We start from the raw sequence: 94,222 nt of genomic DNA, 5'->3' as shown, positions 1-94,222 counted from the left end.
GGTGGATGTAGCTCAGTGGTAGAGCCCCGGATTGTGGCTCCGGTGGTCGTGGGTTCGATCCCCATCATCCACCCCATTTCGACATGACCTCCAGGCAGTGGTGGATGTAGCTCAGTGGTAGAGCCCCGGATTGTGGCTCCGGTGGTCGTGGGTTCGATCCCCATCATCCACCCCATTGCCTCCCTCAGCGTGACCCATCCTTTCGCAGTGCTTCCTTCTTTTCGTCCGTTATGGCCCGTGCCATGCGGCAGATCGTGATGCCGTGTCGTGATGTTTTCCGATGCGCATTTCGTCGATCCCGCGCGTACCTGGTCGGTAGAAAATCTCGGCGACGGCCCTTGTAATGCGTCGTCGGGCCCCCATCTGATCAGGCACGGCGCTTGCCAGTAACGGGCGGGATTCTTAGAATCAGCCCTTTGAACTTTTCACGCTTTCAGAACGCCCCAGTCGGTAGAGGACATTTCATGCAAGTTTCCGTCGATACGACCTCCCAGATTGAACGCCGCATCACGGTTCAGGTGCCGGCCGCCGAGGTCGACGAGGCCGTTGCCTCCCGTCTCAAGGATGCCGCCAAGAACGTGCGCCTGGATGGGTTCCGCAAGGGCAAGGTACCGATGTCGGTGATCCGTCAGCGTTACGGCCACGACGTCCGCAACGAAGTGGTGGGTGAGGTGATGCGTGAGCGCTACGTGCGCGCCATCTCCGAGCACGAGCTCAACCCGGCGGGCTACCCGCAGATCGAAGCCACCACCAACGAGACCGGTAAGGATCTGGAGTTCACCGCCACCCTCGAGATTTATCCCGAGGTCGAGCTCGCGTCCATCGAGGGCACCGAGGTCGAGCGTCCGGTGGTCGAAGTGACCGAAGCCGACGTCGACGAGATGATCGATACCCTGCGCAAGCAGAATGCCGGCTGGGAAGAGGTCGAGCGTGCCGCCGAAGACGGCGATCAGGTGAAGATCGACTTCCAGGGCTTCCTGGGCGACGAGCCCTTCGAGGGCGGCAGTGCCGAGGGCCATGAGCTGGTGATCGGTTCCGGCAGCTTCATTCCCGGTTTCGAGGAGCAGCTCATCGGTGCCAAGGCCGGTGAGGAGAAGGAGCTCAAGGTCACCTTCCCCGAGGACTACCAGGCCGAGCAGTTGGCCGGCCAGGAAGCGACCTTCAAGGTCAAGGTCCACGCGGTGAAGGGTCAGGCCCTGCCCGAGGTCGATGCCGAGTTCGTCGCCAATTTCGGCGTCGAGGACGGCGATCTCGACAAGTTCCGCAGCGAGGTCAAGCAGAACATGACCCGCGAGGCCGGCCAGGCCGTCGACACCCGCGTCAAGCAGCAGGTGCTCGAGGCGCTGAAGAAGGCCAACGACATCCCGGTGCCCCAGTCACTGGTGCAGCAGGAGACCGACGGCCTCAAGCGCCAGGCGGCCCAGCAGTTCGGTCTCGGTGAGGACTTCGACGTCTCCCAGCTGCCCGACGAGCTGTTCAGCGAGCAGGCCAAGAGCCGCGTCCAGGTCGGCCTGCTGCTGGCCGAGGTGATCAAGAGCCACGAGCTCGAGGCCACCGACGACGAAATCAAGGCCAAGGTCGAGGAGCTGGCTCAGCAGTACCAGGACCCCGAGCAGGTCGTCGCTCACTACATGGGCAATGACCAGCTGAAGACCCAGGTCCAGTCCGCCATCCTCGAGGAGAAGGCGGTCGACGCGCTGCTCGCGCAGGCCACCGTCAAGGACGTGGAAATGGGTTATCAGGAGGCTCTCGCCGCGGCCCAGCAGCAGGGCGAAGCGGCCGAGGAAGACGAAGAGGCCGAGGGCGAAGCCAAGGCTTGATCCTCGCTTCGGGAGCGCCTGGCCGGCCGTACGGCCGGCCAGGCGCTCCATCCTCCGCTTCCATTCATCGGATCCAAGGACATCATCAGATGAGCAACCCGTTCGAACCCCAATCCGCCGGCGGCCTGGTGCCCATGGTGGTCGAGCAGAGCGCGCGCGGCGAGCGGGCCTACGACATCTACTCCCGCCTGCTCAAGGAACGCGTGATCTTCCTGATCGGGCCGGTGGAAGATTACATGGCCAACCTGCTGGTGGCGCAGATGCTGTTCCTTGAGTCCGAGAATCCGGACAAGGACATCCACCTGTACATTAACTCGCCGGGCGGTGGCGTCACCGCGGGCATGTCGATCTACGACACCATGCAGTTCATCAAGCCCGACGTCTCTACCGTGTGCATCGGTCAGGCGGCGAGCATGGGCGCGCTGCTGCTGGCCGGCGGTGCCGCGGGCAAGCGCTACTGCCTGCCCAACTCGCGGATGATGATCCACCAGCCGCTGGGCGGCTATCAGGGTCAGGCCTCGGACATCGAGATCCACACCCGCGAGATCCTCGGCATCCGCGACAATCTCAATCAGATCCTTGCCCACCACACCGGCCAGGATATCGAGACCATCGCCAAGGATACCGATCGCGACAACTTCATGAATGGCCCGCAGGCCGCTGAATACGGCCTGATCGATGCGGTGCTGGAACAGCGCCCGACATCCTGATAGCGTGAAATTCTCCCGAGTGCCTTTCATGCACTAAGACGTTTCCCGGTGGCCGCGGCCACCGTGGTGAACCCGACGCCCCGTGAGCCATACTGTACGGGGCGTCATCAAGAAAGAGGTACGCGAATGGCCGACGGCAAAGGCAAGGACGAAGGCGGCAAACTGCTCTACTGCTCGTTCTGCGGCAAGAACCAGAACGAGGTGCGCAAGCTGATTGCCGGCCCGTCCGTCTATATCTGCGATGAGTGTGTCGACCTCTGCAACGACATCATTCGCGAGGAGGTGCTCGATGCCGATGCCGAGACCGACGAGGAGCGCCTGCCCGCTCCCCGCGAGATTCGTCACACCCTCGATGACTATGTGATCGGCCAGGACCGCGCCAAGATGGTGCTGTCGGTGGCGGTCTACAACCACTACAAGCGCCTGCGCTTCGGCAGCAAGGAAGACGGTGTCGAGCTCGGCAAGTCGAACATCCTGCTGATCGGTCCCACCGGCAGCGGCAAGACCCTGCTGGCCGAGACCCTGGCACGCCTGCTTAACGTGCCCTTCACCATCGCCGATGCCACGACCCTTACCGAGGCGGGCTACGTCGGCGAGGATGTCGAGAACATCATCCAGAAGCTGCTGCAGAAGTGCGACTACGACGTGGACAAGGCCCAGCGCGGCATCGTCTACATCGACGAGATCGACAAGATTTCGCGCAAGTCGGACAACCCGTCCATCACCCGTGACGTCTCGGGCGAGGGCGTGCAGCAGGCGCTGCTCAAGCTGATCGAGGGCACCACCGCCTCGGTGCCGCCCCAGGGTGGTCGCAAGCATCCCCAGCAGGAGTTCCTGCAGGTGGATACCGGCAACATCCTGTTTATCGTCGGCGGCGCCTTCGCCGGTCTCGACAAGGTGATCCGCGATCGCGCCGAGGTGGGCGGCATCGGCTTCAATGCCGAGGTCAAGAGCAAGGACGAGTCCAAGGGTATCGGTGACCTGCTGCTCGACGTTGAGCCCGAGGATCTGGTCAAGTTCGGCCTGATTCCCGAGTTCGTTGGTCGTCTGCCGGTGATCGCGACCCTCACCGAGCTCACCGAGGATGCCCTCATTCAGATCCTCACCGAGCCGAAGAACTCGCTGATCAAGCAGTACGCTCGTCTTTTCGAGATGGAAGACGTGGAACTCGATTTCCGCGACGACGCCCTGCGCGCGGTGGCCGGCAAGGCCATGGCTCGCAAGACCGGTGCTCGCGGGCTGCGCTCGATCCTCGAATCGGTGCTGCTCGACACCATGTACGAGATTCCGTCTCTCGAGGGCGTCTCCAAGGTGGTGATTGATGCCTCGGTCATCGCCGGCGAGAGCGAACCGCTGCTGATCTATTCCCAGCAGGAAGCGGCGCGGGTCGACGGCACCGACGGCTGACGCTTGTCGGGCGTTCGTCGCCCTGTTGCGGGAGCGGCTTCATCCCCGGGGTGCCCATCGGGTACCCCAGGGGAGGGCCGCTCCCCTTCTTGTGTGTGGCCGCCCGCCATTGCCTTGCAATGCCGCCGCTTCGCCCCCATTCCCTGGGTATCCATCCGATTTCGTGTGAGGAACGTCTGCGATGCAGCAGAACGCCGAACAGACCCTGAGTCTGCCCCTTTTGCCGCTGCGGGACGTGGTCGTCTACCCGCAGATGGTCATTCCGCTGTTCGTCGGCCGCGAGAAGTCGATCCAGGCGCTCGAGGCCGCCATGGAGGCCGACAAGCGCGTCCTGCTGGTGGCCCAGCGGGAAGCCAGCAAGGACGATCCCGATAGCGAGGACATGTTCGCCATCGGCACCGTTGCCGAGATCATGCAGCTGCTCAAGCTTCCCGATGGCACCGTCAAGGTGCTCATCGAGGGCGAGTCGCGGGCCGACATCCGCGAGATCGTCGCCGTCGACGGTGGCTACAGCCGCGCCGAGGTGAGCCTGCGCGAGAGCGAGCCGCTCTCCGAGCGTGAGCAGGAGTCGCTGGTGCGCGTGCTGCTCAACCAGTTCGAGCAGTACGTGAAGATGTCGAAGAAGGTGCCCAACGAGGTGCTCAACTCGCTCTCTGGCATCGAGGACCCCAGCCGCCTGGTGGATACCATCTGCGCCCACCTGTCGTTGAAGATCGACGACAAGCAGCAGCTGCTGGAGATGGATCGGGTGCGCGACCGCATCGAGCACCTGATGGCGCTGATCGAGTCCGAGATCGACCTGCTGCAGGTGGAGAAGCGCATCCGCTCGCGGGTCAAGGACCAGATGGAGAAGTCTCAGCGCGAGTACTATCTCAACGAGCAGATGAAGGCCATCCAGAAGGAGATGGGCGAGCTCGAGAACGTGCCCAACGAGGCCGAGAAGTACGAGCAGGCTATCGAGGAATCCGGCATGCCCAAGGAGGCCCGTGAGAAGGCCCTCCAGGAGCTGGGCAAGCTCAAGATGATGTCGCCGAACTCCGCCGAGGCCACGGTGGTGCGCTCCTACCTCGACTGGCTCGTCGCGGTGCCCTGGAAGAAGCGCACCCGCATCAAGCACGACCTGGTGCATGCCCAGAAGGTGCTCGACGAGGATCACTACGGCCTCGAGGAGGTCAAGGCGCGCATCCTGGAGTACCTGGCGGTGCACAAGCGGGTCAAGAAGCTTAAGGGACCCGTGCTCTGCCTGGTGGGGCCGCCCGGGGTGGGCAAGACCTCCCTCGGCCAGTCCATCGCCCGGGCCACCAACCGCAAGTACGTGCGCCTGGCCCTCGGCGGGGTGCGCGACGAGTCCGAGATCCGCGGCCATCGACGTACCTACATCGGCTCGCTGCCCGGCAAGATGGTGCAGCGCATGGCCAAGGCCGGGGTCAAGAACCCGCTGTTCCTGCTCGACGAGGTCGACAAGATCGGCATGGATCACCGCGGGGATCCCTCCTCGGCGCTGCTCGAGGTGCTCGACCCGGAACAGAACGATACCTTCAGCGACCACTATCTGGAGCTGGACTACGATCTCTCCGAGACGCTGTTCATCTGCACCGCCAACTCGATGAACATTCCCGGGCCGCTGCTTGACCGCATGGAAGTGATCCGCCTGCCGGGCTACACCGAGGACGAGAAGCTGGCCATCGCCAAGCGCTACCTGGTGCCCAAGCAGCTCAAGGCCAACGGCTTCAAGGATGACGAGCTGTCTCTCTCCGACGAGGCGCTGCTCGAGCTGATCCGCTATTACAGCCGCGAGGCCGGGGTGCGTGAACTCGAGCGCCAGATCGCCAAGGTGTGTCGCAAGGTGCTGCGCGAGCGCATCGAGAAGGAGAGCAAGGAGGGCGCCCAGGCCCCGCAGCGGCTCTGCGCCGACGACGTCGAGCCCTATGCAGGGGTGCGCCGTTACAGCTACGGCCTGGCCGATCAGCAGGATCAGGTGGGCCGCGTGACCGGCCTGGCCTGGACCTCGGTAGGTGGCGAGCTGCTCAGCATCGAGTCGGTGATCACCCCGGGCAAAGGCCGTCTGGACAAGACCGGCTCGCTCGGCGACGTCATGAAGGAGTCGGTAAGTGCCGCCCAGACCGTGGTGCGGGCTCGCGCCCTGGCGCTCGGCATCGACCCCGAGCGCTTCGAGAAGGAGGACCTGCACATCCACGTGCCCGAGGGCGCCACGCCCAAGGACGGTCCCAGCGCCGGTGTCGCCATGGTCACTGCGATGGTCTCGGCCTATACCGGTCGCCCGGTGCGCTGCGACGTGGCCATGACCGGCGAGGTCAACCTGCGTGGCGAGGTGATGCCGATCGGCGGGCTCAAGGAGAAATTGCTGGCCGCCAGGCGCGGTGGTATAAAGACCGTGCTAATTCCGGAGGAAAACCGCCGTGACCTCAAGGAGGTTCCGGATAATATCAAGGAAGCACTCGATATTCGGCCGGTTAGCTGGATTGACGACGTTCTGGAGGTGGCCCTGGCGGAGAAGCCTGAGCCGAAAAAGGAGGGTTCCAGCGCGGAAGACTCCTCCTCCAAATCATCGATGATCAGTACGCACTAACGGTAATTTTTCTCGCCATGCCGGAGGACAAAGCCCGGTATGGCGGGGTTTGGCTGGTAAGGTTGCTTGACAGGGCTTTCGCCGCATTGCTATAAACTATCGCCATGCTGTGATCGTGTCAGTCAGCCGAAAGTCTCGCCGATTAGAGCCAATTTACGAAATAGTCAAGGGGTGAAGTGTGAACAAATCCGAGCTGATCGAAGCTATTGCCGCGTCTGCCGACATTCCCAAGGCGGCTGCTTCCCGCGCATTGGATGCCATGGTCGACACCGTGTCAGAGAGCCTGAAGAAGGGCGACAGCGTGTCCCTGGTGGGGTTTGGTACCTTCACCGTCAAGGAGCGTGCTGCTCGTACTGGCCGTAACCCGCAGACCGGCCAGCCGATCGAGATCAGCGCTGCCAAGGTGCCGAGCTTCAAGGCCGGCAAGGCGCTCAAGGACTCCGTCAACTGAGGCAACGGCGCCTGCCGTAGCATTGACGGTGGCATTGACGGTGGTTACTTCAACAGGCGCATCGCCCCGGCGGTGCGCCTGTTCCCGTTCATGGGTATCAACGCCGCGCGTCGCGAGGCGCTCGGTTAGGCGTGTAACATACGCGACCCGACTCATTTGATCCGCAGAGGCCTGCATGCTGCAAAGTATTCGTGACCGCTCCAGGAGCTGGGGCGCCAAGATCATCATCGGTGCCGTGGTCGTGACCATGGCACTGTTTGGCGTGGAATCGCTGGTCGGGCTGCTGGGCAACAGCGGCGATGAGGTTGCCCAGGTCAACGATGAGCCGATCACCCGCCAGCAGCTCGAGATCGAGGTGCAGCGCGCCATCCGCAGTGGCCAGGTGCCACCGGACCAGGAGCGCGCGCTGCGCGCCGAGATGCTCGACATGCTGATCACCGAGCGACTGCTGACACAGTATGCCGAAAAGGGCGGCCTCTACGTCTCCGAACAGCAGCTCGATCAGCTGATCGTCACCCTGCCGGAGTTTCAGGATGCCCAGGGTCGCTTCGACCGTGAGCTGTTCCGCAATCGCCTGGCCAGTGCCGGCTTCACGCCGCTGTCGTTCCGTCGTCAGCTGAGTGTCGACCTGAAGCGTCAGCAGGTCCAGCAGGGCCTGGCCGTCAGCGACTTCACCCTGGAAGAGGAGCGCGAGCGCCTCGCCGAGCTGCAGCGCCAGACCCGCACCTTCCGCCACTACGCCCTGACGCCGGACGACCTTGCCGCCAGGCCCGAGATCGCCGAGCAGGATCTGCAGGCCTACTACGACGCCCACCAGGATGACTACCGCCGCCCCGAGCAGGTCAAGCTCAACTACGTGGTGCTCGATCGCCAGCAGATGGCCGGCGAGGTCGAGGTGAGCGAAGAGGCGCTGCGCGAGGCCTGGGAGTCCGGGTCGGCCGAGGCCGATCGCCGTGTCTCGCACATCATGGTGAGCTTCAGTGACAGTGATGGGGGCGACGACGCGGTTAGCCGTGAACAGGCCCGGGCGCGCCTAGAGCAGGTTCAGGCGCGTCTCGCCGAGGGCGAGGCGTTCGACGAACTGGCAGCCGAGGTCTCCGACGATTCCTCGACCAGCGATGCCGGTGGCGACCTGGGCGTCATCTCCCGCGGCTTCTTCGGCGAGGCCTTCGAGAACGCCGCCTTCGCCCTCGGCGAGGGAGAGGTCTCCGGTATCGTCGAGACCGATAACGGCCTGCACCTGATCAAGGTCACCGAGTTCGATCGCCCCGCCTTCGAGGAGCGCAGTGAAGCGCTGCGCGCCGAGCTGGCCCTCGAGCAGGTCGACGACGCCTTCAACGAGCGCGCCCAGCGCCTGATCGACGACAGCTTCGCCGCCGACGATCTGGCAAGCGTTGCCGACGATCTCGGGCTCTCGCTTGAGCAGAGCGACTGGATCGGTCGCGAGGGGGGGGAAGGCGTGCTCGCCGAGCCCGGCGTGATGGAGCAGGCCTTCAGCGGCGACGTGCTGGAGGAGGGCTACAACAGCGAAGTGATCGAGCTCGACGAGGACCGTCGCCTGGTGCTGCGCGTGGCCGAGCATCGCGACGCCACCACGCTGCCGCTTTCCGAGGTGCGTGATGAGGTCGAGGCCGCCGTGCGCGAGGCCAAGACCCGCGAGGCGCTGGTGGAGCTGGCGACCCGGCGCGTCGAGAGCCTGCGTGCCGGCGAGACGCTCGACATCGACTGGCAGCAGGCCGAGTCGGTCAGCCGCCAGGGCGGCAGCGCCCTTCCTGAGGCGCTGGTTCAGGCCGCCTTCCGCCTGCCGCACCCCGAGGGCGAGCAGCCGGTCTTTGGGCACGCCGTGGACGGTGAGCGCGTGGTGCTGATCGCCCTCGAGCGCGTCCAGGACGGTGAGCCCAATGCGCAGATGGAGGGCTTCGTCGCCAAAATGGCGGAGCGCCTGCGGGCCCAGGCCGCCATCCAAGGCCTGCTCGACGACCTGCGCGATAAGGCAAGCATCGACCGGCTCTGACGATAAGCCCCGAGCTACAAGCGCCGAGCTACAAGCAAACCCCGAGGCCATTGTCTCGGGGTTTGCTTTTTTCCGAGAGCAACATACTGATGGCCGCTTGGCCGCTTGGCCGCTTGGCCGCTTGGCCGCTTGGCCGCTTGGCCGCTTGGCCTTTATGTTATCTTGTAACATTCTTGCCGCGAACACCCAGGAGCCCCCATGTCCGCGCCGCTCTCCGCCATCCCCGTCCATCTGATCACCGGCTTTCTCGGCAGCGGCAAGAGCTCGCTGACCCGGCGCTTGATCGAGCAGAAGCCCGCCGAGGAGCGCTGGGCCGTGGTGATCAACGAGTTTGGCCGGGTGGGAATCGACCAGGCGATGTTCGAGGAGCGCGACGACCTGGTGGTCAAGGGGCTGCCCGGGGGCTGCCTGTGCTGCCAGCTGGCCTTCGTGTTGCAGGCGTCGCTGGTGAACCTGCTGCATCGCCATCGCCCGGATCGGCTGATCATCGAGCCCTCGGGGCTCGGCCATCCGGCGGGCCTTATCGAGGTGCTGCGCGGCGAAGGCCTGGCCGAGGCGCTGGCAGTGCGCGACGTGATCACGCTGCTCGACCCGCGCCGGCTCGATGACCCGCGCGCCCGGGCGCATGAGACCTTCCGTGACCAGCTGGTCATGGCCGACGGCGTGGCGCTGACCATGACCGACCTGGCCACCCCCGCGCAGGTGCAGGCGGCGAAGGACTGGCTCGGCGAGCTGTGGCCGCAGAAGCGCTGGATTCGCGAGACGCCCCATGGGGACCTGTCGTTCGCAGTGCTGCACGAGGGTGGGCTTCACGCCGTCGGCGCCCAAGCGCCCGCCTCGCCGATCCATCGGGCGGCCCGCGAGGGCGCGTTACACTTGGAGCAGGACTCGGAGTACGACGCGGCACAGGAAGCGATGACCGCCGCGCAGGAGCCGGTCCCCGGCAGGCCGATCCGCGATGAGGGGGCCTCGCTGGGTCACGCGACCCTGGGCTGGCGCTGGCACGCCCAGGAGGTCTTCGATCTGGATCGCCTCTCGGCGCTGCTGGGCGAGCTGCCCGCGGCCCTGAGGGTCAAGGGGGTGCTGCACACGGCCGATGGCTGGAAGCTCTACAACCGCGCCGCGGGCGCGGTCACCTTGTCCGGCACGGCCTGGCGGCGCGATTCGCGTCTGGAGCTGATCGGCGAGGCGGGTCGCCTGCCGGATGCCGAGGTGCTCGAGGCTCGGTTGGCAGGCTGCCTGATCGATCGATAGCGCCGGCGATGTCTTGGAAGCGTTGCCGGTCGCTCGGCCGCTCGCTGAAGAGATGCGCCCCGTCAGGACAGCGCGAATTCTCTGAGGTGCGGTTCACCGCCACCCTCGACGACGATCTCCCAGCCCCGGTCGGGCTGCCAGTCGCCCAGTACCAGGCGCTTGGCCGGGGCGCCGTTGACCTCGAGGTCATGCACGGCCGGGCGATGGGTATGGCCGTGGATCAGGGTATCGACCCCATGGGCCCGCAGCGCCTCGACCACTTCGTCGGGGGTGACGTCCATGATGTCCTCGGCCTTGTTGGAGTTGGCCTCGCCTGACTGGTCGCGCAGCTGTTTCGCGAGCTGGAGCCGCTCGGCGATCGGCATGCCGAGCACCTGTGCCTGCCACTGCGGGTCGCGAGCCTGACGGCGAAAGGCCATGTAGGCCTCGTCCCGGGTGCACAGGCTGTCGCCATGCATCAGCAGCACCGGGCGCTCGCCCAGGGTCACCACGCTGGGGTCCGGCAGCAGGCGGGCGCCGGCGGCCTTCGCGAAGCGCTCGCCCAGCAGGAAATCGCGGTTGCCGTGCATCAGGTAGATGGCGGTGCCGGCCTCGGCGAGGGTCTTCAGCGCGTCGGCGACGCGGGAGGCCAGCTCGGCGGTGCCGGTCGGATCGCTGGCGCCGAGATCCAGCAGGTCGTCGCCGATCCACGCCTCGAAGAAGTCGCCGAGGATATAGACGGCCTCGGCGGCCGGGGCACGTTCGGCGAGCCAGTTCAGGAAGCCGTCGGTGATCTCGGGGGCGGCGGGCTGCAGGTGCAGGTCGGATATCAGCAGGGTGGTCATGGTTGGCCCGGTTGGCAGAGGGAAGGGGTCGCCGGTGGCGCGTTTCGGAAGGTGAAACGCACCACGCCCGCCGGGCCTCAAGGGCCCTGGCGGGCGTGGTGCGAGCGTGGTGGGGATCAGACCGCAGAGTCGTCCTTCACGTAGGCCTTTTGAATGATCACGTCCTCGGCGGGCACGTCGGCGTGCATGCCGCGACGGGTCGTGGAGACGTCCTTGATCTTCTCGACCACGTCCATGCCCTCGACCACTTCGCCAAACACGCAGTAGCCCCAGCCCTGGATGCTCTTGCCGCTGTGATTGAGGAAGTCGTTGTCGGCAATATTGATGAAGAACTGCGCGGTGGCCGAATGGGGATCCTGAGTGCGCGCCATGGCCAGGGTGCCCTTGGTGTTGGTCAGGCCGTTATCGGCTTCATTGTCGATCGGGTCGCGGGTCGGCTTCTGGTTGAAGTCGCTGTCAAAGCCGCCGCCCTGGACCATGAAGCCCGGGATCACGCGATGGAAGAGGGTGCCGTCATAGAAGCCGTCGCGCACGTACTGCTCGAAGTTGGCGGCGGTCTTCGGGGCCTGGTCGTGATTGAGGGCGATGGTGATATCGCCAAAGTTGGTCTGAAGTACGATCATCGATTCGTTCCTGTGTGCGGTAAAGGGAGCAATGGGGGATGCGCCTTGGCGCTGCCCATGGGCGTGGCGCTATAATAGCGGTTTTGCTTCGATGCGCGAAGGCGGGAGAATGGCCTTCATGTCCTGTCCGTGCACCGAGCCAGGCCCGCGATTCAACCAGAGGTTGCCCCACCGACATGACCACCGAGACTACCAGCGCGCCGAACTTCATCCGCAACCAGATCCGCGAAGAGATCGAGGCCGGGCGGACCGGGAAGGTCGTCACGCGCTTTCCGCCGGAGCCCAACGGCTTCCTGCATATCGGCCACGCCAAGTCGATCTGTCTGAACTTCGGGCTTGCCGAACACTTCGGTGGCGACTGTCATCTGCGCTTCGACGACACCAACCCGGCCAAGGAAGAGCAGGCCTACATCGATGCCATCAAGGAAGACGTCAGCTGGCTGGGCTTCGAGTGGGCCGGCCCGGTGCGCTTCGCCTCGGACTACTTCGACCAGCTTTATGCCTGGGCTCAGCACCTGGTGCGTGAGGGCAAGGCCTACGTCGACGACCTCTCGCCGGACGAGATCCGTGAGTACCGCGGTACCCTGACCGAGGCGGGCAAGCCGAGCCCCTACCGCGAGCGCGACGCGGACGAGAACCTCGACCTGCTCGAGCGCATGCGCGTGGGCGAGTTCGCCGAGGGCGAGAAGGTGCTGCGGGCCAAGATCGACATGGCCTCGTCCAACATCAATCTGCGCGACCCGATCCTCTACCGCATCCGCCACGCCAGCCACCACCAGACCGGCGACACGTGGAAGATCTACCCCTCCTACGATTTCACCCATGGGCAGTCCGATGCCCTCGAGGGCGTGAGCCACTCCGTCTGCACCCTGGAGTTCGAGGATCACCGCCCGCTTTACGAGTGGTTCCTCGATAACCTGCCGGTGCCGGTGACCCCGCGTCAGATCGAGTTCGCGCGGCTCAACCTTAACTACACCCTGACCTCCAAGCGCAAGCTCAAGCTGCTGGTGGACGAGCAGATCGTCGACGGCTGGGACGACCCGCGCCTGCCGACCATCTCCGGCATGCGGCGCCGCGGCTACACGCCGGGCTCGATTCGCAAGTTCTGCGACATGATCGGCGTGACCCGTGCCGACGGCGGCCTGGTGGACATCGCCATGCTCTATCACGCCATTCGCTCGGACCTCGAGGACAACGCCCCGCGGGCCATGGCCGTGCTCAAGCCGCTCAAGGTGGTGCTGACCAACGTGCCCGAGGGGCATGAAGAGGTCTACGAGGTGCCCGGTCACCCGGCACGCGAGGACATGGCGGTGCGCCGCGTGCCCCTGACCCGGGAGCTCTACATCGACGCCGACGACTTCATGGAAGAGCCGCCCAAGAAGTTCTTCCGGCTAGCGCCGGGCAAGGAGGTGCGTCTGCGCAACAGCTACGTGATCTGCTGCGACGAGGTGATCAAGGGCGAGAGCGGCGAGATCGAGGAGCTGCGCTGCTCCGTGGACTTCGACACCCTCGGCAAGAATCCGGAGGGCCGCAAGGTCAAGGGCGTGATCCACTGGGTCAGCGCCGAGCACGGCGTACCCATGGAGGTGCGTCTCTACGACAACCTCTTCCAGGTCGAGCAGCCGGACAAGGACAAGGACGCCGACTTCCTCGACCACCTCAATCCCGACTCGCTGATTACCGTGCAGGCGATCGGCGAGCCGAGCCTCGCCGAGGCCACGCCCGAGAGCCGTTTCCAGTTCGAACGCGTCGGTTACTTCTGCGCTGATCGCCACGCCTGCCGGGATGGCAAGCTGGTGTTCAACCGCACCGTGGGCCTCAAGGACGGCTGGGCCAAGGTGAAGAAGCAGGAAAGCCAGAAGACCGCGCAAGACAATAAAGGATGAGCATGAGCGCCATGCAGATCTACAACACGCTGACGCGCCGCAAGGAGCCGCTCACGCCGCTCGAGCCCGGCAAGGTGCGCATGTACGTCTGCGGCATGACGGTCTATGACTACTGCCATCTGGGCCACGCCCGGGTGATGGTGGCCTTCGACGTCATCACCCGCTACCTGCGCGCGCGGGGCTTCGAGGTGACCTACGTGCGCAACGTCACCGACATCGACGACAAGATCCTCAAGCGGGCCGACGAGAACGGCGAAACCATCGCCGCGCTCACCGAGCGCATGATTGCCGCTATGCACGAGGACGAGGCACGACTTTCCGTGCTGCCGCCGGACAGCGAGCCTCGCGCCACCGGCCATATAGGCGAGATCATCGCCATGATCGAAACGCTGATCGACAAGGGCTTCGCCTACGCCGCCGACAACGGCGACGTCTATTACCGGGTGCGCCGCTTCGCGACCTACGGCGCGCTGAGCAATCGCGACCCGGACGAGATGCGTTCAGGTGCGCGCATCGAGGTGGACGAGCACAAGGAGGACCCGCTGGACTTCGTGCTCTGGAAGGCGGCCAAGCCCGCTGAGGCGAGCTGGTCGTCGCCCTGGGGCGAGGGGCGCCCCGGCTGGCACATCGAGTGCTCGGCGATGTCCACCTGCTGCCTGGGGGAGACCTTCGATATCCATGGCGGTGGGCCGGATCTGATGTTCCCGCACCACGAGAACGAGATCGCCCAGAGCGAAGCCGCCACCGGCCAACGCTACGTCAATACCTGGATGCACGCCGGGGCGGTGCGGGTGAATCAGGAGAAGATGTCCAAGTCGCTGGGCAACTTCTTCACCATCCGCGACGTGCTCGAGCACCACGATCCGGAGGTGGTGCGCTACCTGCTGGTGGCCAGCCACTACCGCAGCCCGATCAACTACGCCCCCGAGTCGCTGGCCGACGCCCGCAAGTCGCTGGAGCGCTTCTACAATGCGCTCGAAGGGCTGGCGCTCGACAGCATTGCCGATGAGGCGACAACGCTCGATCAGCCGGGCGAGGGCGGCTACGGCGCACGCTTCATTGCCGCCATGGACGACGACTTCAACACCCCCGAGGCGCTCTCGGTGCTCTTTGACCTGGCCCGCGAGCTCAATCGCGCCAGGAAGGACGCGCCGGACCGGGCGCCGGCGCTGGCCGCCGAGCTCAAGCGCCTGGGTGGGGTGCTGGGGCTGCTGCAGCAGGATCCGGCGAGCTTCCTCAAGGCCGGTGCCGCTGACCTGCCGCTCTCGGAAGACGAGATCCAGGCGCAGATCGAGGCGCGTGCCGCGGCCAAGAAGGCCAAGGACTTCGCTCGCGCCGATGGGATCCGCGACGAGCTCGCCGCGCTGGGGATCATCCTCAAGGATTCCCGCGAGGGCACGACCTGGGTCTTCGAGACGCCTACCGGCTGAGTCTCCGCCAGACCCTCGGTCGTCTTAAGCGCGCTCGGCCTCTGCTCTGCAGGGGCCGGGCGTGTCGCGTTCGGGCGGGGCGTCAGAGACGCGGCGCGGACGGCAGCGGGATCTGCTGCGGCCAGTCGTTAGGCACCAGGACGAAGCGCCTGGCGGCATTGTCGGGATGGTGAAGCACGATCTGGATGGGCCGAGCGGCGGCCTGGAAGTGTGCCGTCAGCCGTCTGCTCAGCGTCGACAGGGATTCCAGATCCTCATGGCGGGGCAGGGCGAGCCAGTGCGGCTTGTGCAGCCAGGCGCCGCGCGTGCCCGGCGGCAGGCAGGCGCTCAACCGGGGCCAATCCTGCACGTACAGCCAGCGGCCTCGCAGGTGGTCGGGCGTGGCGTCGCGCGGCGCCGGCAGAGCAGCGTGCCAGGGATAGAAGAGCACCCCCGGCATCGCCAGCCGCACGGCCGTGGCGGGATCGTTTGCCGAGGAGGGCTGTTCTGCCGGATCCGTGGGCGATAGAAGCGGATGAAGCGCCTCGATGGCCTCCGGAGTTCGCGCCAGTCGCAGTTGGTGATGGAAGAGGTGGTCGCGCTTGGCGAGCAGGCTGTCGGCACCGCCCGGGCCGATCCAGCGCGCCTGGCTGTCCGGCGTGCCGGGACCCTCGACGAGTCCTAGATAGAACTTGATCGCCACCTCCAGGTGCACCGGGCGAGGATCGTCGCGGCGCGCGTAGAGCAGGTCCAGCTCGCCCAGGGTGCGCTTGCCCTGATAGATGCGCAGGTTGTGGGCCAGCAGTCGCGTGGCGGGCGCCTCGTCGAGCAGGAACTGCCAGAGCCGCTCATGATAGAGCCCCATCCGCCCGCGCAGGGCGGGGGCGAGATGCGCCTCGAGGCGGCCCGGCGAGCGCTCGTGTTCCAGAAGCCAGGCCGCCAGGCGTTCGTCATCGGCGAGTCCCAACTCGGCGCGGGTTGGGCGCGTGGCCCCGGGCATGTCGACGAGGCACGGCGCCAGCAGGATCCAGCCCAGGTCGCGGACCAGCGGATGACGGCAGTGATCGAGCAGGCGTTGCGCCGAGGCGGAGAGGGGCATGGCGATGAACCGACGTTGACGCCCGTGTCTGACATTGAAGCTGTACAGGCCTTATACTCAGGATACATTCATAAGGAACCGGGTGAACATGATGATTCGTCCTCTGTCTCGCTGCGTCTCCCTGGCGGCCGCGTCGCTGATCACCATCTCCGCGGCTCAGGCCCAGGATCCCGTGGTGATCTCCTCCAAGATCGATACCGAAGGCTCGGTGCTCGGCCAGCTGATCCTGCAGCGACTGGAGCAGGGCGGCGTCGATGTCGAGGACCGCCTGCAGCTCGGCGGCACCAGCATCGTGCGCGAGGCGCTGTTGGCTGGCGAGATCGATCTCTACCCCGAGTACACCGGCAACGGCGCTTTCTTCTTCGACATGACCGACAGTCCGGTGTGGAACGACGCCACCGAGGCCTTTGAAACCGTGCGGGAGCGCGACGCCGAGGCGAACGATCTCGTCTGGCTGACGCCGGCCGAAGCCAACAACACCTGGGCGATCAGCGTGCGCGGCGAGTTGGCCCGCGAGCATGAGCTGTCGAGCCTCGAGGATCTGGCGAGCTACCTCGACGACGGCGGCGAGTTCAAGCTGGCGGCGAGCGCTGAGTTCGTGGAGTCGCCCCAGGCGCTGCCGGCCTTTCAGTCGGCCTACGGCTTCGATCTCGGTGAAGAGGAACTGCTGGTACTCTCTGGCGGCAACACCGCGGCGACCATGCGCGCCGCCGCCCAGCAGACCAGCGGCGTCAATGCGGCCATGACCTACGGCACCGACGGCGGCCTGCAGGCCCTGGACCTGGTGGTCATGGATGACACCCTTGGCGTGCAGCCGGTCTATCAGCCGGCGCCGGTGGTCCGCGAGGCGATCCTCGACCAGCATCCCGAGATCGCGACCCTGCTCGAGCCGGTCTTCCAGGCGCTGGACAAGGAGACCCTGCAGCGTCTGAACGGCGACGTGGCGGTGAACGGGCGCGCTCCGGACGCCGTGGCGGCCGAGTTCCTCGATACCCTGGGCAACTGAGGCGACCTTGCCTTCCGAGCGCCCCCGTCACAATGTCGTGCTGCTGAGCCTGTCGCTGGTCGGCCTGCTGGTCTGGCTGGCCCTCGATACGGTGAGCGTGGCACCTAATCGCATCGTCCCCGGTACCTCCTATGGCCTGGCGGAGTCGCTCGGCTGGGGCGGCGTCCTGGTCTCGGCGCTGCCCCTGCTGGCGCTAGCGGCGCTGGCCCGGCGGCCGACGCCGAAGAGCCTGCGCATCGCCCTGGGGCTCGTCGTGGTGCAGCTCGCCACGCTTCCGCTATGGCTGTCCCTGGCGGCGCATCGCCTGGTCGATCCCGGTGCGGTGGGCGCGCGCTTAGGGATCGGCGCCGGCGTCTGGCTGCTGCTGTTCCTGCTGCTGATGCTGCTGGTGGAGCTGCGCAGCCGACTAGCGATATCGCGCCTGGCCGGTGCGGCGCTGCTGGTGATGCCGCTGGCCGTGCTCGGATGGTGTCTCACCCAGTGGCTAGCGCCCCTGGCGCTGTGGCAGGAATACCTGGGGCGTCGCGACCAGTTCCTCGGCGCCATCCTCGAACACCTGGCGCTGGTTGGCGTCGCGGTGGGGGTGAGTCTTGTGCTCGGGGTAGCCGCAGCGCTGGCCATGCGCCGCTGGCAGGCCGCCCAGCGGATCGGCTTTGGCGTGCTCAATTTCCTGCAGACCATCCCCAGCATTGCGCTCTTCGGCCTGCTGCTAGCTCCGCTCGCCTGGCTCTCGGCGCACGTCGAGTGGCTGGCGGCACTGGGGGTCAGCGGTATCGGCTGGGCCCCGGCGCTACTGGCGCTGGTGGGCTACAGCCTGCTGCCGATGGTGCGCAACACCTTCGTGGCACTGGAGGCGGTGGACCCCGGCGTCATCGACGCCGCCCGCGGCATGGGCATGAGCCGCGGCCAGGTGTTTCGCCAGGTTCGACTGCCGCTGGCGCTGCCGGTGATCCTCGAGGGCGTGCGCATCACCACGGTGCAGGCCATCGGGCTGACTGCGGTGGCCGCGCTGATCGGCGCCGGCGGCCTTGGCACCTTCATCTTTCAGGGACTCGGGCAGGCCGCCATGGACCTGGTGCTGCTGGGCGCGCTGCCCATCCTGGTCCTGGCGCTGGTCGCCGACGCCCTGCTGGGGGCACTGACCGACACGCTACGCCCGGGAGGGGCCGAATGATCGATCTGATCCACGTCACCAAGCGCTTCGGTGATGCCGTCGCGGTGGACGACATCTCGCTGAGCGTGGCGCGCGGTGAGCTCTGCGTGCTGGTCGGCACCTCGGGCTGCGGCAAGTCGACCACGCTGCGCATGATCAACCGCCTGATCGAGCACAGCGAGGGCGAGATCCATATCGACGGCCAGCAGATTCGCGACTTCCGCGAGGAGCACCTGCGCCGGCGCATGGGCTACGCGATCCAGAGCACGGGGCTCTTCCCCCACTGGACGGTGGCGCGCAACATCGGACTGGTGCCGCGCCTGCTCAAGTGGCCGGCCGCTAAGGTCAGGGCGCGGGTCGAGGACCTGATGGCGCTGCTCGGGCTCTCCATGGCGGAGTTCGCCGACAAGTATCCCCATCAGCTCTCCGGCGGCCAGGCACAGCGGGTGGGCGTCGCCCGGGCGCTGGCGGCGGACCCCGAAATCCTGCTCATGGACGAGCCCTTCGGTGCCCTGGACCCGCTGACCCGCGAGAGCTTGCAGGAGGAGCTGCGCGAACTGCAGTCGCGGCTGCAGAAGACCATCGTTTTCGTCACCCACGACATGGACGAGGCCCTGCGGCTGGCGGATCACCTGGTGGTGATGCACCAGGGGCGGATCAAGCAGCAGGGGCGGCCGCTGGAGCTGCTGCGCGAGCCGACGGATGACTTCGTCGAGTCTCTGCTCGGCGGCGAGGATCGCGGCCTGAAGGAGGCGGCGCTGCTGCCGGTCAGCCAGCGGATGCTGCCGCTGGGGCCGCGCCTGCTGGCGCGCGAGCGGATCGTCCAGCAGGCCAGCCTGCGCGAGGCGTTGTCGCTGATGCTGTGGCGCCATGCCGAGCGGCTCACCGTGGTCGACGATGACGACCTGCCGGTGGGCGAGCTCTCCTTGCGCCGCCTGGTGGGGGTGCGCAGCGATGACTGAGTGTCGCCGGCTGATCGTGCCGCTGTGCTGGTTCTCGCTGCTGCTGGCCGCCACCCTGGGCATGGGGCAGCTGGAGGGGCTCTTCCGCTTCATCGAGCCCGGCAGCCGCCAGGTGATCTATGAACGCGCCGATTTCCTGAGCCTGCTGGGCCGCCATCTCTTGGTGGTGGGCGCGGCGGCGGTGCTGGCGATCCTGATCGGGGTCGGCGCCGCCATCGCCGTGACCCGCCCGCGGGGCCGCGACTTCCTGCCGCTGGTCAGCCAGCTGGCGTCCATGGGGCAGACCTTTCCGCCGGTGGCAGTGCTGGCGCTGGCCGTGCCGGTGCTGGGGTTCGGGACCCTGCCGATCATCGTCGCGCTGCTGCTCTACGGGCTGCTGCCCATCGTGCGCAACACCCTGGTGGGGATCCTCGGCATCGACCCGTCGGCGCGCGAGGCGGCGCGGGGCATGGGCATGAGCAGCGGCCAGATCCTGCGCCAGGTGGAGCTGCCCCTGGCCGCCCCGGTGATCCTCGCCGGCATCCGTACCTCGGTGACCATCAATATCGCCACGGCGGCCATCGGGGCCACCGTGGGGGCGAGCAACCTGGGCGACCCGATCATCTCGGGGATCGTCAATGGCAACACCGCCTATGTGATTCAGGGGGCGCTGCTGATCGGCCTGCTGGCTCTCAGTGTCGATAGCCTCTTCAGCCGGTTGCCGTCGCCCATCGTGCGCTGAGTTCGCCTATGTCCGCGCGAGCGTTCCTCGCACTCCTCTGAGCCACTTACTCGCGCGCTTCTCTGTCGTGCGTCTCTCGGGTGCCTCAACTTACCCGGTCCAGGCTCGTGCGCTCGCGCTCGATCGGGGACTACCCAACTCGTCCAGTTTACGTTAACGTCAAGATTGTTGCGTTGACCGGCCCCGGGGCGACCCCCTGGCGGACCGGAACATTAAAGACAACACTGCCCCCAAAAGGGGCACAGGATCATGACGATGACAACAACAGCGGACATTCACGAGCCGACCTTCCTGGCCGGTGACGAGTTCAGCATTCCGACCTTCCGCCTGCTCAAGCAGGACGGCACCCTGTATGAGGGAGCGAAGGCGCCCGAACTCGACAAGGCACGGGCCCTGGCCATCTACCACGCCATGGTCGCCACCCGGGTGCTCGACGAGCGTATGCTCGCCGCCCAGCGCCAGGGGCGCCTCTCCTTCTACATGCAGTGCACCGGCGAAGAGGCCGCGGTGGTCGGCGCCACGGCGGCGCTGGACGACGCCGACATGATCATGGCCCAGTACCGTGAGCAGGGCGCCCTGATCTATCGCGGCTTCACCTTCGACGAGTTCATGAACCAGCTGTTCGGCAACGAGCTGGACTACGGCAAGGGTCGCCAGATGCCGATCCACTACGGGTCGCGCAAGCTGCACTACATGACCATCTCGTCGCCGCTGGCGACCCAGATTCCCCAGGCCACCGGCTACGCCTACGGCCAGAAGCTAGCCGGCGACGGCCAGTGCACCGCGGTGTTCTTCGGTGAGGGCGCCGCCTCCGAGGGCGACTTCCACGCCGCCCTGAACATGGCGGCGGTCCACGAGGCGCCGGTGATCTTCTTCTGCCGCAACAACGGCTATGCGATCTCCACGCCCTCCATCGAGCAGTTCGCCGCCGACGGCGTGGCGCCGCGGGCCTTCGGTTATCGCATGCACGTGATCCGCGTCGACGGCAACGACATCCTGGCGGTCTACTCGGCCACCCAAGAGGCGCGCCGGATCGCCGTGGAGCACAACCAGCCGGTGCTGATCGAGGCCATGAGCTATCGCCTGGCCGCCCACTCCTCCTCGGACGATCCCTCCGGCTATCGCTCGAAGAAGGAGGAAGAGGCCTGGCGGGAGAAGGATCCCCTCCTGCGTATGCAGCGCTGGTTGGACGACCTCGGCTGGTGGAGCGACGACGAGGAGAAGGCGCTTCAGGAGAGCCTGCGCCGCGAGGTGCTGGAGACCATGAAGCGGGCCGAGAAACGTCCGCCGCCGCCCCTGGACAGCCTGGTGACGGATGTCTACGCCGACGTCACCCCTGAGCTGCAGCGTCAGCTCGACGCGCTGAAGCGTCATATCCGCCAGTATCCGGACGCCTATCCCAAGGGGGCGCGTGCCCTGGACCCGGACGTGCGAGCCGGCGACGACACCGCGGCCAAGGGAGAGAAGTGAGATGCCGACCATGAACATGCTGCAGGCCATCAACAACGCCCTGGACATCGCCATGGGCGAGGACGAGAAGGTGCTCTGCTTCGGCGAGGACGTGGGCAGCTTCGGCGGCGTCTTCCGCGCCACCAGCCACCTGCAGGAGAAGTACGGCCGCGCGCGCTGCTTCAACACGCCTCTTGTTGAGCAGGGCATCGTCGGCTTCGCCAACGGTCTGGCCGCCCAGGGCTCGGTGCCGGTTGCCGAGATCCAGTTCGCCGACTATATCTTTCCGGCCTTCGACCAGATCGTCAACGAGACCGCCAAGTTCCGCTACCGCTCCGGCGATCTGTTCAACGTCGGCGGCCTGACCATCCGTGCGCCCTACGGCGGTGGCATCTCCGGCGGGCTCTATCACTCCCAGTCGCCGGAGGCCTACTTCGCGCATACCCCCGGTCTCAAGGTCGTGGTACCGCGCGATCCCTACCAGGCCAAGGGCCTGCTGCTGGCCGCCATCCGCGACCCGGATCCGGTCATCTTCTTCGAGCCCAAGCGTCTCTATCGCGCTTCCGTCGGCGAGGTTCCGGAAGAGGACTACCAGCTGCCCATCGGCGAGGCCGAGGTGACCAAGGAGGGCACCGACGTGACCCTGGTCGGCTGGGGCGCGCAGATGGAGGTGATCGAGCGTGCCGTGGAGCTGGCCGAGAAGGACGGCATCTCCTGCGAGGTGATCGATCTGAGAAGCCTCTTGCCCTGGGATGAGGACACCCTGGCCGAGTCGGTCTTCAAGACCGGTCGACTGGTGATCACCCATGAGGCACCGCGCACTGGGGGCTTCGCCGGCGAGATCGCCGCGGCCGTCCAGGAGCGCTGTTTCCTGTACCTGGAATCGCCCATCGCCCGGGTGACCGGCCTGGATACACCCTTCCCGCTGACGCTGGAGAAGGAGTATCTGCCGGATCACCTGAAGATCGTCGAGGCCATCCGCGAAAGCGTGAATTTCTGACGACCGGATCCAGGACAGGAGAGACAAGATGACAGATTTCAAGCTGCCCGATATCGGCGAAGGTATCGTGGAGTGCGAGGTGGTGGAGTGGCGCATCCAGGAGGGTGACGTCATCGAGGAGGACCAGCCGGTGGTCGAGGTGATGACCGACAAGGCGCTGGTCGAGATTACCGCCCCCGAGGCGGGCCGGGTCTCCCGGCTCTTCGTGCCCAAGGGCGAGATCGCCAAGGTGCATGCGCCGCTGTTCGCCTACGAGGCCGAGGGCGAGTCGGCCGGGTCCCCCGAGACATCATCGGTCGATACATCGGCGCCTGAGCAGAAGACCGATCAGCCGGAGAGCCAGGCTGCGCCCGCCGATCGGCAGGAGGGCGCACGCCCGGCCGCGCCCGCCAGCGCCGCTGCCAAGGACTTCATCCTGCCGGACCTCGGCGAGGGCATCGTCGAGTGTGAGGTGGTGGAGTGGCGCATCGCCGAGGGGGAAACCATCGAGGAGGACCAGCCGGTCGTCGACGTGATGACCGACAAGGCCATGATGGAGATCACCGCCCCCGAGGCGGGGCGCGTGGCGAAGCTCCACGTGCCCAAGGGCGAGATCGCCAAGGTGCACTCGCCGCTGTTCGCCTACGAGCCGGCCGACGGTGACACCACCGATGGCGAGCCAGCCGGCGGCGTGCATGAGTCTTCCGCCGCGACCTCGGGTGCGACGCCACAAGCGGCCGCTACGAACGCACCCGCCGCCGCGCCCGGTGAGATGTCCCGTGAGACGAGCGGGCAGGGTCCCCACGGGCGGATCCCGGCGAGCCCGGCGGTGCGCCGCCTGCTGCGCGAGCACGGGCTGCGCCTGGAGCAGGTGCCGGGGTCCGGCAAGCAGGGCCGGGTGCTGAAGGAGGACGTCCAGGCCTTCCTGTCGCGAGGCGAGACGGAAAGCGTAGACGCGTCTCCCGCTGCGGCGTCGCCCGCTGCCGAGAAGCCCCAGGCGCCCGCGCGCTCAGCAGGCTCCGAGGGCGAGGAGCGCGTGGAGCCGATGCGCGGCATCCGCGCCGCCATGGCGCGCAAGATGGTCGCCTCGGCCTCCACGATCCCGCACTTTCAGTACGGCGAAGAGCTCGACGTCACCGAACTGCTGGCGCTGCGCGAGCGCTTGAAGCCCGAGGCTCAGGCCCGGGAGGCGCGCCTGACGCTGATGCCCTTCTTCATGAAGGCGATGGCGCTTTCGATCCGCGACTTCCCGATCCTCAACAGCCGGCTCAACGAGGCGGGCGACGAGATCCACTACCTGCCGTCGTGCAACATCGGCATGGCCGTGGACGGCAAGGCCGGCCTGATGGTGCCCAACGTCAAGGGCGTGGAGCGCTTGAGCCTGCTTCAGATCGCCGGCGAGATCCAGCGTCTGACCGAGGGTGCCCGCGAGGGCAGAGTGGCCTCCGCGGACCTGCAGGAGGGCACGATCAGCATCTCCAATATTGGTGCCCTGGGCGGCACCTACGCCGCCCCGATCATCAACGCCCCGGAGGTGGCCATCGTGGCCATCGGCAAGACCCAGTGGCTGCCGCGCTTCGATGCCGACGACAACGTCGTCAAGCGGGCGATCATGACGATCACCTGGGCGGGGGATCACCGCCTGATCGACGGCGGCACCATCGCGCGTTTCTGCAATGCCTGGAAGGGCTATCTTGAAGCCCCGGAGACGATGCTCCTCCATCTTGGATAAGCACATATGCTCCAGCTCCCAACCATGCCGGGGACCGGGGGCAAGGCGTAGCGAGGGTCCTTTGCCAAGGATGGCAAAGGTAGCGCCCAGGGATGGGTTTACAGCGCCCTCGCGGAGGCTTGCCGACGGGAGGCCCGACGCTAATCCGCTGGAGTGTGCAAGGAATCCCACGTCATGACCCAGGCGTCCCTGCAGCAGTTCTACATCCCGGAAGAGCAGTCGATCTACCTGCTCAGCCAGGACGACGCCCGCAAGCTCAAGGCGTGGGTGTCGCTGTGCCAGGCCCAGCTGGAGCAGCTGGGCTACCGGGGCATCGAGCTGATCGGCAAGGGCGCCTACGGCTTCGTGTTCGCAGGCTTCACCGGGGTGGGCGAGGAGTACGTCTTCAAGTTCACCCGGGTCAACCTGCCCCAGCGCCTGCAGGACCGCCTCGAGGAGGAGGCCTTCATGCTGGAGCAGGTCGACCACCCGCGGGTGCCGAAGCTGATCGTCTTCCAGCGGGTCCGCCGCCAGTCGATCCTGGTGATGCAGCGGGCCCCGGGCTTCAACCTCGAGGAGGTCTCGCTGCAGCGGGGGCGGCTCTCGCCGCGCCTGGTGGTGCGCATCGCTGACCAGCTGGCCGATATCCTGCGCGCCCTGCGCCGGGAATCGGGGCCCGCCGGCAAGCCGGTGGTGCACGGCGACATCAAGCCCTCCAACCTGGTCTTCGACGCATCAAACGAGACCATCGCGCTGATCGACTGGGGCTCCTCGGTGTTCGCCCAGCTCGATGCCAACCAGCAGTTCGTGGCGACCAACGTCATGGAGCTGATGTCGGACAACCTGCAGCAGACCAACGCCCGCCTGGGCGATGTCTATTTCATCGGCGAGGAGCAGTTGAACGGCGCGCTCTCCTCGCCGCGCTTCGACGAACAGGGCGCAGCCGCCACCCTCTATGCGCTGGCCTCGGCGCAGTCCTGCCGCTTCGGCCATCGGGCCATTCCGGCCACCTCGCTTGGCCTGCCCATGGAGTTCGCACGCATGCTCGACGGCATGCTCGATCCCGACCCGCGCACGCGCCGGCGCGCCGGCGATCATTTCATCCGTGAGATGCCGCGCCTGGGTCGGCTGGTGATGCTCGACCTGCCCACGCCCCAGGAGGCGCCGCTGGTGCCGGTCTGGAGCCGTCCCGCCGGACGCGAGATCGATACCGTCGTCTACAGCTCGCGCAAGTCCTTCCTGCGCGAGGAGGGCGGTCGCGAGACACTTAACGACGTCAACGACGTCCAGCTCGATCGCTATTACAAGAACTTCATGCAGAACATGGGCGAGACCGAGAAGGCCTTCCTGGCCGCGGTCAGCCGGCTGGGCCGCTATCCGGTGGTCGGCGGGCTGGCGGTGCGCTGGGAGGCCGAAGGCGTCTACATCGACACCTCGCTCAACCTGCACGACCCCGACCTCAAGCCGGCCTTCATCGCCGCGGTCAACAACATGGTGACGCTCGCCCGGGCGATCCATCGCCGCGGGATCTTCAAGAGCTGCCTGTTCAATGCCCGCGACACCCTGCACCTGGAGCGCGAGAGCGTCGATCGGCCCTTCGTGCTCACCCCCGGCATGCGGCTGCACTACGAGGTCAGCGCGGTGCCGGAGCTCGAGAACCGCTCGCGCCTGCACAGCTACTTCGAGGACGGCCCGGATCCCGAGGAGTTCCTGGTGCTGCCCGAGGCGATCATCACCTCGCTGGAGGCGCTCAACGATATCCACCATACCGGCATGATCATCTTCGAGGCGTTGCCCGAGCACCTGAAGATCCATAGCCACTACCGGCTGCTCGACCCCTCCCGGGAAGCGGAGTTTCGTCGCCGGCTCGAGGACATCCTCGATGCGGTGGGGCTGATCGAGGGGCTCGGGGTCTCGGGCTTCATGAAGATGCCCTACAAGGACACCCGCTTCTTCGCCCATATCGAACGCCAGCCCGAGCGTTTCTATCCGCGCAATCCTCGCCAGGCGGCCGAGCTGTCGGCGGCGCGCGAAAGCCAGTAGGCTAAGGGTTTACCGGGTTTCTCGTCGCACAGGGAGGTGGGTCGACGCCTATGATCCAGCTGTTGCTGATCAAGCTGCTGGCGACGGCTGGCATCGTGATGTTCGTCGCGCTGTCGGTGGGCCGCCTGGGTCCCAGGCTCGGCGGCATCCTCGCCGGCACCCCGGTGATTCTCGGGCCCGGCTACTTCTTCATGCTGCGCGAACAGTCGGCGGACTTCGTGCAGCAGGCCGTGCTCTCGACCCTGCAGGCGCTGGTGGCGACGCTGCTCTTCACGGTGTGCTTCGTGGTGAGCGCAGCACGGCGCTCGTCCCTTCATAGCCTGGCGCTCTCAAGCCTGCTCTGGGTGCCCGGCGCGCTGCTGTTCACCCGGTTGCCGGGCGAGCTCGTTGGCGTGGTCGTCGCCTTCCTAGCGGTGCTGGCGCTGGCGGAAGGGATCAACCGCCGACTGAGGCTGGGCCAGGCGGTGGTGGTGGCCAGTGCCGGCTGGTTCGACCTGCTGCTGCGCGGGCTCCTGGCGGGGACGCTGGTGAGCCTGGCGACGACGCTGGCCGCACGCTCAGGGCCGGCCCTCTCCGGCGTCATCCTCGGCTTTCCGGTCGGTATCCTGACCATCGCCTGGGCGCTCTCCGAGCGCTACGGGGTCGAGGTGGCCCGCATGACCGTCAGCATGACCCAGCGGGGCATGCTGAGCCTGCTCGCCTTTTGCGTCGTCAGCTATCTGTGCGTGGGCCATCTGCCGGGCATGCTGGTCTTCGCCCTGTCGCTTTCGGCGTCGATGACCACCAGCTTCCTGCTCTTCATGTTCAGTTTGTGGCGGGCCCGGCGGCTCTATTCCGGCCACCAGCGCCTTAATGTTGGTGAATCCAGCGTCGCGGCCGACCCGGAACCCTGACCGCCGCTGCGCGAAACCCGGAGGGGGCTCGCCTAGAGCGAGGCGGCGGAGCGCGCGGCCTGGTCGTAGAGCCCGGACATGGCCCGCAGCAGGCCCGCCAGGCGGCTCATCTCCTCGCGCTCGATGCCCATGGAGGAGAGCGAGTCGACCAGGCAGGCCTCGCGGATCTCGGCGTAGCGGCTGCAGGCCTCGCGGCCAAGCTCCGTGGTGCGAAACAGGCTCTCCTTGCCCTGCTTCTCGCCGGCCACCAGCCCCAGGCGCCCCAGCTTCTTCAGGGCATAGGTCACCGTGTGGGTATCCTCGACGTTGAGCACCAGGCAGATGTCCGCCTGGCGCTTGGCGCGCTCCCGGTGGTTGACGCTATGCAGCACCAGCACGTCCAGGGCGCCGAGCTCCGGATAGCCGCTGGCCGTCATGCAGCGCACCATCCAGCGGTCGAAGGCATGCCCGGCGATGATCAGGCCGAACTCGAATTCCGAGAGTTCCTGGCTGCTGCGCGACAGGTGCTCCGAGGAGACGATGGGGCCGCGGGATATCCGTTCACGCGTCATGTGCTGCTCCTTGTCGATGAGTCCAAGCGTTTGAGGTCAGTTGCCCATGGCCTGGGGCAGCCAGGTCACGATGCCGGGGAAGACGCTGATCAGCACCACGCCGAGCATCATCAGGAAGAAGAACGGCATGGCGGCCCACGCGATCGACAGGATGTTGCGCCCCGTCATGCCCTGCAGCACGAAGAGGTTGAAGCCCACCGGCGGGGTGATCTGCGACATCTCCACCACGACCACCAGGTAGATGCCGAACCAGATCAGGTCGATGCCGGCGGCCTCGACCATCGGCAGCATGATGGACGTGGTCAGCACCACCACCGAGATACCGTCGAGGAAACAGCCCAGCAGGATGAAGAACAGCGTCAGGGCCGCCAGCAGCATGACGGGCGAGAGCCCCAGGGTGCCGATCCAGGCGGCGAGCTCGCGGGGCAGGCCGGTGAAGCCCATGGCCGCGGTGAGAAAGGCGGCGCCGGCGAGGATGAAAGCGATCATCGTCGAGGTGCGCACCGCGCCGAGCAGGGCATCGCGGAACACCGCTCCGTCCATGCTGCCCTGGACACGGGCCAGCAGCAGCGAGAGCACCACCCCCACGGCCGCCGCCTCGGTGGGTGAGGCGAGCCCCGCGTAGATCGAGCCGATGACCCCGACGATCAGTGCCAGCAAAGGGATCAGTCGGCGCGCCCGGCGCAGCTTCTCGCCCAGCGGTAGGCCGGTCTCGGCGGGGGGGACCTTGTCCGGGAAGCGCCAGGACCAGAGCATCAGGTAGCCGGCGAACAGCGAGATCAGCAGCAGGCCCGGAAAGATGCCGGCCATGAACAGCCGCGCGATCGACTGGTCGGTGGCAACGCCATAGACGATCAGGATGATCGACGGCGGAATCAACAGCCCCAGGGTCGCCGAGCCCGCCAGGGTGCCGATCACCAGCTGCTCGTCATAGCCGCGGCGGGTGAGCTCGGGAATAGTCATCTTGCCCATGGTGGCGCAGGTGGCCGCCGAGGAGCCGGATACGGCGGCGAACAGCCCGCACCCCACCACGTTGGTGTGCAGCAGGCGGCCCGGGATGCGCTGCATCCAGGGGGAGAGGCCGGTGAACATGTCGTCGGCGAGCCGCGAGCGGAACAGGATCTCGCCCATCCAGATGAACATCGGCAGGGCCGTGAGCTCCCAACTGTAGCTTTCGCCCCAGACGTTGGAGGCGAGCACGTCGCCGGTGGGCACCGAGGTGAACTGCGAGAGACCGAGCCACCCCAGCCCCAGCAGCGAGAAGGCCACCCAGACGCCGCTGCCGAGTAGCAGCATCAGGGTGACGAAGAGGACCGTCATCATCACGAGCATGGTGTGTCTCCGGGGCTTATTCTTGGCCGCTGTCGTCGATGGTAAAGGTGGCGGGCCGGGTCACGGCGATCACCAAGGTCGCCCACCAGGCCTCGGCGAGCGCCAGGCAGAACAGCACCACGCCGGCGAGCATCGCCGACTGGGGAATCCACAGCGGGATGCGCAGCAGGCCGTAGGAGGTCTCGTTGAAGGCGATGCTGTCGGCCAGCAGCCAGTAGAGATACCAGCCGAGGTAGAGGCCGAGGATCAGCGCGATGCTCAGGCATAAGACCTCGACGAAGGCGCGTGGGGCCGGCGAGAGGCGCCCGACCAGCAGCGTCACGCGGATATGGCCGCCGTGCACGAAGGTGTAGGCGAGCCCGAGGAAGCTGGCGCCGACCAGCAGGAAGCCGGAGATCTCGGCGAGGCCGGGAATCGCCAGGCCGATGCGATCGCCGCCGAGCGCGGTGGCGATACGGTCGACGATGCGGCCGAGGATCTGGGCGGTGATCAGCGTACAGATCAGGCACAGGCACAGGGCGGCCAGGTAGCCGCCTAGCTGATAGAGGGGTCTGAGGCGATAGGTCATGGCTGGGTCCAGAGACAGCTGCCGGGGCGTGAGACCCCGGCAGGGAGGGGTAGGGCTATCGCAGATAGCTTCCGTCGCTCGGGGCTGATCTGGGGGCAAGCCTTTGAGGAGGCGCTGTGAACCCTTCCTTGGGCGCTACCGACGCCATCCCTGGCGTAGGACCTCCTCGTCGGCTCGCCCCCAGCGCCCCTCGGCTTTCGTAACTGCAATAGCCCTGCAGGGAGGGCGGAATCAGTCGCGAGCGGCCTCGTAGGCCTCGAGGATGGCGGCGCCCTGATCACCGGCGCGGCCGGCCCATTCCTCGGTCATGGTCGCGCCGACCTCCTCGAGCAGAGTGGCGAGTTCCGGGGTCGGCTCGCTGACCTCGATGCCGTTCTCCTTGAGCACCGCGAGGGCGTCGTCGGTCTCCTGGCGGCTCATCTCCCAGCCGCGGGTCTCGGCCGCGTCGGCCGCCTCGAGCACGGCCTGGCGGGTGGCCTCGTCGAGACGCGAGAAGGCCTTCTCGCTGACGATCACCATGTTCTTCGGCAGCCACAGCTGGGCATGGTTGAAGTGGCTCAGGTAGTCCCAGGCCTTGGTATCGGCGCCGGTGGCCGGCGAGGTGATCATGGCGCCGACGCGCCCGGTGCTGAAGGCGGTGGGAATGTCCGGTACCTCGACCTGGGTCGGCACGGCGCCGACCAGCTGGGCGAAGCGCTCGCTGGCGGTGTTGTAGGCGCGCATGCTCAGGTTCTTGAGGTCGTCGGGCCCCTCCACCGACTGCTGGGTGTAGATGCCCTGGGGCGGCCAGGGCACGGCGAACAGCAGGCGCAGCCGTTGCTCGGCGAGCTCCTCGGCGATGACCTCCCGGGAGGCCTCCCAGAGGGTCTCGGCATCCTCGTAGCTCGACGCCAGGTAGGGCACGGAGTCGACCTCGAAGATCGGATTCTCGTTGGCCAGGCGCGACATGATCAGCTCGCCGATGGGCACGATGCCGCGCCGCACCGAGTTCTTGATCTCGGCATGGCCGATCAGCGAACCGTTGGAGTGCACGGTGATGTCCAGCTCGCCATCGGTGGCCTCGCGTACGTCATCGGCGAACTCGCGGATGTTGACGGTATGGAAGGTCATGTCGCCATACGGCGTGGGCATGTTCCACTCGGTCGCCGCCTGGGCGGTGCCGCCCAGGGTGGCTAGGCTGAGACCAATGGCGGCGGCCGAGGTCAGAGACAGGAGAGGGAAGCGGGCAGTCATGGGCGGTACCTCGTTTCGGATGCTTGTGATTGTTGCGGGACGGCGGGCGGCGTCGCAGGACGCCGCGGGCGAATCGTCTCGAACCAGTCTAGCGGGTGTTTGGACGGCAGATTAGGGAGGCGAGGGAGGTCGAGTCAACGATATGTAGACTAAAGAACGATGTGTTATCGATAAAACGTTGATAAATTCTCGATGAATTCAGGTTTCTAGGAGATGGAGCATGAAACGCCTGCTGCTCAATGCCGATATGGGCGAGAGCTTCGGTCCCTGGGTCATGGGACTGGACCACGAGGTCATGCCCCACGTGGACCTGGCCAACGTCGCCTGCGGTTTCCATGCCTCCGACCCCGACGTGATCCGCATGACCGTGCGGCTCGCCAAGCGTCACGGCGTCACCGTCGGCGCCCACCCGGCCTATCCGGACATGGTCGGCTTCGGCCGGCGTTCGATGGCCTGCTCGGCCGAGGAGATCGAGAACCTGGTGCTCTACCAGGTCGGCGCCCTGGCCGGGGTCTGTCGGGCCGAGGGCCTGGAGGTCGGCTACGTGAAGCCCCACGGCGCGCTCTACAACGACATGATGCGCGATCCCGACATCCTCGAGGCAGTGATGCGCGCGCTCACGGCCTTCGATGCCCGTCTGCCGCTGATGGCGATGGCCACCCGTGATCCTTCCGCAGCGCGCGAGCTGGCCGAGCGCCACGGCGTGACCCTGTGGTTCGAGGCTTTCGCCGATCGCGCCTACGATGGCGAGGGGCGGCTGGTCTCACGGCGCGAGCTCGGCGCGGTGCATCACGACCCCGAGGTGATCGTCGATCAGGCACGGCGCATCGCCGGTGGCGAGCCGCTGACGGCAAGTGACGGCAGCCGCCTGGTGCTGGCCGCCGACACCCTCTGCGTGCACGGCGACAACGCCGAGTCGATCGCCGCCATCCAGGCGATCCGCGAGGCCCTCGATAGCCCGGCGAGCGCCTCGTGAGCGGTACGTTTCCGAAGGGGCTGCCGCGCCTCGAGCCCGCCGGGCTCGATGGCTGGATGGTGCGCCTGTTCGATGCCATCGACGAGGCCAACATGCCCTGGCTCACCGCCCTGGTGAGAGACTGCGAGGCGGCCTTCGGTGATCGGCTGGTCGACCTGGTGCCGTCCTACACCACCCTGCTGGTGATCTTCGACCCGCTGCGGCTCTCGCCGGCCGAGGCCCGGCAGCGGCTGAGTGAGCTGCTGGCGCGGCTCACCCCGGACGAAGAGGCGTCGGATGCCCCGGTGAAGGAACTGCCGGTCTGGTACGACGCCTCGGTGGGGCCGGAGCTTGGACGACTGGCCGAACTCGCGGGCATGAGTCGCGACGAGGTCATCGCCTGCCACAGCGAGCGCGATTACCGGGTCTTCGCCCTGGGCTTCGCCCCTGGCTTCGCCTTCATGGGCAGCGTCGATGCTCGACTTGAGGCGCCGCGCCTGGACACTCCCCGGCGCCGGGTGCCGGCGGGCAGCGTGGCCGTGGCCGGCCGCCAGACTTCGGCCTACCCCGCGGTCACCCCGGGGGGCTGGAACCTGATCGGGCGCACCCCGGCGGTGCTCTTCGATCGCGACCGCGAGGGCTTCAGCCTGCTGCAGGTGGGTGATCGGGTGCGCTTCGTACCCATCGAGCGAGCCGAGTTCGAACGCCTGGGCGGCGATCCCCAACCGATGGAGGAGTCGCGATGACCGATGCCGTCGACGGCCTGCTCGTCAAGCGCGCGGGTCCCCTGGCGCTGCTCCAGGATGCCGGACGCTGCGGCGTGCGTCGGCTGGGCGTGACCCAGGGCGGACCGGTGGACCTGCACGGCTGGGCCTGGGCCAACCATCTCGTGGGCAACGCCTGGGGTACGCCGGCCCTGGAGGTGACCTTCGGCGGCCTGGAGCTCGTCGCCGAACGCGACCTGGCGGTGGCCGTCGCGGGAGCGGATCTGGGCGCGACGCTCGATGGCGAGCCGCTTCCCGGCTGGCGGTCGCTCGCGATCAAGGCCGGCCAGCGACTCGCCTTCGATACGCCGGTCAACGGCCTGAGGGCCTACCTGGCGGTCGCCGGGGGCTTCTCGGCGCCGCCGGTGCTCGGCAGCGTGTCCTGCGTGGTGCGCGAGGGGCTCGGCGGCCACGATGGCCAGGGCCAGCGGCTGGTCGAGGGTGACCGGCTGCGGGTCACGCCGTGTCGCGCCGGTAGCGGTCGCGAGAGGGCTGGAGAAGCTCCTCCCCAGGAAGCGATCGACTATCGGCAGCCGGCCGTGCTGTCGCTGTTGCCGGGGGCTCAGGTGGGGGAGTTCAGCGGGGAGAGTCTCTATCGGGCCTTCAATATGCCCTGGCGGGTCGATGATCGCGCCGATCGCATGGGCGTTCGCCTCGCCGGCCCGCCACTTCATTGCCGGGTGACCAGCATGATCTCCGAGGGTATTGGCCTGGGTGCCGTGCAGGTTCCACCCGACGGTCAGCCCATCGCCCTGCTCAACGATCGTCAGACCATCGGCGGCTATCCCCGGCTCGGGGCCCTCACGCCGCTGGCCTGTTCACGGCTGGCCCAGTGCCTGCCGGGACAGGAGGTGCGGCTGAAGGCGGTGCCTTCCGAGCGCGCGCTCGACGAATACCGCCGCTTTCGCCGCACCTTCGCCTGAACGAGGCGCCGTCTCGGGCGCCTCTTCGCACGTCTCGCCAGGCACCTCTTTAGGCCCTCATTTACGCGCCCAGGCCGCTCTCGCGCAGCAGCTGGTCGATGCTGCGCTCGACGCGGGGGGCGCCGCCCTCTAGCAGCAGCTGGGTCTCCAGATCGCTCAGGCCATCCTGCACCAGGCGCTCGATCAGCTCGGCCTTGGTGATGCCGGTATGCTGGCAGGCCTGCTCGAGGCGGGTCTCGACGTCACGGGAAAAACGCAGCAGATGTGGCATGGGGCTAGTTCCTTGCAATGGGTCTGAGTCGAGTGTCGCGATAGTGCATGACACCATCATGACGTCTTGGTCGGGCGAGGGAAATGCCTCGCTGATGCCAGGATCTCATCGAGGCCTCAGGCCAGTCCCTGACGCTGCATGGCCTCGGTGATGATCGGTACCGGCGTCATCAGGTGGTCGCGCATCATCTGGGCGGCGCGTGCGACGTCGCGGGAGAGGATGGCCTCGACCAGGGCCTCATGCTCGTCGCGCTTGCGTGCCAGGGCCTCGCCGGAGAAGACGGTCTCGCGCAGCCACAGGTGGCGATAGCGTTCCACCTGGTCGAAGAGGCCCTCGCGGACCTTGAGCAGGTGGGGCGAGTCGCAGCCGGCGACGATGGCGGTATGAAAGGCCTTGTGACGAGTATCCCACACCTCGAGCAGCTCCTCGGGGCTGTTGACCTCGGTCACCTTGGCCAGGGTATGGGCCTTGGCCAGGATCTCGGCCTCCCAGTCATCGCCGCCACGCTGGATGGCCAGCTCCAGCAGCAGCCCCTCGAGCTGGGCCCGGGCATCGTAGAGATCTTTGAGCTCCGACAGCGACATGGGCGCGACCCGGTAGCCCCGCTGGCTGATCGCCACCACCAGATGCTCGGCCACCAGCTGCGAGAGGGCCTCGCGCAGGGGGCCGATGCCCAGGCCATAGCGTTCCTTGAGCCCGCTCATCCGCAATTTCTCGCCGGGGGTGAAGACGCCGCGGATGATGTCGTGCTTGAGCCAGTGATAGGCACTGACGCCGAGGTTCTGTTTCGAGGTGGTGTCCATGGCCCGCTGTCGTCCTGAGTGTCTCGGCCATCATACCCAATGATCGCCACTATGGTGAATCATGCGCCCTGATGCCAAAACATGGACGCTTACGGGAATGGTGGATATTTCGAGCCGCGCCAGGCGCGGGGCCGCCGCCGAGCGAGCGGCGCCCGCACCCGCCGTCAGTCGGCGGCCTCGCGGGGCTGGCGAAGCTCCTGCCAGGCCGCGTAGGTGCTGAGAAATACGCGTCCGGTCAGGTCGTCGAGGAAGTCGCTGTGCTTGAGCCGGTCCATCACCGGCCCCTTGACCTCGGCAAGGTGCAGAGTGACCGAGGAGTCCTGGAGCCGGGCGTTGATCGCCTCGAGGCTCTCCAGGGCCGAGGCGTCGATCAGGTTGACCGCCGAGCAGATCAGCACCACGTGATCGAGCTCGGGACGGCTCGCCACCAGGGCGTAGAGGGTGTCCTCGAGGTAGCGGGCGTTGGCGAAGTAGAGGCTCTCGTCGACGCGCAGCATGGCCAGGTGGCTGACGGTCTCGGTCTGGTGGCGATGCACGCTGCGAAAGTGCTCGGTGCCCTCGATGCGCCCCACCAGCACGCTGTGCGGGCGGCTGGTGCGGTAGAGGAAGAGCCCGATGGAAAGCAGTACCCCCGAGATGATGCCGGCCTCAACGCCCTCCACCAGGGTCAGCACGATGGTCACCGCCATGGCCGAGAAGTCGCTGCGCGAGTAGCGCCAGGTCTGGCGCATCATCGGGATGTCCACCAGTGTCAGGATGGAAACGGTGATGGTGGCGGCCAGCGTGGCGATGGGCAGGTGATGCAGTAGCGGGGTCAGGGCCAGCGTGACCGCCGCGATACCAAGCGCCGCGAAGAAACCCGCCATGGGCGTGCGCGCCCCGGACTCGAAGTTGATCACGGTGCGCGAGAGCCCCCCGGTGACCGGCATGCCGCCGGTGAAGGCGGCCGCGACATTGGCGCCACCCAGGCCCACCAGCTCCTGGTTGGGCGAGATCCGCTCGCGACGCTTGGCGGCGAGCATCTGCGCCATGGAGATCGACTCAACGAAGCCGACCACGCTGATCAGCAGCGCCGGGACCAGCAGCGTTCGCCACAGCGACGGCTCCAGCGGCGGCAGGGTCAGCGGCGGGAGCCCTCCGGGCACGGCACCAACCACCGCCACGCCCCGCTCGGCGAGTCCCAGCTGCCAGCTGAGCAGCGTGGTCACGATCACCGCGATCACCGGACCCGTGCGAGTCAGCAGCGCGGCGAGCCCCGCCGGGAGGCCCATCGAGAGCAATAGACGCTTGCCGAACTGTCGGAGGCCCACCAGGAAGGCGAGGCAGCCGAGGCCCATCAGCAGGGTCGGCCCGTGGGTCTGGCCGAGGTGGCCGGCGAGACTCGCCACCAGGTCCAGGGCGGTAAAGCCGCTGGCCTCGATGCCGAGCAGGTGGGCCGCCTGGCTGGCGGCGATCAGCACCGCCGAGGCGGAAAGAAAGCCGGCGATCACCGGGTGGCTCAGGAAGTTGGCGAAGAAGCCCAGGCGCAGCAGCCCCATGGCGGTGAGCATCAGCCCGGAAAGCAGTGACAGCACCAGGGCCGCCTGGAGATACTCGGGCGTGCCCGGCGCGGCGACGCCTGAGAGCGCCGCACCGGTCATCAGGGCGATGATCGCCACTGGTCCCACGGCCAGGGTGCGGCTGGTGCCGAGCAACGTATAGGCGAGCAGGGGCAGGATGCTGGCATACAGGCCGACCACCGCCGGTAGCCCCGCCAGCAGCGCATAGGCCAGCGACTGGGGAATCACCATGATGCTGACGATCACGCCGGCCAGCAGGTCGGCGCCGGCCAGGCGGCGGGTGTAGTGGGGCAGCCAGGTGAGGATCGGGAGGTAGCGCTTGAGCATCCTGTCACGCCGTGTCGGTGGCTTTGGCAGCGGGCGATGGCCCACGGGCATGCCGACCAGACTAAACGATATTGGTCTCGAGGTTCAGGCTTGGTTAGCATCGGGTGAATCAGCGATACGCAGTGACACCACCATCGATGAAAACGCCCAAGGACACCCCATGAAGCCCGAGACCCTCGCCCTGCACCACGGCTATGCCCCCGACGACCAGCACGCCGTGGCCGTGCCGATCCACCAGACCACCTCGTTCTCCTTCGACAGCGCGCAGCACGCCGCGGACCTGTTCGACCTCAAGGTCGAGGGCAACATCTACTCGCGGATCATGAACCCCACCTGCGCGGTGCTCGAGCAGCGCCTGGCGGCCCTGGAGGGCGGCATCGCGGGCCTGGCCATGGCCTCGGGCATGGCGGCCATCACCGCCTCGATCCAGACCATCGCCGAGGCCGGCGACAACATCGTCTCGATCAGCGAGCTCTACGGCGGCACCTACAACCTCTTCGCGCATACCCTGCCGCGCCAGGGCATCGAGGTGCGCTTCGCCGACAAGGACGACATCGAGGGCCTGGAGGCGCTGATCGATGCGCGCACCAAGGCGGTCTTCTGCGAGAGCGTCGGCAACCCCTCGGGCAGCGTGGTGGACATGGCGGCACTCGCCGAGGCGGCGCATCGCCACGGGGTGCCGGTGATCGTCGACAACACCGTGGCGACGCCCTTCCTGTGGCGTCCCATCGAGCACGGCGCCGACATCGTCATCCACTCCGCCACCAAGTACATCGGCGGTCACGGCACGACCGTGGGCGGGGTGATCATCGATTCCGGCAAGTTTCCCTGGGCCGAGAATGCCGACCGCTTCCCGCTGCTCAACGAGCCAGACGTCTCCTACCATGGGGTCTGCTACACCCGCGACCTCGGCGAGGCGGCCTTCATCGGCCGGGCGCGAGTGGTGCCGCTGCGCAACATGGGCGCGGCGCTCTCCGCCCAGGCCGCTTGGCAGCTGCTGCAGGGCCTCGAGACCCTGTCGCTGCGCATCGAGCGCATCTGCGACAACGCCCTGAAGGTGGCCGAGTACCTCGAAGGCCATGACGCAGTGACCTGGGTGCAGTTCGCCGGGCTTCCGAGCCATAAGGACCATGCCCTGGCACGCCGCTACATGGACGGTCACGCCTCGGGCATCCTCAGTTTCGGCATCAACGGCGGCCTCGAGGCCGGTGCGCGCTTCTACGATGCCCTGGGCATGATCCTGCGTCTGGTCAACATTGGCGATGCCAAGACCTGCTCGTCGATCCCCGCGGCCACCACCCACCGCCAGCTCAACGAGCAGGAGCTGAAGGCGGCCGGGGTCACCCCGGACATGGTGCGCCTCTCCATCGGCATCGAACATGTCGACGACATCATCGCGGACCTGGATCAGGCCCTGGCCGCCAGCCAGGCCTGAGGGTGCGGTGAATCCACACCCGTAACGGGTGTGGCAGCAGTCTCAGGCGCGACTCGCCGCCTGGGGAGTGGCGCGTCGCCGGTGGGCGTGCCAGGCCGACCAGGAGTAGAGGGCCAGGCCGATCCAGATCAGCACGAAGGTCGCCAGCTGCGCGGCCGGCAGCGGTTCATGGAAGACCCACAGGGCGATGAGGAACTGGATGGTCGGGTTGATGTACATCAGAAACCCCAGCGTGGCCAGGCGCAGGCGACGCGCGGCGCCGGCAAAGGCCAGCAGGGGCAGGGCGGTGATTACCCCGCTGGCGATCAGCAGCAGGGTGGTGCGGCCCTCCTCGAGGAAATGGGAGAGCTCGGCCTGGGTGAGCCAGCCCAGCGTCATCAGCGCCAGGGGCAGCAGCAGCAGGGTCTCGACGAACAGCCCCGAGAGGCCGTCGAGCCTCACCTGCTTGCGCAGCAGGCCGTAGGTGCCAAAGGAGAAGGCCAGCGCCAGGCTGATCCAGGGCAACTCGCCCAGCATCATGAGCTGGAGCGCGATCGCCAGCACCGCTAGCGCCACCGCGACGCCCTGCAGGCGCGCCATGCGCTCGCGCAGCACCAGCATGCCCAGCGCCACGTTGACCAGCGGCGTCATGAAATACCCAAGGCTCGCCTGCAGCACGTGGTGCGTCTCCACCGAGTAGATGTAGAGCCCCCAGTTCAGCGCGATCAGCAGGGCGCAGCCCAGCACGCGACCCAGTCGCCTCGGTTCGGCCAGGGCCTGGCGCACCGGCGACCAGCGGCCGAGCAGGGTGATCAGGCCGGCCAGGAAGGCGCAGGACCAGATCACTCGGTGGATCAGCACCTCGAAGGCCGGCACGCCCTGGAAGAGGGCAAAGAACAGCGGAAAGCACCCCCACATCATGTAGGCGGCCAGGCCGAAGGCCACGCCCTGGCCGGTGTCCCGGGAGTAAGCAGCAGCTGTGGCAGAAGCGGGGGAGCGCGTCATGGGGATCTCGTGTCGCAAAAACCCTTGAGGTTAGCAGGCTATCGGCGGCGTCGCCATGCGTGAGGCGGCTGACGCGACGCCGGTGCTGCGGTAGTCTGGGCACCAGATACAGCCCCGGACGGAGTCCCCCGATGAGCGAGTTGCGAACCACCCTGGTGCAGTGCGACCTGCGCTGGGAAGATCCCGATGCCAACTGTCGAATGCTCGAGGAGACGCTGGGCGATCTCGGCGCCGACGACACCGACCTGATCGTGCTGCCGGAGATGTTCGCCACCGGCTTTACCATGAACTCCCGCGAGATGGCCGAGCCCATGGACGAGAGCCGCACCGTGGCCTGGCTGCAGGCTCAGGCGGCTCGTCGCGGCTGCGTGGTCACCGGCAGCGTGGCCGTGGTGGAAAACGGCGATTACTTCAATCGCCTGATCTGGGCGCGCCCGGACGGCAGCCTGGTGCACTACGACAAGCGCCACCTGTTCCGCATGGCCGGTGAGCACGAGCGCTACGCCATGGGCCACGAGCGGGTAATCGTCGAGCTCAAGGGCTTTCGCATCCTGCTCAGCGTCTGCTACGACCTGCGTTTCCCGGTCTGGCTGCGCCAGCGCCCAGGGGCCGACGAGCACTTCGAATACGACGCCCTGCTCTGCGTGGCCAACTGGCCGGCACCGCGTCGCCATCCGTGGCGGGTGCTGCTGCAGGCGCGCGCCATTGAGAACCTGTGTCCGGTGATCGGCGTCAACCGCGTCGGCGAGGATGCCAAGGGACTCGCCTACGCCGGCGACTCCATGCTGATCGATGCCAAGGGCGAGGCGATTCTCGACGAGCCTCGCGACCGTCCCTTCCTGAAAACCGGCACCCTGTCCCTTGAGGAGCTGCAGGCGTTTCGCGAGAAGTTTCCGGCCTGGCGCGATGCCGACCACTTCGGCCTCGCCGACGGGGTGGGTTTCTGATGCGTCTGGACCGTTTTCTCTGCGAGACCACCGACCTGACCCGCAGCCTGGCCAAGAAGGCGCTACACCGCGAGGAGGTGCAGGTGGATGGTGAGGTGATCAAGAATCCCGCCACCCAGGTCGACGCGAGCCGTCGTGTCACCTGGAACGGCGAGCCGCTGGCACTGGTCGGCCTGCGCTACGTGATGCTCAACAAGCCCGCGGGCGTAGAGTGCAGCGCCCGCCGGGGCCTCTATCCGCTGGTGCGCGAACTGGTCGACCTGCCCCACGTGGAGCGGCTGCAGACGGTCGGCCGACTCGACGTCGATACCACCGGCCTGGTGCTGCTCACCGACGACGGCCAGTGGTCCCACCGGGTGACCTCGCCGAAGCGGCGCTGCGGCAAGGTTTATCGGGTCACCCTCGCCGAGCCGTTGGAGGGCGAGGCCCTGGACGCCGCCGTGAGACAGTTCGCCGAGGGGCTGTGGCTTGAGGGCGAGGAGAAGCCGACCCGCCCCGCGGAGCTCTCAATGCGCGAACCGCGAGTGGCCGAGCTGACCCTCTTCGAGGGCAAGTACCATCAGGTCAAGCGCATGTTCGCGGCCATCGGCCATCATGTGGCGGCCCTGCATCGCGAATCGATTGGCCCGCTGGCGCTCGGTGAGCTGGCGCCCGGCGAGTGGCGAGAGCTCAGCGATGAGGAGCGAGCCCAGTTCTGAGGGTCGTTCTTCCATCTTGAGCCCTGCGCTCATAGCCTTCTATAGGCCGCCCTGAATTCCGCTCCGACCGGTGGGATGTTCAGCGCCTGAGCGTCGATCGCGCTCAGGCGTAGGTCTCGACCCGGGCGCGCCCGCGGTGCTTGGCCGAATAGAGCGCCTTGTCGGCGAGTCCGATCAGCGTCAGCGGCTCGCAGGCATGCTCGGGATAGGAGGCGATGCCGCAGGAGATCGTCAGGGGATCGAGTACTCGGCCGCGATAGCGAAAGCGCGTTCGGTCGAGGATCTCCATCAGCTCGGCGAGACGCGCCTCGACCATGGGCGCGGTCGCGCCCGGCATCACGACGACGAACTCCTCACCCCCCATGCGGCAGACCTCATCGCTGTCACGGAAATGGTGCGTCAGCAGCCGACCCAGGCCGATCAGTACCGTATCCCCCGCCTCATGGCCTTCTAGGTCATTGAATCGCTTGAAGTGGTCGATATCGATCATCGCCAGGCTCAAGGGGGTCCCGTTGCGACGCGCCAGGGCGGCCTCGTGCTGGAGCAACTCATCGAAGTAGCGACGGTTGTGAACGCCGGTCAGGGCATCCTCGTAGGAAAATGCCTTTAGCTTCATGACCATCTCCTCGAGGGCCTGAGTGCGCTCGGCGACCTGCTGCTCCAGAGAGTGGTTGAGACGCTGCAGCTCACGCTGTGTCTGGCGATAGTGCCATAGCGAGATCAGCACGATGGCCAGTGCGAAGCACAGCGCGCCGCCGTTTACCGGGACCTGGCGCCAGCCGAGCAGCCCGTGGGCCACGGCCATGTCGACCAGCAGCACCAGGGCGAAGAGCCCATAGCTCAGCACGATCAGCCGCTGCTCCCCGTTGAGCATGCCGAGGTGCATGACGATGGTCGTGAACATCACGATGAGGCTCACCATCAGTAGCACATCGAAGAGGGGAAAGGTGATGGAGAGGTCGATGACGCCGGAGATCGCGAGCCCGATGGCTCCCGCCACGTAGCCGAGGTGCAGCTGCCAGATGCGGCGCAGCAGCCGCGGGCGCTGCTCGGCGAACCAGTGTTCCAGCATCAGTCCCATGGCCACCGGCAGGGTGAAGTAGCCCGCGGCGGCCAGGTAGTCCCATAGCAGCGGCATATCGAGCAGCAGCTGGCTGGCCTGGGTTTCGGCGAGCAGCATGATGCTGGACGCCAGGGCGAACAGCCCGATGCCGATGAAGCTGCGTCGGTTGGCCTGGACCAGGGCGAAGACGAAGGCGAGCAGGGCGAGCAGCATCAGGAAGGCGCTGACCACCAGATCGACGGCCGAGCGCTCGAGGATATCGGCCAGCAGCTCGGGACGTTCCATCAGCTTGACCTCTCCCCACAGGCCGATGGCGGTGTAATCGGAGAAAACGCGAAAATAGAGCGTCTTGCCGGCGAATTCCTCGGGCAGGGAGATCATGTGCCAGGGCCAGCCCTCGAAGCGCCCCGCGCCACGGGCATCGAAGTGGCCGTGCTGATAGATCAACTCATCACCGAGCCAGGCCTGGGTGATGAGATCGACGCTGTCGATGTAGAGCACCGGATCACGCCACTCGCCCTCGGGCAGGGTAAGGCGAAACCAGGCGTTCTGGCGGCCGTCGCGATCGGGCGGATTGGCGGGATAGGCGATGGTGTGCCAGGCGTCCTCGCTTTTGGGCTCCTCCACCCATGCGGGTGTGCCTTCAGCGAGGAAGGGGGAGTCACCCCAGCGGTATTCCCAGCCTTCGTCGAGATCCAGTGCCATCGCGTTGGTGCTGGAAACGAGCAGCGCGGCCAGCAGCAGGGGGGCGAGCAGCGAGGGAAGGAGGCGTCGCATGGCATCTCATCGGCATGATGCAAGACACACAGTGTAACTCGGCGTAATCAGTGCATCCTCGCCGCCTGTCAACGCCCCGACGACGCAGCGGGTCCTCGATTTCCTCGATTCTGTCCGGGATGACGGCAAGGCGTCCACCGCTTTTTTTTATACCGTTATCTATTTTCTCACCCCAAATAGCCAGTGACTCCCGAAGTCAGGCTCTCACGCATCTGCACGGGAGGGGGCAGGACGTTTGCCGGCTCAGTCGACCGCGGCGAGGCCGGCGGCCGCCACCAGGGCCCGGGTGTAGTCGCTGGTGGGCTGCTCGAGCACCTGTCGGCAGTCGCCCTGTTCCATCACCTCGCCATCCTTGAGCACCAGGATGCGGTGCGCCATGGCACGCACCACGGCGAGGTCGTGGCTGATAAACAGATAGCTCAGCCGGCGCCGGGCCTGCAGGTCGCGCAGCAGCTCGACGAGCTGCTTCTGCACGCTGCGATCCAGCGCCGAGGTGGGCTCGTCGAGCACCACCAGGCGCGGCTCGAGGATGATGGCGCGGGCCACGGCGATGCGCTGGCGCTGGCCGCCGGAGAACTCGTGGGGATAGCGGGAGGCGCACGCCTCGGGCAGGCCGACCTCGCGCAGGGTATCGCGCACCCGACGCTCGACCTCGGCCAGGGAGAGCTCCGGGTGGTGGAAGCGCAGCCCCTCGCTGACGATATCGAAGACCGGCAGGCGCGGGGAGAGCGAGCCGTAGGGATCCTGGAAGACCACCTGCAGGCTGCGGCGCTGGCGGCGCAGGTCGTTGCCGCTCAGCTGATCGAGGCGTGCCCCGTCGAAGTCGATCTCGCCGCGCCCCTGGCCCAGGCGCAGCAGCGCCAGGGCCAGGGTGGTCTTGCCCGAGCCGGATTCACCGACGATGCCCAGGGTCTCGCCGGGTGCCACCGAGAGATCCAGCGGCTTGACGGCCTCGAAGGGCGGCGGACGACGCGAAAACAGCCGCTTCGGGCGCTGGAAACTGACCCCGACGCCGCGAGCCTCGAGCAGTGGCGTCCGGCTTCCGATGGGCACCGGCCGCCCGCTCGGCTCGGCATCTAGCAGCAGGCGGGTATGGGGGCTCTGGGGCCGGGCGAAGACCTCGTCCACCGCGCCGGTCTCCTGCATATGGCCATGGTGCATCACGCAGACTCGGTCGGCGTGGCGGCGCACCAGGTTGAGGTCGTGGGTGATGAAGAGCATGCCCATGCCGTGGTGGTCGCGCAGTTCGGCCAGCAGGGCGAGGATCTCCTGCTGGACGGTGACGTCCAGCGCCGTGGTCGGCTCGTCGGCGATCAGCAGTTCCGGCTCGTTGGCGATGGCCATGGCGATCATCACCCGCTGGCGCTGGCCGCCCGAGATCTGGTGCGGCCAGGCGTCCAGCAGCTCCTCGGCCCGCGGTAGCTTGACCTGCTCCAGAAGCTCCCGCGTGCGGCGTCGGGCCGCCTTTCCGGTGAGGCCATGAGGCAGGCGAAGCGTCTCGCCGATCTGCTTGCCGATGGGGTGCAGCGGGTTCAGCGAGGTCATGGGCTCCTGGAAGATGAAGCCCACCCGGCTGCCGCGAAGCCCCCGCCAGCCTCGGCCCGAAAGAGTGGCGAGGTCGGTGTCGCCCAGGCGGCGACCGCCCTCTATCCGCGCGTTGGAGGGCAGCAGGCCCATGGCGCCGAGCGCCGAGACCGATTTCCCGGAGCCGGACTCACCCACCAGGGCCAGGGTCTCGCCGCGCTGCACCGTGAGCGTCAGCCGGTCGACCACGGTCACGTCGTCGAAGGCGATGGTCAGGTCGTCGAGTCGCAGCAGGGGCTCAGGCATCGCATTAGGTCCTCGGGGTGGCGGCATGCTGGATATGGCGGGGGTCGAAGGCGTCACGCAGTCCCTCGCCGATAAATACCAGTAGCGAGAGCATCACCGACAGGGTGACGAAGGCGGTGATGCCGAGCCAGGGCGCCTGCAGGTTGTTCTTGCCCTGGGCGACCAGCTCGCCCAACGACGGCGAGCCCGGCGGCAGGCCGAAGCCCAGGAAGTCCAGCGCGGTGAGGGTGGTGATGGCGCCGGTGAACAGGAAGGGGATGAAGGTCAGGGTCGCGACCATGGCGTTGGGCAGCACGTGGCGCCACATGATCAGGTGCGAGGGCAGGCCCATGGCCCGGGCGGCACGCACGTACTCCAGGTTGCGCGCGCGCAGGAACTCGGCGCGCACCACGTCGACCAGCCCCAGCCAGGAGAACAGCAGCATGATGCCGAGCAGCCACCAGAGGTTGGGCTCCACGAGGCTCGCCAGGATGATCAGCAGGAAGAGCATTGGCAGTCCCGACCAGATCTCGGTGAAGCGCTGGCCGATCAGGTCGACCTTGCCGCCGAAGTAGCCCTGGATGCCGCCGGCCAGCACCCCGAGCACCAGCGAGCCCGCCGTGAGCACCAGCGCGAAGATCACCGAGAGGCGGAAGCCATAGATCACTCGGGCTAGGACGTCGCGGCCCTGGTCGTCGGTGCCGAGCCAGTGGCGGGCAGTGGGTGGCGAGGGAGCGGGGTGGTCCAGCGCCCGGTCCAGGGTCTGGTAGGAGAAGGGGATCGGCGGCCAGAGCATCCAGCCGTTGGCGTCGATCTCGTCCCGGGTGAAGGGATCGCGATAGTCGGCGGGGCTCGGCAGGAAGCCGCCGAACTCGGTATCGGGATAGTCCACCAGTACCGGCGCGTACCACTGGCCCTGGTACTGCATGACGATCGGCCGATCGTTGGCGATCAGCTCGGCGGCAAGGCTCAATACGAACAGCGCCGCGAAGATCCACAGCGAGAGCCGCGCGCGGCGGTTGTCGCGAAACACCGCCAGGCGGCGCTGAGTGATGGGCGAGAAGCGAGACGGCCGGCGCGCCGCGATGCCGGTTTCGGTGCTGGGGGCGTTCATGACTCAGGACTCCCGTGTCTCGAAGTCGATGCGCGGGTCGACCCACACATAGGTCAGGTCCGAGATCAGCTTCAGGAGCAGGCCGATCAGGGTATAGAGATACAGGGTGCCGAAGATCACCGGGTAATCCCGCTGCATCACCGCCTCGAAGCCCAGCAGGCCGAGCCCGTTGAGGGAGAAGATTACCTCGATGAGCAGTGAACCGGTAAAGAAGATGCCCACCAGCGCGGCGGGCAGCCCCGCGATGATGATCAGCATGGCGTTGCGGAACACGTGGCCGTAGAGCACGCGTTGATCGCTGGCCCCCTTGGCGCGGGCGGTCAGCACGTACTGCTTGTGCACCTCGTCGAGGAAGCTGTTCTTGGTCAGCATGGTCAGGGTGGCGAAGCTGCCGATCGCCGAGGCGATCACCGGCAGGGTGATGTGCCAGAGATAGTCCTTCACCTTGCCCCAGGCGGAGAGTTCGTCGAAGTCCGCCGAGGTAAGGCCGCGCAGCGGGAACAGGTCCCAGTAGCTGCCGCCGGCGAACAGGACGATCAAGAGTATGGCGAACAGGAAGCCCGGGATGGCGTAGCCGACGATCACTAGCCCCGAGCTCCAGACATCGAAGCTCGAGCCGTGGTGCAGGGCCTTGCGGATGCCCAGCGGGATCGAGACCAGGTAGACCACCAGGGTGGTCCAGAGCCCCAGCGAGATCGACACCGGAAGGCGTTCGAGCATCAGGGTGGTGACCTGCTCGTCGCGAAAGAAGCTCTCGCCGAAGTCGAAGGTCGCGTAGTCGACGATCATGCCCAGGAAGCGCTCGTGGGCCGGCTCATCGAAGCCGAACTGTGCCTCGAGTTTCTCGATGAAGGCGGGGGGAATGCCCCGGGCCCCGCGCGACTCGCCGCCTGCGGCGACGTCGCCGCCACCGCCTGCCATGCGGGTGCTGGCCTCGCTGGAGAGCCCCTGAAAGCGGGCCAGCACCTGGTCGATGGGGCCGCCCGGAGCGGCCTGAACGATGATGAAGTTGAGCAGCATGATCCCCAGCAGGGTGGGGATCATCAGCAGCAGGCGGCGCAGTACGTAGGCGGCCACGGCGTGTCCTTATGCAGTCATATCCAAGCCAGAGTCTCGAGTCCTGCCGGGGCAAGGCGTAGCGAGGGTCCTACGCCAGGGGTGAGGAGGACTCCTCCGAACGGGCTGGCCATGGATGGCCAGCACCGGTCCTGCAAGCGGAGCAGGATGCGAGAGCGCCGCAGGGCGTCGGTAGCGCCCAGGGAGGGGTTTACAGCGCCCTCGCGAAGGCTGGCCCCGGCGCCCGACTCCCTCTGGCCGTCAGCGATTACGCTGGCGGGCCTCGATCTCGCGGCCGCGCTCCGGATCCACCCACCAGGCGTGAAGGTCCAGTCCGTAGGTGGGGAAGGGCTCCTGCCAACCGAACTTGTCCCACAGGGCGATCCGTGTGTGACCCAGGTGCCACTGGGGAATCACGTAGAAGCCCCAGCGCAGCACCCGGTCAAGTGCACGGGCGGCGGTGTCCAGCGCCTCCCGGGAGTCGGCGGCGATCAGATCGCTGACCAGCGCGTCGATCACCGGGTCGCTGAGCCCGATCAGGTTGCGGCTCTGGGGCACATCGGCGAATTCGCTGGTCCAGAAGTCGCGCTGTTCGTTGCCGGGGTTCGCCGACTGGGGGAAGCTGCCGACGATGATATCGAAGTCGAAGCTGCGCAGCCGGTTGAGGTACTGGTTGACGTCAACGATGCGGATATCGCCCTGGATGCCGAGGCGTTCGAGATTCTGCAGCAGCGGCTGCACGACCCGCTCGAACTGGGTGTCGAAGAGCAGCACCTCCAGGCGCAGGGGGGTGCCACTGTCGAGCTCGGTCATCACGCCGTCGCGCACCGCATAGCCCGCCTCGTTGAGCAGCTCAAGCGCCCTGGCAAGCCGCGGGCGCACCCCCTCGGGATGCTCGATCGGCAGCGGGGTCTCGAAGACCTCCTCTGGCAGCTCATCGCGATAAGGCGCGAGCAGCTCGAGTTCGGCCTCGCTCGGCAGGCCCTCGGCGGCCATCTCGGAGTTGGCGAAGTAGCTCTCGGTGCGCTCATAGGCGCCGTAAAAGAGGTTGCGATTGAGCCACTCGAAGTCGAACGCCAGGTTCAGCGCCTCGCGCACGCGTACGTCCTGAAAGGTCTCGCGGCGCAGGTTCATCACGTAGGCCTGCATGCCGGCGGGCTGGCCATCCGGCACCTCGAGGCGCTTAACGAAGCCGGCGTCGAGGGCTGGGAAGTCGTAGGCGGTGGCCCAGTTACGGGCGCTGGTCTCGATGCGCAGGTCGAGGTTGCCGGCCTTGAAGGCCTCCAGGGCCACGGTCTGATCGCGGTAGTAGTCGTAGACCAGCCGCTCAATGTTGTGGCGGCCGCGGTTCACCGTCAGATCCTGCCCCCAGTAGTCCGCCACGCGTTCATAGACGATGCGCCGTCCCGGCTCCACCGTGGCGATGCGGTAGGGGCCCGAGCCGAGCAGGGCGTCGCGGGTGGTCGCCTCGAAGTCCCGGCCTTCCCAGTAGTGGGCCGGCAGGATCGGCAGCTGACCGAGGATCAGCGGCAGCTCCCGGGATTTGCTGTCGGCCAGATCGATGTGCACGGTGTCCTCATCGACGGCCCGGATGTCCACCACGTCCGCGTAGTAGGCGGCGTAGAAGGGCTGGCCCTGCTCGGTCAGCGTCTCGAAGCTGAAGATCACGTCCTCAGCGCTGACCGGGTGGCCGTCATGGAAGCGTGCCTCGGGATGCAGGTCGAACTCGATCCATTGGCGATCGGGGTCCAGTCGCACGCCCTCGGCGAGCAGCCCGTACATCGAGAAGGGCTCATCGGGGTTCTGGGCGAGCAGGGTATCGTAGATCTCGGTCAGCCCGGTGGCCGGGGTGCCGCGGATGATGAAGGGGTTGGTCGAGTCGAAGCTGCCGATGGCCGAGCGCACCAGGCTGCCCCCTGCCGGGGCGTCGGGATCGGCGTGAGGGAGATGGGCGAAGTCCTCGGGCAGGGCCGGGGCGCCGTAGAGCGCCAGACCATGTACGGTCGGCACGTCGGCGGGCGCGGCCGCCAGGGCCGGCCCCCCGAGCAGCGCACTCAGCAGCAGGCCCAGGCCAGGGGCAGCATGTCGCATCGATCAGCATCCTTGTAGCAGGGCGGGGCCGCGGCCCCGGACATCAACTACCGGAAAGTGTCAGCTGTTGCCCCGGTTGTAAAGCATCGGGCCGCTCGATGCCGTTCCAGCGGGCCAGCTCGGCCAGGGTCACGGAGTGGCGCGAGGCGATCGCCGAGAGGCTGTCGCCCCGGCGCACCACGTAGACCTCATCGTGATCGAGCGATGTGGCGCGATCGGGCGTGTCGCTGCGCAGGCGGGCGACCATGCGGGTGGCGCTCTCGGCGGGCACCAGCAGGCGCGTCACGCGGCGGGGGTCGGCATGGTTGCCGAGCAGGCCGGGATTGAGCTCCTCGAGTTCCGTGCGCGAGACCCCGGCCAACTGGGCCGCCTCGTTAAGCATCAGCGACCGGGTCACCGGTACCTCGGCCACGGCCGGCTCTGCCTCGATCTCCGGCAGCGCGACGCCGTAGCGCTCTGGGTCGGCGATGATCGTCGAGATGGCGATCAGCTTGGGGACGTAGGCCATGGTTTCTCCCGGCAGATCGAGATCCCAGTAGCTGCCTGCCTGGCCGCGGGCGAGCGCGGCGCTGCGGGCCCGGTTCACGTTGCCGGCCCCGGCGTTGTAGGCGGCCAGGGAAAGCTCGATGTCGCCCTCGTACCACTGCTCGGCCTGCATCTCGATGTAGTCCAGCGCGGCGTGGGTGGAGCGCGCCACGTCGAGACGCCCGTCGTAGCCGCCGCCGCGGTGCAGGCCCAGGGCGTTGCCGGTGCCGGGCATGAACTGCCAGAGGCCGGTTGCGCCCATATGGCTGCGGGCGGTGGGGTCGAACGAGCTCTCGATAAACGGAATCAGGGCGATCTCACCGGGCAGCCCGCGTTCCTCGACGCGCTCGGTGATCCAGGCGAGCCACGGCCGAGCCCGCTCGGTGATCTGGGCGATGTTGTGCGGGCTCTGGCGGTAGTGCTCGATCCAGTGCTGGACGCGCGGATGGTCGGCGTCGGCCTGCCACTGGAAGGCCTCGCTGAGTCGCGACCAGGCATCCTGGGGCTCGAGTGCCAAGGCATCCCAGAAATGCAGGCTGCTGGGCAGGGGGGCGGGTCGGGCCTTTTGGCTGGCCGAATCTTCCTTGAAGGCACTCCCGGGGCTCGTGGTCGAGGCGTGGCTGTTGCCGGCGACCATCAGTGAACCCATGAGAGCGAGACAGCTGGTGAAGCCCAGGATCCGTCGACGTGAGGTGTGGTAGGTCATCGAGAGGCGATCTCCAGGTCATACGAAGGCCTGCCACGAAGGGCAGGCCTGAAAACGTCCATCATCAGAGCGTTCAGAAGTCGTCTTTCCAGGCGCGAAGGGTGGTAAAGGTCGCCAGGCTGGTATCGGTGTCGCCATGGGCGGCGGCGGCCTGGCGGATGCCGGCCGAGTCGCAGCGCAGGAACGGGTTGATCCGGCGTTCACGACTGAGGGTGCTCGGCAGGGTGGGGCGATCAAGCTCGCGGGCACGGCGGCACTCTTCCTGAGCCGTTTCGATGTCGGTGTTGTCCGGGTCGGCGGCGCGAGCGAAAGCCAGGTTGGCCTGGGTATACTCGTGGGCGGCGAAGACCAGGGTTTCCTCCGGCAGGGTCGCCAGGCGCGACAGCGACTCGTGCATCTGGTCGGGCGTGCCTTCGAAGAGACGACCGCAGCCGCCGCTGAAGAGCACGTCGCCGCTGAACAGCAGCGGCGGGATGCCCGCCGTGAAGAAACCGATGTGATCCAGGGTGTGGCCGGGCAGGGCGAACACCTCGAACAGTCGGCCCATCACCCGCACCTCGTCACCGTCGCCGACTCTCTCATCGATGCCGTCGATGGCGGGATTGTCCGGGCCGATCACGCGCGGCGAATAACGCGTGATCAGTTCGCGCAGGCCGCCGGTGTGATCCGGATGGTGGTGGGTGATGAGCACGGCGCCAAGCTCCAGGCCTTCGCGCTCTAACCACTCGATGACCGGCGTTGCGTCGCCTGGGTCCACCACGCAGACTGCCTGGCTCGTATCCTGGCGCAGCAGCCAGATATAGTTGTCGCTAAAGGCGGGGATCGGTGTCACGCTCAACATGGCTCAGGATCCTTGACGGAGGCGTTCCAGACGCTGCCGCGATTCGTTGCGATATGGCTTGCAAAACACGGCACTTTGGAGGGATAAGGGCGTTATGTCAAATTCGCGGGATCTCCATGGACTGGCGCAGCTGGTACGGGACGGCCGTCGCTACTGGGCTTCCCCGGCGGGGCGAGCCCTGTGGCGGGCCGAGCGCGCCTGCCTGGGACCGGTCTGCGAGCGCCTGTTCGGCCGACACAGCCTGGAGCTCGGCATGTCGCCCGTGCTGAGCGATATCTGCCCGATCCGCCATGCCCTGAGCTGGTCACCGACCCGCGAGATGGCCGCCCATGAGTCCACCCTGGTCTGTCCTCCCGATGGCCTGCCGCTGCCCGATGACAGCCTGAGCCTGGTGGTGATCCATCATCTGCTGGAGGTGGTGCCCGATCCTCACCACATGCTGCAGGAGGCGGCCCGCGTCACGGCGGATGATGGTCGGCTGATCATCTTCGGCTGGTACCCGCTGAGTGCCGGTGGTCTTTCGCGCGCTCTCCCGGGGCGCCGCGAATACATGCCGGGGCGGGGGCGCTGGCGCACGCCCGGGCGCCTGGGGGACTGGCTGACGTTTGTCGACTTCGAGATCGAGCGGGTAGACTACTGCGGCTTTCACCTGCCCGGTGGCCTGCCGCGCAACGCCATGCTCGAGACCTTAGGGCGGCGTCACAACCTGCCGCTGGGCGACAGCTACATGATTCACGCCCGACGCCGGACTCAGCGTGTCGAGCCACAGCGGCCGGGGCTCGAGCTGGCGGGCCCCCTGCTGGGACCGAGCCTCGGCAGCGCCACTCGGCTCAGTACCCGGCGCGAGGTGCGCCGCGAGAAGGAGCCTCAGGAATGACTCGCGGCGCCCGCCGGGGCTAGCCGAAACGCGTCACCGCGTGGCGGCCGCGCCAATTCTTGGTTTCCCACTCCTGGCTTTTCCACTCCCTGTTACCCGCGAGTCGACGAGAGACCCCATGCGTCAGATCATCCTGGATACCGAGACCACCGGCATCGACCCCCGTGACGGCCACCGCCTGATCGAGATCGGGGCGGTGGAGATGGTCAACCGCCGCCTCACCGGCAACTCCTACCATCAGTTCATCAATCCCGAGCGCGACATCGAGGCCGAGGCCGTGGGCATCCACGGCATTACCAACGAGCGGGTCGCCGACGAGCCGGTGTTCGCCGAGGTCGCTGACGCCTTCTGGTCCTTCATCGAGGGGGCGGAACTGGTCATCCATAACGCGCCCTTCGACGTGGGCTTCATCGATCACGAGCTCGGCCTGCTCAACGCGCGCCGCGGCGAACCGCGCCTCGGCCCGGTCGCCGAGCATTGCCGGATCCTCGATACGCTGAAGATGGCGCGCGACCTCCACCCCGGTCAGCGCAACAGTCTGGACGCACTGTGCAAGCGCTACGATATCGAGAACGGGCACCGTGTGCTGCACGGCGCCCTGCTCGATGCCGAGATCCTCGCCGACGTCTATCTGGCGATGACCGGCGGCCAGACCGCGCTGTCGCTGGACGCCTCGGCGGCCTCGGAGGGAGGCTCCAGCGAACAGCAGGGCCTGTCCATTCGCCGGCTGTCACTCACGCCGGGGCAGCTTCGCGTGGTGCGCCCCGGCGAGGACGAGCTGGCCGCCCACCACGCCAAGCTGGCGCGCATCCGTGAGGCCGCCGGGGAGTGCCGCTGGGACGCTTATGCCGGGCTCGTCGGCGAGGAGGGGAGTCGCTGATGCTGCGTCGGGAACTGCCCAGCGAGGCCACGGCCGGGCGCGTGATTCGCCTGGCCCGTGGGCGCATCGCCCCGGGGATCGACGACGGCCCCCTTCAGGCCGTCCAGCCCTGGCATGCCCGGCTGCAGCCGCTGTGCTGGTGGCAGGAGGAGCCCGTGGCGCTGTCGCTGGAGGAGCAGCCGGGCGAGGACTGGCCGGAGGCCCGCGAGTGGCTCGCTCGGCTGCCGGAGTCGTGGTACGCGCTGGTTGCCACCTCGCTGCAGGTGGCGGCCTGGTTACAGAACCATCGCTTCTGTGGCCGCTGCGGGACCCCGACGTCGCGACTGGACGCCGAGTTCGCCATGCACTGCGAGGCGTGCGGCCATCGCACCTACCCGCGCAACTCGCCCTGCATCATCACCCTGGTGACTCACGGCGAGTCGCTGCTGCTGGCGCGCAGCCCTCGCCACCCGCCGGGGCGCTACTCGACCCTGGCCGGCTTCATCGAGCCGGGTGAGGCCGCCGAGGAGGCGGTGCGTCGCGAGGTCTTCGAGGAGGTGGGGCTCGCCGTGGGGCGGGTCAGCTACTACAAGAGCCAGCCCTGGCCCTTCCCTCACTCGCTGATGCTGGGCTTCTTCGCCGAGGCCGCCAGCCGGCGCATCCGCATCGACGGGGTCGAGATTGCCGATGCCGCCTGGTTCAGCCCGCGGCGCCTGCCCCAGCTGCCCCCGCTCTACTCCATCTCGCGGGCGCTGATCGAGACCCATCTCAAGGAGGTCGGGGGCCGCGGCTGACGGACGCCGGGTCAGCGGCTCGGGAAGAGGCTCGAGAGTTTGGTGGCCAGCATGACGTTGCCGGTCGCCTTGAGCTTGCCGCTCATGAAGGCGCTCATGCCGTTGATCTCGCCGCTCATCACGCCCTTGAGGGTCTCGCTGCTCAGGCTCAGGCTGACCGAGGGATCATCGTGCTCGCCCTCGTGCACTTCCAGCTCGCCGTCGTTCACCACCAGGTAGTGGTCGCCGACGTCGCTGAAGTGGAACTGGAAGACTTCGTGCATGCCGCTGGCGGCGTCGGCATCGAAGCGGCGCTGGAGCTTGTCGAGGGTAGCGTCGGACATCGGAGATCCTTCTTTGGGCATTGGGATAGAGCTTGGGCAAGGGGTGTGCGGCTGTCAGCGTATTTGAAACAACTGTTTGAATCAAGCGCCCTGGTGCCCGGGTAAGGGCTCCGAGAGGCTCAACAGCGGGGCGCGTCGACGCGGAGATGACAATGAACGAGTGGCTGACGGATTTCGGCATGTTCGTGGCGCAGCTGTTGACCCTGACCCTGGTGGTCGGCCTGGCGGCGGCGCTTTACATGAAGGCGCGGGGCGAGGCGGGAGAGCACACTCGGCTGCGTCTCGAGGAGCTCAACCAGACCCGCCGCCAGCGCCGCCGGCGGATGCAGTTGGCGGCCAGCCAGCCGGGCGCCCGCAAGGGCCTGCTGAAGGCCTTTCGCCGCGATGACAAGGCGCAGGCCCGCAGCGGCGCTAAAGGCAAGGGCGAGGCCGAGGCGCGCCCCACGGTCTGGGTGCTCGACTTTCACGGTGACATCAAGGCCAGCGCTACCGGCCGGTTGGCCGAGGAGGTCTCGGCGCTGCTCGAGGTGGCTGGCGCGGGCGACGAGGCGGTGCTGCGCCTGGAGTCGGCCGGGGGGCTGGTGCACAGCTACGGGCTGGCCGCCGCCGAGCTCGATCGGCTGCGCGAGGCGGGACTCTCCACTACGGTCTGCGTCGACAAGGTGGCGGCGAGCGGCGGCTACCTGATGGCCTGCGGGGCCGACCATCTGCGTGCCGCGCCCTTCGCGGTGATCGGCTCTATCGGGGTGGTCGCTCAGCTGCCCAACCTTCATCGCCTGCTCAAGCGTCACGACATCGACGTCGAGCTGCTCACGGCCGGGCGCTACAAGCGCACCCTCACCGTCTTCGGCGAGAATACCGAGGAGGGGCGAGACAAGTTCGTTGAGGACCTCGAGACCACCCATCAGCTGTTCAAGCGCCATGTGGCCGAGCGTCGCCCGGGACTGGATATCGACGCGGTGGCTACCGGCGAGATCTGGTATGGCAGCGATGCCCTCGAGCGGGGCCTGGTGGACGGCCTGGGCACCAGCGAGGCCTATCTGGTCGAGCGCATGCGTGAGGCCCGGGTGATCAGCCTGAAGCTGGAGCAGAAGCCGACACTCTCCCATCGCCTGGGGCTTGGTCTCTCGCAGGGGGTAGAGCGTAGCGTCGAGCGGGGGTTGGAGATGCTCGACGCCGGTCGTTGGCAGAAGCGCTGACGGGGCCTATGGCGTGCCGTCGAAAGCCAGGTTGCCGAGCGCCTCGATGAGCGTCCTGGCGCGCTCACCCTGCAGCGAGTAGTAGATGGTCTGTGATTCACGGCGGGTCGTGACGAGGTTTTCGCGGCGCAGGATCGCCAGATGCTGCGACAGCGCCGACTGGCTGAGCACCAGTCGTTGATTCAGCTCGGTCACCGACAGCTCGGTGCCGTCCAGCAGACAGAGAATTCGCAAGCGATTGTCGTTGGCCATCGCCTTGAGTAGGGAACTGGCCTCGTTAATGACCGCCTCTCCGCCTTCGAGGAGGCGTGCTGACGCACCTCTGGTGGTAGTGCCCATGATCTGTGCCCTGCGTTGCCGGCGCCGCCCATGGTCGGACGCCTGCGCGGTGAAAAAGATCCCCTGAGTCCACGCCTGGGGGGTGTGATCGGCCGTACGTCGACTTTCTGATTCAGCTTATTCGCAATTATAGCGCAGCCTGGCGGCCAACGCCGGATCAACGATCCCGGATCGACACCGCGCTGTCGCATTGATGTTCTTGTTGTTGACAATAACCGAGAGGGCGCTCGTCCTTTTGTCGAAGATTAGCCAATAGTATGAGGTTTTGCGGCGAGGCATGTTCTAGAGTGTCAACAATCAATGCCCTTTTCTCGATTGCTGACAGGATGCTGACGCGCATGTATCACGACGAGTTCCGCCGCTCCATCGATCAACCTGAGGCCTTCTGGGCCGAACAGGCCAAGCGTATTCCCTGGTTCACCCCGCCCTCTACGATCCTCGAATACGACGAGGCGAATCACGCCCGCTGGTTCGTGGACGGTGAGCTCAATATCTGCCACGCCGCCCTGGACCATCATGTCGAGCAGGGACGGGGCGATCAGCCGGCCATCTACTGGGACTCACCGGTCACCGACAGCAAGCGGACCCTGACCTACGCCGAGATGCGCGACCAGGTGGCGCACTTCGCCGGGGCCCTGCGAGACCTGGGGGTGGAGAAGGGTGACCGGGTGGTGATCTACATGCCCATGGTGCCCGAGGCCCTGGTCGCCATGTACGCCTGCGCGCGCCTGGGGGCCATTCACTCGGTGGTATTCGGCGGCTTCGCGCCCCACGAACTGGCGGTGCGCATCGAGGACGCCGAGCCGAAAGTCGTGATCGCCGCCTCCTGCGGCGTCGAGGGCGACCGGGTGCTTCCCTATAAGCCGATCATCGATGCCGCCATCGAGCAGAGCAGCTACAAGCCCGAGGCCTGCGTGATCCTGCAGCGGGAGCAGCATACGGCGGAGCTCGGCACGGCGATCGACCATGACTGGTCGGCGCTAGTCGAGCGGGCCGCCCCGGCGGAGTGCGTGCCGGTCAAGGGCAGCGATCCGCTCTACATCCTCTATACCTCCGGCACTACCGGCAAGCCCAAGGGCGTGGTGCGCGATACCGGTGGCTACGCCGTGGCGCTGGCCTACTCCATGGAGACCATCTACGACGTGGCGCCGGGCGAGGTCTTCTTCTCGGCCTCCGACGTGGGCTGGGTGGTTGGTCACTCCTACATCGTTTATGCGCCGCTGCTGCGCGGCGCCACCACCGTGGTCTACGAAGGCAAGCCGGTGAAGACACCGGATGCCGGCGCCTTCTGGCGGCTGATCAGCGAGTACAAGGTCGCGAGCTTCTTCACCGCGCCCACCGCCTTTCGCGCCATCAAGAAGGAGGATCCTGACGCCAAGCTGATGGCCCAGTACGACATCAGCTGCCTCAAGGCGCTGTTCCTGGCCGGTGAGCGCCTGGATCCGCCGACCTTCCACTGGCTCGATGACCTGTTGACGGTGCCGGTGATCGACCACTGGTGGCAGACCGAGACCGGCTGGCCCATCGCCGCCAACCTGCACGGCCTCGAGCCGATGCCCACCAAGGCCGGCAGCGCTACCGTGCCGGTCCCTGGTTTCGACGTGCAGATCCTCGACCGGGAGGGCGAGCCCTCCGGTGCCATGGAGCAGGGCAGCGTGGTGATCAAGCAGCCACTGCCACCCGGCTGCCTGGCCGGCGTGTGGCGCGATCCGAAGCGCTTTCACAGTGCCTACATGGCCGCGTTTCCCGGCTATTACCTCACCGGCGACGGCGGCTACTTCGACGAGGACGGCTACCTGTTCATCATGGGGCGCACCGATGACGTCATTAACATCGCCGGCCATCGCCTCTCGACCGGTGAGATGGAGGAGGTCGTGGGTGCCCACCCCGCGGTGGCCGAGTGCGCGGTGATCGGCATTCACGATGCCCTCAAGGGACAGCTGCCGGTGGGGCTGGTGATCCCCAAGGATGGCTTCGAAGGGGATGAGGTGACGCTGGAGAACGAGCTGATCGGCCTGGTGCGCGAGAAGATCGGCCCTATCGCCTGTTTCAAGCAGGTGCTGGTAGTCGACCGGCTGCCCAAGACCCGCTCCGGCAAGATCCTGCGCAAGCTGCTGCGTAACATCGCCGACGGCCAGGAGTTCGGCGTGCCCTCGACCATCGACGACCCGGCGAGCCTGCAGGACGTCCATGAGGCGATGAAGGAGCGTGCGGTCGGCGCCGCCGAGGAGGCCCGCCAGGTGTGATCGCCGCGCGATGTCGCTGTGCTGCCACGACGCCGCCCCTGGAGGGCGGCGTTCTCATGTGGGCCGGGCCCTTGCATGGCCAGGGTGGCGGCCAGGTCGTATAATGCGCGGCCCATTCTCGCCACGCGCGAGTGCCGATCCACGAGGGTTCCCTCACCCCTCCCCAAAAAAGGATGCCGTGATGTTCGTGCTGTCCGAAACCCAGACCCGGCGCTGCCTGGCGCTGCTGGTCGCCTTCCATATTCTGGTCATTGCCGCCAGCAACTATCTGGTGCAGCTGCCGTTCACCCTGTGGGGCTTTCATACCACCTGGGGCGCTTTCAGCTTCCCCTTCATCTTCCTGGCCACCGATCTCACCGTGCGCCTGTTCGGCAAGGAGCCGGCCCGGGCGATCATCCTGCGCGTGATGCTACCGGCGCTGGTGATCTCCTATGTGGTATCCGTGGTCTTTCCCCGTGGCGGGTTTGCCGGCCTCGAGGCGCTGGGCGAGTGGAACCTGTTCGTCGCCCGCATCGCCCTGGCGAGCTTCATGGCCTATGTGCTGGGGCAGCTCTTGGACGTGCAGGTCTTCGACCGGCTGCGTGCCCTCAAGGCCTGGTGGGTGGCGCCGGCCGTCTCCACGGTGCTTGGTAACCTTGCCGATACCTTCGCGTTCTTCTCCATCGCCTTCCACCGCAGCCCCGATCCCTTCATGGCCGCCAACTGGCCGGAGATCGCCTGGGTCGACTACGTGATCAAGCTTGCTATCAGCCTGGCGTTCTTTCTGCCGCTATACGGCGTGCTGCTGGCCTGGCTCAGCCGTCGGCTGGTGGCGGTGACGGGAAGCGACGACGTGATGCCGGATGAGGCGCGCGCGTCTTCCTGATGTTCTGACACCGGATACCCCGGCACCCGATACTCGACACCCTCTAGGCAAGGAGGCTTTTATGCCCACCGACCTTCATTTCCTCGATACCGGCGGCGACGAGACGCCGCTGGTGGTCATTCACGGCCTGCTGGGCAGCGCCGATAACTGGCGCTCCCATGCCAGGCAGTGGCAGCGGCGCCATCGGGTGATCACCGTGGACCTGCGTAACCACGGGCGCTCGCCGCACGTGGCCGGGATGGGCTACGACGCCATGGCCGAGGACCTGCTGGCCCTGCTCGATCGCCTCGATGTCGAGCGCGCCCATCTGCTGGGGCACTCCATGGGCGGCAAGGTAGTGATCAGCCTGGCCCGGCTTGCGCCTGAGCGGGTGGCCTCGCTGATCGTCGCCGATATCGCCCCGGTGGCCTACGGGCATGACCACGACAGCGTCTTCGCCGCCCTGCGCCGCGTCGAGGCGGGCTCGCCGACCAACCGGCGCGAGGCCGATGCGCTCCTCGCCGAGCACGTCGAGGAGCCCGCGGTGCGCCTGTTCCTCGCCACCAACCTCGAACGCGATGACGCGGGCATCCTGAGGCCGCGTATCGGCCTGGACGAGATTCAGGACGACTACGAGACGATCATGGGGGCGCCGGCGGGCGAGGGCGCCTATGAGGGGCCCACTCTGGTGCTGCGCGGCGCGCAGTCGCGCTACGTGACCGACGAGATGCTCCCGGCGCTTCACGCGGTGCTGCCAAGCGCCGAGATCCAGACACTCGAGGCAGGCCACTGGCTGCATGCCGAGCAGCCGGCGGCCTTTCAGGCGGCGGTCAATGGCTTTCTGGAGGCCCTGGAGGGCTGACGGGGGGAGTCAGCGGAGCATTTGGAGGAGCACTTAGCGAGAGATTGCCCCGGGATCGACGGCCAGCCGGGAGACCGGATGGCGTTCTCCCAGGATGTCGGCCTCGAGCAGGTACTCCTCGAAGCGACGATAGCGCCCCTGGTCCAGGGCAGCGGGGCTGAGGCTCAGGCGCGGACGAATCTGCTGCCAAGCCTCACGGTTGACCGGGGTGTCGATGCCTGGCTCGGCGCTGGCGATCAGCGTCCACGCCTCCTCCGGGTGGTTGGCGATCCAGACCGAGGCTTCCTCCAGCGCCTCGATCAGCCGGCCGATCGCCTCGCGCTGCGCGGCGAGGCGATCGCGATTGGCCAGCAGTATCAGGCCGTCGTGCAGCGGGATCCCTAGGGCTTCGCTGGTCAGCACGCGGGTCGCGAGGCCTTCATCGGCTAGCTGGCGCGGCAGAAGGTGGCGCATGGCGCCGATCACCCCTTCCACGCGCCCCTCGCGCAGCGCATCGCCGAGGCGGAAGTGCAGCTCCTCGGTCTCGACCTCGTCGTCGCGCACGCTGGCCTCGTGCAGCAGGGCCGCCAGCAGCACATCGCGGCTGTCGGCGTCGGCATGGCCGATCCGCGAGCCGGCCAGATCGACCGCCGCGGTGATGTCGCTATCCTCGCGCACCACCAGCGCGCTCAGCGGCATGGCGACCAGGGTGGCGACCCGTACCAGAGGCAGCCCGCGATCCACTCCCAGATGCAGCAGCGGCTGGCGCGCTAGGGCGAGATCGATACGCGACGCCGCCAGCAGCTTGATGGGCACGTCCGGGTCGGCGGGGGTCGAGAGGGCCACTTCCAGCCCGTGGCTGGCGAACAGGCCTCGCTCCCGGGCGACGATCAGCGCGGCATGCCGCGGACTGGGGGTCCAGTCCAGCATCACGCTGAGCGGTGTGACGGGGGGCGGCTCGATGGGCTCCGCCGGGCGCAGGGCGATGGCCGGCACGCTGGGGCGGGAGGGCGTATCGACCGCCGGTCCCCTCGGCGCCTCCTGATAGCGCTGCCGGATCGCCTGTTGCTCCGCGATCTCTCGCGCCGCCTCATCGGCCAGGGCCTCGAGATCCAGCACCATGACCTCGGTGTTCAGCGGTGGATAGCCCTTCCGCGGTTCGGCATCGGCCGCCGCGGCATCGGCCGCTGCCGGTCCGGTCGGCAGCAGGCAGATGATTGCCAGCAGGGCGATCGGCCAGCGACGATAAACGGGGGGAATCATAGAAAGGGCTCCTGCCATGCGCGTTACCCGGTCAACGGTGCCGCGCAAGCTTAACCGCTGGCGGTCGACCACGGCCAGTCGCGGGCGCCAACGAAAATCGCCGCGCTGGCCGTGACATGCGATACTTTGCGTTTTCGCAGCCAAGGCAGGCGGCCATGGATTCGATCAACAGTCTGTTCCTGCTTAGTGGCTTCCTGCTGGCCCTGAGCATCCTCGCCAGCCGACTCTCCTCGATGGCCGGCGTACCGCTGCTGCTGATCTTCCTGGGGCTAGGGATGCTGGCCGGCGAGGAGGGTCTGCTCGGCATTCAGTTCGACGACTACTCCCTGGCCTTTTCGATCGGCCACCTGGCGCTGGCCATGATCCTGCTCGACGGCGGCCTGCGCACCCGTCTCAAGACCTTTCGCGTCGGCTTTCGCCCGGCGCTCTCCCTGGCCACCTTCGGGGTCTTCATCACCGGCGGGCTGGTCGGCGTGTTCGCCATGTGGGTCTTCGACCTGAGCCTGGTGCAGGGGCTCCTGGTGGGCGCCATCGTGGGCTCCACCGATGCCGCCGCGGTGTTCTCGATGCTCAGTGGGCGCGGCGTCAACCTCAACGAGCGGGTCGGCGCCACCCTGGAGATCGAGTCGGGCACCAACGACCCCATGGCGATCTTCCTGACCCTGATGCTGGTGGAGGTGCTGGTCGGCGATATCGGTGGGGTGGGCGAGACCCTGCTCTTCCTGGTGCAGCAGTTCGGGCTGGGGATCCTCATCGGGCTCGGCGTCGGTTGGCTGAGTGCGCGGCTCTTGAGCTGGCTGGATCTGGCGCCGGGCCTCTATTCGCTGCTGGCCCTGGGCCTCGGTTTCTGTGTCTTCGGCCTGACCAGCGCCTTGGGTGGCAGCGGCTTCCTGGCCATCTACCTGGCCGGCCTGATGATCGGCAACCGCCCCGGGCGCCACCTTGCCTTCATCCTGCCGGTGCATGACGGTTTGGCCTGGCTTTCCCAGATCGGTCTCTTCCTGGTGCTGGGCCTGCTGGTCACGCCCAGCGAGATGATGGACTTCGCGCTGCCGGCGCTACTCGTGGCCCTGGCGCTGATCTTCGTCGCCCGGCCGCTGGCGGTGCTGATCGTCGTCAAGCCCTTCTTCAAGTTCCGCTGGCGGGAGATCGGCTTCATCGCCTGGGTGGGCCTGCGCGGGGCGGTGCCCATCGTGCTGGCGATCTTCCCGGTGATCGGCGGGGTGGAGAATGCCTCGCTCTACTTCAATGTCGCCTTCGCGGTGGTGCTGCTGTCGCTGCTGATCCAGGGCGGCTCGCTGCCGTGGATGGCGCGTCGCATGAAGGTGGAATTGCCGCCCACCGTCACGCCCAACCGTCGTGGCTCGCTGGGTATTCTCCCGGAGAACGACTATGAGATGTTCGTCTACGAGGTGGAGAATGCCGACCTCGAGGACGTGCCGATCCGGCTGCTGCGTTTCCCCTCTGGGGCGCTGATCTCGGCGCTTTTCCGCGAGCATGCCATGCTGCACCCCAAGGGCAGCACCCGGCTGCGGCTGGGCGACGTGATCTGCGTGATCGGCCGCACCGATGATCTGCCGGGGCTGAACCGCCTGTTCAATGGGGACGCCAAGCTCAAGCGCGAGCGTGCCTTCTTCGGCACTTTTACCTTCGACGGCGACGCCTTCATGCGTGACATCGCCGATGCCTACGGCCTCACCCTGAGCCCCGGCGAGCAGGACATGACCCTGGCGGAGTTCGTCTCGCTGCGGGTCGGCGGGCATCCCGTGGTCGGCGACGACGTGGACTGGCACGGCATCCATTGGGTCGTCAGCGCGATGGAGGGCAATCGTGTGACGCGAGTGGGTCTGCGTCTCTATTAAGCGTTAGGCTGCGCCTCCAATGAGCGCAGCCTGATGGATGCGTTCAAGAAGATCAGGGTCGACGGGGAGGGGCGAGAAGCGGACTTGGCCGCTCACGCCTGCCGGGTCGCCGCCTTTAGCACCTCGAGGGTGACCTCGACGGCCTGCTCGCCGTCGGCGAGCCATACCGTGTCGTCCTGAAGGGTGGCGCTCAGGGTTATGGTCTTCGCCGCCATGCCGGAAAGCGTCTGCACCGTCTCCGGCGCGATGGCGACCACCGTCAGGTTGTCGAGGATCGAGAGCTTGCCGGCCAGTGCGTTCCACCAGAGCTCGGCGCCATGGCCGCTGTAGGTGTAGAGGACGACCTCGCCTGCTCGACCGCAGGCGCGCCGGATGCTCTTCCCGTCGGGTTGGCCGAGCTGGATCCACTGTTCGATCTCCCCGGTGAGATCCTTGCGCCACAGGTCGGGCTCGTCGTCGGTGCTCACGCCGCGACCGAAGGCCAGCGCCTCGTCGGCGTTCAGTGCAAACGCCAGCAGCCTGACCATCATGCGCTCGTCGGTTTCCGAGGGATGTTGCGCCACGGTCAGGGCATGATCGGCGTAGTAGTGCCGGTCCATGTCGGCGACCTGCAGCTGTACCCGATGAATCGTTGCCTTCAGTGCCATGGCGAGATGGGCCTTTGTTGGGTGGCAGCCTTGCGGCGCAAGAGTGCGGGGTGATGCAGCCGGGCGTTTCCCAGTGGTGCCCCGAGGTGGACAGCGAGGAAGGGTCTCATGTTTCGCGCCCGGGCACGACGAGATCGTTGCGGGGCAATCCGCGGCGCCACCATCAGTGTGGTCTGTGCGCTGAAACAAGAAAACCAGCCGCGGTGGGCTGGTTTTCATCGAAAGGTGGCGGAGGGACAGGGATTCGAACCCTGGGTAGGCTATTAACCTACGCCGGTTTTCAAGACCGGTGCATTCAACCGCTCTGCCATCCCTCCGGCTTACGGATGCGTACTCTACCAGTTTTTATTCGCAGGTCAAGAGCCTATCTGGATCAGGGTGTTAGCCCCCGGTTCAGGGGTGGGGCACAATGCAAGCACGACAATTGCTGGAGACTTCTATGCCTGAGCGATCAGCCCGTACCCCCGTACGTCCCATTCCCGCGGTGTCGGCCGCGGTGGTCAGGGGTGGGCGCATCCTGATGGTCAGGCGACGCAATTCCCCCAACGCGGGCAAGCTGGCGCTGCCCGGCGGTAAGGTCGAAGCGGGGGAGAGCCTTCTGCAGGCTGCGGCCCGTGAGCTTCTGGAAGAGACCGGCGTGCTGGCCGAGCCGCGGGGCATCCTGACCGCTCTCGACGTTTTCGATTACGACGGCGAGGGTTTGCTTGCCATGCACTTCGTCATCGTGGTGGTCAAGCTGGAGTGGCAGGGCGGCATCGAGGCGGCCGCGGACGATGCCACGGCGCTCTGTTGGATGGACATGGCGGCCCTCGAAGACGCCGGAGAGGAGGTCTGCGACTCCGCGGCGTGGGTGGCGCGGCGGGTCCTGGAAGATACCGCCGCCGCGGAAAACGCGTTGAACCCTGGCTAGCCGGGCGCTTGCGTCGGGAACATTCTGGCTGCATCCTTAGTCTAGTGCCTAGACCAACCATATAGGGAGCTTCGGATCCATGGCTTATCAAGAGACGCAGACGACACGTCAGCAGACGCAGTCGCAGTCGGTCGGTACCAGCAAGGTCCTGCGCAACACTTACGGCCTGTTGGCGATGACCCTGCTGTTCTCCGCCGTCACGGCGGGTGCCGCCATGAGCATGGGCATCGAGCGGATGAACATCTTCGTGTTCTTCATCGGCGCCTACGGCCTCATGTTCCTGGTGCATAAGACCGCCAACTCCGCGATGGGGCTGCTCGCCACTTTCGCCTTCACCGGCTTCATGGGCTTCACGCTCGGACCGATCCTGAGCGCCTACCTAACACTGCCCAACGGTGCTCAGCTGATCATGACCGCACTGGGCATGACCGGCGTCACCTTCGTGGGGCTCTCGGCGGTGGCGCTGATCACCCGCAAGGACTTCAGCTTCCTGGCCAACTTCCTGATGGCCGGTGCCATCGTACTGATCCTTGCCATGTTGGCGGGTATCTTCTTGCAGATCCCGGCGCTGTCGCTGATGGTCTCTGCCGGCTTCGTGCTGTTTTCTTCGGCGGCCATCCTCTACCAGACCAGCGAGATTGTGCACCGCAGCGGCGAGACCAACTACATCCTCGCCACCATCACGCTCTACGTGTCGATCTACAACCTGTTCATCAGCCTGCTGTCGATCCTGGGCATCATGAGCCAGGACTGACCCTAGCGCGGTATCAGCATCATCTGGCCCCGCCAACCGGCGGGGCCAGGTCGTTTCAGGAGGACCTTCATGCGCTACGCCATCCTGCTGATGGGCGCTCCCTACAGTCATCAGGCCAGCCACTCGGCCCTGCGCTTCGCCCGTGCCCTGGTGGCGCGGGGCCACCGCCTCGAGGCGGTATTCTTCTATCACGACGGGGTGCACAATGCCGCCCGTCTGGCCGCCCCCCCGCAGGACGAGCCACACTTGGTGGATGCCTGGGCAGACCTGTCCCGCGAGCACGAGGTAGCGTTACAGGTCTGCATCGCCGCGGCGCTGCGTCGCGGTCTTCTCGACGAGAGCGAGGCCGCCCGGCACGGCAAGGACGGGATCAGCGTGGCGGAGCCCTTCGAGCTCACCGGGCTCGGCCAGCTGATCGATCTGGGGACGCGCTGCGACCGCCTGGTGACCTTCGGTCCCTGAATTCCTGGCATGTGATGGAGCCATGATGCACGAACACGATGACCCACACCGCGACCTGCTGGTCATCCTGCGCCACGCGCCTCACGGGAGTAGCTGGCTTAAGGAAGGGCTGGACGCCGCGCTGGTCGCCGCCGCTTTCGGGCAAAGCGTTTCACTGCTGTTCATGGGGGAGGGCGTCACGGCGTTGATGCCCGGGCAGGGACCCGGGCCGCTCGAGCAGAAGGGGACGGCCGCGACGCTTGCGATGCTGGAGATGTATGATATCGAGACCCTGCTGGTGGACGCAGAGACGCTCTCGGCGCTCGGTCTCTCGGCCGACGAGTTGATGCTCGACGTGACGCCCGTGCCGGCCGCGGCTATCTCAGAGGCACTGTCTGCCCACCGCCTGGTGTTGACCTTTTAGCCCGAGTCGCGAGGAGAACCTGGATGCTGTTGCATGTGGTGAACCGTTCCCCGGCGAACAGTCGGGTCTATGAGCAGGCCCTGAGCGCTATGGGGCCAGACGATGTCCTGCTGCTGATCGAGGACGGCGTTCAAGGGGCGCTGCCCCAGCTGGTGCGCTACTACGCGAAGATCGAGGGGCGACTCTTCGCCCTCAGGGAAGACCTGGAGGCCCGCGGGCTGTTGGGACGCTGCGCGGAAAGCGTGCAGGTGGTCGATGTGGATGGCTTCGTTACCCTGACCGAGGAAGCCGAACGGACGGTGAGCTGGTACTGATGGCCTCTACAGAAATATACCGTTATCTATTCTTGAATGACAATCAATATGCCCTGGACCCTGAGGGCTATCTAATCGACATGACGCATTGGTCGCCCGAGGTCGCCGACGCCTTGGCTCGCGAGGAGGGCATCGAGCTGACCGAGGAGCACTGGGAAGTGCTAAACGTGCTACGCGACTTCTATGCACGCTACGAGATGGCCCCTGCCATGCGACCCCTGGTCAAGGCGGTGGGCAAGGTCTTGGGGCCCGAGAAGGGCCGTTCGATCCACCTGATGCGACTCTTCCCCGGTAGCCCCGCCAAGGTGGCGGCTCGCCTGGCCGGGCTGCCAAAGCCCACCCACTGTCTATGATCGGCGAACCGTGAACTTTCTCGCCCATGGTTGGCTCGCCCGCGGCGGCGGTGACGACTTCCTGTATGGCAACCTGATCGCCGACGGCGTCAAGGGCATCGACCTCTCGGCCTGGCCGACGGCAACGGCGGCCGGCATCCGCCATCATCGCCGGGTGGACGCCTTCGTCGATGGTCACCCGGTGGTCGCCGACGTCCTGGCGCGCACACCGTGGCCGCAGCGTCGATTCGCCGGTATCGCCCTGGATCTGGTCTGGGACCACTTTGCGGCTCGCACGCTCGGAGGCGACGAGCGACGCCGGTTGACTGTTCGCTGCTACCGGCTACTGTCAACCGCTCCCGCCCCGGGCCGGCTGGCGGGGATGGTGCCCGTGCTGGTGGAGCAGGACTGGCTCAACCGCTACGCCGACTTCGATTTCACCTGTCGTGCCATCGAAGGCATCGGGGGGCGGCTCTCCGGCCCGAATCGCCTGGCCGAGCTGGTGCCCTGGCTCGAGGCGGACTACGTCCGCCTCGCGCGCGATTTCGAAAGGCTGTGGTCGGCCGTCAATGACGAGCTCGGCGTGCCGGCCTGAGGCCGGGCTCGTGCGGTTCTTGATTGATCCTCGCTCGACCCTCGCTCCAATCGGTTCTCAATCGACCCTGAGCCACAGGCAGTCGAGGCGATCGCCCGGCTCGATACGGGTCTCCGCGGGGATCACCGCCAGGGCATCGGCGCCGATGCACGATGACAGCACCCCCGAGTTCTGGTCGCGAAACGCCCGAGCCACGATGCCGTCGTTACCCAGCTCCAAAGTAACGCGCATGTAGTGGCGGCGCGGACCGGTTTGCGTGGCGAAGTCGGCGCGCGCCGGGAGCCGGGGCAGCTCTGCCAGGGCAGGGCAGGCCTGCAGGGCCCCCATCAAGGGGCGCAGGAAGAGCCAGGCGCCGACGAAACAGGACACCGGATTGCCGGGCAGGCCGACGAAGCGCACGTCCCGGCCCGCTGGTCCCGGCAGGCGCCCCAGCGCCAGGGGCTTGCCCGGGCGAATCGCCAAGCGCCACAGATCCAGCTGTCCCAGCGATTCGAGCGCCGCCTTGACGTGATCTTCATCGCCGACGCTCACCCCCCCGGTACTGATTACCAGGTCGGCCTCCAAGGCCGCCGCGGCGAGGGTATCGCGTGTGCCCGCGGCATCGTCCGGCACCGAGGCCACCCGCACCAGCTCGGCGCCGAAGCGCTCCAGCAGGCGTTTGAGCATCGGACGGTTGGAGTTGTAGATCTGTCCGTCGGAAAGCTCCGTGCCCGGATCGACGATCTCGTCGCCGGTGGAGAGCAGCGCCACCCGAGGCCGGCGCCGCACCACCACCTCGGTGATGCCCTGGCCGGCGAGATGTCCCAGGGCCGCCGCCTCCAGCCGTTCACCGGCGGGCAGCAGGGGCGCGCCAACCGCCACGTCACGGCCGCGACGGCGGACGTTGTCGCCCGCCGGGAGATCCGCCGGGATAGCCGCAATGTCATCCTCGTGTCTCACGCGCTCCTGCATCACCACGCAGTCGGCACCCGGGGGGAGCGCGCCGCCGGTGAAGATGCGTGCGCAGGTGCCCCGCGCCAGCGGCGTCGCCACCGAGCCTGCGGCAATGCGCTGGGCGATGGGCAGCTGCTGACCCGCATCGTCGTGATGCAAGGCATAGCCGTCCATGGCGCTGTTGTCGAAGGCAGGCACGTCGAGGCGCGCCTCGATCGCCTCGGCGAGCACGCGGCCCGCCGCCTCGTCGCAAGGGATGGTCTCGGCGGGTGTGTAGGTGACGTCCTCGAGCAGCGCCGCCAGGGCCGTCTCGACGGGGCTCAGCTTATCCATGCTGACCCCGCTCGGGGATGACGAGATTGGCAAAGTTACACGGCTTGTGACGGCTATCGAGCTGTTCCGCCAGGATGCCGTCCCAGCCGGTACGACAGGCGCCGGTGGAGCCGGGCAGGCAGAACACCACGGTGGCGTTGGCCAGCCCGCCGAGGCAGCGGCTCTGCACGGTGGAACTGCCGATCTCCTGCCAGGAGAGGTGGCGAAACAGCTCGCCGAAGCCCTCGATCTGCTTGTCGAGCAGCACCGAGACCGCCTCGGGCGTGGAGTCGCGCCCGGTGAAGCCGGTGCCGCCGGTGGTCAGGATCACCTGCACCTCGTCGTCGGCGATCCAGCCAGCCACCACGGCGCGGATGCGATAGACGTCATCGGGCACGATGCGCTTCTCATGCAGCCGATGTCCGGCGGCCGTCAGACGCTCGACTAGGGCCTGACCGCTGCGGTCGGTCTGCTCGTTACGGGTGTCGGAGACGGTCAGCACCGCCACACTGAGGGGGATCATCGATTCGCTCATTCGCTGGGCGCCTCCTGCTTGGCGGCCTGGCGCGCCGCGAAGGCCGCCTGCTGCTCGGGGGTGGCCTCCTGCTGATATTTTGCCTTCCACTCGTCATAGGGCATGCCGTAGACGTGCTCCCGGGCGCCGTCGTAATCCAGCTCAACGCCACGCTCGTTGGCGGCGGCCACCATCCACTTGGAGAGGCAATTGCGGCAGAAGTCGGCGAGGATCATCAGGTCAATGTTCTGGACCTCCTTGTGCTCGTCCAGGTGGCGCAGCAGGCGGCGAAACGCGGCCGCTTCGAGTTCGGTGCGTGTGGCGTCGTCGAGATGTGGCATCGTCTCTCTCCGGTGGTCGGAATGTCTGTCGAATCAGCTTAACAAAAAAGACACCGCCCGAAGGCGGTGTCGTTAGTCGCGTCGAGAGGTGGCTCAACCGGAGCGGGGCGCCGGTTCGTCGCCCTGGGATCCCTGCCGATGCTCGGCAAGCTGATCCTCGGGAATCGCCTGATCCTTGACCTCGTCGTACCAGAGATTGTGGTGCTCCTTGGCCCAGCTCTCGTCCACGTAACCGGTGGTCATGCCCTCCAGCGACCCCTCGGTGCCGACGGTGCCGATGTAGATATGTCCCAGTGCCACGGCCGTCAGGCCCAGGGCCCCCACGGCATGGATGATCCCGGCCCACTGCATGGTGTCGCGTCCCTGCCCGTAGTTGGGAAAGTCCAGCACGAAGCCGCTGGCGATCACGGCGAGGCCGGCGGTAGCCAGCAGCCAGTACCAGACCTTTTCGCCGCCGTTGGCGAAACCGGCATCCGGATGCCCCTTGCCGACCAGGCCGCCGCCCTTGGCGAACCACTGCAGGTCGTGGGCCTTCGGGATGTTGTGGCTGAGCAGGCGCAGCAGCAGGATCACCAGCAGGATGCCAAACAGCGGTCCCAGGTAGTTATGAATCAGCTTGGTGCCCGACATCATCGCCGACCAGGCGCCGTCGCCGAACAGCGGACGCAGCAGCGTCTTGCCATAGGCGAGGTTGAGCCCGGTGATAGCCAGCAGGATGAACAGCGTCGCCACCGTCCAGTGCAGGGAGCGGACGACCAGCGACCAGCGCAGCAGCTTGCGGCCGGTACGCGGCTCATCGAGATGCTTGCGCCCCACCATCAGGTAGAACAGCACGATTGCCGCCATCATGCCCAGCACCGCGATCGCCCCGAACGGGGAGACCCAGCGCTCACGGATCTGTCGCCAGGTCTCGCCACTGGTATTTACCAGGTTATAGGTGCTCTCGGCTCGCGAGTCCCGGTAGTTGGGTCCCGTCTCGCCTTCCTTCACCTGCCGCCACAGCTCGGCGTCCACGGCGGGGACGGCGAAGGCCGCCTCCCGGCCGGGGTCGGCCTGCTGTGCCAGGGCCAGCTGGGACAGCACCAGCCCGGTCAGCAGCACCAGCAGCGTCAGGAGCCGCCGAGCGGCCCCCGGGTGCGTTATCGACATGCTCATGGTCGCCTCCTTACCCCTGCTGGGTAGCATCGTAGGCCAGGGAGTCGGCGTCGGCGCGGGGATTGCCCGACCAGCCGCCGTCCTTGTGGCCGCGCTGGACGACGCGTTGGCGGAAGATGTCGGCGACCTCCTGGGCATCCCCGGCCAGCAGTGCCTTGGTCGAGCACATCTCGGCACATAGCGGCAGCTTACCCTCGGCGATGCGGTTGGCGCCGTATTTCTGGTACTCCTCCTCCTTGGTCTCCGCCGGGCCGCCGGCGCAGAAGGTGCACTTGTCCATCTTGCCGCGCTCGCCGAAGGCGTTCTGCTTCGGGAACTGCGGTGCGCCGAAGGGGCAGGCGTAGAGGCAGTAGCCGCAGCCGATGCACAGGTCCTTGTCGTGCAGCACGATGCCGTCATCACGCTGGTAGAGGGTCTCGGTGGGACAGACGGCGATGCAGGGCGCATCGTCGCAGTGCATGCAGGCCACCGAGATCGAGACCTCGCTGGGTTCGCCGTCGTTGAGGGTCACCACGCGGCGGCGCTGCACGCCCCATTCGACCTCGTTGGCGTTCTTGCAGGCGGTGACGCAGCCGTTGCACTCGATGCAGCGCTCGGCGTCGCACATGAATTTCATTGTGGCCATGGGATTCTCCTCAGCTTGCCTTCTCGATGCGACACAGGGTGCACTTGGTTTCCTGCATCTGGGTCACCGAGTCATAGCCATAGGTGGTGGCGGTGTTGGCCGCCTCGCCGAGCACATAGGGGGCCGAGCCTTCCGGATAGCGGTCGTGCAGGCTCTCGCCCTGGAACATGCCGCCGAAGTGGAAGGGCATGAAGACCACCTCGGGGGCCACCCGCGGGGTGACCAGCGCCTTGACCCTGACGCGTCCACCCTCGGCGCCCTCGACCCACACCATGTCGCCCTCAGCGATGGCCAGGTCGTTGGCGAGTGCCGGGTTGATCTCGACGAACATCTCCTGCTGCAGCTCGGCCAGCCAGGACATGGAACGCGTCTCCTCGCCGCCGCCCTCGTACTCCACCAGGCGCCCGGAGGTGAGGATGATCGGGTACTTGCCGGTGACGTCCTGCTCCTGGATGCTCCGATAGAGCGTCGGCAGGCGGTAGTGCGAGGTCACGTCCGGCCAGGTCGGGTAGTCCTGCACCAGGTCGCGACGGCTGGTATAGAGCGGCTCGCGGTGCTTGGGAATGGGGTCGGGAAAGGTCCAGACATTGCACCGCGCCTTGGCGTTGCCAAAGGGAGCGCACTCGTGGGCAATGGCCACGCGCTGGATGCCGCCCGAAAGGTCGGTCTTCCAGTTCTTGCCCTCGGCCGCGGTCTTCTCTGCGTCGGTCAGCTCATCCCACCAGCCCAGGTCCTTGAGCATGGCGGCGGTGAACTCCGGATAGCCGTCCTCCAGGTCGGAGTCCCGGCTGAAGACGCCTTCGGCCAGCAGATTCTCACCGTCGCGCTCGATGCCAAAGCGGGCGCGGAAGGTGAGGCCGCCTTCGGAAACCTTCTTGCTGGTGTCGTAGAGGATCGGCGTGCCGGGATGGCCCATCTCGGCGGTCCCCCAACAGGGCCAGGGTAGCCCGTAGTAGTCACCGTCGGCTGGACCGCCCTCGGCCTTGAGGTCGCGGAAGCTGAAGGTGTGCCAGTTCTGCTGGTGAGCCTTCAGGCGTTCGGGACTCTGGCCGGTATAGCCCACGGTCCACATGCCGGCGTTGAACTCGCGGGTGATATCCTCGATCAGCGGCTCGGTGCCCTCGACCTTGATGTTCTTGAACAGCTCGTCGCTGAAGCCGAGCTTTTGCGAGAGCAGGTACATGATCTCGTGGTCGGGCTTGGACTCGAACAGCGGCTCGATGACCTGATCGCGCCACTGAATGGAGCGGTTGGTGGCGGTCACACTGCCGGTGGTCTCGAACTGGGTAGCCGCGGGCAGCAGGTAGACGCCATCCTGACGGCCGTGCATGACGCCGGCCACGGTGGGGTAGGGGTCGACGATGACCATCATCTCGAGCTGCTGCATGGCCTTCTGCATCTCGGGGCCGCGGGTCTGGGAGTTGACCGCATGGCCCCAGTAGAACATCGCCTTGAGTCGGGTGCGCTGGGAGATGTCCTCCTCCTGCTCGAGAACGCCATCGATCCAGCGTGAGACCGTGATGCCGCTGGAGTGCATCGGCTTGCCGTCGGCGTATTCGTTCTGGTCGAAACGGCCCTGGAGCCACTCGTAGTCGAGGTCCCAGACGCGAGCCCAGTGCTTCCAGGCGCCCTCGGAGAGGCCGTAGTAGCCGGGCAGCGAATGCGACATCAGGCCGAGGTCGGTGGCGCCCTGGACGTTGTCGTGGCCGCGGAAGATGTTGGCGCCGCCGCCGGATTTGCCGATGTTGCCGAGCGCCAGCTCCAGGATACAGTAGGCGCGGGTGTTGTTGTTGCCGGTGGTGTGCTGGGTACCGCCCATGCACCAGACGATGCAGCCCGGACGGTTCTCGGCCAGTCGGCGCGCGGTATCGCGCATGGTCTCTTCCGCCACCCCGGTGATGTTTTCCACCACATCGGGCGAGAAGGCCGCGACCTCCTCGCGCACCTGGTCCATGGCGTAGACCCGCTGATCGATGTACTGGCTATCCTCCCAGCCGTTCTCGAAGATGTGCCACAGAAGGCCCCAGATGAAGGCCACGTCGGAACCGGGACGGATCCGCACGTAGCTGTCGGCCTTGGCGGCGGTGCGCGTGAAGCGAGGATCGACGACGATGATCTCCGCCTGGCTGCGCTCCTTGGCCAGCAGGATGTGCTGCATGGCGACCGGGTGCGCTTCGCTCGGGTTCGAGCCGATGAACATGATCGACCGGCTGTTCTGGATGTCGTTGAGCGAGTTGGTCATCGCCCCGTAGCCCCAGGTATTGGCGACTCCGGCCACGGTCGTGGAGTGACAGATGCGCGCCTGGTGGTCGGTGTTGTTGGTGCCGGCCAGGGCGGCGAACTTGCGCATCAGGTAGGCCTGCTCGTTATTGAACTTGGCCGAGCCCAGCCAGTAGACGCTGTCGGGTCCGTGCTGCTCCGACAGCGCCAGCACCTTGTTGCCGATCTCCTCGATGGCATCCTCCCAGCTCAGACGCTGCCACTCTCCACCGACCAGTTTCATGGGGTACTTCAAGCGACGGCTTGAGTGGCCATGCTGTCGCAGCGAGGCGCCCTTGGCGCAGTGGGCGCCGCGGTTGATGGGGTGATCGAAGGCCGGCTCCTGCTTGGTCCAGACGCCTTCCTGTACCTCGGCATAGACGCCGCAGCCCACCGAGCAGTGGGAGCAGACGGTCCGTTTTGTTTCGACCGGGGCATCGGACCAGGCGGTCTTCTCGGCCGCCTCGGCACGCTGCATCATCGGTGCGCCCATGAAGCCGGCGGCGGCGAGCCCGCCGGTGGTAGCCCCGCTGCGCTGCAGGAACTGGCGACGGGAAATGCCCAGCCCGCTGGCCCTCGGCGACTCGGATTTAGGTGTCAAACGCATGGCTGCTCTCCTGGCTCGGGGCCGTCAATCACGCAGGGTGGCGTAAAAGGCTCGAATATGGGGCGTTTCCCGGTACTCACGAGAAGGCTCGCTCTGCGGGGCTTCGGGCTTGGTATCGGCCTGGGCCAGGGTGACGTGGCCGACCGCGGCCGCCGCTCCGGCGGCCGCGGTGCCGACGCCGAGGGTCTTGAGAAAACGCCGCCGCTGCGGGTTGCGTGTGCTGGACATGGGGATCTCTCCTGTGTCTGCCGTCGGGCCCTGACGGGCTCTGTCGTTATGGTGCTGTCACGGTGTGCAGTGCGGCGTCAGGGTTCGACGATCCGCACCGGATGCTGTTGAGTCTGTGCCTCGAGGCGTCGCCCCTCCTGCTCGATGAAGGCCTGACCGAGCTGCCCCATGCGCGCCTGGAAGAGGGTGTCGACCCGGCCGAGGTCGGCGAGGCAGTCTGCGGCCCAAGGGGCGAGATGGGCCATGAAGAAGCGGGCCTCTTCCGGTGAGCGAGCCTCGATCAGCATCGCCATCACCTCCGCCAGCGCGGCGAGGTGGTCCTCGGGGTCGTGGCTGTGCTCGGCGCGCTGGAACCCCAGCGCCTTGAGGTCCCGGCGCAGCGCGACCAATGCTGCGTCCATCAGCTCGCCGTTGCGGTACCAGGAGGCGTACGGCGTGACGTCGCCCTGCACCACCCCGATCAGGTGGCGGAAGTGGGCGCGTGCCTGCGCCTCGGCGGTGGTGTCGCGCGCCGCCTCGATCAGTGCCCCCCAGCGCTCGGCGAGCAGGGTGCCGTCGGCCTCGACCTCCAGTGCCGCCAGCCAGTCGAGCAGCGCGGCATCAGGGGCCTCGCGCAGCAGCCTGGCTAGCAGCCGGTAGACATCGGCTCGCAGCGCATCGCTTTCATTCAGCTCGTTCATGCGGTCATACCTTCAGCTGCGATTCGGGGTTGCGGGCCATGTCCTGCCAGACGTCCTTGACGCGACAGTCTTCGCACATCTCCAGGCGGGCCAGGGCGTCGCCGGCGAAGTAAGGGTGGTTGGCGAGCTTGGCCTTGATGGTCTCAACGGTGCTGACGGTGGCGAAGGGCTTGCCGCAGCGGATGCACGGGAAGGCGGGCTCCTCGTGGCGAACCTCGCGCTCGCCGCGCTGGGCGTTGGCCAGGAAGCCAGGGTGCAGGGTGATCGCCTGCTCCGGACAGGCCTCGGCGCAGAGCCCGCACTGCACGCAGTCGGCCTCGCGAAAGCTCAGCAGCGGGCTCGTATCGCCGGCGGCCAGCGCCGGCGTCGGGCAGTTGGACACGCAGGCCATGCACAGGGTGCAGGCGTCGCGATCGACCACGATGTCGCCATAGGCGGCGCCGGACGGCATCCGGTGGCGCTGGCCGTCGGGGGCTCCCAGGCTCGCCAGATGCTCGAGCACGGCGTTGAGCCGACGGCGCTTGTCATGGCCTTCCAGCACCGGCGGCGCCTGCGCCAACGGTGGTTCGAGTGGAAGTGCGTCGCGGGCCGCCGAGTCACCGTCCGCGAGGACGACGATGCGATCGGCCGAGTGGCCGAGGGCCATCAGCAGGGCGTGCGCCTGGGCGAGCTGGTCGTCGATGAAACGGGTCAGACGCTCGGGCATGCGCGAATGGCGCTGGATGCGGACCTCGGCCGCGCCGGCGGCCAGGGCCGTCAGCCACTGATCGTGACCGGCGGCACCGAGCTCTTCGAGAGGCACGTCGAGCACATGGCCCGCCGCTTCTTCCTCGGTCTCCAGGTCGCTCGCCTCGGCGAAGCGCACCACCGGCGCCGTGCCGCCGGCCTCGCGGTAGGCGGCGAGCCAACCCAACAGGGTGTCCTGTTGGCGGGCGGTCTCGGGCAGGCGAAACTGGATGGCCCCTGTGGGACAGGCGCTGCTGCAGCTGCCCACGCCGTGGCAGCGGAAGGGGTCGATCTCGATCCACGCCTCGATGCGGCCCTGGTGGCTTTTGACGGCATCGGCGGGACAGACGTCGAGACAGCGGGTGCAGCCCGTGTTGCCGCTGCTGGCATGGGCGCAGAGGTCGTTGTCGATCTGGAAGTAGCGCGGCTTGTCGAATTCGCCGACCAGCCCGGCGAAAGCCTCGAGACGCTCGTCGCGATCCGCGTCCTGCCAGTCCATGGCGACGTAGCCGGGCGGGGGAAGCTCGAGGGTGAGGGCCGGCGTCGCAGCAAGGTCGAGGATCAGATCGAAATGCGCTCGCTCGGCAAGCGCCCGGGCGAGATCCAGCACGCCGTCGCCATCGGGCACGCTGACGCTGAAGTGTCCCAGATAGCCCTCGATGGTCAGTGCCCGCGCCTGGGCGCGTGACAGCGACTGGCAGGCAAGATCGGCGGTAGCGGCGAGCAGGGCCTCGTGTTCTTCATCACTGCCGGCGTCGCCGCCGGCCTCTTCATGGAGGGGGGCGGTGACCAGCAGGACGGGAGTCGCGAGACCCTTTGCCATCAGGGCGCTGGCGGCACGCCGCACGCTGCGTTCGTCACCGAGAATCAGGGCGTGGCCGTCACTCTGATAGCTGACGCGGGCGGGGCTGAGATTGACGGGCCAGGAGACGCGACGTCGTGCGGCTTCTCTGGCCTGCCGGTTGCGGTCGTCGTCTACCGGCATCAGTTCGATGTGCTGGTTCATGCAGTCTCACGGTTGCGTGCGTGCTGTGGGCGCCTTGTCGTTCTTTTTATTGGCTGATCATCAAGTCTTGGTCGAATTTGCAAAGCTTGCAAACGCTCCCTTGGTCTAATCCTGCCCCTCTGAGGATGTCCTCATCGCGGTAGCGGCGGTGCTCCGGGCATATCTCGAGCGGATCGCCATGCCGGCCTGTCTGCCTCAGTGACGTGACTCAGGGGCTCGTTGATCGGAATGAGACGCCGACGCGGGGCCGTATGAGGGATCGTCGGCCTCTTCCCTATTCCCCTCATGCGCCGTGGTCTCTTCTTCGTCGGTCGACTCATCCTGTTCGAGGTCGATCGGACCCGTGTCCGTCTGATCTGTCTCTGTCGACACGCTATCGGCCGTTGCCGCGTCTTCTGTCGTCTCATCGTCGGGCGTCTGACGGGTCCACTGGCGCAGCCGTTCGGCCACGTCGTCGGCCAGCGGCTTCAGCTTCTCCCGGAAGTCGTCGTCATAGTCGTCGAGGCCATCCCGCACGCCGTAGTGGCTGGCGGCGAAGAGGCGACGCAGGGCGCGCTTGCGAAGCCCCGCGCTGACCCCCGAGACCAGGTAGGCCTTGATATCGCTGCCAGGGGGCAGGGTGTCGGGGTCGGGGAGGGTATGATCCAGGCTGCCCGGCTCGAGGGTCTCCGGTGAGTTGTCCTCGCGAGCGTCTTCCTCTCGGCCGTCTTGGCCGTCGGCCTCGAGCGGCCACTCGCCCTCGGCGGATGCTGAGGAGGCCGGAGCCTCCTGCGTGTCACCGCGCTTGAGGCGCGACCAGCGCTCCAGCCGGCTCATGACTCGATCTCCCGGGCGCGACCGGCGCCCTTGCGCTTCTTCTTGCGGCCCTCCTCGGGCGCTTCGCCGTGGTGGGCGAGGTAGGCCTCGATCCAGGCCTGGATGGCGAGCGGCATATCGACCTCGAGTACGCGATGCTCGCCGTCGAGCCAGCCGGCGGCTACGTCCTGGCTGGCGGTGATGGCATCGGGGCTCGGCGTCCCCCCCGCCTCGCCGGCTCGCACGAACAGTCGCGGCGTGCGGCTCGTCAGGTTGAAACGGTAGGCCGCACGCTCGGTCATGTAGAGCTGCAGACTCAGCCGGCAGGAACCGGTATCACCGGGCGCGAGATTCGCGATGCGCCAGCGGGTCGTGGTAAAGCCCTTGATGGTGAGCGGCTCGCCGACGACCTCGAAGCTCAGAGAACGAGTGCTGCTGGTCGACGCCATGGGTCAGTATCTCCGGGGCCGGACGTGGTGGAGTGGGCTGCGTTGCCATTCGGCCTATCACTCTATGACAGATCGCGAGAGTGGATAGTGCCGGCGACGCTTATATTACAGAAAATATTGATATAAAAGACACTGCCCAGCATCAACGAATACTTACCCAGTAAAGACAGCGTCGGTCGGGAGTGCCATCATCGAGAGTCAACGTTCTGTCGAGGAGCCGTGGATGCACGACATCAGCCTGAGCCGGGCGCGCCTGCCCGCCACCCTGGAAATCGAGGTGCTGAACGAGTTCGGCGAGCCGCAGCGCCAGGCGATCGCCGCGGAACGGGCCCTCACCGTCTATCTGAACAGGCGCGAGATCGTCACGCTCATGACCCTCGGAGCCGATCCCGAGGCGCTGGTGGTGGGCTACCTGCGCAACCAGGGCTTGCTCGGTGAGGCGCGGGATCTTCAGGCGGTGCAGGTGGACTGGGAGGTCGAGGCGGCGGCGGTCGTGACCCGTCGCCTGCCGGAGGATCTGGAGGAGCGCCTGGGTCAGCGCACCGTGACCACCGGCTGCGGCCAGGGTACGGTCTTCGGCCGTCTGCTCGAGGCGACCGCGCTGAGCCCGCTGCCGGCCACGGTGATGCGCCAGTCGGTGCTTTATCGGCTGCTGGATAACCTGGGAGCCTATAACGAGACCTATCGCAGCGCCGGCGCGGTGCATGGCTGTGCGCTGTGCCGCCAGGAGGCGGTGCTGGACTTCGTCGAGGACGTGGGGCGCCATAATGCCGTGGATACCCTGGCGGGGCGTCAGTGGCTCGCCGAGGCCGACAGCGGCGACGCCGATATCTTCTACACCACCGGGCGCCTGACCTCGGAGATGGTGCTCAAGGTGGCGCAGATGGGCATCGGCGTGCTGGTGTCACGCTCGGGCGTCACCCAGAAGGGCGTGGAGCTGGCCGAGCGCTTCGGCGTGCTGCTGATCGCTCGCGCCAAGGGGCGTCACTTCCAGGCCATCCATGGCGCGGGACGGCTCGAACTCGACGCGATACCGACGCGCCGCCCGGGTGACCGGGCTCGAGCCTGAGGAATTGATCGTGGGGCTTAGAACGTGAGGTGGCGAAAGTGAAACTCTAGCGATGGAGCCTCAGGGGGTGCCGTCGCCCCGGGTACAGACCGACAGCACGACGGCGTCGGCCTCGCTGGTCGACACCAGGGCGTGCCCCATGGCGCTGTCGAAGTAGATACTGTCGCCGTCGGTCAGGCTCAGCGGCTCGTAGTACTCGGTATAGAGCCGGATCTCCCCCTCGAGCACCATCAGGAACTCCTCGCCGTCGTGGCGCACCCATTCGGTGAACTCGTCGAAGGCGCGGGCCCGCACGATGGTCTTGAAGGGGATCATGCGCTTCTGGGCGAGCTCGCAGCTGAGCAGCTCGTGTTCGTAGGTCGGGGTGGGGTGGCGTTCACCGTGGCCGCGACGCGTCAGGTCGCGGCGCCCCATGGTGCGGGCCTGGACCTTGGGCGGCGAGAGCAGTTGAGGCAGGTCGATGCCCAGGCCGTCGATCAGCTTCTGCACCGCGGAGAAGGTCGGCGAGATCTGGTCGTTCTCGATCTTGGAGAGCGTCGAGCGGGCGAGCCCCGTGCGCTGGCTGACGTCCTCCAGCGTCCACTGGTTGGCCAGGCGGATCTCCTTCACGCGCTCGCCCAGGCGCAGCGGTTCGACGAAGGGCTTGCGGCCGGCGGCGATGCGCAGGGCGGCGCCCTGATCGGTGGTGGCGGTCATGCGTGGATCACTGTCTGGTTCACTATCGGAAACGAGGTTTCCTCAAGCCTATCACACCCGCCGGGGCCATCGCCCCACCGTCGGCGTTCATCGGCGCCTTTTGCTCCTGTCCTTCATGCCTGCGCGTTTCTTGCCAGCAAGAAACATCGATCAGCCGCTGAACGGCAGACCGAGCAGGGCGGTGAGGTGAGCCTCGGCGCTGCGCCCCAGGGAGTCCAGGTCGTAGCCGCCCTCCAGCACCGAGACCAGGCGGCCGTCGGCATACAGGGCGGCGATCTCCAGCGCCAGATGGGTGACCCAGTAGAAGTCTTCGTCCTCCAGGCAGAGCTCGGCCATAGGATCCTCGCGGTGGGCGTCGAAGCCCGCCGAGACCAGCACGATATCGGGCTTGAAGGCGTGCAGGGCGGGCAGCCAGTCGTCCTCGATGGCGCGACGGAAGGCGGCGCTGTCGGTGCCGCCCGACAGCGGCGTGTTGACCACGTTTTGCCATTCGCTGCGCAGGTAGCGCCAGGGGTAGAAGGGGTACTGGAAGCTGGTGCAGACCAGCACGTTGGGGTCATCCTTGAAGATGTCGATGGTGCCGTTGCACTGGTGCACGTCGAAGTCGAGGATCGCGATCCGGCGCGCGCCATACTTGGCTCGAGCATGGGCGGCGCCTACCGCCACGTTGTTGTAGAAGCAGAAACCCATGGCGTCGGTGGCCTCGGCATGGTGGCCGGGGGGGCGAACCGCACAGAAGACATTGTCGGCCTGGCGGCGAAACACCTGGTCGACGCCCCGAACGACCGCGCCGGCGGCCATCTTCGCCGCCGTGAGGCTGTCGGGGTTCATCATGGTTTCGCTGTCCAGGGTGACGATGCCCTGCTCCGGCACACACTTGTCCAGGGCGCGCAGGTGGCGTAGGGGGTGTACTCGGGCCAGCTGCTCCTCGGTCGCCTCCTTGGCATCCGACTGCATGGTCTGCTGCAAGACGCCCGAGAGCATCAGGCGTGCGCGTATGGCGTCCAGTCGCAGGGGGCTCTCGGGATGTTCGGGCCCCATGTGGTGCAACTGACAGTCTGGGTGGGTAATGTAGGCGGTGATCATGCGCTGGCTCCGGAAAGGCTGAAGTCACCTTAATCGTGACGCCCGCCTGCCGGACAGTGTCCATAAGTCGTAAACGCGACGGGGCGAGCCCCCGCGCAGGGAGGTCCTGGCTTGAGCACGCGCTTTCTTCGCCACTTCTTCGAGCCCGGCACCATCGCGGTGATCGGTGCGTCCGAGAAGCCCCACTCCATGGGTGGCCTGGTGATCCGCAACCTTCGTGAGGGCGGCTTTCCCGGCAGCGTCTGGGCGGTCAATCCCAAGGGCTACGACGCGGTCTTCGAGGCGCCCTGCGTCACCCGGGTGTCGCATCTTCCCGAGGTGCCGGACCTCGCGGTGATCTGCTCACCGGTGCAGACGGTGCCCAAGCTGATCGACACCCTCGGCCGCTTCGGGGTCAAGGCCGCGCTGGTGCTCTCCGGCGGGGCTCACCTCGACCGCGAGCACGGCGGCAAGGGCTCGATCCGCAGCCGCATGCTCGGCGCGGCCCGGGCCTCGGGCATCCGCGTGCTCGGCCCCGAGTGCATGGGGCTGATCGTCCCCGGGCGCAAGCTTAATGCCTCTTACGCCAGCCAGCCGGTCAAGGCCGGCCGCGTGGCCTATCTCGGCCAGTCGGGGATGCTGGGCAACGCCATGATCGACTGGGCCGCCGGTCGCGGCATCGGCTTCTCCCACCTTCTGACGGTGGGCGACAGCGTCGATGTGCTGCTGCCCGACCTGATGGACTACATCAACCAGTTCTCGCCGGCCCAGGCGATCCTGCTCCACCTCGAGCGCATCATGGATGCCCAGCACTTCATGACCGCGCTGCGCGACGCGTCGCGCAACCGCCTGGTGCTGGCCATCAAGAGTGGGCGCACTGCCGAATCCGACATCTCGGGCCTTCCGCCGACGCCGGGCGTGGCCAATCGCGACCAGATCTTCGATGCGGCCTTCGCCCGCGCCGGGGTGGTGCGGGTCAATGACTCCGACGAGCTGTTCGATGCCCTGGAGACGCTGTCGCGAGTGAAGCCCTTGAAGGGCGATCGCCTGGCCATCGTCTCCAACGGCCTGGGGCCGGCGATGCTCGCCATCGACAAGCTGATCAATGCCGGGGGCAGGCTGGCTAGCTTCAGCGAGGAGACCCGCGATGCCCTGCGCCGCGACGATTTCGATATGAGCAAGCCCGGCGAGAATCCGGTGGATCTGGGCGGCAACGCCACCCCGGAACGGCTCGTTGAGGCGCTGGAGATCGTGGCGGCCGACCGCGGCGTCGACGCCGTGCTGGTGGTGCATGCCCCGACGCGGCAGGCTCCGTCGAAGACCACCGCCCAGGCAATCATCGCCGCCCGCAAGCGCTTTCGGCGCAACCTGCTGACCAGCTGGATGGGCCTGCACGAGGCGCTGTCGGCCCGCCACGAGTGCAACCTGGCGGGCATTCCCACCTATCTCAGCCCCGAAAAGGCGGTCAAGGCCTTCATGCACATGGTGGACTACCAGCGCGTGCAGGCGCTGCTCCAGGAGATTCCGCCGAGCCTGCCCTTCGCCACGACTCCGGAGATCCGCGGGCGCTGCCGGCAGCTGATCGAGGAGGCCCGCGAGGCGGGGCGCGAGACCCTCTCACATTCCGAGACGGCGCAGGTGCTCGAGGCCTACGGGCTGCCGGTGGCGTCGAGCCGATATCCCCAGACGCCGGAGGAGGCGGCCGAGGCGTCGGCCGCCTTCGATGGCCCGATGGCGCTCAAGGTGATTCACGAGGGTAACTGCCGTCCCTTCCGCTACCGCCAGCACCCCCACAAGATTTCCGCCGGCCTGCTCCAGGACCTGGCGACCCCGGAACAGGTCGCCGAGGCGGTGGGGCGCTTGGGCGACCGGGTGCAGGAGAAGTTCCCGGACTTCGCGATTCGCGAGTACTGCCTACAGGCCATGCAGCGCGGCAAGCACTCCATGCAGCTGTGCGCCGGCATCACCCGCGACCCGGTGTTCGGTCCGGTGATCGTGTTCGGTATCGGCGGCTACAAGGTCAATATCCTGGCCGACCGGCAGGTGGCGCTGCCGCCGCTCAACATGAGCCTGGCGGCGGACGTGGTGGGGCGCACTCACGCGGCGCGGCTGATCCGCGAGCACTCCAACCATCCCGAGCGCGACCTCGAGCGGCTCTGCGAACTGCTGGTGACCCTGTCGCAGATGGCCAGCGACCTGCCGCAGCTGCGCGGGCTGGAACTCAACCCGCTGGTGCTCAATCGCGATGGCCTGCTGGCCGTGGACTTCGCCATGGACCTCGGCACGCCGGCGCGCTTCGCGATCATGCCCTATCCCGAGGAGCTGCGGGAGTGGTTCACGCTGAAGAATGGCTGGGAGGTCGAGGTGCGCCCGATCCGCGCCGAGGATGCGCCGCTGATTACTCGCTTTCACGATCAGCTCTCCGAGGAAAGCATCCGCTTTCGCTATTTCCACAACAAGGCCGACCTCACCCAGCGCGATCTGTCGATCCTCTCGCACATCAACTACGACCGGCAGATGGCCTTCATCGCCGAACACAAGGGCGAGAACGGCGCCAAGGAGATGCTCGGCGTGGTGAGGGTGTGGAACGACCCCGACAACATCCGCACCGAGTTCTCGGTGATCATCCGTGACGACCTGCAGGGGCTGGGCATCGGCAGCCTGCTGATGAAGAAGATGATCGGCTACTGCCAGAGCGTCGGCACCCTGGAGATGATCGGCAAGATCATGGTCGACAACCATCCGATGCGCTCGCTGATGAAGCACCTGGGCTTTCGCCTGCGTTACAACATGGAGGAGCAGGTGGTGGACGCCGTGCTGCGCCTCAACGAGCCGGAGAGCGAGTGGCAGCGCCACCGCCTGGAGAGCCAGCCGGACTGACGCCGGCGCTCGCTGGCCCTGAAAAGAGCGCGGCCCCCGCCATGACGGGGGCTGCGCAGGTTCGGACCGATGTGACCGTGCAGGTGCCGGCTCGGAATCAGGGCGCCAGGCGGAAGCGGTGCCAGCTGCCGTCGCGGCGCTCGTAGCGCAGGCGGTCGTGGAGCCGGCTCGGCTGTCCCTGCCAGAACTCGATCATGTCAGGGATCACGCGGTAGCCGCCCCAGTGAATCGGGCGGGGAATCTCCTGCCCCTCATAGGCATGCTCGAAGCGCTGTTCGCGCTGAGCGAGCCAGCTGCGATCGGGGATCACCACGCTCTGGGTGGCGACCCAGGCCCCCAGCTGGCTGCCGCGGGGACGACTGGCGAAGTAGGTGTCCGACTCCTCCGGGCTGACCTGCTCCACCCGGCCCTCGACGCGGACCTGGCGGGAGAGACCGGGCCACCAGAACACCAGCGAGGCATGGGGCACGTTGGCGAGCTCGCTGCCCTTGTGGCTGTGATAGTTGGTGAAGAACACCATGCCCTTCTCGTCGGTGCCCTTGAGCAGCACGATCCGGGCGTGGGGGCGTCCCTGGCTGTCGGCCGTGGCCAGGGTCATGGCGTTGCCGTCGCTGCCCTCGGTGTCGAGCGCCAGGGTCAGCCACTCGTCGAACAGCGTCATGGGCTCGTCGGGTGAGTCTGCCTCGTCCAGCTGACCACCCTCATAGTCGCGCCGAATATCGGCAATATTGCGTGTCATGACCGTCTCCTTGAAGTTTGTACCATGGTCGCCGGTCGTCGGGCCGAGCTCAATGCCCTGGATCAACGGGCCATGTGAAAGTCTTTCCCAAGCTTACGGCGTCCAGCCCAGCTGCACCATGGCCATGTAGGCGCCGGTCCCTCCGGCGATCGACAGCAGGGCATGGCGCCGCCACAGGTGCAGCACGACTACCGTCAGCGAGGCGAGGATCAGCGGCCAGCCGTCGGGAGCGACGTTCAGGTGGCCGTCGGCAAGGGGGCGGAAGTCGCGCAGCGCGTAGATCACCAGGATCATCATCACCGCCGGCGGCAGGTAGCGCCCCAGATGCAGGATCAGCGGGTGTTCCGCCTGGCGGGCCAGGGCCACGAACGGCAGCACGCGCGTGGCGAAGGTCGCCCCGGCGCAGACGGCGATGAAGATCAGCAGCTCGAGGGTGCTCATGGGGTCGGGGCCTCGCGGTGTGTCTGACGGCGGCGGTGGTCGACCAGCAGCACCAGGGTGGTCGCCCCGATGGCGCCCAGTAGCAGGTGGCGGTCGGGCAGCAGCGCCACGGCGCCGATCCCGGTGACCAGCGCGATCGCGAAGGGCAGCCATTGGCGCAGCCGCCGGGCCTGCTCCAAGGTCAGCACGATGAACAGCGCCGTCAGGGCGAATTCGATGCCGCGACTGTCGAACTCCAGGGTGGTGCCGATCAGCACGCCCGCCACGCTGCCCAGCACCCACCAGAGCTGGTTGAGCAGGCTGAGGCGAAAGGCCTGGGCGTGGTCCAGCTCTCGCTCCCCGCCGTGGGTGGTCAGCAGCGAGTAGGTCTCGTCGGTCAGCGCGAAGATGAGATAGGGCTTGCGCCAGCCGGCGCCCTGGAAGCGCTTGAGCAGCGAGAGGCCGTAGAAGAGGTGGCGGGAATTGAGCATCAGGGTGGCCACGGCCACCTCCACCAGGCCCGCCCCGGCGGCGAGCAGCGCCACGGCGAGAAACTGACCGGCCCCGGCGTAGATGACCAGCGACATCAGTAGCGCTCCCCAGACGGGGATGCCGACCTCGATGGCGAGGATGCCGAAGGCCGCCCCCAGCGGCAGGTAGCCGAACATCACCGGCAGGGTCGTGACGCTGGCCTCATGCCAGGCATGGCGCTTTTGCACCCTGGACCTCCTTGTCGTCGTGTGCGGGGGCGATAAGACGGCCTCAGGCGAGCTATCATGGGCCGACGTGACCCGTGTCTCGCCCAGAGGCAAGGATATACTATTGCAGGAAGGCAAGGAGCCAGCAACATGCACCGCATAAGAGTCTGGGATCTGTCGATTCGCCTGTTTCACTGGGCGCTGGTGGGCGCCGTGGCGCTGTCCTACTACACCATGAAGATGGGGGGAGCCCCCTTCGTCTTTCCCGTTGAGATCCATGCCCGAGCCGGCCTGGTGGTGCTGGGACTGCTGCTCTTTCGCTGGGGCTGGGCGCTGGCGGGGAGTCACCACGCCCGGGTTCGGCACTTCCTGTACGGGCCGCGGGCGGTGCTGGGCTACCTCCGGGCCCTGTGGCGCGGCGCGCTGCCGCCCTATGCCGGACACAATCCCCTCGGCGGTCTGGCGGTCGTGGTGATGCTGGTGTCGCTGAGTGTCCAGGCGATCAGCGGCCTCTTCTTGAGCGACGACGTCTTCTTCCAGGCGCCGCTCTACGACCGGGTCTCCACGACAACCAGCGATGCGCTGCGCACCCTGCACCACTGGAACGGCCAGCTGCTGCTCGGGCTGATCGGCCTGCACCTGGTAGCGCTGCTGATTCACCGGTGGAAGGGTGAACGGCTGGTCGGCGCTATGATCCACGGGGTCAAGCGGCTGCCCGGTCCTCCCCACGACAGCCCTGCCCACGACGGATCTGCCCACCAGGGCGCAGTGACCCAAGGCAAACCGTGGCGCGCGGCCGGGCTGATAATAGTGGCCGTGGGGGTGGTGTCCTGGCTCTGGCAGCTGTGACGGTCGGGCCGCGCTTGGTCGGGAAGTGGTGAAGCGCAGACAGCGCTAACGAGAAGGCGGCCCGTGGGCCGCCTTCTCGTTTCATTGCATTCCGAGGTCGTCTCACTCGGCCTTGTAGTTATCGTGACACCCCTTGCAGGTATCGGCGACCGCCGCGACCTGACGGCGCATGGCGGTGAAGTCGTTTCCCTGGGCGAGCTCGGCCAGGGTGGCGGTTTCCTCGATCATGGCCTGCTGGCGGGACTCGAAGTCTCCCCAGTCGTCGGCGATATCGGCCAGGGCGGCGGTATCCACCCCGTGGCCGTCGCCCCGCAGGGAGCCTTCGACGAAACCTTCCCAGGGCAGTGGGGCCACGGCGGCGAGGTTCTCGGCACGGCGTGCGAATTCCTCGGCGTCGTAATCGACCTTGCCTTGGGCCATGTCGCCCAGCGGGCCGATCTGCCAGCCGATCACGCCCAGGGCGTCCTGGCGATACTCGATGGACTTGTCGACATCGGCGGCGTGGCTACTGGTGGTGCCGACGAGCGCGAGGGTCAGGGCGGCGGTGGCGATAAGAGGTCTGCGCATCAGGGTCATCACGATCTCCTTTTCGTGTCGGGGGAAGACCGGTCGTCGAGCAACGAACGGCTTCGCCCAGCCTAGCATTTTTCGTCGCCGCCGCTAGCCGGCCCGCAGCTGGCGGCTGCGGAATCGCGCATAGCCCATGCAGCCGGTGAACAGCGCCAGGGAGACCAGCGCCTCGGCACCGCCGCGCAGCCCCTGGCCTGGCAGGGTGGCGACCATCACGCCTTGGGTGAAGTAGAGCAGGCTGACGAAGGAGAGCCAGGCATGGCCGCGTGGGCGACGGGCGATGATCGACGGCAGGAAGAGCACCAGCGGTAGCACGAAGGCGATCAGCGGCACCAGGGGATTGCCGTCGGTGCTGACGAGCATGCCGCGATAGAGCGCGAGCGCCAGCAGGACGGCGTAGCTGCCGAGCACCAGGCGGCGCGAGGCGTCGGTCAGGTGGTCGAGGCCCTTGCGGGCCTCCAGTCCTTCCAGCCACTGTCTCATTTGGCCTCCCGGCGCGAGGCCTCAAGGGCCAGGGCGAGGCGCGCCACACGCTTGCCCTGAGCAAAGGCCAGCGTGCGCTCATGCTCGTCCAGCGGACGGTCGCTGCGCGTGCCGGCCAGGTGACTGGCGCCGTAGGGCGTGCCGCCGCCCTCGGTCTTCATCAGCTCGATCTCGCTATAGGGCAGGCCGGCGTAGACCATGCCGTGGTGCAGCAGCGGCAGCAGCATCGAGATCAGCGTGGTCTCCTGGCCACCATGTAGGCTGGAGGTGGAGGTGAAGGCGGTGGCCGGCTTGTCGACCAGGGCTCCGCCCAGCCACAGCTCACTGGTGCCGTCGATGAAGTACTTGAGCGGGGCGGCCATGTTGCCGAAGCGGGTCGGGCTGCCGATGGCAAGTCCCGCGCAGTGGCGCAGGTCGTCGAGGGTGGCATAGACGGCACCCTCGTCGGGAATGTCGGGTTCCACCGCCTCGCAGGTGGCCGAGACGGCGGGCACCGTGCGCAGACGGGCATCGATGCCCGGGCACGCCTCGACGCCGGCCGCGAGGCGCTCGGCCATGGCGCGGGTGGCGCCGTGGCGAGAGTAGAAGAGAATCAACACGTACGGACGGTTTGCGGTCATGGGGGTTCCTGGGTGACCTGGAAGTTCGGGCGGGCGAGGCTCAGTCGAGCAGGGCGCGGATGGCCTCGGGGGGGCGGCCGATGATGGCACGCCGCCCGTTGTCGGCGATGGGTCGCTGCAGGATCCGCGGGTGGGCGAGCAGGGCCTCGACGACCTGGCGCGGGTCGTCGGCATCGGCCCCTCGCTCCTTCCACTCGCTCTCGTTCTGGCGCACCAGGGCCGAGAGCTCGCCCTCCAGACGCTGGATCAGGGCCTCGAGCTCGGCGTCGTTGAGCGGCTCGTCCAGATAGCGGCGCACCCGCACTTCGGACCCGGCTTCCTCGAGCAGGGCCAGGGCCTCGCGTGACTTGGAGCAGCGAGGGTTGTGGTAGAGGGTGATGCTGACCATGGAGACTCCTTGAACCCTGATGAATGACGCCATTGTAGAAGGCGCCGATATCGGGCCACAACCCGACGGTGGGCGGGCGTCACTCCGGAGCCTCGACGGCGTCCTCCGGCAGGCGTCGATAGACCCAGGCCTGCGTGCCGTCGCGCAGTGTGAGGCGTACCCGTTCGTAGCGGATGCCCAGGCGCTCGTAGCGATCGAGGCGGGAGAGCTCCTCGGCATCGACCCGCAGCAGCAGGCCCTCTACCCGGGCCGTCGGTGCCGGCGCGAGGTCCAGCCCCGTGCGCCGGAATCCCTCCAGCACCACCGGGTCGGGATCGCCTGCGCGGCCATAGACCAGCCAGCGGATCGGGGCGTGGGTCAGGGTGCCATAGACGAAGACCCGGTGGGGCCCGTCGGAGATCGGGCCCAGGTGGTCCGGGCGTTCGTAGGTGAAGGGACTGAGCATGGTCAGCCACAGCCAGCCGGCGATCGCCGCTGGGGCGATGAACAGGGGCAGGCCGATCAGCAGACGCGGGGAGGGCATGAGAAAAGCTCCGGGGTGATGGGACGGCGCCCATGCTGCCATACCCGGTGGCCGGCATGGCAGCACAGGGCACCAGGATGAAGGCAACGCCTAGGTCAGGAAATCCGCCAGTCTTGATGCCTGCTGACGAACGCCCTCGAGGATGGGCTCGCCGGTCGCTGCCGGGAAGTCGGCAGGCAGGCTGGCGGCGAGCGTGTCGATGACGCCCTCGGCCGCGTCTGCGATCTCGCCCATCAGCGCGGTCACGCGCTCCGCCGAGTAGTCGACCTGGTGTGCGGTCGCGGTGAAGTGTCGGGGCGCCATCCTCGACCAGCGGTAGTGGCGATTCTTGCCCTTGAGGGCCATGGCCATCTTGGCGCGCTCGGCGGCCATGCTGCCCTGACGCATGAGCGGATAGGCGGAGATGACGTCGTACATCGGCGTCATGCGATAGGCGCTTCCCGGCTCGAGGAACAGGCTGAAGTTCTTGGCATGCCCGTCGATGGCGGCCAGCAGCCAGAACAGGATCTGGGCCTTGAAGAAACGCTCCCGATCCAGGCCGGCCTGCTGCGAGCCGCGCAGCAGGCGCATGGCCTGCGCGATCCCCGGGCCGCCATCGCTCTCGTACTTCAGCGCCGGGGCGATGCCCAGCGCCTGGCAGAAGTCCTCCTGGGGCAGGCGCATGAGCCAGGAACCGTCCCGCGACCAGCGTCGGTCGAAGCGCTCGACCACGAGGACTTCCTGGTCGCCGAAGCGGGCGAGCTGGGTGCGAGCCACCGGCAGGCCGAAAGCCTCCAGTAGGCGCAGGCACAGCCACTCGTTGGCGCTACTCCGGCGCAGGTCGATGTTGCCGTGTTCGAGAAACCCGATCGGCAGCTTGAAGATGTGGCTGGTGGGCGTGCTGCCCGTGGGACGCTGCCAGCGTCCCCGGTGCCAGAGCAGCGCCGTCTTCTCCTGGGCGCCAGCCAGCGAGATGCGAAAATCCTGCCCCTCGACCATGCCCAGTGGGGCGTCCTGATAGCCGGACAGCAGCGTCTCGATGGCCGCTTCATCGAGCGGCTCGGCGGTGACGGCATGGACGTCGCCGGCCGGGGCGTCTTCGGGCATCAACTGTATCGCGCCGACGCAGTCGCGGCCGATGCTGGCCAGCAGATCGAAGGGGTGGCGCGTCGATACCCGGAAGCGTGCCTGCATGCGGGCGCGAATCGCCTCCGAGTCGGGCAGCAGGTTGTCGAAGAAGTTGTAGACCACCTCGCCGCGATATGGCGCGGTTGAGAGCGGTAGCGACAGCGAGACCGCCCGGGCACCCGGGCGGTCTACCCATTCGGGATGGTACCGAAAGGCCATGGCGCCAGATCGGGCCAGGCTCAGGGTGCCGATCTCGATGCCGTTCATCGCGACGGTGAGGTTCGCCATGGCCTACCACTCCTGTTCCCAGCCCGCCTCGGGGCTGGTCGTATCCTCGGCGCTGTTGCGCTCGGTGACGTGGAGCTCCAGCTCGAGGGCCGACAGCAGCTTGAACAGCGTCTCGAGTCGGCTGCGTTCCGGATGGTGCTCGAAGCCCGAAACGGTCGCTTGCTTGATGCCGACCTGCTCGGCGGTGACCTGCTGCGTCAGGTGGCGACGCTTGCGTGCGTTCTTGAGCGATTGCGCGAGCATCTCGGGTGAGGTGATTTTCATGATATCCCCTATAGAGGATAAAAAAGTGTTTATCCGCTATGGAGGATAATAGCACAATATCCTCTAAGGCGGATATTTTTAACTGCCATCGCGATATGGGATGGCCCTGAGCCCTTTGCTAGGATGAAATGTCTACTCAGCTGGCCAGGAGGTGTGCCATGACGGACCTTCAAGACGACGCCGATTTTCAGGCCCTGATGGGCGACGTGACACCCCTGTTGCGTGGACAGGGTCGTGCGCATACCGGCCAGACCCACCGCGCCCCCAGTGAGGCGCAGCTGGCCCGGCGGGAGAGCGCGGCGGCCGAGACGCCGGGGGGCGATCTCCTCTCGACCGACTTCATCGACCTGATGCCGCCCTTCGATCCGCTGCACTTCCATCGCGACGGCATCCAGACCGCCGTGGTGGACCGCCTGCGTCACGGCGGCTATCCGGTCCAGGCCAGCCTGCACCTGCTGCGTCGGCCGCTGGAGGAGTGTCGCCGGATGCTGCCGCCCTTCATCCGCGAGGCCTACGCCCACGACCTGCGCTCGGTGATGATCATTCATGGCCGTGGCCGCGAGATCGACAGTCCCGCCAACGTGCTGCGCTCCTGTCTGGCGAAATGGCTCCAGAGCCTCGATGAGGTCCAGGCCTTCGCCTCGGCGAGCCAGGCGGATGGCGGCCTGGGCGCCACCTGGGTGATGCTGCGCAAGAGCGAACGGGCGAAGGCCAACAACCGTGAGCGTCAGCAGAAGCGTCGCGGCTGAGTCGGGCCGCCGCTGTGTGTTAGATATGCGGTAGAGCATAGCGACGCCGCCGGCCTTGGGGGCCGGCGGCGTCGTTGGTCTGGGCGTCGTGACAGGGGCGTTGGCGCTCCGGTCAGGCCAGAGCCGGCTCCCGGAGACGGCCGGCAAGCTCGCGCAGGCGACGACGGAACAGCGGCTGCGGGTCGTCGGTGCCCGGCTGGTAGCCACGGCTGAAGGTGGTCAGGGCGTTCAGCGCGTCCTCGACGATCTGATCCTCGCGCAGCGAGAAGGCGTTGACGCCGCAGCGCGACAGGTAGAAGAGCTGGTCGATCAGCACGTCGCCGACGGCGCGAATCTGGCCCGAGTAGCCATATCGCTCGCGCAGCAGCCGCGCGATGGAGTAGCCGCGGCCGTCGGTGAACTTCGGGAAGTCGACGCCGATCAGCGGCGCCTGGGCGAGCTCGTCGGCGAGTTCAGGCGTGAGCTCGGTGTCGCTGGGCAGCCAGGGCGCCAGGTCGGCGCGATGTCCGGCCGCCTGCCAGACATCCAGGCGCACTAGTGCCGGGCCCTCGGCCGGGGCGGTGTCGTCGTCGTGGCGGGCCCAGTCGGCCTCGACCGGGCGGCCATCGACGATCAGCGGACGAGTGACGGTCTGCTCAGGCATAGACACGCTCCTTGAAGGGTTTGAGGCCGATGCGGCGATAGGTGTCGAGGAAGGTCTCGTCGGGCTGACGGCTGCCGACATAGACCTTGAGCAGCTTGTCGATCACGCTCGGCACGTCCTCGCGGAAGAAGGAGGGGCCGAGGATCTTGCCGAGCGAGGCGCCGTTGCCCTGGCTGCCGCCCAGTGAGATCTGATAATACTCCTCGCCCTTCTTGTCGACGCCGAGGATGCCGATGTGGCCGACATGGTGATGGCCGCAGGCGTTCATGCAGCCGGAGATGTTGAGCTCCAGTGGTCCCAGGTCGTAGAGGAAGTCGAGATCCTCGAAGCGCTCCTGGATGGCGTGGGCGACCGGGATCGACTTGGCGTTGGCCAGGCCGCAGTAGTCGCCGCCGGGGCAGCAGATCAGGTCGGCCAGGGTGCCCACGGTGGGATTGGCCAGGCCCAGGGCCTCGAGGCGCTGCCAGAGCGCCTCGATGCGATCCACTGGCACGTCGGTGAGCACCAGGTTCTGCTCGTGGGTGACCCGCAGCTCGCCATAGCCGAACTCGTCGGCCAGGTCCGCCACCGCGGCCATATGCTCGGAGGTGACGTCCCCCGGCGAGTGCTCGCGGCGCTTCAGCGACAGGGTGACCGCCTTGTAGCCGGCCACCTTGTGGTCGGTGACATTGTTGGTGACGAAGCGGGCGAAGGCGCGGTTCTCGCCGCGCAGCCGCTCATAGGCCTCGAGGGCCTCGGTGGGCACGGCGCGGCGGTCCGGCTCGACGAAGTGCTCGGCCACGGCCTTGAGCGCCTCGTCGTTGAGGGTCTGGGGGCCGTCCTTGAGGTGGGCCCACTCCTCCTCGACGCGGCGGCGGAACTCGTCGACGCCCAGCGCCTTGACCAGGATCTTGATGCGCGCCTTGAACTTGTTGTCGCGGCGGCCGAACTGGTTATAGACGCGAACCAGCGCCTCGAGGTAGGTGAGCAGGTGCTGCCAGGGCAGGTCCTCGCGCACCACCTCGGCGATCATCGGCGTGCGCCCAAGGCCCCCGCCGGCCAGCACCTTGATGCGCACCTCGCCGTCGCGGTCGCGCCACAGGCGCAGCCCGACGTCGTGGACCTGGATGGCGGCGCGGTCGTCGGCGGCCCCGGTCACGGCGATCTTGAACTTGCGCGGCAGGAAGGCGAACTCCGGGTGAAAGGTCGACCACTGGCGGATCAGCTCACACCAGGGGCGCGGATCGACCTCCTCATCGGCGGCGATCCCCGAGAACTGGTCGGTGGTGGTGTTGCGGATATCGTTGCCGCTGGTCTGGATGGCATGCATCTGCACGCTGGCCAGATCGGCGAGGATGTCCGGCACGTCCTCGATCTTCGGCCAGTTCAGCTGCAGGTTGGTGCGGGTGGTGAAATGGCCGTAGCCTCGATCGTAGCGGGCGGCGATCTCACCGAGCTTGCGCAGCTGGTAGGAGGCCAGCATGCCGTAGGGAATGGCGATACGCAGCATGGGGGCGTAGCGCTGAATATAGAGGCCGTTCTGCAGGCGTAGCGGCAGAAACTCCTCTTCGCCGAGCTGACCGGCGAGGTAGCGGCGCATCTGGTCGCGGAACTGGGCGACGCGTTCATCGACCAGGGTCTGGTCGTGGGAGTCGTAGCGATACATGCAGCGCGATCCTGAATCGAGAAAAGGGACGTTGGCGCTACCTTACCCGCTGCCGTTTATTCTAGAAAAGAATAAATGTGCATAGTTTATATGCGAAATGGAATGAGGCTGTGTCCGGCTAGAGCGCCAGAGACTGCCAGCGGCGCCGCTGCCAGATCAGCACGAACCAGGCCGAATTGAGGCAGCGATAGCCAAGCTGCACCCACCAGATGCCGAGCAGACCCTGCTCGAGTACCACGCCCACCCACCAGGCCAGCGGCAGGAACACCAGCCACTGCAGGGAGAGGGTCGCGGTCATCACGGTGCGGTTCGCGCCGGCGCCCAGCAGTGCCTGGGCGAACACTAGAGCGGCGGCATCGAGCACGATCATCACCGCGGTCAGCTGCAGCGGCAGCCGGCCCAGAGCGATCAGGCCCGGGTCGTGGAGGAAGAGGCGCAGCACCGCCTCGGGGAAGAGCAGCATCGGCAGGGCCAGCACCGCCAGGGCGCACCAGGCCAGGCGTACCACGTCCCAGCCCCAGCGGTGGGCGTCATGGTGTGCCTGGCGGCCCAGCGCCTGCCCGACCAGGCTCATCGCCGCCATGCCGAGCCCCACGCCGGGCAGAATCAGCAGCAGCGAGAGGTTCACCAGCACGTGGCCCACCGCCACGCTTGGCGTATCGATGCGGCCGAGTATCCAGAACAGCACCGCGTAGCCGGCCGCGAACCACAGCTGCTGGAAGGAGTGGGGCGTGGCCAGGCGCAGGGTGGTCGACAGCACGGCGCCCCGGGGGCGTTCGACCATGAAGCCGCTGCCGGTGGCGTGACGCAGGCTGAGCCCGGCCCAGATGGCGAGCCCCGCGAACAACGAGAGGCTGGTGCCGGCCCCGGCCCCGGCCGCGCCCATGGCCGGCAGCCCGGCCAGCCCGAAGATCAGCCCCAGGCTCGCGACCACGTTGATGGCGTGCATCACCAGGATGATGCGCAGGTAGATGCCGGTCTGCTGGATGCCGTTCCAGTAGCCGCGGAAGCAGAAGATCATCGCCACCGGGGCGAGCGACACCACCCGCCAGCGGAAGTACTCCACCGCCACGGCGTTGACGGCGGGGTCCTGGTTGATCAGTGCCAGCAGGCGCGGCGCCTGCCACAGGCAGAGCAGGGTGAGCGGGCCCGCCACGGCCATCGCGATGGCAAGCCCGGCATTGAGCGGCAGGGCGCGTCGTCCCCAGTCCTCCTCGCCGTGGCGTCGCGCCGTCTGGGCCTGCACCCCCGAGGAGAGCCCGAAGACCATGGCGGTGATCAGGAACATGGCGTAGCCGCCGATGCCTACGCCCGCCAGGGGCACCTGGCCGAGCGAGCCCACCAGGGCGGCATCGATCAGGTTGAGCAGGCTCTGAGTGAGCATGCCGGCGATGATCGGCAGTGAGAGGCGCAGGATCGTCTGGCGGCGGGTGGGCTCGGGCAGCATCCGTCTTCCGGCAAGGTGGGGCAAAGGGGCAGACATGGCCCGCCTTGGCGGGCCGTCGGGGTCAGGCGGGGTCGTAGGAGAGCACCGGCGCGAGCCAGCGCTCGAGGTCCGTGACGCTCATGTCCTTGCGAGTGGCCAGCGCCTCGACCTGATCACGGGTGATCTTGCCGGTCGAGAAGTACTTCGAGCGGGGGTGCGAGAAGTACCAGCCGGCGACTGCGGCGGCGGGCCACATGGCGAAGTTCTCGG

Annotated in this window: 92 protein-coding genes and 3 tRNA genes (1 of these 95 only partly in view); 45 read left to right on the top strand and 50 right to left on the bottom strand. The window is 67.1% G+C overall.

Annotation, left to right across the window (positions count from 1 at the left end; all coding sequences use genetic code 11):
* Window position 1 precedes the first annotated feature (1 nt).
* The 9 genes from RSO68_RS02225 to RSO68_RS02185 all read left to right on the top strand — a co-directional run bounded on the left by RSO68_RS02225 (window position 2) and on the right by RSO68_RS02185 (window position 10,246).
* Window positions 2-76 (top strand) — tRNA-His (locus RSO68_RS02225).
* A 24-nt stretch (window positions 77-100) separates the two neighbouring features.
* A tRNA-His gene (locus RSO68_RS02220) sits at window positions 101-175 on the top strand.
* 289 nt (window positions 176-464) lie between these two features.
* Window positions 465-1,820, top strand: coding sequence for a trigger factor (gene tig, locus RSO68_RS02215; protein WP_089850129.1), 1,356 nt, complete (start codon window positions 465-467; stop codon window positions 1,818-1,820).
* A gap of 89 nt (window positions 1,821-1,909) precedes the next feature.
* Window positions 1,910-2,530: an ATP-dependent Clp endopeptidase proteolytic subunit ClpP gene (gene clpP / locus RSO68_RS02210; RefSeq protein ID WP_089850127.1), complete on the top strand. Its 621-nt coding sequence runs from the start codon at window positions 1,910-1,912 to the stop codon at window positions 2,528-2,530.
* 126 nt (window positions 2,531-2,656) lie between these two features.
* Window positions 2,657-3,937, top strand: a complete 1,281-nt coding sequence (gene clpX, locus RSO68_RS02205) for an ATP-dependent Clp protease ATP-binding subunit ClpX (protein ID WP_089850125.1) — start codon at window positions 2,657-2,659, stop codon at window positions 3,935-3,937.
* 181 nt (window positions 3,938-4,118) lie between these two features.
* The gene (lon, locus tag RSO68_RS02200; RefSeq protein WP_315585271.1) at window positions 4,119-6,527 is read left to right on the top strand and encodes an endopeptidase La; all 2,409 of its coding nucleotides are present in this window, start codon (window positions 4,119-4,121) and stop codon (window positions 6,525-6,527) included.
* Window positions 6,528-6,705: 178 nt separating this feature from the next.
* Entirely contained in the window at window positions 6,706-6,978 is a 273-nt protein-coding gene (locus RSO68_RS02195; protein ID WP_089850121.1) for an HU family DNA-binding protein, read from the top strand.
* Window positions 6,979-7,153: 175 nt separating this feature from the next.
* Window positions 7,154-8,992: a SurA N-terminal domain-containing protein gene (locus RSO68_RS02190; protein ID WP_315585270.1), complete on the top strand. Its 1,839-nt coding sequence runs from the start codon at window positions 7,154-7,156 to the stop codon at window positions 8,990-8,992.
* A 198-nt stretch (window positions 8,993-9,190) separates the two neighbouring features.
* Window positions 9,191-10,246 carry a CobW family GTP-binding protein gene (locus tag RSO68_RS02185; protein WP_315585269.1) on the top strand — a complete coding sequence of 352 codons (1,056 nt, stop codon included), beginning with the start codon at window positions 9,191-9,193 and terminating at the stop codon, window positions 10,244-10,246.
* A 62-nt stretch (window positions 10,247-10,308) separates the two neighbouring features.
* On the opposite strand, the gene RSO68_RS02180 is transcribed toward RSO68_RS02185, so the two are convergent.
* Window positions 10,309-11,070, bottom strand: a complete 762-nt coding sequence (locus RSO68_RS02180) for a UDP-2,3-diacylglucosamine diphosphatase (RefSeq protein WP_315585268.1) — start codon at window positions 11,068-11,070, stop codon at window positions 10,309-10,311.
* A gap of 116 nt (window positions 11,071-11,186) precedes the next feature.
* Complete coding sequence (locus tag RSO68_RS02175; protein ID WP_089852474.1) at window positions 11,187-11,693, bottom strand: peptidylprolyl isomerase; 507 nt, start codon at window positions 11,691-11,693, stop codon at window positions 11,187-11,189.
* A 176-nt stretch (window positions 11,694-11,869) separates the two neighbouring features.
* Here RSO68_RS02175 and RSO68_RS02170 point away from each other — a divergent pair, with 176 nt between their 5' ends.
* The gene (locus tag RSO68_RS02170) at window positions 11,870-13,579 is read left to right on the top strand and encodes a glutamine--tRNA ligase/YqeY domain fusion protein (RefSeq protein ID WP_315585267.1); all 1,710 of its coding nucleotides are present in this window, start codon (window positions 11,870-11,872) and stop codon (window positions 13,577-13,579) included.
* An 11-nt stretch (window positions 13,580-13,590) separates the two neighbouring features.
* Complete coding sequence (gene cysS / locus RSO68_RS02165) at window positions 13,591-15,009, top strand: cysteine--tRNA ligase (protein WP_315585732.1); 1,419 nt, start codon at window positions 13,591-13,593, stop codon at window positions 15,007-15,009.
* 82 nt (window positions 15,010-15,091) lie between these two features.
* On the opposite strand, the gene RSO68_RS02160 is transcribed toward cysS, so the two are convergent.
* Window positions 15,092-16,087 (bottom strand): DUF1853 family protein, encoded by a 996-nt coding sequence (locus RSO68_RS02160; RefSeq protein WP_315585266.1) that lies wholly within the window; start codon window positions 16,085-16,087, stop codon window positions 15,092-15,094.
* 91 nt (window positions 16,088-16,178) lie between these two features.
* Here RSO68_RS02160 and osmF point away from each other — a divergent pair, with 91 nt between their 5' ends.
* The 9 genes from osmF (at window position 16,179) to RSO68_RS02115 (ending at window position 27,004) form a co-directional block, all read left to right on the top strand.
* Window positions 16,179-17,093: a glycine betaine ABC transporter substrate-binding protein OsmF gene (gene osmF, locus RSO68_RS02155; RefSeq protein ID WP_315585731.1), complete on the top strand. Its 915-nt coding sequence runs from the start codon at window positions 16,179-16,181 to the stop codon at window positions 17,091-17,093.
* A gap of 7 nt (window positions 17,094-17,100) precedes the next feature.
* Window positions 17,101-18,267: an ABC transporter permease gene (locus RSO68_RS02150; RefSeq protein WP_315585265.1), complete on the top strand. Its 1,167-nt coding sequence runs from the start codon at window positions 17,101-17,103 to the stop codon at window positions 18,265-18,267.
* On the top strand, window positions 18,264-19,208 hold the full coding sequence (locus tag RSO68_RS02145) for an ABC transporter ATP-binding protein (RefSeq protein WP_315585264.1): 945 nt from the start codon (window positions 18,264-18,266) through the stop codon (window positions 19,206-19,208). Before RSO68_RS02150 ends, RSO68_RS02145 begins: the two co-directional genes overlap by 4 nt.
* Window positions 19,201-19,929 (top strand): ABC transporter permease, encoded by a 729-nt coding sequence (locus tag RSO68_RS02140; protein WP_315585263.1) that lies wholly within the window; start codon window positions 19,201-19,203, stop codon window positions 19,927-19,929. The genes RSO68_RS02145 and RSO68_RS02140 overlap by 8 nt, the downstream gene beginning before the upstream one ends.
* 249 nt (window positions 19,930-20,178) lie before the next feature.
* Window positions 20,179-21,399, top strand: coding sequence for a thiamine pyrophosphate-dependent dehydrogenase E1 component subunit alpha (locus RSO68_RS02135; RefSeq protein ID WP_315585262.1), 1,221 nt, complete (start codon window positions 20,179-20,181; stop codon window positions 21,397-21,399).
* Window position 21,400: 1 nt separating this feature from the next.
* On the top strand, window positions 21,401-22,378 hold the full coding sequence (locus tag RSO68_RS02130; protein ID WP_315585261.1) for an alpha-ketoacid dehydrogenase subunit beta: 978 nt from the start codon (window positions 21,401-21,403) through the stop codon (window positions 22,376-22,378).
* Window positions 22,379-22,406: 28 nt separating this feature from the next.
* Complete coding sequence (locus tag RSO68_RS02125; protein WP_315585260.1) at window positions 22,407-24,089, top strand: dihydrolipoyllysine-residue acetyltransferase; 1,683 nt, start codon at window positions 22,407-22,409, stop codon at window positions 24,087-24,089.
* A gap of 174 nt (window positions 24,090-24,263) precedes the next feature.
* The gene (locus RSO68_RS02120; protein ID WP_315585259.1) at window positions 24,264-26,111 is read left to right on the top strand and encodes a protein kinase domain-containing protein; all 1,848 of its coding nucleotides are present in this window, start codon (window positions 24,264-24,266) and stop codon (window positions 26,109-26,111) included.
* 50 nt (window positions 26,112-26,161) lie between these two features.
* Window positions 26,162-27,004, top strand: coding sequence for a hypothetical protein (locus RSO68_RS02115; protein WP_315585258.1), 843 nt, complete (start codon window positions 26,162-26,164; stop codon window positions 27,002-27,004).
* Between the two features lie 32 nt (window positions 27,005-27,036).
* Here the strand turns inward: RSO68_RS02115 and RSO68_RS02110 are convergent, their stop codons facing one another.
* The 4 genes from RSO68_RS02110 to RSO68_RS02095 all read right to left on the bottom strand — a co-directional run bounded on the left by RSO68_RS02110 (window position 27,037) and on the right by RSO68_RS02095 (window position 30,688).
* A complete protein-coding gene (locus tag RSO68_RS02110) occupies window positions 27,037-27,555 on the bottom strand; it encodes a winged helix DNA-binding protein (protein ID WP_315585257.1) in 519 nt (172 codons plus the stop codon).
* Between the two features lie 36 nt (window positions 27,556-27,591).
* On the bottom strand, window positions 27,592-28,887 hold the full coding sequence (locus RSO68_RS02105; protein ID WP_089851794.1) for a TRAP transporter large permease: 1,296 nt from the start codon (window positions 28,885-28,887) through the stop codon (window positions 27,592-27,594).
* Between the two features lie 16 nt (window positions 28,888-28,903).
* Window positions 28,904-29,455, bottom strand: coding sequence for a TRAP transporter small permease (locus tag RSO68_RS02100; protein WP_315585256.1), 552 nt, complete (start codon window positions 29,453-29,455; stop codon window positions 28,904-28,906).
* Between the two features lie 231 nt (window positions 29,456-29,686).
* Window positions 29,687-30,688 (bottom strand): TRAP transporter substrate-binding protein, encoded by a 1,002-nt coding sequence (locus RSO68_RS02095; protein ID WP_315585255.1) that lies wholly within the window; start codon window positions 30,686-30,688, stop codon window positions 29,687-29,689.
* A gap of 220 nt (window positions 30,689-30,908) precedes the next feature.
* Here RSO68_RS02095 and RSO68_RS02090 point away from each other — a divergent pair, with 220 nt between their 5' ends.
* From RSO68_RS02090 to RSO68_RS02080, 3 genes are read left to right on the top strand one after another with little or no spacing between them, the layout of a single operon-like run.
* Window positions 30,909-31,664 carry a 5-oxoprolinase subunit PxpA gene (locus RSO68_RS02090; protein ID WP_089851800.1) on the top strand — a complete coding sequence of 252 codons (756 nt, stop codon included), beginning with the start codon at window positions 30,909-30,911 and terminating at the stop codon, window positions 31,662-31,664.
* A gap of 56 nt (window positions 31,665-31,720) precedes the next feature.
* Window positions 31,721-32,389: a 5-oxoprolinase subunit PxpB gene (pxpB, locus tag RSO68_RS02085; RefSeq protein WP_390882382.1), complete on the top strand. Its 669-nt coding sequence runs from the start codon at window positions 31,721-31,723 to the stop codon at window positions 32,387-32,389.
* Window positions 32,386-33,330, top strand: a complete 945-nt coding sequence (locus tag RSO68_RS02080) for a 5-oxoprolinase subunit C family protein (RefSeq protein WP_315585253.1) — start codon at window positions 32,386-32,388, stop codon at window positions 33,328-33,330. Before pxpB ends, RSO68_RS02080 begins: the two co-directional genes overlap by 4 nt.
* Window positions 33,331-33,391: 61 nt before the next feature.
* Here RSO68_RS02080 and RSO68_RS02075 read toward each other — a convergent pair whose 3' ends face one another.
* From RSO68_RS02075 to RSO68_RS02065, 3 genes are all read right to left on the bottom strand, one after another.
* On the bottom strand, window positions 33,392-33,601 hold the full coding sequence (locus tag RSO68_RS02075; protein ID WP_315585252.1) for a hypothetical protein: 210 nt from the start codon (window positions 33,599-33,601) through the stop codon (window positions 33,392-33,394).
* 116 nt (window positions 33,602-33,717) lie between these two features.
* Entirely contained in the window at window positions 33,718-34,404 is a 687-nt protein-coding gene (gene csiR / locus RSO68_RS02070; RefSeq protein ID WP_315585251.1) for a DNA-binding transcriptional regulator CsiR, read from the bottom strand.
* 164 nt (window positions 34,405-34,568) lie between these two features.
* On the bottom strand, window positions 34,569-36,290 hold the full coding sequence (locus tag RSO68_RS02065; protein ID WP_315585250.1) for a SulP family inorganic anion transporter: 1,722 nt from the start codon (window positions 36,288-36,290) through the stop codon (window positions 34,569-34,571).
* 160 nt (window positions 36,291-36,450) lie between these two features.
* Between RSO68_RS02065 and RSO68_RS02060 the strand changes: the two genes are divergently transcribed.
* Complete coding sequence (locus tag RSO68_RS02060) at window positions 36,451-37,725, top strand: O-acetylhomoserine aminocarboxypropyltransferase/cysteine synthase family protein (protein WP_315585249.1); 1,275 nt, start codon at window positions 36,451-36,453, stop codon at window positions 37,723-37,725.
* Between the two features lie 42 nt (window positions 37,726-37,767).
* Here RSO68_RS02060 and rarD read toward each other — a convergent pair whose 3' ends face one another.
* The gene (gene rarD, locus RSO68_RS02055) at window positions 37,768-38,709 is read right to left on the bottom strand and encodes an EamA family transporter RarD (RefSeq protein WP_315585248.1); all 942 of its coding nucleotides are present in this window, start codon (window positions 38,707-38,709) and stop codon (window positions 37,768-37,770) included.
* A gap of 131 nt (window positions 38,710-38,840) precedes the next feature.
* On the opposite strand from rarD, the gene RSO68_RS02050 reads away from it, so the two are divergent.
* Together RSO68_RS02050 and RSO68_RS02045 are read left to right on the top strand one after the other, a co-directional pair.
* The gene (locus tag RSO68_RS02050; protein WP_315585247.1) at window positions 38,841-39,656 is read left to right on the top strand and encodes an amidohydrolase; all 816 of its coding nucleotides are present in this window, start codon (window positions 38,841-38,843) and stop codon (window positions 39,654-39,656) included.
* Window positions 39,656-40,354, top strand: a complete 699-nt coding sequence (locus RSO68_RS02045) for a pseudouridine synthase (RefSeq protein ID WP_315585246.1) — start codon at window positions 39,656-39,658, stop codon at window positions 40,352-40,354. The genes RSO68_RS02050 and RSO68_RS02045 overlap by 1 nt, the downstream gene beginning before the upstream one ends.
* Window positions 40,355-40,457: 103 nt before the next feature.
* Here the strand turns inward: RSO68_RS02045 and RSO68_RS02040 are convergent, their stop codons facing one another.
* The 7 genes from RSO68_RS02040 to gloB all read right to left on the bottom strand — a co-directional run bounded on the left by RSO68_RS02040 (window position 40,458) and on the right by gloB (window position 50,336).
* Window positions 40,458-42,194, bottom strand: coding sequence for a sensor domain-containing diguanylate cyclase (locus RSO68_RS02040; protein WP_315585245.1), 1,737 nt, complete (start codon window positions 42,192-42,194; stop codon window positions 40,458-40,460).
* A 243-nt stretch (window positions 42,195-42,437) separates the two neighbouring features.
* The gene (locus RSO68_RS02035) at window positions 42,438-44,024 is read right to left on the bottom strand and encodes an ABC transporter ATP-binding protein (RefSeq protein ID WP_315585244.1); all 1,587 of its coding nucleotides are present in this window, start codon (window positions 44,022-44,024) and stop codon (window positions 42,438-42,440) included.
* A gap of 4 nt (window positions 44,025-44,028) precedes the next feature.
* Complete coding sequence (locus RSO68_RS02030; RefSeq protein WP_315585243.1) at window positions 44,029-45,117, bottom strand: ABC transporter permease; 1,089 nt, start codon at window positions 45,115-45,117, stop codon at window positions 44,029-44,031.
* A 3-nt stretch (window positions 45,118-45,120) separates the two neighbouring features.
* A complete protein-coding gene (locus RSO68_RS02025) occupies window positions 45,121-46,194 on the bottom strand; it encodes a microcin C ABC transporter permease YejB (RefSeq protein ID WP_315585242.1) in 1,074 nt (357 codons plus the stop codon).
* 240 nt (window positions 46,195-46,434) lie between these two features.
* On the bottom strand, window positions 46,435-48,264 hold the full coding sequence (locus RSO68_RS02020; protein WP_315585241.1) for an extracellular solute-binding protein: 1,830 nt from the start codon (window positions 48,262-48,264) through the stop codon (window positions 46,435-46,437).
* Window positions 48,265-48,307: 43 nt separating this feature from the next.
* Window positions 48,308-49,495: a transglycosylase SLT domain-containing protein gene (locus tag RSO68_RS02015; RefSeq protein ID WP_315585240.1), complete on the bottom strand. Its 1,188-nt coding sequence runs from the start codon at window positions 49,493-49,495 to the stop codon at window positions 48,308-48,310.
* A 73-nt stretch (window positions 49,496-49,568) separates the two neighbouring features.
* Window positions 49,569-50,336, bottom strand: coding sequence for a hydroxyacylglutathione hydrolase (gene gloB, locus RSO68_RS02010; RefSeq protein ID WP_315585239.1), 768 nt, complete (start codon window positions 50,334-50,336; stop codon window positions 49,569-49,571).
* A 94-nt stretch (window positions 50,337-50,430) separates the two neighbouring features.
* Between gloB and RSO68_RS02005 the strand changes: the two genes are divergently transcribed.
* The 3 genes from RSO68_RS02005 to nudC all read left to right on the top strand — a co-directional run bounded on the left by RSO68_RS02005 (window position 50,431) and on the right by nudC (window position 52,866).
* Window positions 50,431-51,213, top strand: a complete 783-nt coding sequence (locus tag RSO68_RS02005) for a methyltransferase domain-containing protein (protein ID WP_315585238.1) — start codon at window positions 50,431-50,433, stop codon at window positions 51,211-51,213.
* A gap of 118 nt (window positions 51,214-51,331) precedes the next feature.
* Window positions 51,332-52,093, top strand: a complete 762-nt coding sequence (dnaQ, locus tag RSO68_RS02000) for a DNA polymerase III subunit epsilon (protein WP_315585237.1) — start codon at window positions 51,332-51,334, stop codon at window positions 52,091-52,093.
* Window positions 52,093-52,866, top strand: coding sequence for an NAD(+) diphosphatase (gene nudC, locus RSO68_RS01995; RefSeq protein WP_315585236.1), 774 nt, complete (start codon window positions 52,093-52,095; stop codon window positions 52,864-52,866). The genes dnaQ and nudC overlap by 1 nt, the downstream gene beginning before the upstream one ends.
* A gap of 11 nt (window positions 52,867-52,877) precedes the next feature.
* Here the strand turns inward: nudC and RSO68_RS01990 are convergent, their stop codons facing one another.
* Window positions 52,878-53,189 (bottom strand): SCP2 sterol-binding domain-containing protein, encoded by a 312-nt coding sequence (locus RSO68_RS01990; RefSeq protein ID WP_315585235.1) that lies wholly within the window; start codon window positions 53,187-53,189, stop codon window positions 52,878-52,880.
* A 152-nt stretch (window positions 53,190-53,341) separates the two neighbouring features.
* On the opposite strand from RSO68_RS01990, the gene sohB reads away from it, so the two are divergent.
* A complete protein-coding gene (gene sohB / locus RSO68_RS01985) occupies window positions 53,342-54,388 on the top strand; it encodes a protease SohB (RefSeq protein WP_315585234.1) in 1,047 nt (348 codons plus the stop codon).
* A gap of 6 nt (window positions 54,389-54,394) precedes the next feature.
* Here the strand turns inward: sohB and RSO68_RS01980 are convergent, their stop codons facing one another.
* The gene (locus RSO68_RS01980; RefSeq protein ID WP_089849002.1) at window positions 54,395-54,727 is read right to left on the bottom strand and encodes an ArsR/SmtB family transcription factor; all 333 of its coding nucleotides are present in this window, start codon (window positions 54,725-54,727) and stop codon (window positions 54,395-54,397) included.
* A 326-nt stretch (window positions 54,728-55,053) separates the two neighbouring features.
* Between RSO68_RS01980 and RSO68_RS01975 the strand changes: the two genes are divergently transcribed.
* From RSO68_RS01975 to RSO68_RS01965, 3 genes are all read left to right on the top strand, one after another.
* Window positions 55,054-56,973, top strand: a complete 1,920-nt coding sequence (locus RSO68_RS01975) for a propionyl-CoA synthetase (protein WP_315585233.1) — start codon at window positions 55,054-55,056, stop codon at window positions 56,971-56,973.
* A 181-nt stretch (window positions 56,974-57,154) separates the two neighbouring features.
* Window positions 57,155-57,838, top strand: a complete 684-nt coding sequence (locus RSO68_RS01970; RefSeq protein WP_089848998.1) for a 7-cyano-7-deazaguanine/7-aminomethyl-7-deazaguanine transporter — start codon at window positions 57,155-57,157, stop codon at window positions 57,836-57,838.
* Between the two features lie 61 nt (window positions 57,839-57,899).
* Window positions 57,900-58,679 carry an alpha/beta fold hydrolase gene (locus RSO68_RS01965; protein WP_089848996.1) on the top strand — a complete coding sequence of 260 codons (780 nt, stop codon included), beginning with the start codon at window positions 57,900-57,902 and terminating at the stop codon, window positions 58,677-58,679.
* A gap of 33 nt (window positions 58,680-58,712) precedes the next feature.
* Here the strand turns inward: RSO68_RS01965 and RSO68_RS01960 are convergent, their stop codons facing one another.
* A complete protein-coding gene (locus RSO68_RS01960; RefSeq protein WP_315585232.1) occupies window positions 58,713-59,921 on the bottom strand; it encodes an ABC transporter substrate-binding protein in 1,209 nt (402 codons plus the stop codon).
* A gap of 155 nt (window positions 59,922-60,076) precedes the next feature.
* Here RSO68_RS01960 and RSO68_RS01955 point away from each other — a divergent pair, with 155 nt between their 5' ends.
* Window positions 60,077-61,783 (top strand): potassium/proton antiporter, encoded by a 1,707-nt coding sequence (locus RSO68_RS01955; protein ID WP_089848994.1) that lies wholly within the window; start codon window positions 60,077-60,079, stop codon window positions 61,781-61,783.
* A gap of 92 nt (window positions 61,784-61,875) precedes the next feature.
* Here the strand turns inward: RSO68_RS01955 and RSO68_RS01950 are convergent, their stop codons facing one another.
* Both RSO68_RS01950 and RSO68_RS01945 read right to left on the bottom strand, forming a co-directional pair.
* Window positions 61,876-62,430, bottom strand: a complete 555-nt coding sequence (locus RSO68_RS01950) for a YaeQ family protein (RefSeq protein WP_315585231.1) — start codon at window positions 62,428-62,430, stop codon at window positions 61,876-61,878.
* Between the two features lie 226 nt (window positions 62,431-62,656).
* Window positions 62,657-62,747 (bottom strand) — tRNA-Ser (locus RSO68_RS01945).
* A 122-nt stretch (window positions 62,748-62,869) separates the two neighbouring features.
* Between RSO68_RS01945 and RSO68_RS01940 the strand changes: the two genes are divergently transcribed.
* The 7 genes from RSO68_RS01940 to RSO68_RS01910 all read left to right on the top strand — a co-directional run bounded on the left by RSO68_RS01940 (window position 62,870) and on the right by RSO68_RS01910 (window position 66,200).
* Window positions 62,870-63,340, top strand: coding sequence for an NUDIX hydrolase (locus RSO68_RS01940; protein ID WP_315585230.1), 471 nt, complete (start codon window positions 62,870-62,872; stop codon window positions 63,338-63,340).
* Between the two features lie 79 nt (window positions 63,341-63,419).
* Window positions 63,420-64,094 carry a Bax inhibitor-1/YccA family protein gene (locus tag RSO68_RS01935; RefSeq protein WP_089848976.1) on the top strand — a complete coding sequence of 225 codons (675 nt, stop codon included), beginning with the start codon at window positions 63,420-63,422 and terminating at the stop codon, window positions 64,092-64,094.
* Window positions 64,095-64,163: 69 nt separating this feature from the next.
* On the top strand, window positions 64,164-64,556 hold the full coding sequence (gene tusD, locus RSO68_RS01930) for a sulfurtransferase complex subunit TusD (RefSeq protein ID WP_315585229.1): 393 nt from the start codon (window positions 64,164-64,166) through the stop codon (window positions 64,554-64,556).
* A 22-nt stretch (window positions 64,557-64,578) separates the two neighbouring features.
* Entirely contained in the window at window positions 64,579-64,959 is a 381-nt protein-coding gene (gene tusC, locus RSO68_RS01925; protein ID WP_390882373.1) for a sulfurtransferase complex subunit TusC, read from the top strand.
* 23 nt (window positions 64,960-64,982) lie between these two features.
* Window positions 64,983-65,273 carry a sulfurtransferase complex subunit TusB gene (gene tusB, locus RSO68_RS01920; RefSeq protein WP_089848970.1) on the top strand — a complete coding sequence of 97 codons (291 nt, stop codon included), beginning with the start codon at window positions 64,983-64,985 and terminating at the stop codon, window positions 65,271-65,273.
* Window positions 65,273-65,626 (top strand): TusE/DsrC/DsvC family sulfur relay protein, encoded by a 354-nt coding sequence (locus tag RSO68_RS01915; RefSeq protein ID WP_315585228.1) that lies wholly within the window; start codon window positions 65,273-65,275, stop codon window positions 65,624-65,626. The genes tusB and RSO68_RS01915 overlap by 1 nt, the downstream gene beginning before the upstream one ends.
* Before the next feature lie 10 nt (window positions 65,627-65,636).
* Window positions 65,637-66,200, top strand: a complete 564-nt coding sequence (locus tag RSO68_RS01910) for an acyl carrier protein phosphodiesterase (protein WP_315585227.1) — start codon at window positions 65,637-65,639, stop codon at window positions 66,198-66,200.
* A gap of 57 nt (window positions 66,201-66,257) precedes the next feature.
* Here the strand turns inward: RSO68_RS01910 and RSO68_RS01905 are convergent, their stop codons facing one another.
* The 11 genes from RSO68_RS01905 to RSO68_RS01855 form a co-directional block, all read right to left on the bottom strand.
* The gene (locus RSO68_RS01905) at window positions 66,258-67,466 is read right to left on the bottom strand and encodes a molybdopterin molybdotransferase MoeA (RefSeq protein WP_315585226.1); all 1,209 of its coding nucleotides are present in this window, start codon (window positions 67,464-67,466) and stop codon (window positions 66,258-66,260) included.
* Window positions 67,459-67,980 carry a molybdenum cofactor biosynthesis protein B gene (gene moaB, locus RSO68_RS01900; RefSeq protein ID WP_089848961.1) on the bottom strand — a complete coding sequence of 174 codons (522 nt, stop codon included), beginning with the start codon at window positions 67,978-67,980 and terminating at the stop codon, window positions 67,459-67,461. Before moaB ends, RSO68_RS01905 begins: the two co-directional genes overlap by 8 nt.
* On the bottom strand, window positions 67,977-68,300 hold the full coding sequence (locus RSO68_RS01895) for a DUF1244 domain-containing protein (RefSeq protein ID WP_315585225.1): 324 nt from the start codon (window positions 68,298-68,300) through the stop codon (window positions 67,977-67,979). Before RSO68_RS01895 ends, moaB begins: the two co-directional genes overlap by 4 nt.
* 93 nt (window positions 68,301-68,393) lie before the next feature.
* Window positions 68,394-69,455: a formate dehydrogenase subunit gamma gene (locus tag RSO68_RS01890; RefSeq protein ID WP_315585224.1), complete on the bottom strand. Its 1,062-nt coding sequence runs from the start codon at window positions 69,453-69,455 to the stop codon at window positions 68,394-68,396.
* Window positions 69,456-69,465: 10 nt separating this feature from the next.
* The gene (gene fdh3B / locus RSO68_RS01885) at window positions 69,466-70,080 is read right to left on the bottom strand and encodes a formate dehydrogenase FDH3 subunit beta (RefSeq protein WP_089848956.1); all 615 of its coding nucleotides are present in this window, start codon (window positions 70,078-70,080) and stop codon (window positions 69,466-69,468) included.
* 10 nt (window positions 70,081-70,090) lie between these two features.
* Window positions 70,091-72,946 (bottom strand): formate dehydrogenase subunit alpha, encoded by a 2,856-nt coding sequence (locus RSO68_RS01880; protein ID WP_315585223.1) that lies wholly within the window; start codon window positions 72,944-72,946, stop codon window positions 70,091-70,093.
* Between the two features lie 24 nt (window positions 72,947-72,970).
* A complete protein-coding gene (locus RSO68_RS01875) occupies window positions 72,971-73,174 on the bottom strand; it encodes a twin-arginine translocation signal domain-containing protein (RefSeq protein WP_089848952.1) in 204 nt (67 codons plus the stop codon).
* A 77-nt stretch (window positions 73,175-73,251) separates the two neighbouring features.
* Complete coding sequence (locus tag RSO68_RS01870; protein WP_315585222.1) at window positions 73,252-73,854, bottom strand: TorD/DmsD family molecular chaperone; 603 nt, start codon at window positions 73,852-73,854, stop codon at window positions 73,252-73,254.
* Between the two features lie 4 nt (window positions 73,855-73,858).
* A complete protein-coding gene (locus tag RSO68_RS01865; protein ID WP_315585221.1) occupies window positions 73,859-75,586 on the bottom strand; it encodes a 4Fe-4S dicluster domain-containing protein in 1,728 nt (575 codons plus the stop codon).
* 195 nt (window positions 75,587-75,781) lie between these two features.
* Window positions 75,782-76,402 carry a DUF3306 domain-containing protein gene (locus tag RSO68_RS01860; protein ID WP_315585220.1) on the bottom strand — a complete coding sequence of 207 codons (621 nt, stop codon included), beginning with the start codon at window positions 76,400-76,402 and terminating at the stop codon, window positions 75,782-75,784.
* Complete coding sequence (locus tag RSO68_RS01855; RefSeq protein ID WP_315585219.1) at window positions 76,399-76,830, bottom strand: DUF3305 domain-containing protein; 432 nt, start codon at window positions 76,828-76,830, stop codon at window positions 76,399-76,401. The genes RSO68_RS01860 and RSO68_RS01855 overlap by 4 nt, the downstream gene beginning before the upstream one ends.
* A gap of 223 nt (window positions 76,831-77,053) precedes the next feature.
* Between RSO68_RS01855 and RSO68_RS01850 the strand changes: the two genes are divergently transcribed.
* Window positions 77,054-77,899, top strand: coding sequence for a formate dehydrogenase accessory sulfurtransferase FdhD (locus RSO68_RS01850; RefSeq protein WP_089848943.1), 846 nt, complete (start codon window positions 77,054-77,056; stop codon window positions 77,897-77,899).
* Window positions 77,900-77,959: 60 nt separating this feature from the next.
* Here the strand turns inward: RSO68_RS01850 and RSO68_RS01845 are convergent, their stop codons facing one another.
* Window positions 77,960-78,595 (bottom strand): helix-turn-helix domain-containing protein, encoded by a 636-nt coding sequence (locus tag RSO68_RS01845; protein WP_089848940.1) that lies wholly within the window; start codon window positions 78,593-78,595, stop codon window positions 77,960-77,962.
* A gap of 150 nt (window positions 78,596-78,745) precedes the next feature.
* On the bottom strand, window positions 78,746-79,681 hold the full coding sequence (locus RSO68_RS01840) for a histone deacetylase family protein (RefSeq protein ID WP_315585217.1): 936 nt from the start codon (window positions 79,679-79,681) through the stop codon (window positions 78,746-78,748).
* A gap of 111 nt (window positions 79,682-79,792) precedes the next feature.
* On the opposite strand from RSO68_RS01840, the gene RSO68_RS01835 reads away from it, so the two are divergent.
* Window positions 79,793-82,540, top strand: a complete 2,748-nt coding sequence (locus RSO68_RS01835; RefSeq protein WP_315585216.1) for a bifunctional acetate--CoA ligase family protein/GNAT family N-acetyltransferase — start codon at window positions 79,793-79,795, stop codon at window positions 82,538-82,540.
* Between the two features lie 97 nt (window positions 82,541-82,637).
* Here the strand turns inward: RSO68_RS01835 and pdxH are convergent, their stop codons facing one another.
* From pdxH to RSO68_RS01820, 3 genes are all read right to left on the bottom strand, one after another.
* Window positions 82,638-83,279, bottom strand: coding sequence for a pyridoxamine 5'-phosphate oxidase (gene pdxH / locus RSO68_RS01830; protein WP_089848936.1), 642 nt, complete (start codon window positions 83,277-83,279; stop codon window positions 82,638-82,640).
* A 93-nt stretch (window positions 83,280-83,372) separates the two neighbouring features.
* Window positions 83,373-83,720 (bottom strand): branched-chain amino acid transporter permease, encoded by a 348-nt coding sequence (locus tag RSO68_RS01825; RefSeq protein WP_315585215.1) that lies wholly within the window; start codon window positions 83,718-83,720, stop codon window positions 83,373-83,375.
* Window positions 83,717-84,418, bottom strand: a complete 702-nt coding sequence (locus tag RSO68_RS01820; protein WP_245781491.1) for an AzlC family ABC transporter permease — start codon at window positions 84,416-84,418, stop codon at window positions 83,717-83,719. The genes RSO68_RS01825 and RSO68_RS01820 overlap by 4 nt, the downstream gene beginning before the upstream one ends.
* A 129-nt stretch (window positions 84,419-84,547) precedes the next feature.
* Here RSO68_RS01820 and RSO68_RS01815 point away from each other — a divergent pair, with 129 nt between their 5' ends.
* Window positions 84,548-85,246, top strand: a complete 699-nt coding sequence (locus RSO68_RS01815) for a cytochrome b/b6 domain-containing protein (RefSeq protein WP_315585214.1) — start codon at window positions 84,548-84,550, stop codon at window positions 85,244-85,246.
* 102 nt (window positions 85,247-85,348) lie between these two features.
* Here RSO68_RS01815 and RSO68_RS01810 read toward each other — a convergent pair whose 3' ends face one another.
* The 7 genes from RSO68_RS01810 to RSO68_RS01780 form a co-directional block, all read right to left on the bottom strand.
* Window positions 85,349-85,822 (bottom strand): c-type cytochrome, encoded by a 474-nt coding sequence (locus RSO68_RS01810; protein ID WP_315585213.1) that lies wholly within the window; start codon window positions 85,820-85,822, stop codon window positions 85,349-85,351.
* Window positions 85,823-85,906: 84 nt separating this feature from the next.
* Window positions 85,907-86,299, bottom strand: a complete 393-nt coding sequence (locus RSO68_RS01805; RefSeq protein WP_089848928.1) for a DUF2069 domain-containing protein — start codon at window positions 86,297-86,299, stop codon at window positions 85,907-85,909.
* Window positions 86,296-86,919, bottom strand: coding sequence for an NAD(P)H:quinone oxidoreductase (gene wrbA, locus RSO68_RS01800; RefSeq protein ID WP_089848926.1), 624 nt, complete (start codon window positions 86,917-86,919; stop codon window positions 86,296-86,298). The genes RSO68_RS01805 and wrbA overlap by 4 nt, the downstream gene beginning before the upstream one ends.
* A 40-nt stretch (window positions 86,920-86,959) precedes the next feature.
* The gene (gene arsC, locus RSO68_RS01795; protein WP_315585212.1) at window positions 86,960-87,307 is read right to left on the bottom strand and encodes an arsenate reductase (glutaredoxin); all 348 of its coding nucleotides are present in this window, start codon (window positions 87,305-87,307) and stop codon (window positions 86,960-86,962) included.
* A gap of 79 nt (window positions 87,308-87,386) precedes the next feature.
* On the bottom strand, window positions 87,387-87,830 hold the full coding sequence (locus RSO68_RS01790; protein WP_315585211.1) for a gamma-glutamylcyclotransferase family protein: 444 nt from the start codon (window positions 87,828-87,830) through the stop codon (window positions 87,387-87,389).
* Between the two features lie 90 nt (window positions 87,831-87,920).
* Window positions 87,921-89,225 carry a type II toxin-antitoxin system HipA family toxin gene (locus RSO68_RS01785; RefSeq protein ID WP_315585210.1) on the bottom strand — a complete coding sequence of 435 codons (1,305 nt, stop codon included), beginning with the start codon at window positions 89,223-89,225 and terminating at the stop codon, window positions 87,921-87,923.
* Between the two features lie 3 nt (window positions 89,226-89,228).
* Entirely contained in the window at window positions 89,229-89,489 is a 261-nt protein-coding gene (locus RSO68_RS01780; protein ID WP_315585209.1) for a helix-turn-helix domain-containing protein, read from the bottom strand.
* A gap of 158 nt (window positions 89,490-89,647) precedes the next feature.
* Here RSO68_RS01780 and smrA point away from each other — a divergent pair, with 158 nt between their 5' ends.
* Window positions 89,648-90,238: a DNA endonuclease SmrA gene (gene smrA, locus RSO68_RS01775; RefSeq protein WP_315585208.1), complete on the top strand. Its 591-nt coding sequence runs from the start codon at window positions 89,648-89,650 to the stop codon at window positions 90,236-90,238.
* Between the two features lie 112 nt (window positions 90,239-90,350).
* Here smrA and RSO68_RS01770 read toward each other — a convergent pair whose 3' ends face one another.
* From RSO68_RS01770 to metH, 4 genes are all read right to left on the bottom strand, one after another.
* The gene (locus RSO68_RS01770; RefSeq protein ID WP_089848914.1) at window positions 90,351-90,881 is read right to left on the bottom strand and encodes a DUF934 domain-containing protein; all 531 of its coding nucleotides are present in this window, start codon (window positions 90,879-90,881) and stop codon (window positions 90,351-90,353) included.
* Entirely contained in the window at window positions 90,874-92,526 is a 1,653-nt protein-coding gene (locus tag RSO68_RS01765) for a nitrite/sulfite reductase (RefSeq protein ID WP_315585207.1), read from the bottom strand. Before RSO68_RS01765 ends, RSO68_RS01770 begins: the two co-directional genes overlap by 8 nt.
* Before the next feature lie 118 nt (window positions 92,527-92,644).
* Window positions 92,645-93,973 (bottom strand): MATE family efflux transporter, encoded by a 1,329-nt coding sequence (locus tag RSO68_RS01760; RefSeq protein WP_315585206.1) that lies wholly within the window; start codon window positions 93,971-93,973, stop codon window positions 92,645-92,647.
* Window positions 93,974-94,034: 61 nt separating this feature from the next.
* Window positions 94,035-94,222 carry the 3' end of a methionine synthase gene (gene metH, locus RSO68_RS01755; protein WP_315585205.1) on the bottom strand. The gene runs 3,532 nt beyond the window's last position, so the window shows 188 of its 3,720 coding nt (coding positions 3,533-3,720); the start codon falls outside the window, past its right edge; the stop codon is at window positions 94,035-94,037.

It is taken from the genome of Halomonas saccharevitans (assembly GCF_032333995.1).
In the GTDB taxonomy this organism is placed as follows: Bacteria; Pseudomonadota; Gammaproteobacteria; order Pseudomonadales; family Halomonadaceae; genus Halomonas; species Halomonas saccharevitans.
The sequence above is the reverse complement of the archived record's forward strand: the minus strand, read 5'-3'. Positions and strand labels throughout refer to the sequence as shown.

Bases quoted from the DNA above. Each gene is read 5' to 3' on its own strand.
- RSO68_RS02015 (WP_315585240.1), bottom strand. From the start codon at position 49,495: ATGACCTACCACACCTCACGTCGACGGATCCTGGGCTTCACCAGCTGT.
- RSO68_RS01825 (WP_315585215.1), bottom strand. From the start codon at position 83,720: ATGAGCACCCTCGAGCTGCTGATCTTCATCGCCGTCTGCGCCGGGGCG.
- RSO68_RS01845 (WP_089848940.1), bottom strand. From the start codon at position 78,595: ATGACCGCCACCACCGATCAGGGCGCCGCCCTGCGCATCGCCGCCGGC.
- RSO68_RS02115 (WP_315585258.1), top strand. From the start codon at position 26,162: ATGATCCAGCTGTTGCTGATCAAGCTGCTGGCGACGGCTGGCATCGTG.
- RSO68_RS02180 (WP_315585268.1), bottom strand. From the start codon at position 11,070: ATGACCACCCTGCTGATATCCGACCTGCACCTGCAGCCCGCCGCCCCC.
- RSO68_RS01785 (WP_315585210.1), bottom strand. From the start codon at position 89,225: ATGGCGAACCTCACCGTCGCGATGAACGGCATCGAGATCGGCACCCTG.
- fdh3B (WP_089848956.1), bottom strand. From the start codon at position 70,080: ATGGCCACAATGAAATTCATGTGCGACGCCGAGCGCTGCATCGAGTGC.
- smrA (WP_315585208.1), top strand. From the start codon at position 89,648: ATGACGGACCTTCAAGACGACGCCGATTTTCAGGCCCTGATGGGCGAC.
- RSO68_RS01975 (WP_315585233.1), top strand. From the start codon at position 55,054: ATGCTGACGCGCATGTATCACGACGAGTTCCGCCGCTCCATCGATCAA.
- RSO68_RS01970 (WP_089848998.1), top strand. From the start codon at position 57,155: ATGTTCGTGCTGTCCGAAACCCAGACCCGGCGCTGCCTGGCGCTGCTG.
- nudC (WP_315585236.1), top strand. From the start codon at position 52,093: ATGCTGCGTCGGGAACTGCCCAGCGAGGCCACGGCCGGGCGCGTGATT.
- RSO68_RS02020 (WP_315585241.1), bottom strand. From the start codon at position 48,264: ATGCGACATGCTGCCCCTGGCCTGGGCCTGCTGCTGAGTGCGCTGCTC.
- RSO68_RS02145 (WP_315585264.1), top strand. From the start codon at position 18,264: ATGATCGATCTGATCCACGTCACCAAGCGCTTCGGTGATGCCGTCGCG.
- RSO68_RS02135 (WP_315585262.1), top strand. From the start codon at position 20,179: ATGACGATGACAACAACAGCGGACATTCACGAGCCGACCTTCCTGGCC.
- RSO68_RS02060 (WP_315585249.1), top strand. From the start codon at position 36,451: ATGAAGCCCGAGACCCTCGCCCTGCACCACGGCTATGCCCCCGACGAC.
- RSO68_RS01965 (WP_089848996.1), top strand. From the start codon at position 57,900: ATGCCCACCGACCTTCATTTCCTCGATACCGGCGGCGACGAGACGCCG.
- RSO68_RS02185 (WP_315585269.1), top strand. From the start codon at position 9,191: ATGTCCGCGCCGCTCTCCGCCATCCCCGTCCATCTGATCACCGGCTTT.
- RSO68_RS02050 (WP_315585247.1), top strand. From the start codon at position 38,841: ATGAGCGAGTTGCGAACCACCCTGGTGCAGTGCGACCTGCGCTGGGAA.
- RSO68_RS02190 (WP_315585270.1), top strand. From the start codon at position 7,154: ATGCTGCAAAGTATTCGTGACCGCTCCAGGAGCTGGGGCGCCAAGATC.
- RSO68_RS02170 (WP_315585267.1), top strand. From the start codon at position 11,870: ATGACCACCGAGACTACCAGCGCGCCGAACTTCATCCGCAACCAGATC.
- RSO68_RS01890 (WP_315585224.1), bottom strand. From the start codon at position 69,455: ATGAGCATGTCGATAACGCACCCGGGGGCCGCTCGGCGGCTCCTGACG.
- RSO68_RS02110 (WP_315585257.1), bottom strand. From the start codon at position 27,555: ATGACGCGTGAACGGATATCCCGCGGCCCCATCGTCTCCTCGGAGCAC.
- RSO68_RS01860 (WP_315585220.1), bottom strand. From the start codon at position 76,402: ATGAGCCGGCTGGAGCGCTGGTCGCGCCTCAAGCGCGGTGACACGCAG.
- RSO68_RS02090 (WP_089851800.1), top strand. From the start codon at position 30,909: ATGAAACGCCTGCTGCTCAATGCCGATATGGGCGAGAGCTTCGGTCCC.
- tusB (WP_089848970.1), top strand. From the start codon at position 64,983: ATGCTGTTGCATGTGGTGAACCGTTCCCCGGCGAACAGTCGGGTCTAT.
- RSO68_RS01870 (WP_315585222.1), bottom strand. From the start codon at position 73,854: ATGAACGAGCTGAATGAAAGCGATGCGCTGCGAGCCGATGTCTACCGG.
- RSO68_RS01915 (WP_315585228.1), top strand. From the start codon at position 65,273: ATGGCCTCTACAGAAATATACCGTTATCTATTCTTGAATGACAATCAA.
- csiR (WP_315585251.1), bottom strand. From the start codon at position 34,404: ATGGACACCACCTCGAAACAGAACCTCGGCGTCAGTGCCTATCACTGG.
- RSO68_RS02005 (WP_315585238.1), top strand. From the start codon at position 50,431: ATGTCAAATTCGCGGGATCTCCATGGACTGGCGCAGCTGGTACGGGAC.
- RSO68_RS02105 (WP_089851794.1), bottom strand. From the start codon at position 28,887: ATGCTCGTGATGATGACGGTCCTCTTCGTCACCCTGATGCTGCTACTC.
- RSO68_RS01765 (WP_315585207.1), bottom strand. From the start codon at position 92,526: ATGTATCGCTACGACTCCCACGACCAGACCCTGGTCGATGAACGCGTC.
- RSO68_RS01905 (WP_315585226.1), bottom strand. From the start codon at position 67,466: ATGGATAAGCTGAGCCCCGTCGAGACGGCCCTGGCGGCGCTGCTCGAG.
- clpX (WP_089850125.1), top strand. From the start codon at position 2,657: ATGGCCGACGGCAAAGGCAAGGACGAAGGCGGCAAACTGCTCTACTGC.
- RSO68_RS01895 (WP_315585225.1), bottom strand. From the start codon at position 68,300: ATGCCACATCTCGACGACGCCACACGCACCGAACTCGAAGCGGCCGCG.
- RSO68_RS01875 (WP_089848952.1), bottom strand. From the start codon at position 73,174: ATGTCCAGCACACGCAACCCGCAGCGGCGGCGTTTTCTCAAGACCCTC.
- RSO68_RS02125 (WP_315585260.1), top strand. From the start codon at position 22,407: ATGACAGATTTCAAGCTGCCCGATATCGGCGAAGGTATCGTGGAGTGC.
- RSO68_RS02100 (WP_315585256.1), bottom strand. From the start codon at position 29,455: ATGACCTATCGCCTCAGACCCCTCTATCAGCTAGGCGGCTACCTGGCC.
- RSO68_RS01880 (WP_315585223.1), bottom strand. From the start codon at position 72,946: ATGCGTTTGACACCTAAATCCGAGTCGCCGAGGGCCAGCGGGCTGGGC.
- RSO68_RS02030 (WP_315585243.1), bottom strand. From the start codon at position 45,117: ATGAACGCCCCCAGCACCGAAACCGGCATCGCGGCGCGCCGGCCGTCT.
- RSO68_RS01840 (WP_315585217.1), bottom strand. From the start codon at position 79,681: ATGATCACCGCCTACATTACCCACCCAGACTGTCAGTTGCACCACATG.
- RSO68_RS01950 (WP_315585231.1), bottom strand. From the start codon at position 62,430: ATGGCACTGAAGGCAACGATTCATCGGGTACAGCTGCAGGTCGCCGAC.
- RSO68_RS01790 (WP_315585211.1), bottom strand. From the start codon at position 87,830: ATGCCCTCCCCGCGTCTGCTGATCGGCCTGCCCCTGTTCATCGCCCCA.
- arsC (WP_315585212.1), bottom strand. From the start codon at position 87,307: ATGGTCAGCATCACCCTCTACCACAACCCTCGCTGCTCCAAGTCACGC.
- RSO68_RS02120 (WP_315585259.1), top strand. From the start codon at position 24,264: ATGACCCAGGCGTCCCTGCAGCAGTTCTACATCCCGGAAGAGCAGTCG.
- RSO68_RS01980 (WP_089849002.1), bottom strand. From the start codon at position 54,727: ATGGGCACTACCACCAGAGGTGCGTCAGCACGCCTCCTCGAAGGCGGA.
- lon (WP_315585271.1), top strand. From the start codon at position 4,119: ATGCAGCAGAACGCCGAACAGACCCTGAGTCTGCCCCTTTTGCCGCTG.
- RSO68_RS02140 (WP_315585263.1), top strand. From the start codon at position 19,201: ATGACTGAGTGTCGCCGGCTGATCGTGCCGCTGTGCTGGTTCTCGCTG.
- RSO68_RS01770 (WP_089848914.1), bottom strand. From the start codon at position 90,881: ATGCCTGAGCAGACCGTCACTCGTCCGCTGATCGTCGATGGCCGCCCG.
- RSO68_RS02065 (WP_315585250.1), bottom strand. From the start codon at position 36,290: ATGCTCAAGCGCTACCTCCCGATCCTCACCTGGCTGCCCCACTACACC.
- RSO68_RS02075 (WP_315585252.1), bottom strand. From the start codon at position 33,601: ATGCCACATCTGCTGCGTTTTTCCCGTGACGTCGAGACCCGCCTCGAG.
- RSO68_RS01815 (WP_315585214.1), top strand. From the start codon at position 84,548: ATGCACCGCATAAGAGTCTGGGATCTGTCGATTCGCCTGTTTCACTGG.
- RSO68_RS02160 (WP_315585266.1), bottom strand. From the start codon at position 16,087: ATGCCCCTCTCCGCCTCGGCGCAACGCCTGCTCGATCACTGCCGTCAT.
- RSO68_RS02175 (WP_089852474.1), bottom strand. From the start codon at position 11,693: ATGATCGTACTTCAGACCAACTTTGGCGATATCACCATCGCCCTCAAT.
- RSO68_RS02040 (WP_315585245.1), bottom strand. From the start codon at position 42,194: ATGCGACGCCTCCTTCCCTCGCTGCTCGCCCCCCTGCTGCTGGCCGCG.
- RSO68_RS01955 (WP_089848994.1), top strand. From the start codon at position 60,077: ATGGATTCGATCAACAGTCTGTTCCTGCTTAGTGGCTTCCTGCTGGCC.
- RSO68_RS01855 (WP_315585219.1), bottom strand. From the start codon at position 76,830: ATGGCGTCGACCAGCAGCACTCGTTCTCTGAGCTTCGAGGTCGTCGGC.
- RSO68_RS01805 (WP_089848928.1), bottom strand. From the start codon at position 86,299: ATGAGACAGTGGCTGGAAGGACTGGAGGCCCGCAAGGGCCTCGACCAC.
- RSO68_RS01960 (WP_315585232.1), bottom strand. From the start codon at position 59,921: ATGATTCCCCCCGTTTATCGTCGCTGGCCGATCGCCCTGCTGGCAATC.
- RSO68_RS01810 (WP_315585213.1), bottom strand. From the start codon at position 85,822: ATGACCCTGATGCGCAGACCTCTTATCGCCACCGCCGCCCTGACCCTC.
- tusD (WP_315585229.1), top strand. From the start codon at position 64,164: ATGCGCTACGCCATCCTGCTGATGGGCGCTCCCTACAGTCATCAGGCC.
- RSO68_RS01760 (WP_315585206.1), bottom strand. From the start codon at position 93,973: ATGCTGCCCGAGCCCACCCGCCGCCAGACGATCCTGCGCCTCTCACTG.
- RSO68_RS02080 (WP_315585253.1), top strand. From the start codon at position 32,386: ATGACCGATGCCGTCGACGGCCTGCTCGTCAAGCGCGCGGGTCCCCTG.
- tusC (WP_390882373.1), top strand. From the start codon at position 64,579: ATGATGCACGAACACGATGACCCACACCGCGACCTGCTGGTCATCCTG.
- RSO68_RS01990 (WP_315585235.1), bottom strand. From the start codon at position 53,189: ATGTCCGACGCTACCCTCGACAAGCTCCAGCGCCGCTTCGATGCCGAC.
- RSO68_RS01850 (WP_089848943.1), top strand. From the start codon at position 77,054: ATGCACGACATCAGCCTGAGCCGGGCGCGCCTGCCCGCCACCCTGGAA.
- RSO68_RS01780 (WP_315585209.1), bottom strand. From the start codon at position 89,489: ATGAAAATCACCTCACCCGAGATGCTCGCGCAATCGCTCAAGAACGCA.
- pxpB (WP_390882382.1), top strand. From the start codon at position 31,721: ATGGTGCGCCTGTTCGATGCCATCGACGAGGCCAACATGCCCTGGCTC.
- RSO68_RS02130 (WP_315585261.1), top strand. From the start codon at position 21,401: ATGCCGACCATGAACATGCTGCAGGCCATCAACAACGCCCTGGACATC.
- RSO68_RS02045 (WP_315585246.1), top strand. From the start codon at position 39,656: ATGCGTCTGGACCGTTTTCTCTGCGAGACCACCGACCTGACCCGCAGC.
- cysS (WP_315585732.1), top strand. From the start codon at position 13,591: ATGCAGATCTACAACACGCTGACGCGCCGCAAGGAGCCGCTCACGCCG.
- sohB (WP_315585234.1), top strand. From the start codon at position 53,342: ATGAACGAGTGGCTGACGGATTTCGGCATGTTCGTGGCGCAGCTGTTG.
- dnaQ (WP_315585237.1), top strand. From the start codon at position 51,332: ATGCGTCAGATCATCCTGGATACCGAGACCACCGGCATCGACCCCCGT.
- tig (WP_089850129.1), top strand. From the start codon at position 465: ATGCAAGTTTCCGTCGATACGACCTCCCAGATTGAACGCCGCATCACG.
- rarD (WP_315585248.1), bottom strand. From the start codon at position 38,709: ATGACGCGCTCCCCCGCTTCTGCCACAGCTGCTGCTTACTCCCGGGAC.
- RSO68_RS01940 (WP_315585230.1), top strand. From the start codon at position 62,870: ATGCCTGAGCGATCAGCCCGTACCCCCGTACGTCCCATTCCCGCGGTG.
- RSO68_RS01935 (WP_089848976.1), top strand. From the start codon at position 63,420: ATGGCTTATCAAGAGACGCAGACGACACGTCAGCAGACGCAGTCGCAG.
- clpP (WP_089850127.1), top strand. From the start codon at position 1,910: ATGAGCAACCCGTTCGAACCCCAATCCGCCGGCGGCCTGGTGCCCATG.
- RSO68_RS02035 (WP_315585244.1), bottom strand. From the start codon at position 44,024: ATGCCTGAGCCCCTGCTGCGACTCGACGACCTGACCATCGCCTTCGAC.
- osmF (WP_315585731.1), top strand. From the start codon at position 16,179: ATGATTCGTCCTCTGTCTCGCTGCGTCTCCCTGGCGGCCGCGTCGCTG.
- gloB (WP_315585239.1), bottom strand. From the start codon at position 50,336: ATGTTGAGCGTGACACCGATCCCCGCCTTTAGCGACAACTATATCTGG.
- pdxH (WP_089848936.1), bottom strand. From the start codon at position 83,279: ATGACACGCAATATTGCCGATATTCGGCGCGACTATGAGGGTGGTCAG.
- RSO68_RS02095 (WP_315585255.1), bottom strand. From the start codon at position 30,688: ATGACTGCCCGCTTCCCTCTCCTGTCTCTGACCTCGGCCGCCGCCATT.
- RSO68_RS01865 (WP_315585221.1), bottom strand. From the start codon at position 75,586: ATGAACCAGCACATCGAACTGATGCCGGTAGACGACGACCGCAACCGG.
- wrbA (WP_089848926.1), bottom strand. From the start codon at position 86,919: ATGACCGCAAACCGTCCGTACGTGTTGATTCTCTTCTACTCTCGCCAC.
- moaB (WP_089848961.1), bottom strand. From the start codon at position 67,980: ATGAGCGAATCGATGATCCCCCTCAGTGTGGCGGTGCTGACCGTCTCC.